We start from the raw sequence: 114,557 nt of genomic DNA on the forward strand, positions 1-114,557 counted from the left end.
GGCAAACAAACCATTGTTGGCTTTGATGGGAATAGATACGACTTTGTCAGCAGAATTATTGGCGGCAATGGCTATACCTACGGGACACTCCCTGCTGGCAGTAACGTTTGGACAGAATGGTTGAGAGTGATCATGAATCCCATAAGCTCCCATACTTGCCTTGGAGATGCGAGCGATAAGTGTACATGGCGCTATGGCACATCTCATCGTGAACAAAATAAGAAAAAAATCTTGCTATTAGTTTTCAGGAAGATATTGTTAATTGTGATGACAACGATGCTGTTAAGCAGCGTATAGGATTGATCAATGGTTATTTGAAGTCAGTAGTGAAAGAAGGTTGGGTGGATATTACTGAAGGGAAGAGCCTTTTTGATGATTGTATAATAGAAAAATCTAATAGTGGTTTTGTAGATTATTGTTTACAAATTAAAGTAAATAACCTCTTTTTTATTTACATGAGAGAAGTAAAGGGTTTCGTTGGTTTTTTTGTTTTAAAGTCCTTACAGAAGTTCGCAGGCATAGAAGCAAAAATGGAATAATTTTTTTATTGGATGAGCCAGCAAATAATTTACATATTCATCCACAGAGAAAAATATTAAGCTCCTTACAAACTTTATCGAGCATAAAGGGCAATAAAGTAATTTATTCGACGCATTCCCCTTATCTTATTAACGACGATAATTTGGATAATTTGTTTACCGTACGTAATGAAGCAAATGATTTTGAAGCGCCTCGAATTGTTTGTGAAAGATTTCTGGAATTAACTATATCTCCTGAAGAAACTGTGAGGGCTGTTGAGCCTATTGTTCAAAAAACATGGATTACACACCTTGGAACAGGAGCTGATTGGATTATAAAAAAATTTAATGGAGTTGCTGCTAATGCAAAGAAAGTAAATCACATTGCTGATTGCGTGAAACATATTATTGGTGGATAATTTTCTCAGTTTATGCCGTAAAGCTTATACCCTTACGCGTTTTATTTAAATGCTAACACCCTTTGGTAAAATTTTACGGAAACTTCGCATTGATCACTCCGAACGCCTCTTAGATATGGCTAAGAAATTAGACATATCTGTAGGATTTTTATCTTCTGTCGAGATTAGCAAAAAATCTGTTCCTGTAGGACTGGAGGAAAAGATCATAGAGCTTTATGGTTTAGATCAAGAGACAGCAGAAATTTTGAGAAGAGAATCGGATGCTTGTTGTAAAAGTTTCACTATAAAGTCTTCTGATACATTTAGATGTGAAGCTGTTGGTATGTTTGCTAGACTGATAAACATTATTTCACAAGAAAAGATTTAGAACTATTAAAAAATTGTTAGAGAAAGCTGGCAAAAAGAATACGCTTTGTAAAGGAAATAGTGAAAACCCTATTCCCTTAACTTTATTAAGGCATCCCTCGCAGTAAAAAAGATATGAATTCCAAAAACTTAATAGGAATATAAAGCTATATGGTGGGCGATGAGAGACTCGAACTCCCGACATCCTCGGTGTAAACGAGGCGCTCTACCAGCTGAGCTAATCGCCCAATGCAATGATCAGCAATTGAATGGAGACTATTTAAGGAAGAATTTTTCTAAACGCAAGAATAAAGATGGGATTTGATAATTTTTTTAAAAAATGCATAATCCTTCTTGACATGAACGCATGAACCCCTTACACGACCGCTTGTACCAAATTAAATTGGTTCGAAAAAAATGCGCGGGTGTAGCTCAGTTGGTTAGAGTGCTGGCCTGTCACGCCGGAGGTCGCGGGTTCGAGCCCCGTCACTCGCGCCATTTCGTGATTCCTTATGAAATTTCCTTTTTAAAATATCCATATGCTATGAGTAATGTGGTGGAGTGTTTGATCGGGGAATAAATATGTTTTTTCTTTCTTTTTATATGGTTTATAAGAATAGGGCTTGCGTCTTTCTTTGCTCTGCGTTACCTATGCCGATAAGAAAAGTATCGCTCTGTATGCCTTTGAAGCAGTATGAATAGAGTTAATAGAGCGATTGTTAAATTTGTCTGTTTGGTCACGCAATATTGAATCATTGTGTTAAACTCAGGCATTTCGTTATGATGGAAGAGGGTTATGGCTTATTTATTGAGCTCTTATTTACCAGTCTTGATTTTCATTATTATATCAGCGGTTATTGCTGGAGTTTTGTTGATTACACCTTACATTGTAGCATATCGTTCTCCCGATCCTGAAAAATTATCGGCTTATGAATGTGGGTTTAATTCATTTAGTGATGCACGCATGAAGTTTGATATTCGTTTCTATTTGGTATCAATTTTATTTATTATTTTTGATCTTGAAGTTGCTTTTCTTTTTCCTTGGGCTGTTTCATTCGAATCAATAGGTATGTTTGGCTTTTGGTCGATGATTGCGTTTTTAGCGATTTTGACTATTGGATTTATATATGAATGGAAAAAAGGAGCCCTTGAATGGAATTAAGATATAATAATTCAACGATTGAGGCTCCAAAACCAAAAGGAATCATTGATCCAAATACTGGTGGGCTGATAGGATCTGAAGATGAGTTTTTTCGTGATATCAATGCTGAATTGTCAGATAAGGGTTTTTTAGTTACCTCGGCAGATGCTTTGATTACTTGGGCACGTACCGGTTCTTTAATGTGGATGAGTTTTGGTTTGGCTTGTTGTGCTATCGAAATGATGCAGTGCTCAATGCCTCATTATGATAATGAGCGTTTTGGATATGCACCACGAGCTTCACCCCGCCAGTCAGATGTGATGGTGGTGGCAGGTACTCTAACAAATAAGATGGCTCCTGCTTTAAGAAAAGTGTACGATCAGATGCCAGAGCCACGTTATGTGATTTCTATGGGATCATGTGCAAACGGTGGGGGATATTATCATTATTCCTATTCAGTAGTGCGGGGATGTGATCGTATCGTGCCTGTCGATATATATGTCCCAGGGTGTCCACCTACAGCAGAGGCATTATTATACGGCATATTGTTGCTACAGAAAAAAATCCGTCGTACCGGATCCATAGAGCGATAGAGAGTTTTCTTGTCATGGTGGATGAAACATTGGTTGAGCTTGCTGCTTATTTGGAAAACAAATTAAAAAATAAGCTTGAAGAGACTGTTCTTGCTTTTGGTGAATTGACCATTGTGGCACGTCTTGATGCAATTATCGATGTCTTAATGTTTGTTCGTGATGATTCTCGTTGTCAATTTATTAATCTTACAGACATTAGTGGTGTGGATTATCCTTCTCGCGATAAGCGCTTTGATGTTTCTTACCAATTGTTATCTCCTCGTGAGAATTTACGCTTACGTGTAAAAGTTCGTACAGATGAAAATACTCCTGTTGCTTCAGCTTGTACGGTTTATCCTGGTGCAGAGTGGTATGAACGAGAAACGTATGATATGTATGGGATTTTATTTTCAGGACATCCGGATTTGAGACGGATTTTAACAGATTATGGGTTTGAAGGATATCCTTTACGCAAAGACTTTCCTGTGACAGGATTTGTTGAATGCCGTTATGATAATGAAGCAAAGAGGGTGATTTATGAGCCTGTTGTTTTGCGCCAAGAGATGCGTAATTTTGATTTTCTTTCTCCTTGGGAAGGAGGACAGTATACTTTGCCATGTGATGGGAAAGCAGATGAAAAAAAATAATATTGGTTTTGATAAGGCATTATATTAGGGTACTGTATTTCTTAAATAATTAAATATTTTTTAGCGTGATAGATTTTTTTGATATTTGATATGAAGTTTTTTAAAAAGCAAGGGGTTGATTGTGGCTGAGGTCAATGTTCGAAACTTTAATATCAATTTTGGTCCGCAGCATCCTGCCGCGCATGGGGTTTTGCGCATGGTTCTGGAGCTGGACGGTGAAGTTGTTGAGCGTGTAGATCCACATATTGGGTTGTTGCATCGCGGTACTGAAAAATTAATGGAAACAAAGACTTATCTCCAAGCTGGTCCTTATCTAGATCGTTTGGATTATGTTGCTCCTATGAATCAGGAACATGCTTTTGTTCTTGCTATTGAAAAGTTATTAGATATAAAAGTTCCTAAAAGAGGGCAATTAATACGTGTTTTGTTTTCTGAAATTGGGCGTATTCTTAATCATTTGCTTAATGTAACGACACAGGCAATGGATGTTGGTGCTTTAACACCACCGCTTTGGGGATTTGAGCAACGTGAAAGATTGATGATTTTTTATGAGCGTGCCTGTGGTGCTCGTCTTCATGCAAATTATTTTCGTCCTGGTGGCGTGCATCAAGATTTACCAGAATCTTTAGTTGAGGATATTGGTGATTTTATTGATCCATTTCTTGTTTCTCTCGGAAAACTTGACGCGCTTGTGACCCCAAATCGGATTTTTAAGCAGCGTAATGTGGATATTGGCGTTGTAAGTATTGATGAAGCTTGGGCACGCGGTTTTTCTGGGGTTATGATTCGTGGAGCTGGTGTTCCATGGGATTTGCGTAAAAGTCAGCCTTATGAATGTTACGATGAAATGGAATTCGATATTCCTATAGGTAAAAATAGCGATTGTTATGATCGCTATCTTATTCGTATGGAAGAAATGCGTCAATCAGCGAAAATTATGCGCCAATGTGTGGAACGTTTACTGAGTACTGAAAAAAATGGACCAGTTTCGAGCTTGGATCGCAAAATTGTACCACCGACGCGGAGTGAAATGAAAAGCTCGATGGAAGCACTGATTCATCACTTTAAACTCTATACGGAAGGTTTTCATACACCTCCTGGAGAAGTATATGTTGCTGTGGAAGCTCCGAAGGGTGAGTTTGGTGTTTATCTTGTTTCTGATGGAACCAATAAGCCTTATCGTGTCAAGTTGCGTGCTCCTGGGTTTGCTCATCTCCAAGCTATGGATTTTTTAACCAGAGGTCATATGTTAGCAGATGCTACAGCTATTTTGGGTTCGATTGATATTGTTTTTGGGGAGGTTGATCGCTAATGTCCGTACGCCGTCTTGCAGATGATGTTTATCAGCCCGCTGAGTTTTCTTTTACAAAAGAAAATCAGATATGGGTAAAAAATACCATAAAAAAATATCCTGCAGGGCGTCAGCAGTCTGCTGTAATTCCATTATTAATGCGTGCTCAAGAGCAAGATGGTTGGGTGACACGTGCTGCGATTGAGCATATTGCTCAGATTCTTTCCATGGCTTATATCCGTGTCTTAGAAGTTGCTACTTTTTATACTCAGTTTCAGCTTAAGCCTGTTGGAACAAAAGCGCATATTCAAGTTTGTGGTACAACGCCTTGTATGTTACGTGGTTCTGATGAATTGATTAAAGTTTGTCAGAAAAAAATTCATCATGAACCTTTTGCGACCAATCAGGATGGAACCTTATCATGGGAAGAGGTGGAGTGTCTTGGTGCTTGTGTGAATGCTCCGATGGTTATGATTTTTAAAGATACTTATGAAGATCTTACAGCTGAACGCCTTGAAGAAATTATTGATGCATTTGAAGCAGGTAAGGGTTCTGAGATAGAGGTTGGTCCGCAAAATAGTCGTAAATCGTCGGAACCGATTAGTGGTTTAACTTCTCTTATTGATGATGAGAAAGAAAAAAAGATCTCTCAAGTCTTCACCAAAAAAGGATAAGGAAAGAATGGGGAACATAATTAAGTATTTTTCTTGAGAAAATATTTTATTATTCTACCCATGATGGCAACATTTAACGAAAAGTAAGAAATCTTGAAAAGATATTTAAAAATTGCATTTGAGGAAAAGCAGAAAATGCTATGGGTAATAGAAAAAAAGGTGGGGTATGCTAGCTGATAAAGATCGTATCTTCACCAATATTTATGGTTTAAAAGACAAATCATTAAAGGCTGCGATGTTGCGTGGGCATTGGAATGGTCTGAAAGAAATGATTGACAAAGGTCGTGATTGGATCATTGATGAAGTGAAGGCATCGGGTTTACGCGGTCGTGGTGGTGCTGGTTTTCCTACTGGAATGAAGTGGTCCTTTATGCCAAAGCAGAATGATGGGCGTCCTCATTATTTGGTTGTCAATGCCGATGAATCTGAACCTGGAACTTGTAAAGACCGTGATATTTTACGTCATGACCCCCACACTTTGATTGAAGGATGTGCAATCGCTACTTTTGCTATGGGAGCCAATGTTGCTTTTATTTATATTCGTGGTGAATATATTCGTGAACGTGAAGCGCTTCAAGCTGCGGTTGATGAATGCTATGATGCGGGTTTACTTGGCAAAAAAACGAAATATGGGCATGCTTGTGATATTGTTATTCATCATGGAGCGGGTGCTTATATTTGTGGTGAAGAAACAGCTCTTCTTGAAAGTCTTGAGGGAAAAAAGGGACAACCTCGGCTTAAACCACCATTTCCTGCCAATATGGGGATTTATGGCTGTCCAACAACAGTAAATAATGTAGAGTCTATTGCCGTTGTTCCAACGATTTTGCGGCGGGGTGCTTCGTGGTTTTCATCAATCGGACGAGCAAATAATGTTGGAACGAAATTATTTATGGTTTCAGGGCATGTTAATGCACCTTGTACATTTGAAGACGCTCTTGGTGTTTCATTCCGTGAATTAATTGAAAAACATACGGGTGGTGTTCGTGGTGGATGGAATAATCTTTTAGCAGTTATTCCAGGGGGGGCTTCTTGTCCAGTCGTTCGTGGTGAGGATATGATCGATGCGATCATGGATTTTGATGGGATGCGAGATGTCGGGTCTTCTTTTGGCACAGGGGGAATGATTGTTATGGATAAATCAACCGATATTATCAAGGCAATTTGGCGTATAGCTGCTTTTTTCAAGCACGAGAGTTGTGGTCAGTGTACACCGTGTCGTGAGGGGACGGGATGGATGATGCGTCTTTTAGAGCGTATGGTTGAGGGAAGAGCGCAAAAACGCGAGATTGATCTTTTGTTTGAAGTGTCTAAACAGGTTGAAGGACACACTATTTGTGCGCTTGGTGATGCTGCCGCATGGCCTGTACAGGGGTTGATACGTAATTTTCGTCCAGAAATCGAGCGTAGAATTGATGAATACACGCGAAATGTAGTCCAAAGCAAAAATATTGCTTTAGAAGCGGTTTAATAAAGGATTTTGTTTTAAGAACGACCGAATGCAAATTTTAAGTGGGTTATCCGCAGGTTGGATGGGTGATGATAAATATCAAAGTTGATGGCAAAGAGATTGAAGTTCCTGATTACTACACGTTGCTTCAGGCTGCTGAGGCGGCTGGGGCAGAAATTCCACGTTTTTGTTTTCATGAATCTTTGTCAATTGCTGGAAATTGTCGTATGTGTTTAGTTGAGGTTAAGGGTGGTCCACCAAAACCTCAGGCTTCTTGTGCTATGGGGGTTCGTGATTTACGATTAGGGCCTAACGGTGAGGCACCTGAGATTTTTACCAATACACCGATGGTAAAAAAAGCACGTGAAGGTGTTATGGAATTTCTTCTCATTAATCATCCTTTGGATTGTCCAGTGTGTGATCAAGGGGGAGAGTGTGATCTTCAAGATCAAGCAATGCTTTATGGACGAGATTGTTCTCGTTATACAGAAAATAAACGTGCTGTAGAAGATAAATATATTGGACCTCTTGTCAAAACTGTTATGACACGGTGTATTCATTGTACACGGTGTGTTCGTTTTACAACGGAAGTTGCAGGTATTTCTGAGCTTGGTTTGATCGGTCGTGGTGAAGATGCTGAAATTACGACGTATCTTGAAAAAGCTATGACATCTGAATTACAGGGAAATGTTATTGATCTTTGTCCAGTGGGAGCTCTAACTTCAAAACCTTATGCGTTTCATGCCCGTCCGTGGGAATTGGTAAAAACGGAATCGATTGATGTGATGGATGCGCTTGGTAGTGCTATCCGTATTGATAGCCGCGGCCGTGAAGTTATGCGGATTATGCCGCGTACGAATGAAGATGTAAATGAGGAATGGATCTCTGATAAAACGCGTTTTATTTGGGATGGATTACGGACTCAGCGGCTTGATAAGCCATATGTACGCAAAGATGGAAAGCTTCAACCTGTCAGTTGGACAGAAGCTTTTGCAAAAATTAAAATGGTAATCTCTAAAATTTTTCCAGAAAAAATTGGAGCCATTGCGGGGGATCTTGCTTCTGTTGAAGAAATGTATGCCCTTAAAGCATTATTGAGTTCTTTGGGCTCAACGCTTTTTGATTGTCGTCAAAGAGGAGGGGCTTTATCGCCAGAGTTTGGGCGCTCGAGTTATATTTTTAATCCTACAATTGTAGGTATTGAACAGGCTGATGCACTGCTTATTGTGGGATCTAATCCACGTCATGAAGCAGCTGTTTTAAATGCGCGTATTTTAAAGCGCCAACGGATGGGCAATTTTCCTATTGCATTAATTGGAGAGAAAGTCGATTTACGTTATCCTTATTCTTACCTTGGATCTGGGAGTGATACATTAACGACACTTATTCGTGGAGAGGATGTTTTTTTTAATGTCTTAAAAGAAGCGAAGAGGCCCCTTATTCTTATCGGAGAGGGAGCGGTTTCAGGAAGTGAAGGTTTATCTGTTTTAAAAAGTCTTGCTAAATTAGCTGATAATATAGGTGCTCTTAGTGAGACATGGAATGGGTTTGGGGTTCTTCATAATGCAGCTTCGATTGTTGGAGGGTTGGACATAGGCTTTACTTCTAAGCTTGGGGTTGCAAATATACTTAAAACCTGTGAAGTTCTATTTTTGCTTGGTGCTGATGAAGTAGAATTAGCCAATACAAAAGCTTTTACAGTTTATATTGGGAGCCATGGTGATAATGGTGCACATGCTGCTGACGTTATTTTGCCTGCATCTGCTTACACTGAAAAATCAGGGCTTTATGTGAATACAGAAGGACGTGTTCAAATGACAAATCGGGCTGGTTTTGCTCCAGGTGAAGCAAAAGAAGATTGGGCTATTTTGCGTGCTTTATCGGATATTTTAGGACAAAAGCTCCCTTTTGATTCTCTTTCTCAATTAAGGCAATGCTTGTTTAATGATTATCCACACCTTTGTGCTGTTGATGATATAGTGCCTTCTGATATAAGTGGTCTTAAGGCGCTTGGTTCAAAAATGGTTTCTCTCGAGAGTCAAGCATTTACTTCTATGGTTAAAGATTTTTATTTAACAAATCCGATAGCACGTGCTTCTGCTGTTATGGCTGAATGTTCATCTCTTGCAAAAAACCGTGCTACACAAACAGTAAAGTAAGGCAAAGGAAAAGGAATAATGATGTATGATTTCTTTATGACTTGGCTGTTGCCATTACTCATTATAATCGGAAAAACACTTCTTCTTTTGGTCGTTCTTTTGGTCTTAGTTGCTTATCTTCTTTATGCAGATAGAAAAATTTGGGCAGCGGTACAATTGCGTCGTGGACCAAACGTTGTTGGACCATGGGGTTTGTTACAGTCTTTTGCAGATTTAATTAAATTTGTTGTTAAGGAGCCTATTATCCCTGCAGGTGCAAATAAGGGTGTTTTTCTTTTGGCTCCTTTTGTTTCAGCGACACTTGCTTTATCAACTTGGGCTGTTATTCCTGTCAATGAGGGTTGGGAGATTGCAAAGATTAATGTTGGCTTGCTTTATATTTTAGCCATTTCATCTCTTGAAGTTTATGGTGTTATTATGGGGGGATGGGCATCAAATTCAAAATATCCTTTCTTAGGAGCTCTTCGTTCGGCGGCACAAATGGTTTCTTATGAAGTTTCCATTGGTTTTGTGCTTGTGACTGTCATTTTAATAAGTGGTTCGTTAGATCTCACAACAATTGTTTTTAAACAAACGCACGGGCTTGGTACAACTCTTGGTCTTCCTTTTAACAGTTTTCTCGATTGGAATTGGTTGGTCCTTTTTCCAATGTTTATTATATTTTTTATTTCTGCGCTTGCAGAGACAAATCGTCCTCCATTCGATTTGGTGGAAGCAGAATCCGAACTTGTTGCTGGTCATATGGTAGAATATTCTTCAACGCCTTACATGCTCTTCTTTCTAGGTGAATATGTTGCGATTGTTTTAATGTGCGCATTAACAACCATTCTATTTTTAGGCGGTTGGCTGCCTCCCTTAGATGTTTGGTGGCTTAATTGGGTTCCTGGTATCATTTGGTTTGTTTTAAAAGTCTGTTTTGTATTTTTTTGGTTTGCTATGGTTAAAGCATTTGTTCCACGTTATCGCTATGATCAGCTCATGCGGCTTGGTTGGAAGGTTTTTCTTCCTCTCTCACTAGCAATGGTTGTGATAACTGCTGCTTTTTTAAAGTTTACGGATTTCGTTTAAGAGGAGATTTTACGATGTCAGGTTTTATTCAGGCGGCAAAGTCACTTCTTCTATTGGAATTTGTGAGTGCTTTTTTCTTAGCTATGCGTCAATTTTTTTCACCAAAACCCACGATTAATTATCCTTATGAAAAAGGTTTTGTATCTCAGCGTTTTCGTGGTGAGCATGCATTGCGTCGCTATCCAAATGGTGAAGAACGGTGTATTGCTTGTAAATTATGTGAAGCGATTTGTCCTGCTCAAGCGATTACAATTGAAGCTGGTCCACGGCGCAATGATGGTACACGTAGAACTGTCCGTTATGATATAGACATGGTTAAATGTATCTACTGTGGTTTTTGTCAAGAAGCCTGTCCGGTTGAGGCTATTGTCGAAGGTCCAAATTTTGAGTTTGCGACGGAAACACGTGAAGAACTTTATTATGATAAAGAAAAACTTTTATTGAATGGAGATCGCTGGGAGCGAGAAATTGCTCGAAATATATTGATGGATGCGCCTTATCGTTAAGTGTATCGTTAAATGAGGTGTCGGATATTTTTCCGATAAATTGTAATCTGGTATGAAGTTTATACCAATTGTTTGAATAATTAAGGAGAAGCCTATGCTAACAGATCTAGCGGCGGCATTTTTCTATTTGTTTGCTTTTATTATGCTAACAAGTGCAGTTATTGTTATTACAGCACGCAATCCAGTGCATTCTGTTTTGTTTTTAATCCTCGCATTTTTTAATGCAGCAGCTTTGTTTTTACTTGCAGGAGCAGAGTTTTTAGGGCTTATTCTGCTTGTTGTGTATGTTGGAGCTGTCGCTGTTTTATTTTTATTTGTCGTTATGATGCTTGACGTTGATTTTGCTGAGTTAAAGAGTGGAACTCTTCGGTATGCTCCTATTGGAGCTCTTATTGGTGTTATTATCGCTGTAGAATTGATTGTTGTTTTTATGAGTAGCTATTTTTCTCCAGTCTTGAGAACGCATGTTACGCAACCAATGCCAGATTTAGCGCAGCGAACAAATACACAAGCATTAGGTGATATTCTCTATACGGATTATGTTTTCTATTTTCAAATTGCTGGAATGATTTTATTGGTTGCAATGATTGGAGCTATTGTTTTAACACTTCGTCATAAATTAGGAGTAAAGCGGCAATCTATTGCGGAGCAAGTTTCTAGAACGGTAGAAAGTGCCATTGAAATCAAACAAGTTGAATCAGGCAAAGGTATGTAAGGGGGGCTATGCAGATGTATATTGATATTACACATTATCTCACTGTTTCTGCTTTGATGTTTACAATTGGTATTGCTGGAATTTTTCTCAACAGAAAAAATGTGATTATTATCTTGATGTCCATTGAGCTTATATTGCTTTCAGTTAATCTCAATTTTGTTGCATTTTCAGCATTTCTTCATGATCTCGTTGGTCAGGTATTCGCTTTATTTGTCTTAACCGTAGCAGCTGCTGAAGCTGCCATTGGTTTAGCAATTCTGGTCGTTTTTTTCCGTAATCGTGGTTCCATTGCGGTTGAAGATGTTAATGTAATGAAAGGCTAACCAGTGATGTATTATACGATTGTCTTTCTTCCGCTTTTGGGTTTTTTAATTGCTGCACTAGGTGGAAAAACGATAGGAGATCGTGCGAGTGAATTGATAACATGTAGCTTTATGGTTGTTGTTGCCATATTATCGTGGATAGCATTTTTCAGTACTGCACTTGGTCATATTCCAGCGATTGATGTATTGGTATTACATTGGATGACTGTTGGTGACTTAAGCTTTAATTGGGCTTTACATGTTGATGCATTAACAGCTGTCATGCTTATTGTTGTGAATAGTGTTTCGGCATTAGTGCATATTTATTCAATTGGTTATATGCACCATGACCCTTCAAGGTCTCGTTTTTTTTCTTATCTTTCTTTGTTTACATTTATGATGCTTATGTTGGTCACATCCAATAATTTGATTCAGATGTTTTTTGGATGGGAAGGTGTCGGACTTGCTTCTTATTTACTCATTGGTTTTTGGTTTCAGCGCGATTCTGCTAATAAGGCCGCAATGAAAGCTTTTGTAGTTAACCGTGTTGGAGACTTTGGTTTTCTCTTAGGAATCTTTAGTATTTTTGTTTTGTTCCAATCGGTTGATTTTGCCTCTATTTTTGCAAAAGCTGCCGACAAGAGCTTTATACAAAATATGACATTTTTAGATTGGCAATTTGATGGGCAGACGGCAATTACCATTACATGTCTTTTATTATTTATTGGTGCGATGGGAAAATCCGCACAATTTCTTTTACATACTTGGCTGCCTGATGCAATGGAAGGGCCAACCCCTGTATCAGCGCTTATTCATGCCGCTACAATGGTAACGGCTGGTGTTTTTATGATTGCGCGTATGTCGCCAATTTTTGAACTTTCTTCAACTGCTTTGACCGTGATTATTATTGTTGGTGCAACAACAGCGTTTTTTGCAGCAACTGTGGGGTTGGTGCAGAATGATATTAAGCGTGTTATTGCTTATTCTACATGCTCTCAACTTGGTTATATGTTTGTGGCATTAGGTGTTGGAGCTTATGGCGCTGCTGTCTTTCATCTTTTTACGCATGCTTTTTTTAAAGCCTTATTGTTTCTTGGTGCAGGTTCTGTGATTCATTCTGTGTCTGATGAACAAGATATGCGAAAAATGGGTGGGTTACGCAAACATATAAAGATCACCTATTGGATGATGATGGTCGGGACCATTGCCTTGACCGGAGTTGGAATTCCAGGAACACTTTTCGGGACTGCAGGTTTCTTCTCAAAAGATGCGATTATAGAGTCTGCTTTTGCATCTCATAATATTGCTTCAGGATATGCTTTTTATCTTCTTGTTTTTGCTGCCTTTTTAACAAGTTTCTATTCATGGCGACTTATCTTTATGACATTCCATGGTAAACCACGGGCAACAGTTGATGTGATGCATCATGTTCATGAATCGCCTCCAGTTATGTTGATTCCACTCTTTCTTTTATCTATTGGAGCAATATTTTCTGGTGTCGTTTTCCAACCTTACTTTTTTGGTGATTTGTATAATGCTTTTTGGAAGGGAGCATTGTTTACAAGCAGCCATAATCATATTCTTCATGATGCTCACCATGTTTTTAATTGGGTAAAATGGTCGCCTTTTATAGCAATGATTCTTGGGTTTATGTTGGCTTATTTATTTTATATTGTGGCTCCCTCTCTTCCCAAGAAAATGGCGCGTATTATGCCAGGAGTGTATCACTTTCTTTACCAAAAGTGGTATTTCGATCAATTATATAACTTTTTATTTGTTCGTCCTACCTTTAGAATTGGTTCTTTTCTTTGGAAAGTGGGAGACGGTAAGATTATTGATGGTCTAGGTCCCAATGGTATTGCAGCGCGTGTTGTTGATATTACAAATAGAGTTGTTCGAATGCAAACAGGCTATCTTTACCACTATGCATTTGCAATGCTTATCGGCGTTGCATTGCTCATTACATGGATGATGATCGGGGGCGTAAACTAATGACCGATTGGCCTATTCTTTCTACGGTTACATTTTTGCCGCTTGTTGGTGTTCTTCTGATTTTGTTTATCAAAGATGATAGTGAAGTAGCACGCCATAATATACGTAATGTCGCATTTTTTACGACTCTATTTGTTTTTATTATTTCTTTAATTATTTGGATAGGATTTGATTCTAGCAACCAAAATTTTCAAATGGTTGAAAAATCCAGTTGGTTAGGGGGTGGTATTAGCTATCATATGGGGGTCGATGGTATTTCTATTCTTTTTGTTGTTCTCTCGGCTTTTCTTTTGCCTTTCTGTATTTTAGCAAGTTGGGAGAATGTTAAAGAGAGATTAAAAGCCTATATGATTGCGTTTCTTCTTCTAGAAGTTGCGATTATTGGTGTTTTTTGTGCTCTTGATGCAATGCTATTCTATGTTTTTTTTGAAGGCAGCCTCATTCCAATGTTTATCATTATAGGTGTATGGGGAGGAGCACGTCGTGTTTATGCAAGTATAAAGTTTTTCTTATATACTTTACTTGGTTCAGTGCTTATGCTGGTTGCTCTTATGGTTATGTATTGGGAGGCTGGGACACTTGATATACCAACTTTACTCAATTATCAGTTTCCTGCTCATATGCAAATATGGCTATGGCTTGCATTTTTTGCTTCTTTCGCAGTTAAAATGCCAATGTGGCCAGTTCATACATGGCTCCCTGATGCTCACGTAGAAGCACCGACAGCGGGTTCTGTTATTTTAGCTGGTGTCTTACTTAAATTAGGTGGGTATGGTTTTCTTCGTTTTTCTTTACCTATGTTTCCTATCGCTTCAGCAGATTTTGCGCCTTTTGTTTTCACATTATCGCTTATCGCTATTATTTATACATCACTGGTTGCACTTGTTCAAAGTGACATCAAAAAACTTATTGCATATTCCTCAATAGCGCATATGGGATATGTAACGATGGGTATTTTTGCTGTGAATGAACAGGGGATACAAGGGGCTATTTATCAGATGCTATCCCATGGAATTGTTTCAGCAGCATTGTTTCTTTGTGTTGGGGTTATCTATGATCGCTTGCATACACGTGAAATTTCAGCGTTTGGTGGTTTAGTGAATAATATGCCTAAATATGCTGTTGTTTTCTTAATTTTTACCATGGCAAATGTTGGTTTGCCTGGAAGCTCAGGATTTTTGGGTGAATTTTTAACCTTAATAGGTGTTTTTCAAGTAAATAAATTGGTTGTTGTTTTAGCAACAACAGGTGTTATCTTATCGGCAGCCTATGCCCTTTATCTTTATCGGCGTGTGATTTTTGGTTCCTTGGATAAAGAGAATTTAAAAGTATTAATAGATCTTTCTTTAAGAGAAAAACTCCTCCTTTATCCAATGGTTATTCTTACAATATTCTTTGGTATCTATCCAACGCCTATTCTTAAGGCAACGGCGTTTTCCGTAGAAACCCTCATCAATAAACTGCACTAGATAAGGGAAGAATGCACATGCAAACTGAAATAATAGCGCAATTAGTCTTAATTCTTCCAGAGCTTTTAATTGCATTAGGAGCTGTCGTGCTGCTTATGATTGGTGTTTATTCCAATACACGTGCTTCTTTAACAGTGACAGGTTTAGCTATGGCACTTCTTGTGGCAACCATTATTATTCTTATAGTTTTTCCGAAAAATGGTTCATTTCAAACCAATGCGCTCGTTATCGATTCCTTTAGTCGTTATATGAAAATTTTAATGCTTATTGGTGCACTCTTTTCTCTTATCATGTCTGTTGGTTTTGCCAATGCACAAAAGTTTAATATATTTGAGTTTCCAGTACTTGTTCTTTTAGCAACCCTTGGAATGATGTTTATGATTTCAGCGGGTAATATGCTGTCGCTTTATATGGGGTTAGAGCTGCAATCTTTAGCTTTATATGTTTTAGCAGCGATTAATCGTAATAATGTAAAATCTTCTGAAGCCGGTATAAAATACTTTGTTTTAGGAGCATTATCTTCAGGGTTGCTTCTTTATGGTATTTCTTTGCTTTATGGTTTTACCGGTCAAATTGGTTTTCACGAAATTGCTCTTGCTTTAAAGGGCAAAAATGTACAATTGGGGGTCATTTTTGGAATTGTCTTTATTTTAGCTGGTTTGGCTTTCAAAATTTCTGCTGTTCCGTTTCATATGTGGACACCTGATGTTTATGAAGGAGCGCCCACACCGATTACAGCATTTTTTGCTGGTGCCCCTAAAGTTGCTGCAATGGCTTTAATCATCCGTATTATTGTGGTGACCTTTATTCCCCTAGGGCGTGTTGATAACGTGATGCCTGCATGGCAACAAATTTTGGTGTTCATGGCGATTACATCAATGATACTGGGTGCTTTTGCTGCAATCGGTCAGAATAATATTAAGCGCTTAATGGCTTATTCGTCGATCAGTCATATGGGTTATGCACTTGTTGGTTTATCTGCTGGAGATATGCTTGGGATAAAAAGCGTTATCCTTTATATGACTATTTATCTTGGAATGACGCTTGGTTCATTTGCCTTTATTCTTGGAATGCGCTCTCAGAATGGAAATGTTGAAAATATTTATGATCTTTCAGGGTTAGCAAAGACGAATCCGTTTATGGCTGTTGTGATGACAATACAGCTTTTTTCTTTAGCAAGCATACCTCCTATGGCTGGTTTTTTTGGAAAGTGGTATACATTTTCTGCTGCTGTCCACGCTGGACTTACGCCACTTGCTGTCGTTGGGATGATAGCGTCTGTAGTTGGGGCTTTTTACTATTTGCGAGTCATTAAAATTATGTGGTTTGATGATGCAAAAGCGCATTTTGTTGCTTTATCGAAAGAGCTTCAATTTTGTCTTGGTCTTTCTGTATTCTTTATTTTATTTTACGCGCTTTTTGGAGTTTGGTTCGCTGAGCTAGCAGAAAAAGCAGCAACAGCATTGTTTTAATGAATATGGTTTATACTTTATCAGATTTTGCACAAAAACAGGGATACACTGTTGAAGCGTACGATAGTGTTGATTCAACAAATCTTATTGCGCAACGAAAAGCGCAAACTGGTCATCAAGGTAATCTTTGGATTGTTGCACAAGAACAATCACAGGGAAGAGCAAGAAGAGGGAGGACTTGGTCTAGTCCAAAAGGGAACCTTTATTCTAGTCTTTTATTAATTGATGATATTGTTCATCAAACTGCGGCTCAACTTGGTTTTGTTGCTGGAGTAAGTGTGGCAGAGGCAATAAAACAATTGATAAAAGAGGAAAAGCAGACAAACAATATTGTGAGCTTAAAATGGCCAAACGATATTTTGCTCAGAGGAGAAAAAAGCTCTGGAGTTTTGCTTGAGATTTTAAAATTGTCATCACAACAATATGCCTTGGTTATTGGGATTGGAATAAATGTGAAATATAATTATGAAGATGCGCCCTATTCCACTTCAAGCTTAAAGAATATCGGGTTGCGTATTGATGCAGAACAATTATTTACGGTTTTGACGGAGTGTTTTTCTAAAAATTACCTTCTTTGGAAACAACCAAAAGGATGTGAAATAATCCGAAAAAAATGGCTTTTATATTCCGCTCATCTTGGGAAACATGTCAAAGTGGTGAATGATGAAAAAGTCATTGAGGGTATTTTTGATGGTCTTGATAGTGATTTTAACTGCATCATAAAGCGAAAAGACGGTCAGACAGCCATTATAACAGCTGGGGATGTTCATTTTGGTTTGGCTGATTCTGTTAATGCAGGCCGTTATTGAAAAATTATTTTATCATCAGATACCTTAATGATTTGGGAGATGTTTATGGTTGCAGCCAATAGATGTGAATTTGTTTTTTTACCTCTGGGAGGTGTAGGTGAAATAGGGATGAATTTAGCTGCTTACGGATTTGGTCCCCAATATCTTCGTGAATGGCTGCTGGTTGATATGGGGATTAGTTTTGCTGGTTCTGAATTACCAGGTGTCGATCTTGTTTTGCCTGATATTCGTTTTCTAGAAAGTGAAAAACACAATATACGGGGTCTTGTTTTAACACATGCACATGAAGATCATTATGGGGCCGTTCTTGATTTATGTCCAAAGTTACAAGTGCCGATTTACTGTACGCCTTTTACGGCAGGATTATTGGAAACTAAAAAACAATTAGATTTTGAATCTCAAAAAATTTTACTCAATATTTTTCAAGCTGGTGATTGTTTTCAGGTAGGTTCCTTTGCTGTAGAGGCTATAGCCGTTAACCATTCAATACCAGAATCTGTATCTTTAGCAATTACAACCTCTTTGGGGACTGTGATTCATACTGGTGATTGGAAAATTGATCATACCCCTTCACTCGGGGCTGTAACCGATGAAAAAAGATTTCGTGCTTTAGGCAAAAAAGGTGTTTTAGCATTACTTTGTGATTCCACAAATGCATGTCGGGATGGTATCTCTCCTTCAGAACAGCAAGTTCAAGCCAGTCTTTCAGAGATTATTTCTAAAGCTGAAGGGCGCGTTGCGATAGCAACTTTTTCTTCTAATATTGGTCGGATACGTTCTATTGCTCTTGCAGCTGAAGCTGCTGGACGTAAGGTGCTTGTCATTGGGCGTTCCCTTAAGCGAAGTATTATGGTTGCACAAGAGCTTGGTTATATGAATGGTTTAGCACCATTTGTAACGGAAGATGATTATGGCTACATCTCGCGAAAAGATCTTGTTTTAATTGTCACAGGGAGCCAAGGTGAGCCATGTGCTGCTTTGGCTAAACTGTCACGTGATGGAATGAAAAATATTGCACTTTCCACTGGTGATACCGTTATTTATTCATCACGAAGTATTCCAGGAAACGAAAAAGCGATTATTGAGGTACAAAATCGTTTCATTGATTTGGGTATTAAAATTATTACGAATGAAGATGCACTTGTTCATGTTTCAGGTCATCCCCGTCGTTCAGAACTTTTACAGATGTATGATTGGATAAAGCCACAAATACTTGTCCCTGTACATGGGGAAGCAATGCATCTTAAGGCTCAGGCAACTTTAGCACGTCAAGCGGGTATTAAAACTGTTATGGATATCAGAAATGGCCATATGTTACGTCTTGCACCAGAGCCTGTAGAAGTTATTGATCAAGTTCCTGTTGGCCGCATCTATAAGGATGGTTGCCTAATTGGAGATGAAGATGAATTAGGGATTCGTGAACGCCGCAAACTAAGTTATGCTGGTCATGTTACTATTTCTCTCCATATAAATAGTAAGCATGAATTATTAGGGGATATAGGTCTAACAACATTCGGGTTACCTGAAAGTAATGGAAAGGGGGAAAGTTTAAAAGATATTCTTTTAGATATCGTAGAAAATACAGTTTATAATACCCCACGCATGAAACAGAAAAATAATGAACTTATTCGAGAGGCAACACGACGTGCAGTAAGAGCGGCTGTTCATGAAATTTGGCAAAAAAAACCTATCTGTACAGTTTTTTTACATCGGTCAAAATAAAAGAACTTTCCTATTACGTTATTTAAAAAGAGAAGAGCATTTTTATTTTATTGCTAAATAAGAAAAATAGAGAATAAAGCACAATAAATTTTTAAATGATAAGATCGTTATATTTGCAAGTATTCAGAATGCGGCTATAGATGAATAGAGGGTGTGATAAATTGTTCCGATATGATAGATCTGATTAGGAGTTAATTATTTCAATGCGTCTTTCTCAATATTTCCTTCCACTTTTAAAAGAGAATCCTAAAGAAGCAGAAATTGTTTCTCATCGCTTCATGTTGCGCGCTGGAATGATTCGACAACAAACATCAGGGATTTATTCTTGGCTTCCTTTGGGAAAAAAAGTGCTTGATAAAGTTTGTAAAATTATTCGTGAAGAGCAAGAACGTGCGGGTGCAATAGAAATATTGATGCCTACAATTCAGTCTGCTGATCTTTGGCGTGAAAGCGGTCGTTATGATGATTATGGTTTGGAAATGCTCCGCATTAAAGATCGTCAAAAGCGTGATTTACTTTATGGTCCAACCAATGAAGAGATGGTAACAGATATTTTTCGCTCTTATGTTCGTTCTTATAAAGATCTTCCGCTTAATTTATATCATATTCAATGGAAATTTCGTGATGAAATTCGTCCACGTTTTGGTGTGATGCGAGCACGAGAATTTTTAATGAAAGATGCTTATTCTTTTGATCTTGATTATGAAGGCTCTGAAACATCTTATAATCGTATGTTTGTTGCTTATTTACGCACTTTTTCTCGCCTTGGCTTAAAAGCAATTCCTATGCGTGCAGATACAGGTCCAATAGGGGGGGAACTCAGTCATGAATTTATCATTTTGGCTGAAACAGGAGAGAGTGCTATCTTCTGTGATAAACAATTTCTTGAACTTACCGTTCCTGATAGTTCAATCGATTTTAGTGATAAAGCTGTTTTAGATGATATTGTTAAGCAATGGACATCTTTTTATGCAGCAACGGAAGAAATGCATAATGAAGAGGAGTGGGCTAAAGTTTCTGATCATAATCGTCTTTCAGCGCGTGGTATTGAAGTAGGGCATATTTTCCACTTTGGTACTAAATATTCTGCTCCAATGGGAGCAAAAGTTATGGGACAAGATGGAAAAGAGCATGTGGTCTCTATGGGATCTTATGGTATTGGGCCTTCGCGTCTTGTTGCGGCCGCTATTGAGGCTTCTCATGATGAAAATGGTATTATTTGGCCAAAGTTTATGGCACCGTTTGATTTTGGGATTATCAATATGAAGCCCGATGATGAAAAATGCACACAGGCATGTGAGTTTCTCTATCAGGGATTAAAGAAGGTTGGTTTTGATCCGTTATTAGATGATAGAAATGAACGCCCTGGATCAAAATTTGCAACAATGGATTTGATTGGTTTGCCAACGCAAATCATTGTTGGTCCTAACAGTATTGCACAAAATGAAGTTGAAATTAAAGATCGAAAAACAGGAATAAAAAAATCTCTAAAGGTTGAAGATGTGCTCAGCCAACTTTCTATAATTTAATAGGAAATATTATGAAGAGGCTGAAAAAAAAATGCTTTTCATCTTATGAGTGGATGATCGCTTTTCGTTATATGATTCCCAATAAAAAACATGTCGTTGCATCTGTTATTTCAATTATTTCTCTTATTGGGATTATGTTGGGCGTATTTGCTCTGGTTGTTGTTATGGCGGTGATGAATGGCTTTCGTACAGAACTTCTCAATCGTATTCTTGGTATGAATGGGCATCTTATTATTCAAACAGTTGATTCTGGTTTCTCTGATTATAAGACTCTTATTTCTTCTTTAGAAACTACAAATGGTGTGAAGTTTGCTTTACCTGTTATTGAAGGTCAAGCGCTTGTTCAAGGTGAAGTTCAAGGTGGCTCTGGCGCGTTAGTTCGTGGTATGCGCAAACAAGATCTAGAAAAGCTTAAAACAGTCTCTCAAAACATTAAATTAGGATCGATTTCTCGGTTTGATCAAGAAGAAGGTGTTGCAATTGGAAGTGGCTTAGCAGAAAAATTAGGACTGACAGTTGGAAGAGATATTCGTATTATTACTCCAGATGGTGATGAGACTCCTTTTGGCGTTACCCCACGTGTGAAAGCTTATAAAGTCGTTGCTATTTTTGAAGTTGGTATGTCTGAATATGATTCAATATTTATCTTTATGCCTCTCCATGAAGCACAAATGTTTTTTAATTTGGGAGATAAGGTTCAGTCTTTGGAATTATTTCTAAATGATCCTGATGCTGTTGATCAAATAAAACCTGTTGTAGAAAAAGTAGTTGAACAACAGGTCTATTTAATTGATTGGCGTACACGCAATCAGGCTTTTTTTTCAGCCTTACAGATTGAACGAAATGTTATGTTTTTCATTCTTTCTCTGATCGTTCTTGTTGCTGCTTTAAATATTATTTCAGGGCTGATTATGCTTGTAAAAGATAAAAGTCATGATATTGCAATTTTACGCACGATGGGGGCTCAACAGAGTGCGATTTTGCGTATATTTATCATTACAGGAATGATGATTGGTTTTATTGGAACTATATTGGGTTTAGTTTTAGGTGTTATCGCGACCGCGAATATTAATCATATCCAAGATTTTATATCTTGGTTATTTAATGTCGACGTTTTTAATCCTCAACTTTATTTTTTAACAAAATTGCCTGCACAAATTGAGTGGAAACAGACCATCTTGGTTGCTATGATGGCTTTATTCTTGTCGTTTCTTGCTGCTCTCATTCCGGCATGGCGTGCTGCTAAGCTAGATCCCGTACAAGCTTTGAGGTATGAATAATGACAGCTATTTTAGAGCTTGTAGAGATTGAAAGACACTTTTTCGAGAGTCATAAGCCACTCATTGTTTTAGATAAAGCGAATTTTATTCTTAATCGTGGAGAGCTTGTCGCACTTGTTGCACCATCTGGTGCTGGAAAATCAACACTTCTTCATATTGCTGGATTATTAGAAAAACCAACAGCTGGTGATGTGATGTTACGGGGTGTTTCTTGTGCAAAGCGCTCTGATAGTGAGCGAACAGCTATAAGACGAAATGATATTGGTTTTGTTTATCAATTTCATCATTTACTTCCAGAGTTTACGGCGTTAGAAAATGTCATGATACCCCAAATGATAGCAGGATTAAAAAAATCTATAGCAGAAGATCGTGCGCGCAAATTATTGACGTATCTGCGTATTTCTCATCGTGCGAACCATCGTCCCTCAGAGTTATCGGGAGGAGAACAACAACGTGTTGCTATTGCACGTGCAGTAGCAAATGGCCCTTCGGTTCTTTTGGCTGATGAACCTACAGGAAATCTTGATCCAGTAACTTCAACTTATGTCTTTCAAGCTTTATCTATCCTTGTTCGTCAGTCTGGTCTTTCTGCTCTTATTGCAACACATAATTACGCTTTGGCTAAGCAAATGCATCGTCGAATTACACTTAAAGAACAAAAGATTATAGAACTTCCTTAAAGCAAGGTAAAAATTTTATACGACTAATTGAATAGTTTATATTACTTTATTAAAGGAGATTTTTTATGACAGTTTTTGTCGTTGACAAAAATCAATTAGATGCTCGTCGTCGTCGATTGATTTTTCGTGCATGGCATCGCGGTATTCGTGAAATGGATCTCATTTTTGGACATTATGTCGATGCTCATATTACTGGGATGAATGATAAAACGCTCTCTGAGCTTGAGTATATTATGTCTTTTGATGATCGTGATTTACTCACATGGATTACTGGAGAAATTTTGCCCCCCTCTGAAGTTGATAGTCCACTTTTCCGTGATATTGCCAATTATCGTACTTGCTTAAGTTATTAATCCCGATGCCTATATTTAAAAAAATTGTTATTCCCAAAAATAATTCTGTTCGTATGATTTTAGATGGCGTTACTGATGGATTTGAAGCCTTTGCGCTTGCTAAATTAAGTTCAGAAATTGCACAAGGTAAACCGCTCATCTATGTTGTCCGTGACGGAACAAAAATTGCGCATTTACAACAAGTTTTAAATTTTATTGAACCCAATTTACCCGTACTTCAATTTCCTGCATGGGATTGTTTGCCTTATGATCGCGTATCACCAGGAATTGCTGTTATGGCACGTCGACTATCAACATTGGCACACATAGCAAATTTACGGAAAGATCCATATTCTGCAATTATATTAACAACAGCAAATGCAATTATGCAAAAGTTGCCTCCTCGTGAAATGATAGAAGCTCAGCTTATTCACGCACGTGTTGGCCAGCGCAATAACATGGGAAATCTTATTCAATTTCTAGAAACCAATGGTTTTGAACGCGTTACGGTTGTCCGTGATGTTGGTGAGTTTGCTGTAAGAGGAGGAATACTTGATATCTTTTCTCCGATGGATGTTGAACCTTTACGCCTTGATTTTTTTGGAGATACCCTAGAAAGTATCCGCGTATTTGATCCAGAAAGTCAAAGGACAACAGGCCAAAAAACTGAACTTTTATTACAGGCAATGAGTGAGGTTGTTCTTACACCAGAACGCATCAGTCGTTTTAAAAGCAATTATACCCGTACATTTGGTGTATCACAAAAAAATAACATGCTTTATGAAGCAATTTCTCAAGGTCGGCGTTTTGCCGGTATGGAACATTGGCTTCCATTTTTTTATGAAAACCTTGATAGCTTTTTTGATCATTGTGGCAACTTACCGATAGTTTTTGAGCATCTCATAGAAGAAGTCTTCATTGAGCGCTATCGTCTTATTGAAGACTATTATAATGCGCGCAAAGAGCGCGAAAGTGATGAAAAAAATTCTACTTCTTATCATCCAATAGATCCTAGTCTTTTTTATTTAACGCCAGAGCGTGTTTTGGAAGGTGCGCAACAATCTTCACAGCGTATTGATTTTTCTCCTTTTAATGTTCCACAAAGTTTGGAACAAACTATTATTCACGCACATGTTAAACAGGGATATGATTTTGTAAAAGAGCGTAATGCGCAGGAAAAAAATGTTTTTTCAAGTGTTATTGATCATATCGCATCTTTACGCGCTGCTGGTAAAAAAGTGCTTTTAGCGTGTTGGAGTGAAGGATCTCTCAATCGTTTGTTACAAGTTCTCGATGAGCATGGATTGAAAAAAATAGATGTTGCAAAATCTTTGCAAACTGTCAAAGCAACACCTCGGGATCGCATATTAGCAGCTGTTATCATGATAGAACATGGTTTTGTGGCTGAAGATTTGGCTATTATAGCAGAGCAAGATATCCTTGGCGATCGTTTTATAAGATCGCCAAAGCGGCGTAAGAATAATACAAATTTTATTTCTGAAATTTCTGCTTTAAATTCTGGTGATATTATTGTGCATATCGACCACGGTATTGGCCAATTTGTTGGTCTTAAAACCATCAGAACCACTGGAATTTTACGAGACTGCCTTGAAATTAGATATGCTGGAGGTGATTTACTCTTTTTACCTGTTGAAAATATTGAGCTTCTCTCACGTTATGGCTCAGAAGGAACAGAGGTAACTTTAGATAAATTAGGAGGTGTTGCTTGGCAGGCACGTAAAGCTCGGCTTAAAAAACATTTATTGGAAATGGCAGGGCAATTAATCCGTATAGCTGCAGAGCGTATGACTCGTGCTGCGCCTGCTTTACTTCCACCAATTGGACCATTTGATGAGTTTGTTGCTTGCTTTCCCTATGAAGAAACGGAAGATCAAATGAATGCAATTGATGCTGTTTTGGACGATCTAGCCTCAGGCAAGCCGATGGATCGCTTGATATGCGGTGATGTTGGTTTTGGAAAAACTGAAGTAGCCATTCGAAGTGCTTTTGTTGCAGCATTAAATGGATATCAGGTTGCTGTTGTTGTACCGACAACTTTGCTTTCACGTCAACATTACAAAACATTTATTTCGCGTTTTCAAGGATTACCGGTTAAAATTGGACATGCTTCGAGGCTTGTAAAAGCGAAAGAACTTGCACGAGTAAAAAAAGGTGTTTCAGATGGTACAATCGATATTGTCATTGGAACCCATGCATTATTAAGTGATGCAGTTAATTTTTTACGGTTAGGTCTTCTTATCATTGATGAGGAACAGCATTTTGGTGTCAAACACAAAGAGCGTTTAAAAGAGCTTAAAAGTGATATTCATGTTCTCACACTTTCAGCAACTCCCATACCACGCACTTTAGGGTTAGCTTTATCGGGTGTACGTGAACTTTCATTGATAACAACCCCCCCCATTGATAGAATGGCGGTTCGTACTTTTATTTCACCCTTTGATGCACTTGTTATACGAGAGACCCTGCTTCGAGAATATTATCGTGGTGGACAAAGTTTCTATGTTTGTCCTCGTATTTCTGATCTGGCTTTTGTAGAAGAATATCTCAAAACACATGTGCCAGAACTGAAATTCGTTGTGGCTCATGGACAAATGCCGGCTGGACAACTTGATGATATCATGAATGCATTTTATGATGGACAATATGATGTGCTGCTCTCAACAACCATTATTGAATCAGGTCTTGATATTCCAACAGCCAATACCCTAATTGTGCATCGTGCTGAGATGTTTGGTCTTTCTGCCCTTTATCAGTTACGTGGTAGGGTAGGACGTTCAAAACAACGTGCGTATGCTCTCTTTACATTTCCTGCTGGTAAAGTTTTAACAATTGCTGCTGATCGCCGTCTTAAAGTGTTACAATCTCTTGACACCTTAGGGGCCGGTTTTCAATTGGCAAGCCATGACATGGATATCCGCGGTTCAGGCAATTTTTTAGGTGAAGAGCAATCGGGGCATATCAAAGAAGTTGGATTTGAACTCTATCAAAAAATGCTTGAAGAAGCTGTTGCTGAATTAAAAGATGGAGAGCTAAATGAAGATAAGCAATGGTCACCTCAAATTTCCCTTGGTACAACAGTGATGATACCAGAAAGTTTCGTGCCTGACTTATCATTACGTATGGGACTTTATCGTCGTTTAACAGAACTTGATGGTTTAGAACAAATTGATGAATTTGCAGCGGAGTTAATTGATCGCTTTGGTCCTTTGCCCCTTGAGGTTCAACATCTTCTTAAAGTTTTTCATATTAAAACATTGTGTCGAAAAGCACATGTAGAGAAATTAGATGTTGGACCAAAGGGGATTGTCATACAGTTTCGTAATAACTATTTCGCAAATAGTGTTGCTCTTGTTCAGTGGGTGGGAAAACAAGGTTCAATGGCAAAAATTCGACCAGATCAAAGTATTGCTCTTATTCGTGATTGGTCCTCAGCGGATGAAAGGCTTGTTGGAGCAGCGAATATTATGACACAGCTTGTCGAAATGGCAGAACAACATTCTGTTTAAAAAATTTCTTTATTGTTTCAGAACTGTTACTCATTTTTATAAAATCATTCTGAATAAAATTTAAGTTTATAATAAAGAACCCTTTATATATTTATTTAGTTTTTATTATATACGTATTGATATAATGAAGAAAATAGATTAGACGGTTTAACCGCATTAAATAGCACTTGCATATAATAAGCTAATAAGCTCCTGTAAATTTTTTAGAAAAAAAAATTTAGGTAAAGATAGCATGCTTTCTTCATTACAAAAGTGTCTAACTATCGTCTTTTTATTACTCACTTTGATATATGGCGTAAAAAACGCTCACGCTGAGTTTAGCTTAACCGAATTATCTCTTTCTGGTTTAACGCTTGATGAGAAATATAAGCGTATTAAAGAAAGACTACAAGTTATTGAAAAGAGGATGAAATTCATTGAAAAGACATTTGCTGATTTAACACTTTCGCAAATACGTTCTCATAATATAGAACATGATAAGCTGCTACAAGAACACGGAGACCTTAATGAAGAGCGTTATAAGCTTTCTTCAAAACTAAGTGATTTAGCGCAAGAAATGAAGAATTTAGCATATAGAGCGCATAGGGCAAGAGAGTATAGAGTAGGAGAGTATGAAAGAAAATTAAGTAAAGCAACAGAATATCTAAGGTCTCGAAGCGCTTCTGAATTAGGAATGAGTGATGATACAGCAAATGTAGAAACTCTTAACGATAGAGCGATTGATGAAACGATACGACTCTATTCCTTTATGGTTCTTTCTTGTAAAATTCAAGAGAGTCTGTTGGACAGTGATATAGGGGATTTATTACGGAAAGATTTTGGTTGGAGGAAAAAAGATTTTAGATGGGCAAAAGATGCAATCAATTCAATAGATCCTGAATTAATAAAGCACTTTGAAGAACGAATGGTGATTAGTGTCTCAGATTTTGAAGAAGAGATAATTAGTGGTATAAAGGATATGGTGATGCGCAATCCTTCGAATGTAAAATCTGCTCCTTTATTATGTAGAAGCACGAGAGAAATATATAATATAATGCTGCCAGAAAAGAGAAAGAGTATTATGAATCGTATGCGTTCCCATGTTGAAGAGTTATTCAATTAAAAATTTACTCATATAAATACAGAGAAATTAAGCTGATATACTAAACAATAGTTAAAACATATTAGTAATAATATATTTTATTTTTTGAGTTATTACTTATTATTTATTATTTATAATAAAGTAATATTATACACGTAATATATTATCTGTTATTCTTATCATATAAGATTTAATATATATTAAATAATAAACTCATATATCTTTTTTATGTTTTCTTTTTATGCATAATTTTTTGTGCTTGTAGTTTTTTATTTTTATCTGTTTAATTATTTTAATGACGATACATCTCATATCATAAATCTTGTTTCATTAATATGATAAGAGAGATATTTTATAGCTCTAAGTTGTGTTATATAGAGAAACAAAATGATATTTTAATTCATTTTTTTCTTAAAACTTAAATCATTAACGATTTATATCTTTGATATTGTGAAAGATGAAAAGAATTTATCATTTTAGTAGATTCTTTTATTTAAGAAATAACTTAAAAGAAATTGATAAAAGCTATATTTTTTATTCACGTTATAAAACTGAGAGATGATATTTGTACAGAAGTGCAATAATAGATGTTTAATATATGAGCATAAATTTATTATGGCTTTAGGCACGTGAGATGATTCATAGGGAGGGTTTCCTTTGTTCAGTAGTTTATCTATAAAACTAACTCCGCTTGTGATGTACAAGTGGATAAATTTTATTGATTCAACATAAGAGAGGTTTGCGCTATTAGGATCTTTCATACAATATAGAAATAGAAAAAAGATAAATTATTATTATAAATTAATATGTTATTATATTTTAAGAAAGTTTTTTATAAATAAAATATTTTCAGCAGTTATAGATTTTCTCTCTAAGAAAATGTGTTGTTTAATTAAGAAAAAAGCACTTCTTTAGTAGCGTATTTTTAAACTAAACTGTTTAGTTAAACGCTATGGAATATAAAATTTTTATTACAAAAGCGTATCACTATTATTTTGTAAACAAGGGCAGAAAATTGTTCATTAGCAAAAAGCTCTCTTAACAATTATGCAGAAATTTTAGACAATCAGTGGTTTTAATTCATTAAATGTTTCAATAATATCGTAGATGATTTTGTTTTTGTGTATCACACAAGGAAAACAGTAAAATTTATCTGATATTTTAGAGCTTCATGCATTGCAACACCTGTTGCAAAGGTTCTATAAGCTTAACATGAAGAGTAATAAATGTAAAAATTTTAATTAGTAAGTTTTTTAGAGTAGTATCAGAGTTTATTTTAATTAATATTGCAATATTGATTCGTTTGTGTAATCTTAGTTTAAATGCACAGAGGTGTTTTATGGATAGATTGCATCAAATACCAATGTGTTGAAGAGGGGAAATGATATGAGTGTATAAAAATTAGAATGGCTCGTCGTATTTTTTCTCTAAATTTGACTTTTTTTTTTATATTGAAGTAAAAATAGTAAAATTAATTGTTATTTCATTATAATTTAATAAATTAAGTTGGAATTATATTTAATATTTTTTTGAAGTTACTTAAGAGCGCGTTGAAAGGATTAACTTAATCATGTCGCATAAAAATGTTTATTCTGCTGTTTCAGTATTAGTTGGAGCCGCTGCCCTTTTTCTTATAGCTGGTATTTCTGCAAATGCGCAAACTTTATCACAAGGTTGGTACAAAGTTTGCAGTAAGCAGCATGATGTTGATATTTGTAATACAATGAATACTGTATTATCGAATACGGGACAACCTTTAACGGCTTTTAATCTTGTTGAAATAAAAGGGAAGCAAAATGAGAAACGTATAGGTATTCAAGTACCTACAGGTCGTTTTTTGCCAGAAGGTGTTCACATTAAAATTGGTGACGAGTTCTCTAAAAAAATTCCTTATATTATTTGTAATGGACCAAGTTGTATTGCTAATGATGTCTTAGATGATAAGCTTATAGCAGCTATGAAAAGTGGAACAAAAATGGTTGTAACCACAGTTAATTTTCGTGGTTCAGCTAATCCTATTGAATTTTCTCTTAATGGGTTTACAGCAGCCTATACCGGTCCTGGTATGGAGGAAAAAGATTTCCAACAAGAACAAATAAAGCTGCAGCAAGCTATTCAATCAAAGCAAAAAGAAATTGAAGAGCGTATGCGGGCTGAGCAAGAAAAAGCGAAACAAAAGTAATAAAACCACACCATAAAAGTTGGTCAAAACGTTTTCTATAATTGTTTATTTGAACCGCCACAGTTTTCTGTGGCGGTTTTTTTAATCCTTAATTTTTCGAAAGAATTCTGCGTTTCCACCAACCAATACGTTCAGTTTTGGAAGAATCATTAGGCGTTGATGAAATAACAACGGGTTGATTAATTGTTTCTTCAATTTGGGAAGGAGAGGTTTCGATAACTTTCTCCATCTCGATTACAGTTTTTTGCTCTAATATTTTTTGTATTTGCGTTGTCTCTTTAGAAGATGATTTTTTACGTGTTCCACGTGTTGATTTTTTACTCTTTTCAAGAGCTTTATCTTCTACCTCATGAATAGCTTTGTCTGCTTTTTTTGTTTTAGTTTTACGCACCGGACTGGTTGTAGGTTTTTCTTCAAGAGATTTTTGTTCTGCAATATTTTGATCATTCTCTAAAGAAAGTTGATTTTCTACTACTTTTGAAGAACGTGTTTTACGTTTTTTAGGTTTAATACTTGTATCATTTTTTTCAGATTTACTCTGTTGTTGTATATCTAGAGCTTGTGTATTATTTTTTGTTTCTTCAAGTTCAAAAGATTTAGCAGGTGAAACACGACGTTTGCGATGCGCTGCTTTAATTTCTGCTAAAGCTTGCTTAGCAAAATCTCCCACTGGTTCTGCATAAGGAACGCGAATCTGATGAAAACTATTATCTTGATTGCGTCGACCACCACGACGTCCTCGACGACGTCCTCGACGATAAGAATCATCATTCAAGGTATCTTCTTTTTTATGAACGTTGGAGAGAGAATGATCAGTAATTTCACCGTGACGATTTTTGCGCCGACGCTTTTGATTTGTTTCAATGGGAGAAAGATTTTCAATAGATTCACTCTTTATGAAAACAGAATCTTCAATTTCTTGCTTATTGTCATCTTCCAATGAAGATTGAGAAATTCTCTCTGCTATTGAGCCTTTAGAAATAACAAGATGTTGTGTTCCAATACTATCATCTGCTTCAATACTAATATTAAGTTTAAAGCGAGCTTCTAAATTAACAAGAATATTGCGTTTATGATTTAATACATAAAGCGCTGTTGCTACGGGGGTGCGCACGATAATATTATGTTGCGAATTATGAAGAAGATATTCTTCAATTGAGCGCATGACATGTAACGCAATTGATGATTCAGAACGTATATTTCCTGTTCCTGCACAATGTGGGCAGGGCTGTGTCGTACTTTCTAAAACCGATATGCGAATACGTTGACGACTCATTTCTAAAAGGCCGAAGTGTGAAATATGACCTACTTGAATACGAGCACGATCGTTTTTTAAACAATCTTTTAATTTTTTTTCGACCAGCTTCACATTGCGTTCTTCAAGCATATCAATAAAATCAATCACAATTAAACCAGCAAGGTCACGCAAGCGTAATTGCCGCGCTACTTCTTCAGCAGCTTCAAGGTTAGTTTGTAAGGCTGTCTTTTCGACAGAGAATTCTTTCGTAGAGCGGCCAGAATTTACGTCAATAGCAACAAGTGCTTCTGTTTGATTAATAACAAGATAACCACCAGATTTTAAAGAAACCTGTGGTTGCAACATTTTATCAAGTTGAATTTCAATATTATTTCTTGCAAAAATGGGCGTAGGATCACGGTAAGGTTGCACAACTTTTGCATGACTTGGCATGAGCATACGCATAAAGTCTTTCGCTTCACGATATCCTTGGTCTCCAGAGACAAGAATTTCACTAATGTTCTTATTATAAAGATCTCGTATAGAACGCTTGATGAGATTGCTTTCTTCATGGACAAGGCATGGCGCCGTTGACTCGAGTGTCAAAGTGCGAATAGTATCCCATAACCGCATAAGATATTCATAATCACGTTTAATTTCAGCTTTTGTTCTATTGGCACCAGCGGTTCGTAAGATAACGCCCATACCTTTTGGAACGGCTAATTCTTTTACGATTTCTTTAAGACGCTTACGGTCTTGTACGTTCGTAATTTTTCGTGAAATACCACCACCACGTGCTGTGTTGGGCATTAGAACAGAGTAACGACCAGCTAGAGATAGATATGTTGTAAGGGCAGCACCTTTATTACCACGCTCTTCTTTGATAACTTGTACCAACAAAATTTGACGTCGTTTAATGACTTCTTGAATTTTATACTGGCGCCCTTGTTTTCTTTGATAAATCGGGAGCTCTTCACGGATGTCCTCAGCACCGACCATTTCAATCTCATCATAAGAGATATTGGCATTTAATGCTTCTTCTGTATTATCAATTATTATCGCTTCAGATGTGATATCATTTTCAATATCGGCTGCTATAACATTGTTTTTTTCACTTTTTTTTGTTCTTCTGGAGCGTTTTTTATTTTTAGTTGCTTCTTCCGTAAAGGTATCTACAGAATTTTCTCCTACAGCTTCTTTTTCTTCTTCTTCAAGAAGAGCAAGGCGATCAGCAATAGGAATTTGATAATAATCAGGATGAATTTCAGAAAATGTTAAAAAACCATGTCGGTTTCCACCATATTCAACAAAAGCCGCTTGGAGAGACGGTTCTACACGCGTAATACGTGCGAGATAAATATTCCCCTTGAGCTGTTTTCTATGTTCTGATTCAAAATCAAGTTCTTCAATTTTGTTGCCGTGAACAACAACAACACGTGTTTCCTCCGGATGGGAGGCATCTATAAGCATTTTGTTTGACATAAGTTAATATCCTGAAGGCGACATGCACAATTTTATTCAAACGAATGCCATAACTATTCGTAAACATAAAAGGCTGTCTGCCATAAAAGGGAGGTACCAGAAAAACAGGACGAAACACCACGTGCAAAGGCATGACTGCATTTACACCATTTCTCATCATTATTTCCATCTGTTTTTTATGACTCATATTTTCTTAAAAGTCTCCGGTAAAATAATCTTTAAAACAGTTCGGATATCCGAACCAACGAATCTTAAGTAATGCAATCCTAATGTTACAACATAGAAATTTTTCATCCATAAAAAAGTCTCAACGCATAATAGACAAAAAACTTCTAAAGACAACTTAATATGAGTTACAGATAATTTAGATGACTATTATCAGCTAGGAAGCATAAATATTCTTTTATGTTGATATCATGCGTTTGGCAAGTAACAATGTAAATCATGTATAATTATAATATCTTTATGACCTTAATTTCGTTTTGAGGTGTTTATTTAGCTTTTATTGAAAAATAGATAATAAATTGGTGTATCGTTTTATGTAACCAAGATAAATTATTACAAAGGTAATGTAGAGTATTTTGCTTATGATAAGAGTTTTTTTTACCAAAAAGCTGAAAACAGCTTATGGGGATGTTATTGTGCTCGTCACATACTTTTTATTATCTTTTTTGCTACTCCAAACTAGTGTTCAAGCCGCAGATCCTCTGAGACTTATTAATTTTCGAACCATTGGTGATAGTATTCATACGCGTATTATTGCGGTTTTTAATTCAAAACCAAATGTTCGTTTACAGATTTTTGACAGGCCCGCACGTTTGGTTATCAATTTACCTACAATTGACTTTTCGATGCAAAATACGCCTTTAAAGAAACGGAATACATTATCCGTTATGCTTTCAGATGTGCGTTATGCTTTCTCTGACATACAGACTTCACGCATTATTTTGACAAGTAAAACGGCTTTTGTGGTTGAAAAAAATGTCGTAAAAAAATTAAATAATGGTTTATGGCAGTTGCTGATTGATATTCGTAAAAGTACACAAGAAAAATTTGATGAGATATTAAAAAAACAGCAAAGAAGCAATTTTGATACAAAAACACAGTTAATGCCAGCATATAATTTCCGTGTTGTTCTTGATCCTGGTCATGGTGGTATTGATGGCGGTGCACGGGGTGTTACTGGAATTTTAGAAAAAGATGTGACTTTAGACTTTGCGCGTGCATTGCGAGACGAATTACAAAAGGATTCTCATATTACCGTTGCTTTAACACGAGATTCCAATATTTTTTTAAGACTAAGTGAAAGAGTTAAAAAAGCGCAAGAGTTTGATGCTGATCTTTTTATATCTATTCACGCAGATACGATTGATCTACATTCTCTTCGCGGTGCCACAGTGTATACCATATCAGATAAAGCCTCTGATGCCATTGCAAAATCTTTAGCTGAAAATGAAAATAAAGTTGATTTGCTTGATGGTTTGCCTGCAGATGAAACGCTCGAAGTTACAGATATTTTGATGGATCTTACACGACGTGAAACACATACATTTTCGGTTAATTTTGCAAATAGTGTTATTTCAAGTTTATCAAAGAATCATATTAACTTGATTAATAACCCACATCGGTATGCTAATTTTCAAGTTTTAAGAGCTTCAGATATACCCTCAGTCTTGATAGAGATAGGTTATTTATCCAATAAAGAGGATGAAAAGTTATTAAATGATCCTCATTGGAGAAAACAAATGGCAGCCTCTATTGCTCATTCTATTCGTCAATTTGCTGATTATAGGCAGAAAATGATACAGCCTCTTTAAATTTATGAGAAAATAGAGTATCAATATGGGCTTCTAGTGTACCCTAGTATAAATAAAAGATAGAAAACAATTTCTCTTGATCTCAATCTTGTGGTGATATCCACTTGGTGTGTTTGAAGTAACGTATTTTTTCTTTAATTAATTCTTAAGAAAGCGATAGCCGTTTTTATGATGATTTTTTTAAGATATCTTCTTCGTTTTTTTATTGCTATTGGACTTTATGGTGCAATAACGTGGGGTGTTATGACCAGTGGTCAAGCAAATGCACTCCCTGATTATGAAGTTCTTTCACTTTATGAGCCGCCGGTAATGACCCGTGTCCATGCTTCTGATGGCCGTCTTATGGCAGAGTTTGCAACAAAACATCGCCTCTATTTACCGATTCAATCAATACCAAAGCTTGTTATAAATGCTTTCATTTCGGCTGAAGACAAAAACTTTTATCATCATTTTGGTTTAGATCCTGAAGGACTTTCTCGAGCTTTGATCAATAATATTCGTAATATTGGTTCTGGAAGACGTCCAGAGGGTGCATCAACTATAACGCAACAAGTCGCTAAAAACTTCCTTTTAAGTTCAGAAACAACGTTAGAACGTAAATTTAAGGAAGCTATTTTAGCAATGCGTATTGAGAAAACTTATTCAAAAGATCATATTCTCGAACTTTATCTCAATGAAATTTATCTGGGTCGTGGCACTTATGGCATAGCTGCTGCTTCATTGACCTATTTCAATAAATCCGTCAATGACCTGACGCTAGAACAATGTGCTTATTTGGCTGCTCTTCCAAAAGGACCAGCAAATTATGATCCATTTAAGAATACACAACGTGCTATTGATCGGCGTAATTGGGTTATAGACCGGATGATTGCAAATGGATATGTAACGCGTGAACAAGGTGAAAAAGCGAAAGCTAAACCTTTAGGAGCGACAATACGTGGGAGTGATAGCTATGTTTTTGCGGCTGATTATTTTACTGAAGAAGTACGGCGTCGTTTAATACATCGCTATGGGGCTAAAACACTTTATGAAGGTGGGCTTTCCATTCGTACAACGCTTGATCCGCATTTACAACTTATTGCGCGACGTGCTTTGCACGATGGATTAATTAGATTTGATCATGCGCAAGGATGGCGTGGAGCTTATGCGCATATTGATGAGAAAGGTGATTGGGGGACAGAACTTGCAGATATCACAGGGCTAAGTGATGTTCCTGAATGGCGTTTAGCTGTTGTTCTTTCTACTAATCTCAATAAAGTAGAGATTGGTTTACAGCCACAGCGCGAAGCTTCAGGTATATTATCAAAAAAACGGGAAATTGCTGTTTTATCTGAAGCTGATTCAAAATGGGCACTCCATGTTGTAAAAGAAAATGGTTATCGAAAAACTGTTCAGAGCTTATCTCATGTTCTGCAAGTTGGGGATGTCATTTTTGTTGAAAAACTATCTAATACAAACAACACTTATCGTTTACAACAAATTCCAAAGGTTGAAGGTGCAATTGTTGCTATGGAACCTCATACAGGGCGCGTTCTTGCTATGGTGGGAGGATTTTCTTTTGCAGCATCTGAATTCAATCGTGCAACCCAAGCTTATCGCCAACCGGGGTCTGCTTTTAAGCCTTTTGTTTATGCAGCAGCTCTTGATAACGGATATACACCAGCATCCGTTGTTTTAGATGGCCCCATTGAAGTTCGTCAATATAATGGTGAAGTTTGGCAACCCAAAAATTATGGGGGTACCTTTGCAGGACCTTCAACGTTGCGTTATGGTATTGAGCGTTCTCGTAATCTTATGACAATACGGCTTGCCAATGATATGGGAATGCCTCTTGTCGCTGAATATGCAGAACGCTTTGGGATCGTAGATAAATTGCAGCCTTATCTTCCCATGGCTTTAGGGGCTGGCGAAACAACAGTATTACGAATGGTTACAGCTTATTCCGTTATTGCCAATGGCGGACGCTCTATTAAACCTTCTCTGATAGACAGAATTCAAGATCGTTATGGGAAGACAATTTATCGTCATGATGATCGTATTTGCGAAAATTGTAATACGAATTCATGGAATAATCAAAGTGAACCCACATTGATTGATGAGCGAGATCAAGTTCTTGACCCTATGACGGCTTATCAAATTACATCGATGATGGAAGGGGTTGTTCAGCGTGGTACTGCGGCACGTTTACGTTATCTTAATCGACATATTGCCGCTAAAACAGGAACAACCAATGACTCTAAGGATGTCTGGTTTATGGGATTTACTCCTGACATTGTCGTTGGTATTTTTGTCGGTTATGATCAACCAGCTCCGTTAGGATATAATGGAACAGGAAGTTCATTAGCTGCACCTATTTTTGGTGATTTTATGGCAGATGCTCTTAAAGGGAAGCCAGATGTTCCCTTTAAGATGCCAAAAGGTATGATTTTAATGCCAATTAATCGGAAAACAGGAATGCTTGCCGAAAGAGGAGATCAAGATGTCATTATAGAAGCATTTAAACCAGGGACTGGGCCTGCTGATATATATCAAGTTATTGGGAGTACAAATTCTTTTCAAGAAGGTGTTCCTGCAGTAACGACTTCTCCACAAGTCAACAAAGCACTTGAAAGTGGGACAGGTGGGCTGTATTAATCGACAAAATCTCCTTTTGCCATGAGTCATGGTTTTTATCTCTTTTTTACAATGTCGGTTCTATAAATAGAGTGATAGAACTGTACCATTTTCTGATAGCAGCTATTAAATTTGTATAAAATGCTAAGAGACACAACCAAAAAGAGTTTTTAAAAATACGGTGTTAAATTATGCGAGCAGAAATAGAAACATTAGTTGATGAAATCCAGAAAGCAATACAATTGCTAAGGGGGCATCTTTGACTGGGATCAATCACTAAAGCGTCTTGAATATCTTAATCAAAAAGCGGAAGATCCATCATTATGGGATGATGCACAACGAGCACAGGATATGATGCGTGAGCGTCAACGTCTTGATGATTCAATCAATGGTCTTTTATCATTTACAAAAACACTTGAAGAATGCATTGAGCTTATTGCGATGGGCGAAGAAGAAAGTGATGTGGAAATTATCGCTGATGCAGAAAGATCAATACGTAATCTTAAAAATGAGATAGATAAAAGGCAAATTGACGTACTTCTTTCAGGAGAGGCAGATCCGAATGATACCTATTTAGAAGTTCATGCTGGAGCAGGGGGAACAGAAAGCCAAGATTGGGCTTCTATGCTCTTACGTATGTATATGCGATGGGCTGAACAGCATGAAATGAAGGTTGAAATTTTAGAAATTCATGATGGAGAAGAAGCAGGAATAAAGTCAGCGACTATTCTTGTAAAAGGGCATAATGCTTATGGAATGTTAAAAACAGAATCAGGTGTTCATCGCTTAGTGCGGATTTCTCCATTTGATTCGAATGCAAAGCGCCATACCTCTTTTGCAAGCATTTGGGTTTATCCAGTTATTGATGACAATATTGAAGTTGATGTTTCAGAGGCAGATGTGCGTATTGATACATATCGTGCATCTGGAGCAGGAGGACAACATGTTAACACGACAGATTCTGCTGTTCGCATCACACATATAAAAACGGGTATTGTTGTTCAATGTCAAACAGAGCGTTCTCAACATAAAAATCGCGCTACGGCTTGGTCGATGTTGCGTGCACGGCTTTATGAAGAAGAGCTTAAAAAAAGAGAAGAAGAAACCAATGCTGCTGAATCTTCTAAAACAGAAATCGGATGGGGACATCAAATTAGATCTTATGTTCTTCAACCCTATCAGCTTGTCAAAGATTTGCGTACAGGAATTGAAAATACGGATCCACAATCCGTACTTAATGGTAATTTAGATGCATTTATAGAGGCAGCACTCGCACGGCGCATTTATGGAAAAGACAAAAAAATTGAGGATATTCGTTAATTACATATCCTTCCTTCAAGCCATGTAGATTTTTTCTTAAGCTGTTCGTTTTATGGATGCTGTGATGTTATATAGCCTTTGATACTTTAAAGGTTTAAAGGGGGATTTTCTTGTTCCTTTCTTCAACTTTTTCTCACACGCTAATTCTGCTTATGATATTGCAAGTGATAGGAAGAATCTGAAATCAGAAAATTTTGCGATATTCGGGGGACTAATATAAATGTAAAACAATTCATTATCCTTATAAATCAATATATTGTAAAAATTGAATCCGTTGAAAAACTAAAATCAATTAGGGAGAATAACTTTTGCTTTTGAAGGTAAATCAAACACTCAATTTACAAGTTACCATTATGATATAAAAGTGTTGCAGTAGCTAAAACATTTTCAGCATGCCCAGATACGCTTACTTTGCGCCATTCTTCTACTATTATTCCATTTGCATCAATTAAAAAAGTGCTCCGTTCAACTCCCATATATTTGCGTCCATACATGCTTTTCTCAACCCAAACACCATAAGCTTCGAGGGTCGTTTTTTCTTCATCAGAAACCAAGATGACATCAAGTTCATGTTTTATTTTAAATTTATCATGTTTTTTTACATTATCTGGAGAGATTCCAATAACAGCAACACCGATTTCATCAAATTTCATCTTTAATTTTGTGAAATCAAGTGCTTCACTTGTGCAACCACTGGTGTCATCTTTGGGATAAAAATATAAAACAACAGGCTTTCCTTTAAAGTCAGAAAGACACACTGTCTCTCCTCCATCGCGCGGCAAAGTAAAATCAGGAGCAAGAGCACCTTTCATTGGTCTTGTCATTGTTTTCATCTTTCTTTTTTGTGTAACAGGTATAAAATATCAGAGTACACAGAAGAAAAGAACTATTCAACTCTCTAGAATTTTATCGTTTTGAAGAGACTTTTATTTCCCTAACAAAATTCGCCCTATCACAACGATTGAATTGAAAGAACAAGCTCGACGTGAACAACATAAACAAAACAGCAAAAGATTATACTGGTTTCATCACAACATGTTTTTTCTTACCAAAAGAAAGTTTAATGGTTCCTTCTGCACTGACATCCCTTTCAATAATAAGATGTGTTTCATCCTCAATAATTTGATCATTTACACGGACACCTCCACCTTGAACGTGTCGGCGTGCCTCACTATTCGATCTAGCGAGTCCTGCTTGTACTAAAAGAGTGAGCAATCCAACACCTTTTTTTAATTCTGAGGCATTAATTTCAACAGTTGGAAGATTTTCTCCCAGAGTTTTTTCTTCAAACGTCTTGCGAGCCGTTTCTGCTGCTGCATCAGCAAGAACACGTCCATGCAACATTGCTGTAATTTCTGTTGCAAGAATTTTTTTTGCTTCGTTAATTTCAGTTCCTTGTAATAGAGAAAGTTTAAGAATCTCATCCATCGGCAATGGAGTATAGAGCTTTAGAAATCGTGTTACATCAGCATCTTCTGTATTGCGCCAGTATTGCCAAAATTGATAAGGTGAAAGTTTATCCGCATTTAGCCATACAGCCCCATTCAATGATTTACCCATTTTGGCACCGGAAGAGGTTGTCAGCAATGGTGATGTTAACGCATATAATTGCGGTGTTCCTAAACGATGTCCTAATTCGATTCCGTTAATAATGTTGCCCCACTGATCAGAGCCCCCCATTTGCATACGCAACCCATAACGTTTATAAAGTTCAACAAAGTCATAAGCTTGCAGAATCATATAATTAAACTCTAAGAATGACAAAGAGTGCTCACGCTCAAGTCTGAGTCTGACAGAATCAAATGACAACATACGGTTGACAGAAAAATGCTTTCCTACATCACGCAAAAATTCTAAGTAGTTTAAATTGCATAACCATTCAGCATTATTCACAATACAAGCATCGGTTTCTCGGTCACCGAATGTCAAATAGTTAGCAAATACCTTTTTAATACCATCAATATTTGCAGCAATATCATCTTGTGTCAGAAGGCGTCGCGCTTCGTCTTTGAAAGAAGGATCACCAATCAATCCGGTTCCTCCACCCATTAAAGCAATGGGGCGATGACCCGTTTTTTGTAACCAATAAAGCATCATAATCTGAAGAAGACTTCCAGCATGTAAACTCGATGCTGTTGGGTCAAATCCAGTATAAGCGCTTACAGTTTCTTTTGAAAAAAGATCATCTAAGCCTTTTTCATCTGAAATTTGGTGGATAAAACCACGTTCGCTCATAATGTGTAAAAAATCAGATTTAAAGGCAAACACAGATTTAATTTCCTAATTTAAGAGTGCATTTATTGTATATAATAGGCGATTATATAACGAATTATTAATGCGTTATCTATCATAACTGACGCACACCTCACAAGAGAAAGAGACATATTGGTAGTATAAAGATAATAATACAGGTATTATTTCCTTTTTACGCTAAAAAAGAAACTTCTTAGTAATAGAAAAAAGGTGTTCTTTTATTCTCATTTCTATCCTGAAATAAAATTTAGAAAAATTTTAAATGCAGACTAAAAAAATTACTTTGTTATGATCAGAGACGATTTTTGCTAATTTTTTATAAATCTATCGTATTTTCCTAAGTTAGTGAAAGTATTTCAGGAGGAGGAGCGAGAAGTTCATTGGAGATATGGTTATCCAAATAGTGGGCACATCGTTCAATAAGTTTTTCATGACATCCACTGAAAAAGTGATTAGCCTCTTCCAATATTTCTTGTGTAATGATGATACCTTTTTGTGTTTTTAATTTATCGACAAGTATTTGAACATCTTTTGGAGGGGCAACTTTATCGATACCGCCATGAATGATAAGTCCAGAAGAGGGACAAGGTGCAAGAAATGAAAAGTCATAAACATTAGGCTGAGGGGCAACTGAGATAAATCCCTCAATTTCCGGTCGGCGCATTAAAAGCTGCATACCAATCCATGCTCCAAATGAGTATCCTGCTACCCAACAATTTTTAGAGTCTGGATGTTGTGTCTGCACCCAATCGAGAGCAGCAGCAGCATCTGAAAGTTCTCCTATTCCATAATCAAATTCACCCTGACTACGACCAATACCACGAAAGTTAAAACGTAAAGTTGTAAAGCCACGTTGTTGGAACATATAAAAGAGGTCATAGACAATTTTATGATTCATAGTTCCACCAAATTGGGGATGAGGATGCAAAATGATCGCAATGGGTGCATTTTTTTGTTGTGAAGGTTGATAACGCCCTTCGAGCCGACCCGCGGGACCGTTAAAAATAATTTCTGGCATAAAATGCTCCTTAATGCAATAAAAGGCTCTCTTTGACCCTAGTCGACTTTTACCATAGAATCTCTTAAATAATTATTAGATATTCTTTTTTTAGTGCACTTTTCAAGAAAAATGCGCTATTTTTTCAATCAATTCATAAGATTAATGATTGCGATGTAAAATGGTTATAAAACGCCGATATTTTGATCATAACGCAACAACACCGCTCAAAAAAGTGGCACGGATAGCGTTACTGGAATCTTTAGAGATATTTGGTAATCCATCATCGGTTCATAAGGAAGGGCGTGCCGCTAAAACTTTGTTGCAAAAGTCCCGTCGGCAAATCGCTGAAAATCTTAAAACAGATCCAGATCACGTGGTATTTACCTCTGGTGCGAGTGAAGCCGCAATGACTTTGTTAACACCTTTTTACAATATGGGGAAAGCAAAAGTTAAATTTTCTCATCTTTACCTTGGAGCGACTGAACATCCCTCTGTTGCAGAGGGAGGACGTTTTTCTAAAGAATTGATAAGCGTCATTGATGTTGATCAAGATGGGCTCATACAACAAGATAAATTAACATCACTCTTAACGGTTCACGATAAAACAAAAGGTTTACCTCTTGTTGCTATTCAAGCTGCAAATAGTGAAACGGGTGTTATTCAACCGTTAACAGAAATCGCCGCTATTGTTCGGGATTTAGGAGGCACTCTTATAGTTGATTTGACACAATATGTAGATAAAAATTTTGTGGATATTCATCAGTTAGGAGGAGACTTTTTTATACTGTCTGCCCATAAAATTGGCGGTCCTAAAGGAATTGGTGCTTTTGTTTCATGTGGTAATCTTCTCATGCCACACCCTCTTATTATTGGAGGAGGACAAGAAAAAGGTCTCCGTGGAGGAACAGAAGCATTGCCCCTTATTGCTGCTTTTGGGGCAGCAATGACTGATTGCTTCACACAGGAGGAAATAAAACAGTTAATATATTTACGCAATAAATTAGAAGCTGGACTACAAAAAATAAGTAAAAATGTTGAGATTTTTGGCAAAAGAGTTCAACGTTTGCCAAATACAACTTACTTTACCGTGAAAAATATAAAAGCTGAAACGATGCAAATTGCTTTTGATTTAGAAGGGTTTTCTTTATCATCCGGCTCTGCCTGTTCTTCGGGAAAAGTAAAACAAAGCAAAGTGTTGGAGGCAATGGGGTATCATGTTCCAAATGGTGCCATTCGCATTTCGCTAGGGCGTGGCACAACTTCTGAAGATATTGATGATTTTCTGTCGTTTTTTTCTCAAATTATAAGCAGGAAAAAAGGGGAAGATTTATCATCAGAAAGTTATAAAAATTAGAATTATTTTAAAAATAAAATAAGTTTGATTGAAATTTTTGCGCTTTACCTATAGCCTAGGAGATAACTTGCTTACTTTAATCTTGTAAAAAACAAGACTTTAGTTACCGGTTTTTGACGCCAAAAAATGGAGAAAATTTATGCCGGCAGTACAAGAAACGATACGCCAAGTACGTGAAATAGATGTTGACCAATATAAATATGGTTTTGAAACCAATATTGAAACCGATAAAGCTCCAAAAGGCTTAAATGAGGATATTATCAAATTTATTTCCGCTAAAAAAAATGAGCCTGAATGGATGCTAACATGGCGCTTAAAAGCTTACCGCCGTTGGCTGACAATGCAAGAGCCTCATTGGGCGCGTCTTGAATATCCTAAAATTGATTTTCAGGAGCTTTATTATTATGCTGCTCCAAAAAATCATACAGGACCAAAATCTTTGGATGAAGTGGATCCTGAGTTATTAGCAACGTACGAAAAACTTGGCATTCCCCTTAAAGAACAAGAGATTTTGGCAGGAGTAAGAAAACAGTCTGATCCCTCCACTTTTGATGACAGTATGTCTGTATCGGGGCAGGTGGCTGTTGATGCAGTCTTTGATTCTGTTTCTGTTGTAACAACATTCAAAAAAGAGCTGGCACGTACTGGTGTGATTTTTTGTTCTATTTCAGAGGCGATTATTGAACATTCTGAGCTTATTAAAGAATATTTAGGAACAGTTGTACCTATAAGTGATAATTATTATGCGGCCTTAAATGCAGCTGTCTTTACAGATGGTTCATTTGTTTATATTCCTAAAGGGGTTCGTTGTCCTATGGAGCTTTCAACTTATTTTAGGATTAATGAACGCAACACTGGCCAATTTGAACGAACATTGATTATCGCCGCTGAAGATTCCTATGTTTCTTATCTTGAAGGGTGTACAGCACCCCAACGTGATGAAAACCAACTTCATGCTGCTGTTGTTGAGCTTATTGCCCTTGAAAATGCAGAGATTAAATATTCTACAGTACAAAACTGGTATCCTGGCGATAAAGATGGAAAGGGCGGTATTTATAATTTTGTGACGAAGCGTGGAGATTGTCGAGGTGATAGCTCTAAAATTTCATGGACACAAGTTGAAACCGGTTCTGCGATTACTTGGAAATATCCATCCTGCTTACTCCGTGGTAATAATGCGCGTGGAGAATTTTATTCTATTGCTGTTGCAAACGGTTATCAACAAATTGATTCTGGTACAAAAATGATTCATTTGGGAGAGAATACATCCAGTCGCATTATTTCCAAAGGTATTTCTGCAGGTTTTTCAAATAACACTTATCGGGGACAAGTCACAGCTCATCGAAAAGCACAAAATGCGCGTAACTTTACGCAATGTGATAGTTTGTTAATCGGAAATGATTGTGGTGCGCATACAGTTCCTTATATTGAAGCAAAAAATGCAACAGCTCAGTTTGAACATGAAGCCACAACATCAAAAATTTCTGATGACCAACTTTTTTATGTTATGCAAAGAGGAATTCCCGAAGAAGAAGCTATCGCATTAATTGTAAATGGTTTTGTAAAAGAGGTCATTCAAAAACTTCCCATGGAATTTGCTGTCGAAGCACAAAAGCTTATTAGTATTAGCCTTGAAGGTAGTGTTGGATAATTTTATTTAATTAGATAAATAGAAGACTTTATGTAAAAAGGCTGTAACGGTAGCACATAATGCTAAAAATGACCTCTATGGTAATTACAAAAGTAGATGGATGCTAAGGTAAAATAATACGCATTGATATCTGAAAAACAGCCAAAACAGGATTAAATTATGTTAGAGATCAAAAATTTGCACGCCCGTGTTGCTGAAACCGATACAGAAATTATTCGTGGTTTAAACTTGACAGTTCAAGATGGAGAAGTTGCCGCTATCATGGGACAAAATGGAGCCGGAAAATCAACTTTATCTTATTTGCTTGCTGGTCGTGATGATTATGAAATAACAGAAGGAGATATTCTCTATAATGGACAATCACTTTTAGAAATGGATCCAGCAGAACGTGCTGCATATGGTGTTTTTCTTGCATTTCAATATCCAATGGAAATACCAGGGGTAGCAACAATGGAATTTTTAAAAGTTGCGATGAATTCTCAACGCAAAGCGCGAGGTGACGAAGAACTTAAAATTCCTGAATTTATAAAATGTGTTAAAGAAGTTTCAGCCAAACTTGAAATAGATATGGATATGCTAAAGCGTCCATTAAATGTAGGTTTTTCAGGTGGAGAAAAAAAACGCGCTGAAATTTTACAAATGGCACTTCTTGAACCTACACTTTGCATTTTAGATGAAACGGATTCTGGCTTAGATATTGATGCACTAAAAATTGTTGCAGATGGTGTTAATAAACTTCGGGATTCAAAACGTTCATTTTTGGTGATTACCCATTATCAACGGCTGCTTAATTATATTATTCCTGATACGGTACATGTTCTTTATAAAGGACAAATTATCAAAAGCGGTGATAAATCCTTAGCGCTTTATTTAGAGGAAAATGGGTATGCTGATCTTATTAGGGAAGCGGTTTGAGGTTATTAAATATGAATGCACAGCAAAACTTGTTAGCGGTTGAAGAAAATATACTCAGTAATTTTAATCAGTATGTAAACCACTTACCTGGTGATAAAGCTGTACAGGAAATCCGCAAGAAAACTATTGAGCAGTTTCAAACGACACGGCTTCCTTCCCGTAAAATCGAAAGTTGGCATTATACCAATCTGCGTACCTTACTGAAGTCTATTAGCAATTTTTCAAAAGTTCAAGACAATCAATTGGTTGATGCATTGCTTTCAGAAAGTGCTGTTTTCTCCATAAACAATGGAAAAACATCGATAGAGTCAAAGGTAGACAACATTGCAGTAAAACGCCTTTCAGACGCATTAGAAGATAATTCTGTACAGATAAATCAAAACATTTCTGATGAAGATTTTATTGGACAGTTAAATACAGCTTTTGTTACAGATGGTTGGCTTTTTCACATCCCTGAAAATACAAAGTTAAATATCCCCATTGAATTACAAAATATACAAATGGGGGGACAATCTCATATTTTTTCGGATATAAAAGTTGATAAAAATAGTCAAGTTATGTTTATTGAACATCAGGTTGGCAATGATAAAGATACCTTTGTCAGTTCAATATTTTCATTAAATGTTGCTGCTGATAGTGATGTTACGTGGATTCTCATTCGCAATCGTGATTTTAATTCTACACAATTTGGTCGATTTTGTGCTGTTCTTGATCAAAGAGCGAAGTTATCACTTTATGTCATTAATATAGGGAGTCAATTAAATCGCCAAGAAATCGATATTGAATTACAGGGAGAAGAATCTGATTTTCAATTACGCGTCATAAATTTATTATCAGGACAAACACATAGTGATCTTACAATGACTGTTCGTCACGTGGAAGAAAAATCAACATCAACCGAAATTATACGCAATGTGGTTACAGATAAGGCTGTTGGTGTTTTCCAAGGAATAATACGTGTTTCTCAAAAAGCGCAAAAAACAGATGCACGCATGGCTTGTAATAGCCTTATTCTTTCAGATGATGCAGAATTTAATGCAAAGCCTGAACTAGAGATTTTTGCTGATGATGTTGCATGTGGTCATGGTGCAACAGTTGCTAATATTAATCATGATTATCTTTTTTATCTTATGACACGTGGTATCCCATTTAAAACGGCGCGAGCACTTTTGATTAAAGGATTTATCTCTGAGCTCATTGATGACATCAAGCAAGATAATATTCAAATCGTTTTGGAGAATATCATTAGTAAATGGCTTGAAAAAAATGTTTAAGGTAGAAAAAATGGAAAATAACGTACAAACATTTACTTATAATGTCGAAGAAATTCGGCGTGATTTTCCTATTTTGCACCATCAAGTTTATGGAAAGCGATTAGCATATCTTGATAGTAGTGCTTCTGCCCAAAAACCAATGTCAGTACTCAATGCAATGAATAATTATTATCACTATAGTTATGCTAATGTGCATAGGGGAATGTATTTTTTAGCCAATATAGCAACACAATCCTATGAAAATTCTCGTGAAACCGTTCGTGTTTTTCTAAATGCTCAAAAAGCTGAAGAAATTGTTTTTACGAAAAATGCAACAGAAGCTATTAATACTGTTGCTTATGGTTGGGCGATGCCAAAACTCAAAGAAGGTGATGAGATTGTTCTAACGATCATGGAACATCATTCAAATATTATTCCTTGGCATTTTCTCCGTGAACAAAAAGGTGTTAAACTTATTTTTGTTCCTGTCGATGAAAATGGTGTTCTGCACATTGAAGATTTCCAAAAGGCTTTAAGCGAAAAAACGCGGCTTGTTGCTATAACGCATATGTCCAATATATTAGGAACTGTGCCTCCTGTTAAAGAGATTATTAAGCTAGCACATCAAAATTCTATTCCTGTTCTTGTTGATGGTTCTCAAGGAGCAGTACATTTAACCGTTGATGTGCAAGATCTCGATTGTGATTGGTATGTCTTTACAGGTCATAAGCTTTATGGACCCACTGGTATTGGTGTTTTGTACGGTAAAGAAGATAGATTAGAAGAAATGCGTCCTTTTCAAGGGGGAGGGGAAATGATCGAGGAGGTAACAACCGATAAGGTTTTTTATAATGCTCCTCCTTACCGTTTTGAAGCAGGCACTCCTCCTATCGTTGAAGCTATTGGATTAACTGCGGCTATTGATTATATACAAGAGAAAGGTCGTAGCACGATTCATGCCCATGAGAGGTCCCTTTTAGCTTATGCGCAGGAAAAACTTAAAATGGTTGAGTCATTGCGTATTTATGGTCATTCTCCCAATAAAGGAGCTATTATATCATTTACAATTGAAGGGATTCACGCCCATGATATCGCTATGTTTATTGATAGAAAAGGAGTTGCAATCCGCGCGGGAACCCATTGTGCACAGCCTTTATTACAGCGCTTTGGTCTAACATCTATTTGCCGCGCATCGTTAGCCATGTATAACACTCAAGAGGATATAGATCAATTAGTAGAAGCATTGCAAGAAACAAGGACATTTTTTAATGGCTGAATCAATTGAAGAGCGTCATTCTACAGAATCCGTTGAAACTGTAAGCGAAAATAAAAAATCTTACATATCAGCAATTCCAGCAGACGAAATTGATCGTATGACAAATGATATTATTGCTGCTCTCAAAACAGTTTATGATCCAGAGATTCCTGCTGATATTTATGAGCTAGGATTGATTTATCGTATTGATATTGACGATGATCGTTCAGTAAAAATTGAAATGACTCTTACAGCACCGGGATGTCCTGTTGCAGGTGAAATGCCGGGGTGGGTAGAAAATGCAGTCAGTGCAGTTGAAGGGGTTTCGTATGTTGAAGTCACTATGACTTTTGATCCACCATGGACACCTGATTGTATGTCAGAAGAAGCTCAAATTGCTGTCGGATGGTACTAAAAGTATTGTTAAGAGACTCTAATTTAGCCATTCATGAATAAGCTGTTTACTTTTCATAAGCGTTTAAATTTAAGGACGATCGCATGAGTTATAATAAACAAAAACTAGAACTCACTTGGATTGGAAAAGAAAAACGCCCAAAACTAGAGCCTCGTATTTTATTGGAAGATCTTGAAAAATCTTATCACGCTCCGCACCAAGTATCTACCCAAGATATTTTTGATAATAAACTCATTTTTGGTGATAATTTACTCGCACTCAAAGCGCTTGAACAAGAATATATGGGGAAGGTAAAATGTATCTATATCGATCCGCCTTATAATACAGGCAATGCCTTTGAACATTATGAAGATGGTTTGGAGCATTCCCTATGGCTAAGCCTTATGAGAGACAGGCTAGAATTGTTACATCATTTACTGGCGGATGATGGAAGTATCTGGATATCAATTGATGATGATGAACAAGCCTATCTTAAAGTGATGATGGATGAAATTTTTGGTCGCCAAAATTTCATCAACAATATTATTTGGCAAAAGAAATATGCTCCACAAAATGATACAAAATGGCTTTCTGATAATCATGATTTTATAATGGTTTATGCCAAAGACAAAACGATTTGGCGCCCTCAATTGCTTCCTCGTTCAAACGATATGGATGCGCGCTATAAAAATCCTGATAATGATCCTCGCGGTCCTTGGAAATCTGGAGATTTATCTGTAAAAAGAGTAACACCTAAGGATATTTATGAAATCATCACACCTTCTGGACGCAAGGTAATGCCTCCTAATGGTAGAAGTTGGGCTATGAATAAAAAAAAATTCTTTGAATTATTGAATGATAATCGTATTTGGTTTGGCCCCACAGGAAGCAATGTTCCTTCTTTGAAGCGTTTTTTATCAGAAGTAAAAAATGGCATGGTTTCAATGACCATTTGGCCTTATCAGGAAGTTGGCCATAATCAAGATGCAAAAAAAGAAGCCAAAGTCTTCAATTCTGATAGTGTCTTTACAACTCCTAAACCGGAACGTTTAATGGAACGCATTATTCAACTTGCCACTAATCCCGGTGATCTTGTACTGGATTCTTTTGCTGGTTCTGGCACAACCGGTGCTGTTGCCCATAAAATGGGAAGGAAGTGGATTATGATTGAACTTGGTGAGCATTGTCACACCCACATTATCCCTCGTTTAAAACAAGTCATTGATGGAACTGATCAAGGGGGAATTTCCAAAAGTGTCAATTGGCAAGGTGGCGGTGGATTCCGTTATTATCGCCTTGCACCTTCTCTGTTGCAAAAGGATCCATGGGGACAATGGATTATTAGTCGCGAATATAATGCTGCGATGCTTTCAGAAGCAATGTGCAAACATATGGGATTTACCTATGCACCTGATGAAAATCATTATTGGATGCAAGGGTATTCAACCGAAACAGATTATATTTATGTCACAACAAGCGCTATGACCCATGAACAACTCCGTATAATGAGTGAAGAGGTAGGCTCTCATCGCACGTTGCTGATTTGTGGTACAGCCTTTGATACAAAATCAGCATCCTTTGAAAATCTGACACTCACTAAAATCCCCCGTGCAATATTAGAAAAATGCGAATGGGGAAGGGACGATTACAGTTTAAATGTAGCCAATCTTGAACCAGTAATTGTGGTAAAAGAAAACAGCAAAAATAAAGATATTGCGCAAGCAGAATTAGATCTATTTGAATAATATATAAAAAGCGGAGTTTTTCATGAACACTGTTGAACAAAGGATTTCTGCTCGCTTATCGTTGCGTGATCCTCAACGTGAATCTTTAAATATTTTGGTAAAAATCTTAGAAAATATAGAGCTTTCTAAAAATGCTGATTTGGTTGCAGAGTTAGAAGTGATAAAAAATCTTTATCCTTCTGTACAAGATTTTGAACGAAACTTTCCCTCTTTTTGTTTTGCCTTAGCAACGGGTGTTGGGAAAACGCGACTTATGGGGGCTTTTATCAGCTATCTTTATTTAACAGGTCGTAGTCGCCATTTTTTTGTTTTAGCGCCAAATTTGACTATTTATGAAAAGTTAAAACAGGATTTTAGTCCCCAAAGTCCGAAGTATGTTTTCAGTGGAATGAGTGAATTTATTGCCAATAGACCCGTTATTATTACAGGTGAAGATTATGAAAGTGGTAAAGGTATTCGCGTTGATGAACACCATATTCAAGGACAAAAGCGTTTGTTTGAGAATAGAGATACGGCCTTTATCAATATTTTTAATATTTCTAAAATTAATACAACGGATAATAAAAAAGGCGCACTAAAATCTAGTATTCCGCGAATTAAACGCTTACAAGAAACGATTGGTGAAAGTTATTTTGATTATCTCGCAAATCTTCCTGATTTAGTTTTGTTAATGGATGAAGCACATCGTTATCGAGCTTCTGCTGGTGCGGCAGCAATTAATGAGTTAAAACCTGTTTTAGGAATAGAGCTTACAGCGACACCAAAAACAATAGGTGCAAAACCCGTAGATTTTAAAAATGTTGTCTATAGTTATTCACTTGCAGAGGCTATGAGAGATGGTTTTGTAAAAGAGCCTGCTGTTGCTACACGTAAAGATTTTCAACCTCAAAATTATACATCTGAACAATTAGAACATATCAAATTACAAGATGCAATTCATGCCCATGAAAACGTGAAAGCAGATTTAATTGTCTATGCAAAAGATTATAACAAAAAGTTCGTTAAGCCTTTTATTTTAGTTGTCGCTCAAGATACAAATCATGCACAGAAATTGCGTGATTTATTGGAATCAGATGATTTTTTTGCAGGAGCTTATAAGGGAAAAGTTATAGAGATTCATACAAAACAGTCGAATATAGAAGAAGATCAAAATATTCAAAAGCTGATTGCAATTGAAGATTCTCATGACTCAACAGAAATTGTTATTCACGTTAATAAATTAAAGGAGGGGTGGGATGTTACGAATCTCTATACTATTGTACCGTTGCGTGCATCGGCTTCAGAAATTTTAACAGAGCAAACAATTGGGCGTGGATTGCGTTTGCCTTATGGGTATAGAACAGGCGTGGAAGCTATTGATCGTTTAACAATTATTGCGCATGATCGTTTTCAAGATATTATTGATCGTGCAAACGATCCAAACTCAATTATAAAAAAGCATATTGAGATTGGAACAGGAGGGAATATCCCCTTTGAAAAGACCGATATAGTGACAGTTCCAAGTCAAGTAGAAGCTTTATTGATGCAAACGATGGTAATACGTAATTCCGATATAAATGGAGCATTTTCTGATTTACAAGGTATCATATTACGTCATACAGATTCCCCTACATTAACACCTGAAGAGCAAGATATTGCAGCGATCGCGTGGGATCTTATCAAAGAGAATGATAAATTGCCAAGTTCTCAAATGCTTTGTTCTGCACAGATACAAGAAAAAATTGCTAATAAAGTTATGAATATTAAGCCTTCATCACAAAAGTCTCTTGTATCAAAAGTGCTGACAATTCTGACAAAACAATTAACAGAACTGATCATAGATATTCCAAATATTATACTCATTCCTTCGCGTGATGTTACTTATGGTTTTTATGATTTTGATTTGGAAAATTTAGAAAACTTAAATTTTCAACCTGTTAGTAAAGAACTTTTAATTCGAGAATTGCGTACCCATAAAAGCATTTTTCTCACATCTAAGAATGAATATGTCAAAGAGCCTTATCTTGAAAACTACATCATTCGTGGTTTGATTGATAATGACTTTGTCGATTATGATAACCATACGCTCTTATTACGAAAATTAGCTAGTCAGATAGTAGAACATTTCCGATCTTATTTACCCAATGATACAGCTGTTGAGAACGTATTAATTCACTATCAGCACAAGCTTACTAGTTTTATTGTTGCGCAATTAAGAGAACATCAATGGGAAACGCAAAAAGATTATGCGGTTAAAGTTACACGAGGTTTTACAATTTTACAACCTATCCATTATGTGTTGCCGCAAGGGACGTCTCCTCTTGATTTTCGTAATATTCCTGCCATTAAAAGCGATATTAAAAAACTTGTATTCAGCGGCTTTAGAAAATGCTGTTATCCTTTACAAAAGTTTGATTCAGTAGAAGGGGAATTACGATTTGCTCAAATATTAGAGGATGATGCACAAGTCTTGAAATGGATGAAACCCGCTCGAGGTTTTTTCAGAATAGAATATGATAAAAGATCAATCTATGAACCAGACTTTGTTGTAGAAACGAAGGATGCCAAATATCTTTGTGAGCCTAAAAAAGCCTCTGAAATGCAAAATCCTATTGTTTTAAAAAAGAGAGAAGCTGCAGTTCAATGGTGTTGTCATGCAACGCGCTATGCGGCGACTTATGGCGATAAAAAATGGTATTATGTTCTTATTCCCCATGATGCTATTAAAGCAAATAGTAGTTTTGAAGGTTTGTGTGCAGAGTTTACCATTTCAGAATCTATACTTGAGAGCTTATAACTTTTTGCTTCAAAAATAAAACACATAAGTTTTTTAATTGACGGGTGTGAGGTTTAATCAAATGTTTGAATAATTATTTTTAACTTTTTTCTAACGACGTTAAAATAAAAAGAAAAATGTATAGAAAAGTTATACAAGATTATGCTTTTGTATGGGGATTTGTAGCACATTTACACTTTTTTATAAAAGTACAATCTTATTTTCATTATGTGAAAAGATCTTTGAGTTATAATCATAAATTAAAAAAAATATTTTAATTTTATTGAGTAATTTGATAAATGTTCTTTTTTTAAAAAACTTAAACAGTTTATTGTTCTTTCATTTAAAACGCCTGAATATAATGAAATACCCAGAGGATAAAAGGGGGAGTTTTTCATATGACTTTAAATTTAACAAACACTGTTTTTAATTTTTTAAAGAAAAACCCGACAAAAAAGTTTACAGCTCGAGAAATTGCTCAATGGATATTTGAAAATTACCCAGAAAAATGCCGTCAAAAACAAAAGAATTCAACGGCAATAATCACTCCCCTTAATAGTGATGCGGCTCTTATTCAGCAAATTGTTGCTGAAATAGGGGCAAAACGCCCTCAGTTACAAAAGCGTTATTCAGAAATTAAAACCACTGAAGGACGACCGAGACAATATTATTTTACTGAACAAACAGATAGTGCTGAAATTGATGCAATAGAGGACAATGCAAAGAGTAGAACAGAAGATGGCTCTGTTAAAGAGCATGATCTTTATCCATTATTATCTAAATTTTTATGGTCAGAGCTTGCAGTTTATAGCAAGCGCATTAATGAGAAATGTTCTCGTAATAAACATGGTGCAGGCGGAAATAAATGGCTTTATCCAGATCTCGTAGGGATGCAAGATTTAAGCAAGGAATGGAATCGTGAAATCAAAGACTGTGTTTTGCAATATTTTGATAAAAAGACAAAGCTTTGGTCTTTTGAAGTAAAAATTCTCATCAATCGTTCAAATTTACGAAAAGCATTTTTTCAAACAGTTAGTAATTCTTCATGGGCTAATTTGAGTTATTTAGTTGCTAGTGAAATTGAAGGAGTTGATACATTAAAAGAGCTTCGGATGCTTTCAAGTTTGCATGGAATTGGATTTATAAGACTTAATAAGGAAAACTCTTCCGAGAGTGAGATCTTAATTCCTGCCAAAGAACGTAGTGATATTGATTGGGATACTGCTAATAGATTAGTGGAGGAAAACAAAGATTTTCTTGATTATATTAAGCTCATTCGTCAATTTTATCAAACTGGTGAGATGCGTCCTCTAGATTGGGATCATATGTATCTATGAGGGGTATTTTTAAAAAGACTCTATTGTTTAAAAGCCTTTTTTCAGAATGATGAAAAATTACTCTAACTATTTTATTTGTCTTATTATATTGGTATAATATGTTGATTTACTAATGATAATTAGTCTTTAAACTTAAATGAGGGGAATGAATACCCTAGTATTCAATCCTTTCAAACCATCTCATATTGATATTGTATCAATTAAAATTTTTCTCACGTACCTCATGAGTAGGGTTGAGTAGGGGAAGAGTAAAAATTCTGTTTTAAGCCTGTTCTATTTTGTGCATTGAGCGTGATTCCATTAGATACTAGACTTAATGATTATAATTTATTATAAATTTGCTATTATAGAGGGTGAAATTCGACTTTTTTGCTTTGTTTACATCAAGCATGGAAAATATTACTTCCTCATATTGAAGTCTTCTTACGGAGAATTTACACTACTATTTCTTTAATTTCCATTGCTGTTCGTTTTGATGATTACTAAGCTTTTTGTTATCCGAAGTAAACATTCAAAAAAACATTAATTTTATAAAATATTCACATAGTTTACTCAATTTCTTGAAATAGATTTAAAAAATAAATTTCTCTCACACCTTATGGTAAAGGAAGTGTGTACTGTCGCAGTCTGCCGCAATACTCTCTTTATTTTTCAATAATACCGCACGCTAAACGTGCACCACCTCCGCCAAGCGGTAATGGTTTATCTGATTGATTATCAGCCCCTAAATGAATGACTAAAGAGCGCCCTTTAATTTCAGAGATTTTTTTTAATCGTGGAGCAAGAACGCTCATTATGGCATATCCCTGCTTATCAACATAAAGTGCTGGTAAATCACCAAGATGACCATTGACATTATAAGGTCCTAAATGTTTTCCGGTATGTTCCGGATCATAATGTCCACCTGCGCTTCCACCAATTATGCCATCTTTTGTATCACATGAAGGATTTACATGTACATGAAAACCATGCATTCCTTCTGATAAAGTAGATAAATTAGGGATGAAAATCAAACCGTATGTGGTTTCTTCAATTTTAATGCTACCAATAGCCTTTTTGGAATTGTTATATTCTAATTTATAAATATTTACTTGTTTTGATAGTGCTAATGCAGAATTTTTATGAATTAAAAATGCCATAAAAAACAATAATGATAATAATATTTTTTTCATAAAATACCTTTATACTTATATTTTAATATATTGTTGTCTATAAATAACAATCTATATTAATGATATATTATATAAATGTCTTAAATTTAACTTTAAGAAAAATAATTTACATAGAAATATTCTGTTATTAGAAAGAGCAAATAAATTAAAGTGTGTTTATATATATTTCTGAACATAACTTTTATTTTTTGATCTATAAAAAATACAGCTTTTATGGATGGATAATTATATCTCACTTACATTTCTTCAAGAGATGCTTTTAAAAAATCTACTTTTTGAGGTATAATAAGAAATTAAATAAGGAATTTTAGTAAGTTAGCTATTATTTCATTTACAATATGATGATCGTTTCATCAAAAAAAGAACATATAATTTGTTGATGATTTAATTGTTTTTCATAGAAAAAATGACGAGAAATTTCTATTCATTATGAAATTTATAAGAGAAAAAATTATTATGATTCATATAAATTTCCCAATAAAATACAGCATATACCGACACTCCCTCCCATTCCTGATCCTATCAGTGCTCCTATTATTATTCCGGAAGAAAGTGCTACTCCTATACCCATTGCGATAACTGGACCAAATCCTGGAAGAGCAATATAACCATAAGCTGCAAGAGTTGCCGCGATAGCTCCTGATATGCTACCATTTAAACCGCCAATGAAAGCAAATTCTTTAATAGAATGGTAGCACTTTTTTAATTTTTTTTTCTTACAGCTGTGAAAAGAAACGTTGCTGTAAGTTTTTAAATCAATCATATTCTTTTCTTTCATTTTGAATGCTAACTGTTCCTGAATAGTCAACGGATACGAAAAAATGGGACTTTTTAAATTTTACTAAAGCACGCCAGATACCATTGTCATCTAAGCGCAATCGTTTAATATTCTCAAAACCATTTTGCATAAGACAATTTTTAACTTGTGAAGCAGTAAATGAGTTCTGACCTATTTTAGTGACCTTTTGAGTAGAGCTATAGGTAAAGGTTTGACAATAAGGAAGGTGAAAAACTTCACTTATTGAAGTCGTGACTATCAACGAGACACATGCAATCATTATAAAAAAAGTACTTAATTTCAAAAAATTATTTAGTGTCATCTTGTTACCATTTGTTGAAACAACACTTCATTAACCTCTGTGTTACTAACAGGTTCCAAAGATGATTTTATTTTTAATATTATACTTAACAATAAAAATTTTTGAAAATATATTGATTAAATAAAACTGTTTTTATTTATTTTCTTATTAAAATTAATTTTATAAAATAACTTTTTCAAAACGGTATTATTTTTCATTTTATTTATAGTTCTAAATTTAACAGCTATGATTTAGCAAGATATCTTTATAATTTAATTTGTAGTATATAATTCAGTTTTCTCTTATTTCATATCAACATACTAAATATATATAATAATTTTTAATAAAAAATAATTTACAGTTATATTAATTAAACATGTTATTATTATAAATAAATCAAATAAATATAATTAATTATTTTAATATAAATTGTTACTTCTTAGAAAGAACAAAAATATTTTTTATATTAGTAATAGATATGATTCAAAATGCAATTTATTATTTATTATTTTACGTTATTATCCATTATTGCTTAGTAGAGCTGTTTTGATGATTTTGTTGGAAATATTTGCATAATTTCCTTAAATCCATAACCGGGATACATTCCTTCGCGCATAAATAAATTACGTAATGGTGGGAAACTATGCAACAAACCAAGCCCAATGCTTCGTATGATATGAACAGGCAACATATGAGAAAGTAGAGCAGAGTTCAGTGTATGAACAGCTCCACTTCGGATTAATATATCTGGTTTGCGGCATTTGTTATAATGTGCAACAATCATTTCAGAGTTAGAATTGGATATTTTATTGGGTAAAATATCAATTAAAGTTTGGACATCACGGAATCCTAAATTTAATCCCTGTGCCCCAATAGGGGGAAAAACATGAGCGGCTTCACCCACTAAAATTGTTCGATTAGCAGCAAAATGATGAGAAAGAAGTCCGAAAATCGGCCATGCTTGAATTGATGTTTCTAAGCTTAGCTTTCCAAGCATTGATTGCATTTGGTTTTCGATCATTTTTGCAATTGTTTTTGGTTCTATATTTAATAATTCCTCAGCGCGGGAAGGATGAACAACCCATACAAGACTAGATCTTCGTCCTGGTAGTGGAACCTGTGTAAATGGACCGTGTTCTGTATGAAATTCAGTTGATGTATTTTGATGAGAAAACTCATGAGAAAAGTTGAGAACAAGTGCTTTTTGTGGATAATTCCACTGTTTCACACTTATCCCTGCTGCTGCACGTGTAAGAGAGTGACGTCCATCAGCTGCAACAACAAGTGGTGCTTGAATAATTCTATGATCAGCAAGAGTAATGCATACATGGTTTTTTGTGTGATGAACAGATTTGGCTACAGAAACAAATCTTGTAATATTGGGCGTATGTGTAACAGCGTCGACTAAAGCACTATTCAATTTTATATTAGGTATATTATAGCCAAAAGCTTTTTCGCCAATTTCAGTAGAAGAAAAATGCACCGTAGGAGCATGCACAATTCTAGAAGTTATATCTATAATTCTCATGGACGATAAAGCAGCTGCATGTTTTTGAAGATTATCCCAAATATTGAGTTTTTGAAGCATGCGTATTGCAGGCATCATAAGAGCCGTTGTCCGTAACTCATCTGTATGAGCAGGGGGCCCAACAAGAAAAACAGAAAGCCCCTTCTGTGCAAGACTCAGCGCGGCTAACATTCCGACAGGACCTGCACCAATAACAGCAATATCTTTATGCTCTTCCTTTTCAAATATCACAACGATTTGAACCTTTATTCATTGAGAAAATATTTTAACATTTCCAAATGATCTCTCTCTTTTTATTATATGAAGCTCTTCTATTATTATAGTATGTAATAAATAATGCGATATAAAAAAGTAACCTTTTTATGATTTTTTTAAATGCTGAGTTATATCATCGTTAAAAAATGGCGTATTGATAGATGGTTGAAGACTTTAAAAACGAGGATAAGAAAACCTTGAAACGTAAATTAACAAAGAAAATCAAAACAAATGCTAAATTATTACGCCATAAAAAAGTAACAATGCCACAAGCAAAGGCCTTTTCCGTTCATTTACTAACAGCTTCGGGATCATTTTTAGCGTTTCTTTCTCTTATATCAGCCTCTCAAAAAGAATGGACAGCTATGTTCTGTTGGCTTGGGCTTGCTCTTCTCGTTGATGGTATAGATGGACCAATTGCACGCAAACTTGATGTTAAGTACGTTCTTCCAACATGGTCTGGAGAGCTGTTAGATAATATTATTGATTACGTGACTTATGTCTTAATTCCTGCCTTTGCACTCTATCAAAGTGGTTTCATGGGGGTAGGGTTATCATTTTCATTGAGTGCAATTATTGTTATTTCATCTGCTATTTATTATGCAGATACTAGTATGAAAACCAAAGAAAACTTTTTTAAAGGATTTCCTGTTGTTTGGAATATGATGATTTTTACGCTTTTTGTCGTCAGACCAGGAGAGTGGATTACTTTTATCATTATTGTTTTATCGGCGATTATATCTTTTTTGCCAATTTATTTTATTCATCCAGTAAGAGTACTTCGTTTACGTAGAATTAATTTTCCCATTTTTCTCTTATGGTGTTTTTTTGGTATTTCTGCCTTCTTTTATCAACTAGAGGCTCCCTATTGGGTTAAAATAGGAATTTCGGTAACAGGAATTTATACATATTGTATTGGCGCAATCATGCAAATATTTCCTAAACTTGGGGCAAAAAGTATAAAAAAAACAATGAAATAATTGTTTTAAGAAGGGTGTGAGATGCAAATTAATTTTGGAGCAGATGATGATATTTCTTTTACGAAAGAAGGGCGTGCTGGTATTATAAAGCTCACACGTCCTTCAGCATTAAACGCTCTTAATCAACGAATGGTTTCAGCTTTAAAAAAAGCTCTCAGAACATGGGAAACAGATGATAATGTTTCTTGTGTCTTAATTGAAGGGGAAGGGCGTGCTTTTTGTGCTGGTGGAGATGTTGTAGAAATCTATCATATGGGGAAAAGTGCTGCTGCTTGTCAATACTTTAGAAATGAATATAGTTTAAATGCTTATATCAAACATTTTTCAAAGCCCTACATTTCTTTCTTAAACGGTATTTGGATGGGAGGAGGGGTAGGTATTTCTCTCTATGGCTCGCATCGAATTGTTACAGAAAATACAGTTTTTGCTATGCCAGAAGGTGCGATTGGATTTTTCCCAGATGTAGGTGCAAGTTTTTTCTTACCATCTCTTCCCAATCATTTTGGTATCTATCTTGCATTAACGGGCGCACGTATAAAGTGGGGAGATTGCTTAAATTTGGGATTAGCAACACACGCCGTTGCTGAAACTGAATTCGATATGATTAGAAAAGCTGTTATTGAGCAAGGAGATCCTACTTTAGCTTTAAACGAGCGAGCAATTACAAAAGACTATGAAACAAGTCATGAAATACGTTGTATTATTAACACTTGTTTTAGTGCACATACCTTAGAAGAATGTCTTGAGTTGCTACATAAAAAAAGCAATGAAGATGTTTTATTTGCTAAAGAATGTTATGATATTTTGCAGTCACGTTCTCCGACAAGTTTAAAAGTTATCTGGAAACAAATGAAACAAAATTCATCTCAAACGTTGGAAGATTGTATGAAAATTGAAAACCGCATAGCGTATCATATGATTCATTCACATGATTTTTATGAAGGTATACGTGCTATGTTAATCGATAAGGATAAAAGACCTCAATGGCAACCAGATAAACTTTCAAATGTGACAGATGAAATGGTAGATTCTTACTTCCAACCTGTTGAACAAGAGTTATTATTGTGAAAAATAATTCTCACAAACAGATTTCAAAAATCAATTTAATCTATAACTGTTACTTACGGTTTTTGGCATTTATTTGCTTAGTTCTAGGTATTTGTTATTGGATACGCCTTGTTGGGGTTTTTCCAGGTATTCTATGGCGTTTTGATCTTATGCCTTGGCAGTGGCAATTTGCATCAGCTATATTGGCTATTCTCTATCCTATTGCCTTAGTTGGACTTTGGATGTATTCACTATGGGGTATCATTGTGTGGTGTATTGCAGCGTTGATTGAAGCAATAACAATATATTATTCCGATTTTATTTATCAGCCATTTGTACCATTATTTCATGGAATATTGTTTTTAGCTTTTATAGTACTACAAATTGTAATTATTTTTTTTAAAAGAGTAAAAAATAAAAAAACATTGTGATTAAAATTTTCGAGCCAGAATAACAGGCTCAATTTTCGATCTTAGCTAACTTAACTAGCTCAAGTAGCTCATTTTAAAGCTTCGTTCCTCAAAACACTGATGCTAGCTATACTTCTCCATAAAGTTCCATAATATATATTATGCGATAATATGATGCAGAAGATAAATCCTTTATCCAAAAAGAAAACCCTCCTTTAAAACATCATCATATTTATATCATACAATTTACTTTTAAAATAAAATTTGGTCTTTAAAGTACATTCCTTAAAGACCAAAAATAGTGATAGTGATAATGAAATTACGTATAATAAAACTAAGAAAAATTATTGTGCTATTTTACAACGTTTCATACGTGCAAGATCACTCAAAACAGCATTACGATTATTTAAAGCCGAAATTTCATTGCTTTCACTGGATTTAGGATCCATAAAAAACAGAGCAGGTAAAAATACAACACCTGCCGCTGCTAAAGCTACATTTTTATTTCTTGCTGTAGAACGCTCTCTAATTGTATCATTAATCTGTCGTTTATTAGCAAAAAACTCCCGTTGAATATCGGTGCAACTCATTGATCCATCATGTAATGTTGTCGTTGCAATATTTTTTTCTAAACGCCCCCCACATGCTGTCAAGGAAACTGCTAAAACGGCAATACATACACCCCGCTTAAAATTCTTATACATAAAAACCTCATTTTAAACATAAAAAAGTGATATTTATGTCAAAAATAAAACAAAATAAAGGATAATCTTCAAAAAACTTTATTTAACGTAAAATATTGTATGAATAAGCTTATGCAGTTGTTTCGAAAGTAAGGCCCTGATACGCAGGTTTTACATAGGATGGAACGTAATTTACGACTGCATTATAATCCAGCGATCTATCCATATGTGTGAGTATTGCTTGTTTTGGCTTTAAATATTTTATCCATTGTAATGCTTGATCAACAGAAAAATGACTTGGGTGAGATTTAAATTGAAGGGCTTCGATGATGAGAACATCCAAACCCATTAATTTGGATAATGTTTTTTCAGGAAATTCACTAACATCCGTACAATAGGCAACGTTCCCAATCCGAAAACCTAAGGAATGAATGTTTCCGTGGTGTTGTAAATGTGTATTGACGCTTATTTCTCCGCCCTGCCCCTGAATAATAAATTGGCTATCTTCATTGATAAGATGCTCTTTTAAAATGGGAGAATAAGATGAATCTTTTGGAGTTTGAAAACAATATCCGAAAGCACTTTTGAGATGCTCTAGTGTAAATCTGTCGGCATAGATATCTATTAAACATTTTTGTGCAAGTGCATAGCTGCGTAAATCATCAATACCGTGGATATGGTCTGCATGAGAATGCGTGTAAAGAGCAGCATCAAGATGGCTTACACGCGCATCGATCATTTGTGAGCGAAAATCTGGACCTGTATCAATAACGATCGTTGTTTTGCCTCCTGAAGGTTTAATACGTTCAACTAATAAAGAACTTCTGTAGCGTTTATTTTTAGGGTTATTCGGATCACATGTTCCCCAATCACCATTAGGTCTTGGCACTCCTGGAGAAGGACCACAACCTAATATTGTAAATCGGTATTGATCACACATATCTTTTGCCTTATTTCATTTTGCTAAATAAACGAAAAGCATTACGCGTTGTTATTTGAGCTGTTTCTTCAATGCTTAAGCCAATTGTTTCAGCCAAAACAGCTGCTGTATAACATACAAAAGATGGTTCATTTGTTTTGCCCCGATGGGGACTAGGTGCTAAAAATGGAGCATCTGTTTCCACTAACAAATGCTCATGGGGCACAATTTTTGCTATTTCACGGATTTCAAGTGCGTTTTTAAAAGTAAGAATACCCGAAAAAGAAATATAACCACCAAGTTCAATTCCAGCACGAGCAAGTTGCATTCCAGACGAATAACAATGAAGGATAAAGGGAAAAGCTCCTTCTTTTATCTGTTCACGTAATATTTTCTCCATATCGATATCGGCATTGCGTGAATGTATAACAAGAGGAATCTGTGTTTCTCGAGAAGCAATGATATGTTCTTGAAAAACTTTCTTTTGCTCTTCTGGTGTAGAGTAATCATAATGATAATCAAGGCCCCCTTCCCCAAACGCAACAATTTTAGGATGATTCGAGAGCTGTATAAGCTCTTCCGCTGTAATATTTTGTTCTTCATGCGCGTGATTGGGGTGTGTTCCAACGGAACAAAAGACTTGATCATAGCTTTGCGCAATGGCTAACAGTTTATCTAACTTATGAACATGGGTTGAAATTGTTATCATACGTTTAACGTCAGCATCTAAAGCCCGTTGGATAACATTATCCAAATCTTGTGAAAAGTCTTCAAAATCAAGATGACAATGTGTATCAATCAACATGATGAGTGTCTTCTTTCTTCAAGATATAACGAGGAAAAATTGGTTCTGGTGGTGGAAGATCAAGCCCTTCTTGAATTTTTGAATGACTTATATGATACAATAACCGATCATCTTCAGCAACCGCAAGGCTATCAAGAAGTTTCGTTGCTGATTGGGGTATGAAAGGCAAAAGCATAATTCCTATTCTCCGCAAGATTTCTACAGTTATATAAAGAACTGTAGAAAATCGTTCTCGATCGTTTTTACGTAAACTCCAAGGTTGTTCGTTGGCAAAATAGCGATTGGCATCTGCTACAATTGAAAAAATAGCTGAAAGTGCTAAATGCATACTATAAGAAGACATAGCTTGGTGTACAGTTTCAAGTACTTGAAGAGATTGTTCTAAAAGCTGTTTATCTTGAGCTAAAAATAAAGCTGGTTTCGGGACTTGTGCATTACAATTTTTGGCAATCATAGACAAACAGCGCTGTGCTAAATTACCAAGATCGTTAGCAAGATCAGCATTAATACGGTTCACAAGGCTTTCATGACTATAACTACCATCTTGTCCGAATGGCACTTCACGGAGAAGGAAATAACGGACCTGATCAAGACCATAATGATCAACCATTTCAAAAGGATCAACGACATTTCCAATAGATTTTGACATTTTTGCACCACGATTAAGTAAAAAACCATGTGCAAAAATATTTTTAGGCAATTCAATTCCAGCAGACATTAAAAATGCCGGCCAATAGACTGCATGAAAACGAATAATATCCTTACCAATAATATGCGTATTTGCAGGCCAAAAATCACGTTTTTTTGAATTTTCATTGAAAAAACCTATTGCTGATAGATAATTTGTAAGCGCATCAACCCAGACATACATCACGTGCTTTGGATTCTCAGGAACAGCAATTCCCCAGTTAAAACTTGTGCGTGAAATAGAGATATCTTTTAATCCCGATTTGATAAAACTTATAATTTCATTACGCCGCTCAAGTGGCAAAATAAAATCAGGATATTTTTCATAATATTCAAGAAGAGCCTTTTCATAACCAGAAAGTCTAAAAAAATAACTTTCTTCTTCATTCCATTCAACTGGAGAGCCTAATTCCTTCTCGCGACGGATGTTGTCTGCTCCAACTTCTGTATCTTTCTCTTCATAATACGCTTCTTGGCGAACCGAATACCACCCCGTATAACGACCGAGATAAATATCGCCATTTGCTTCCATCTTTTTCCAAATTTCTTGACAAGCTTGATAATGGCGTTCTTCTGTCGTACGGATAAAATCATCATTAGAACAATTTAATACTGCAAGCATTTTTTGAAACACCGCACTATTACGATCTGCAAGTTGCTGAGGTGTCATGCCTAATGCAGCTGCGGTTTGTTGCATCTTGAGACCATGCTCATCTGTACCAGAAAGAAAAAATACATTTTTTCCGTTTAACCGTTGAAAGCGGGCTAAAACATCGCTTGTAATGGCACTATAAGCATGTCCAATATGTGGAGCAGCATTAGGATAAAAAATGGGAGTTGTTATGTAATATGTGTCACGCATGTCATACTCGTTGTAAAACGCTATAAATAGAAGATATAATGACATAACGCTTGTTCATCGCATTGTCACGGAAAAACTAATTCTCATGAATGATCTTATGAACTTTAAAAAGTAAGTTAATAACAAACTGCTTTTTATCGAGATTAAACAGTTGTATTTCCTCTATTTCTTGATGAATCTCCTGCCATTTTTCCGCATATTTTTTTGAGAGAAATAAGTCTCCCTTTTCAACGAGCATGATAGCTTTTTTTTGAATTTTATTAAGAATTTCATCACAAAATTGTTGAAATTGGAATGTAGAAGAAGCAGATGAAAATGTTTGTGCAAGAGTATGTACAATCGTTGCATTACAAACAGGTTTCTCTAGGAGAGCATCAATTGTTTTAATAACTTCAAGACCGCCATGGCAAATAAGTAAAGCGGCTTTTCGAGGACTTCCTTTAGATTTTTTAATAATCATTTCAATTGTTTTTTCATCAGGTAAATCCTGATCGGCGAAAATATGTATAATAACTTTTTTCATTTCATCGTTATTCAACGGACGAAAAGAAATTTTTTGACACCGTGAATGGATTGTTGGAAGCAATTTTCCTGAAGAATGTGCGATAATAACAAATAACGTTTTTGTAGGTGGTTCTTCAAGTATTTTGAGAATTGCATTTGCTGCATTTCTATTCATATCATCTGCAGAATCAATAATAACAATACGCCATCCATTATCTTGCGATGTTCGACTTAAAAAATGCATAATATCACGGATATCATCAACGAGTATTCCTGTTTTAAACTTTTGTGTTTTCACATCAAATCGACGTGAAATATACAAAAGACCAGGGTGACTTCCTTGTGTAATTTGGCGCCATGGGGTAGAATAAGGATCGGGTTTCAAGAAAGAACTCTGTTGAAAACTTAAAATGTTCCAAGCAAGATGAAAGGCTAATGTAGCCTTTCCAATCCCGTATTCTCCTTCAAATAATAATGCATGATGCAAACGCTCTTCTTTAAGCATTTGTGTCAAAAAATGACGCACATCCTCATGACCAAAGATAACATTGTTCTGGGATGGTGATAAAATTGTATCAATATCATCATATTGGTGTAAGGTATTTAAATTACTCATGAAAGCTGATCCAACAATACCTGATGACAAATATTTTTTATTTGATGAGCAATAGCTTCCACTGAGCCAGTGGCATCAATGACTCGAAATCTATGGGGTTCTTGTTTGGCCAATTGAAGAAAAGCCTGACGTCTTTGTTCTTGAATTTCCAACTGATCTTTTTCAAAATAATCAATTTCTTCTGTTTTTTTTCTTCGTAAATTTGCACGCTTCATACCACACATTGCTGGCATATCTAATAAAAATGTTAAATGAGGCAAAATACCATTGAGCGCAATACACTCTAAAACAGAAAGAAGAGAAGAACTGACTCTATTATTGAGTCCTTGATAAACGCGTGTAGAATCAATAAAGCGGTCACATAAAACGATTTTACCTTTTTGCAAAGAAGGTGCAATAACTTCATGAAAATGGTCAGCGCGTGCAGCTGTAAACAAAACAGCTTCAATCAACGGTCCATACTGTTGCGTCTGCCCCGACAACAAAATATGCCGGATTGCTTCTGCTCCTGGCGTTCCTCCTGGTTCTCGTGTTGTAACAACATCATAACCTTGGTGAGAGAGAGACTCAGCAAGTAAAGAAATCTGCACCGTTTTTCCTACCCCCTCCCCTCCTTCGAATGTAATAAAATAACCTGACACGTATGACCTTAACCTTATTAGCGCGTAACTACAAATATTTCCGTAACCATCCAATTGTTATTTCATAGAATGCATTTTTTACTTTTGCAAAGAAACTTCCTTCCTGAATATTCATTCCGGCAAAAACTGGTTTTTCCAGAAGAATCTTTTTATCTTCTAAAATTTGAATAACACCAACTGATTGCCCAGAAACGATGGGGGCTTTCAATGGACCATGATATTTAATTTTTGCTTTAACATTTACTTTTTTTTCATTCGAAAGCATAAAACTTATTGGTGTTTTAACAATGAGTGGAACAAAATTTTTCTTACCACCGTAAACAGAAGCACGACCAACCGTTTCTTTTTTTGTGAAAATTGTTTTGAGATCAAATGCCGTCATCCCCCATTGAAGAATGCGTTCTATTTCTTTTGTATATTTTTTACCATCTTGCAAACCATTGATTGCTAAAAAAAGACGTCGATGATTTTTAGAAATGGTGGCAACCATTGAAAAACCTTCTTTTTCACTGTAGCCAAAACCAAATCCTTCTACACCAATTTCCTTAGAAATAAGAGGGTTTTTATTACGTTGAAAAATATTATTCCATGTAAAATGAGGCTCACAATAAAGTGCATAATAATCCGGATATTCCTGAACAATATGACGTGCTAATATAATCATATCACGCACAGTTACAAATTGTCCCTCTTCGGGTAGCCCTGTAGCATTAACAAAATGACTCTGAGATAATCCGATTATTTTTGCGCGCTGATTCATCAGTTTTACAAAATGATCTTCATGTCCTGATATTCCTTCAGCAAGAATAATAGCAGCATCATTTCCATTCACAATAATTAAACCACGTAAAAGATCAGAAACACTGATTTCTGTCTTTATCTTTGCAAACATAGTGGTTGTACCGGAAGGTGCTCCACCTTTGCGCCAAGCATTTTCACTGACCTTGAATTTCTGCGTACTTTTTAATAATCCTTTTTTTAATTGATGAAATACAACTTCTGCTGTCATCAATTTTACTAATGAAGCAGGAAAAAAAGGAATATCACTTTGTTTTTCATAAAGTATTGTCTCTGTATCATCATCGAGTAATAACAGTTGTGATGCGGGAGTTTGAAAATCTTGTGCTCTCCCCCACGTATCAAATGCCAATACTCCCCATAATATCAATAAGATCCTTAATGCTGTATACATAGCTGCTCCTCCCATCCCAAAGATCAACATAAAGAATCTTATATAGGAAAAAACTTTTTGATTTCTGAAAATTGAGGAATTATTTACAACTCATAAAAAGATTTTATTTTCATTTAGCTTTAGAAAAAATAATATGACACGTTTTTTATCTTCCATGTAGGTTCAATTTAACATTTTAAATGTATGAGAGACAAAAGATTTTTTCCTATTTTTATTGATAGTATTTTGATTTGTTATGATAAATTATCATTTTAAAATTGAAGCTAACTCAAAATACTGTAAGATTCTCTCATCCCCTCTTCTCATATTGAATTCATTAAAAATCGCTTACTTACGGGTCATAAGTAGGGTTCGTATATGGATAAAAATTATTAAAAAAGAGAGTAAAAATACTTCTTATAAACCTCTCAAGTGTTAAGAATTATCGCACAAAACATTGGGGGCTTGCAAAGTGTATGATGGTGTCGATTTATATCTTCATAAGAGTAAAGATGCTGATGTCTAAAGGCGTTAACAGTTATACCATTCACAGGCGCTGTCGCAAAATAGGCTTGTAGCGTGTTAAAGTATGTCTCTTTTAAATAAGTCCATGAATTGGCAATGTAAGTGTATTTTGTTTGAGACGCTCTGTTTTTCGTGAGGGAACTTACTCCATTAAAGAACATGATAAACAAAAGCATGAGATAATGCATAATCTTTTCATAAGATATTACCGTAGATACTTTAGAAAGATGCAAGGCCGAATCAAAAGAAAATATTTTTTTACTTGTTAAGCTTTTTATTCCTCTCAAATCGAGAGTACAAGTTGTTTTAGAGATTACACAAACAGACTGACACAATAATTTACCTTCGTCTAGCAAAAGCTATTACAGCAAGAAAAGTACACGCTTTATTAAGCAAGCAATATCATAAAACGACGAATAGACCAGCAATGGAGTGGAAAGGCCGTACTGAATTTATAATAATAGAATCCAACCACGCTTTTTGAAAAGGACAAAGCGCTTTAAGATAAAAATCCTACACTAAATCCGTAATTTCTTACCTTTTTTACTAGAAAATTATATAGATAAAAAATCAATGCATTTTTTCTTAAAACAGTTGTAGCCAATTAACCTTTGTTTTTTTGTTTAGCTTATTTATAGAAGCAACTTGATCGAATGGTATCGGCTTATCAACCATGATAGGACCAATTTCTGGCAATTTAACTGCAACAGTTTTATTACGTTGTTCTTGTTCAACAGCAGCTGCTTTAGCTAATTCTTTTTTGTTCCTTGTATTGCGCTGCTCTTTTAACAAAACAGTTTCTCTTTTTTTCGCAACATTTTCCGACGCTAATGAATATGGGGCAGCATTTCCAGGAGTATAAGAGGACATTAAATATGCAGCATCATAATAGCCAACAGGTGCTTCAGCAATATATTCTACTTTAACATCTGCAACCCCCCTATCTACATACCCCAATATTGCCGCAGCTTGCCTTGATAAATCAATGATTCTGTCTTTCATAAAAGGTCCGCGATCATTCACTCTAACAACGATTGAAGACCCATTTTTCAAATTAGTAACACGAGCATAGCTAGGTAAAGGCATTGTAGGATGAGCAGCAGTCAAAAGATTCATGTCATAAATTTCACCGTTGGCAGTTAAACGTCCATGAAAATCTGAACCATACCATGATGCTTCGCCAACACGTTTATAAGTTGGATCACTTTGAGGATAATACCACTTTCCTTTTATTTGATAAGGTTTACCAACAATCGCTCGTCCACGCTTTTTTTCTTCCGATTGATTCTTCTTATTAGATACTTGTTGAGGTAGTACAGAAGTGTTTACGTTAATTGGTTTATTATGATAGGAATCTTTTATTGAAAAATTCATAGTTTGGCTTGCGCAACAAGATACCAGTGACTGAGAAATGACGATCATAGAAAACAATTGAAGTGTTGGTTTAATCATAAAAGTAATTTTCTTTTTTCTATTTGAAGGCATCTATTCAGTCCACTTATTTCTGTTAAGTACTACTTGTAAAAACCACGTCACGCTTTTTGTACGCAACGGAAGAATTTACGTTTTTAAATGATTCCCCTCGCGCATATACCACTCTTGAATTGGCCCCTTCTATCAAGAAATTAACGTATTGTTAACCTTTTTATGGTTTTCATACAAAATAAATGTACTATAGTAGATGTTAAAAAGATTAAAATTTAAACAAATCAACATCTTATAGAAAATTCATTTCATAATATAAGTGTGAATAAGTGGTGATTTTAGCAACTGTTTTGCGAATCATGTAATGCAGTGGGTATTAAAAACCACCTATGGATTGAGAAAATTAGAAACCGCATGTGCTGCCAACGCAGGTACAACCCTATCCGTAAGTTTGTTGAAAATGGAGACAGCATAGCACCGCTCTATTCCAAAAACAGCTGATAGAAAATGACAGACTATAGAATCGATAAAAACTTCAAAAAGAATCAAAACAAAAAAGATTCTTAAATTTTTTATAGCCTATTGATATTACTTAAATTTGGTGAGCGCGCAGGGATTCGAACCCTGGACCTACTGATTAAAAGTCAGTTGCTCTACCAGCTGAGCTACGCGCTCTCACACAAGCTATCTAGTTTGCAGAAAGTGAAGGGAACATACGGTTGACTTTCCATTTGGTCAACACCTTTTAGAAAAAATATTATTATTTTCTTCAGTTATCAATAATTTTCCGTTTTCGCCCCTTTACTTCATCATTGTATAAGTACTCTTTAATCTTCTTTTTGAAGTTTCAATAAAGGAAAAATTTCACTGCAAAATATTGCATAGATTCGAAGCGTTAAAATTATGAGCAATACCCCCTTCCCCTCACATGGGTTGTTGAGCATAATGGGTAGAGAAGAAAAAATACCTTTTATTATAATATTATTTTTATATCTTTATATTTTAGTGTTTAATTTTCAAATATGAATACAGCTTTATAAGATAATATATTGATTTATAATAATTTATTATTTTTCACTTGAGTGAGAAGTCTCAAATACTGTAAGCTTATCTCATTTCAAATCTTTTTTATATTGAAACAATAAAAAGCATTTTCTTGACCAATATAAGTGAGAGAATAAAACTATAAAAAAGAAATGAAAATACCTTTTATGCCTCCTTTCAATAATCAAAATTTATCGTAACATTAGGGTTCATGAAAATAGTATATAGCAGTTGACACGTTAGACCTGAAAATGGAACAATGAGCAACAATGGCATTTTGAGAGTATAATTTTATTTATGCATAATGAATATATAACGAAAGCCAATTTATCCTATAGAATAAAGTAGATATGAAGCAAAATTTAGTCTCATTGAAAATATCCCGAATGACTATAAATTGTGCTCACTATTAGAGCTGTAGATAATTTTACTAAGAATAAAAAAGCAGAAATAATATGCAGTATGTAAAATGATTTTAAATACCCATAGAGAGTTCTAAATATATAGAATGCCTTCTATTTAACTTTTTTATATCAGAAATTACAAAACATGTAGATATATTTTTAGAAGAAAAGGATAATACTGGTCATAAAATTTGGTGTTATATAATTCAGTCAGAACTATAAAGTATTTTATACATTATTTAATATTAATGTAGCTATATAGCTATATAAATAATAATTTAAATATATCTATAAATAAAAATATTGCTTTATTAAACGATAAGATCAAAAACAAAGAAAATAATTTTGATTTGGCGATAAAAATTGTAAAAGTGTTATATATACATGTATTTTTACTTTACTAATTTTTATTATTTTGATTGGAATATTGAATGCTAACATGTAAACAGTATGAGCTACTCTTGTTTATTCATAACCATATAAAAGAAACTGGTGTTCCTCCTTCTTTTGAAGAAATGAAAAATGCATTAGAGCTTTCTTCAAAGTCTGGTATTCATAAGCTCATTATAGCCTTAGAACAAAGAGGTTTTATACGTCGTTTGCCCAATCGTGCTCGTGCTGTGGAGGTGATTCGACTTCCTGAGAAAATAACATTTAACCTTTCTTTAGCACGTAAAATTTCTCCCAGTATAATAGAAAGAAATAAAAGGGAAATATCAAAAAGCTTGAGTCCCTTTGATGAAGAAGAAAAAAAAAATATCACCATTCCTATTATGGGACGTATTTCTGCAAGCGTACCCGCCTCTGCTATACTGCAACAAATAAACAGCCTTTCTCTTCCACTCGATATGGTTAATACAGGTGAGCACTACGCATTAGAAGTTAAAGATGATTCTATGATGGAGGCTGGTATCTTTGATAAAGATACGATCATTGTAAAACGTCAAAATACAGCAATAACAGGTGAAATTATTGTTGCGTTTATTGATAAAAAAGAAGCCACATTAAAACGTTATCGACGCAAAGGAGCTTCTATTGCATTAGAAGCCGCAAATCCTCATTATGAAGTACGGACATACGAATCCGAGCGTATAGAAATACAAGGAAAACTTACCGGACTTATTCGCAAATATTAAAAAATAAACCTTATAGTACGCGATAGATATCGCAATAAGAAGCTGTTGAGTATTTTTTTTATTGTGCCACACGCAATTGACTTCTTCTCCACAGCCAAAGGATGCCCCCAATTCGGTTTATAAACAATCCAGATCCTTATCGAGCAGGTTTCACTTTCCCTTCCCTCCATGTTCTTCACTTAATGCAAGGCTTGACAAGTAAGTTTTAAAATATTCACCACGTACTTTGAAAAGAACTTAAATGCTTTGAAGGAAGCTGTCTTATATCATCATCCTCAATAACGGAATTTTACGATATAATAAGACAAAATTGTATGCATGCATAAAAACACATAAAATTTTGTAGAAAAAAATCAAATAACTTTGTAACAGATTGTATTGCATAGGTATAAAAATAAAGAACATTATTTTTAAATTAATAAAAGCGTAACTCAATCATTCATAGTAATTGTAGGATCATCATGGTAGCACCTCGTATTAGTTTTGTCTCCCTCGGATGCCCAAAAGCACTCGTAGATTCTGAGCGAATTATTACACGCCTTCGCTCTGAAGGGTATGAGATTTCACGTCAACATCAAGGAGCTGATGTCGTTATTGTGAATACCTGTGGTTTTCTTGACTCGGCAAGGAGAGAATCGTTAGCCAATATTGATGAAGCTCTTAAAAAAAATGGAAAAGTTATTGTAACAGGGTGTCTTGGTGCTGATCCTGATGCTATTCGCCAAACATATCCTAATGTATTGGCTATTACAAAACCGCAAGCTTATGAAAGCGTTATAGAAGCTGTTCATACAGCAATTCCTCCTGTTCATGATCCTTTTCTTGATTTAGTTCCTCCCCAAGGTATTCGTTTAACACCTCGCCATTACGCCTACTTAAAGATTTCTGAAGGATGCTCTAATCGGTGTAGTTTTTGTATCATCCCTACACTGCGTGGTGATCTCACTTCACGTCCCATCAGCGATGTTCTTCGTGAAGCTGAAAAACTCGTGCAAGCGGGTGTAAAAGAACTTTTGGTTATTTCACAGGATACGAGTGCTTATGGTGTTGATCTTAAATATCTCGAAAATTCTTGGAAAGATCGTACAATCAAAACTAAATTCTTTGATCTTTGTCGCGAACTAGGCGATATGGGTATTTGGGTACGTATGCATTACGTTTATCCTTATCCCCATGTTGATGAAGTTATCGAACTTATGGCTGCAAAAAAAATTCTTCCTTATCTGGATATACCTTTTCAGCATGCATCACCAACTGTTTTGCGTCACATGAAGCGTCCCGCACTTATGGAAAAAACAAACCGTAAAATTGAAAAATGGCGGAAAATATGTCCAGATCTTACTTTGCGATCAACATTTATCGTTGGTTTTCCTGGTGAAACGAATGAAGATTTTAATATACTTCTAGAATGGCTAGAAGAAGCAAAAATTGAACGCGCGGGGTGCTTTAAATATGAAGAAGTAAAAGGAGCTGCCGCAAATGATTTGGGATTAGAAAATATTCCTGAAGAGGTGAAAGAAAACCGCTGGCATCGTTTTATGGCAAAACAACAACAAATTTCTACACATCTTTTAAAGAAAAAAATTGGAAAAAGACTCCGAGTGCTTATCGATGAAAGTCAAGGAAAAGTTGCCAAAGGACGTAGTCAGTACGATGCTCCAGAAATAGATGGTGTTGTCCATATATCATCACGACGCCCACTGCGTGTTGGTGAATTTGTCACCGTTAAAATCGAACAATCGGATGCCTATGACCTTTATGGTATAGCAGTTTAAAAATTTAACTCCTTCCCTGTCCTCAATGATGAAGATTTCTATCAGCATTGGTTTATAAAAAAGCGATTTTTCATAACAAGAACCGATCATGTAACTCACTTCATGAGAATTTACGAGCAATCCTTACTCTGAGTGTTTGCTATACACTCCCAAAATACCAAGCAGTTATATATTCTCTTAATTTAATGCCTTAAATGACGGTGACGGCGGCGCAACAGAATAAAATAAAATCCACAAGGTACACCATTTTTAATTAACAAAAGAGCAAATCGACAATCGTACTATTTTCCTATTTTTGATATTGCGACAGTCATTGGTTAGTGAAAGGAAACTTTTTTCAAGAGTGTTTTATGCACACAAGAATTTCCTTTGTGATATGCAAACGGATATTTTTTATGGAAGCAATATAAGAGAATTTGAAACAAAACAATCTGACGATATTTAAATGAAAAAAATAAATTATCATTATAAATAAGTATCTTATCTTAAACTCTTTAAACTTATTTTTAAAATATCTAATTTTTATTAACACGTTTTAAAATCAAAGAATTTCTTATCAAGCAAATGACTTGGGCGTACATTTGTTAAAGCGCGAATCATCGTATCTTTACGTCCTGGCATTTGTCTTTCTATATTTTTCAGCATTTCTTTCATTGCATTACGTTGTAATCCATCTTGACTACCGCAAAGATTACAAGGAATAATTGGAAATTGCATTTCTTGAGAAAATTTTTCCATATCTTCCTCAGCAGCATAAACAAGAGGACGTAATACAAAAAGATCTCCTTCATCATTTTTAAGTTTTCCAGGCATGGCAGCTAATCGGCCACCGTGAAACAAATTCATAAAAAATGTTTCTAAAACATCATCACGATGATGACCTAAAACTAATGCAGAACATCCCTCTTCACGTGCAATACGATAGAGATTACCACGTCGTAATCGAGAACAAAGTGAACAATATGTCTGCGACTCTGCCAATTTATCTGTAACAATGGAATAAGTATCCTGATATTCAATACGATATGGAATTTTATAAGAACTTAAAAAGTCTGGAAGAATATGCTTAGGAAATCCTGGGTGCCCTTGATCAAGATTACAGGCTAGAATTTCAACGGATAAAAGACCTCGCCACTTTAAGTCTAAAAGAAGCGCTAATAAACCATAAGAGTCTTTTCCACCCGATAAAGCAACAAGCCATTTTTTCCCTGTAGAGAGCATAGAAAAATCATCCAAAGCTTGTCGCATATGACGTAAAAGTCGTTTGCGCAATTTATTAAATTCTACGCTTGAAGGAGCAACACGAAACATTGGATGACAATTATCTGCTTCGCTTATTAAAGGATCATCTCTCCCTTTGTTTTCTTCTATTGCCTGATATTCAACTGAAACATCATTCATAATACCATATCCTGCACAATAAACGGCTCGTTTTGCAAAGATAAAAACAAATATTAAAGCAAGCTTACATTTATGTTTTTTGAATTTATAAATTAGATACACAAAAAAGAAATGGAACTATACAAATTTATGACTATAAAACATAGCAATAAACTTAATATAGAACCATTTACAAAAAGAACTTATTAACTTCAAATATTGTAAGAATAACACAATATTTTGAAGTTATCATAATAGAAGAGAGAAACAATTTCTCTTACAGAAAAATTATCGAGAATAAAATTCAACAACCAGATTAGGTTCCATTTGCACAGCATAAGGAACATCTGCAAAAGCAGGAATACGTGTAAAGGTTGCTTTCATCTGTTTATGATCTGCTTCAATATAATCAGGGACATCACGTTCTGCCAATTGCACTGATTCTAACACTAAAACAAGTTGTTTCGATTTTTCCCGAACCTCAATAACATCACCGGGTTTACAACGATAAGATTGAATGTTTGTGCGCCGCCCATTGACATTAACATGACCGTGATTGATAAATTGGCGAGAAGCAAAAATCGTAGGTACGAATTTTGCACGATAAACAACAGCATCCAAACGTGATTCTAACAGACCGATAAGATTTTCACCAGTATCGCCCCGTCGACGGGCAGCTTCTTCATAGGTTTTATGAAATTGTTTTTCTGAAATATCTCCATAAAACCCTTTCAATTTCTGTTTAGCGCGCAACTGCACCCCATAGTCAGAAAGTTTTCCTTTACGACGCTGTCCATGCTGACCTGGACCATAATCACGACGATTGACAGGAGATTTTGGACGCCCCCAAATATTTTCTCCCATACGACGGTCAATTTTATACTTTGTTGTTTCGCGTTTACTCATCGCATTTCCTTATAAAATAAAACACGAGATCTTAAGACCCCAAGGAAACGCGCCCTCCTCTGCCTTTAAATACTAAAGACTGACAGAATACCTTAACATATCAATATGCAAAGTTATCCACGGGACACGTCAATTAATGCTATTTTCTTGAAAAAATAGCTAGATCATCATTATTGGTCTCGTAACCCAAAGTCAACTCCTTTCATGAGTTTTAAGCCAAATCCTTTAAACAAATTCTCCGTTAAAGAAGTGATATTTTTTGATGTCAACAACGCAAAATCTTGATATTTCTTTATATATTGATGGTGTATCTTTCCCGACAATGGTAATAAAGATCTGATATGTTTGGCGATCGCTTTCGCCGGATCAATCCACTCAACGGACCATAAAGCATGTTCACGAAAGAAATTAATCAAAAAAGGATAATGTGTGCAGGCTAAAACAATAACATCCGTATATTGTCCATTTTTTTCCACAAAACATGGCAAGATTTCTTTTCTTAACTCTTCTGAATCGATAGATTTTCCCCGTAAATAATCTTCAGCAAGTCCAGCCAGCTTTTTACTTCCCACAAGCTGAACATGACACTGTCCAGCAAAAGAGTTAATTAATTCATTTGTATAAGCACGTTTAACTGTTCCAGGAGTCGCTAATACGGAAATAAAACCAGATTTTGTTTGTTCCGCAGCTGATTTAATTGCAGGAACCGTTCCTACAAAAGGGACATGAGGAAAATTCTGTCGTAAATCTGCTATCATCAGTGTAGAAACAGTGTTGCAAGCAATCACACATAAAGCTGGATTGTAACGTGTTAAAAGATTTGTAAAAATCTTCAAAATACGCTCTTTCAAAATATTTTCTTTCCAATTTCCATAAGGAAATCCTGCATCATCAGCAACATAGATAAATTGCATGTCGGGGATAAGAATACGCGCTTCCCTGAACACTGTTAAACCACCAATACCGCTATCAAAAAAAAGAACAGGTCGTTCATCCATTAGTTTTCACACTTATTTTTAATTTTTTTACGATCACGCTCTTCCGGTGCTCTACTCCCCCGTGGATATTGTGGCGAAAAATGATCCAAAGAAGATATAATGCCTCGCAATAAACGAACCTCAGGTTCACTAAAGTTAGCGCGCGTAAAAACAGAGCGCAAATTTGCAAGCATTACTTCTTTACGTTCTGGTGGTCTAAAATACCCACGGATATTCAAAGCCTCTTCTAACTGAGATAAAAAACCATGGAATATTGTTTTATTTGCAGGTTCCATCTCTGCTGCACGAAATGCCGTATCGCTGACATTCTCTAAACCAGCTTTCATCCATTCGTAAGACATTAAAAGAACCGCTTGCGCAATATTAAGTGACGCAAAAGCAGGATTAACTGGAAAAGTAATAATTTCATCAACAAGGCTGATTTCATCATTTTCTAGTCCCCATCTCTCTCTTCCAAAGACAATCCCAGTCTTATGTCCGATACTTTCACGCTGACGTAATACGCTTGCTGCTTCGACAGCACTTTTTACAGTTTTAAATCCACATCTTTCACGTGCTGTTGTGGCAAAAACATAGTGTAAATCTGCAATTGAATCACGCAATGTGTTAAAAATCACAGCATTGTTAATGACATGATCAGCTTTACTCGCAGCAGCTCTAGCTTTTTCATTTGGAAACATCTCTCGAGGATTGACTAATCGAAGCTTAGAAAGCCCAAAATTTGCCATTGCCCTTGCGACCATACCAATGTTTTCAGGAAGCTGCGGTTCAACTAAAATAATAATGGGACCATTTGTTAAATTTTCACGATTCCTATTCGTTCCTGCCATCAATTTTACCTAGTTTCACTTAAACTATCTCCCTCTCCACTATTTTTTACGAAACCTTTTTCACAATACTCTAATGCTGTTTAATAATAACTTATAGATAATCTATCTTTTCATTCAAAGATAATAGTTTCTAAACCTAATAATAAATTTTAAAAGCCATTAAAGTGAACGATGGAATTTATAACAATTTATATAAGATATCGTAGCGTTTTTTACATCAATTTTATCTTTTTTAATAGGGAACAGCCCCTATAAATCATAATCTCAGTTGAATTATGAAATCATAAATCCTAAAAAAGGGATATGCACTTTATTCCCAAACTTTTTCCTGCAAAGCTTATCCGTCGTTATAAACGTTTCCTTGCGGATGTTCAACAAGATGATCAGCATGTCCTCACCGTGTCTGTACCTAATACAGGATCAATGCTTGGATTAACAGCTTTCAACACCAATATTTGGCTTTCTTATCATAACAACATCAAACGAAAATATGCCTATCAATTAGAAATTATTGAAGCCGATAATACTTTGGTTGGTATTAATACTTCTTTACCCAATAAACTTGCGTTAGAAGCAATTCAAAACGGATTACTACCAGAATTAAATGGATATAAAACAATTTTAAAAGAACAACGCTATGGGACACAATCACGAATTGACTTTCTTTTACGTGATGACATTCTTCCTGATTGTTACCTAGAAGTCAAAAATGTTCATTTTATTCGTCAGAAAGGATTAGCAGAATTTCCTGATAGCGAAACAAAACGTGGTGCACGTCACCTTGATGAGCTCATAGGAGTTGTACAACAAGGAAAACGAGCTGCTATGCTTTATATTATTCAACGAGAAGATTGCTCAGCTTTTACAATTTGTCATGATCTTGATCCACTCTATGGACGTAAGTTTGATTTAGCATTAAAATCAGGAGTAGAATGTTATGCTGTAAAGTGTCATGTAAGTGTAGAAGGCATTTTTCCGATTCAGAGAGTAAAAATAGAAAATAGAAGAAACAATGACTGAGTATATCGAATATAATAAAATCCCTTTAAAATTTAATGGAAAAATCCGCATTTTCGATGATTATGCTTTTGCTAAAATGCGTGAAGTTGGTCGTATTGCTGCAGAATGCCTTGATGCGCTTACAGATATTATTAAGCCGGGCGTTACTACGCAAGAAATAGATGATTTTGTATTTATTTTTGGAGCTAAGCGAGGAGCACTTCCTGCTGATCTAAATTATCATGGATACAGCCATTCATGCTGTACATCTATCAATCACGTTGTCTGCCATGGCATTCCCAATAAAAGACCTTTGCAAGAAGGTGATATTGTAAATGTTGATGTAACCTTTATCCTTGATGGTTGGCATGGGGATTCAAGCCGAATGTATCCTGTTGGAAAAATTAGGCGTGCCGCAGAACGCTTGCTAAAAATAACCTATGAAAGTCTTATGCAAGGAATCGCTGTCGTTAAGCCTGGAGCAACGACAGGTGATATTGGGGCAGCCATTCAACAGTATGCAGAATCTGAACGCTGTTCAATTGTGAGAGATTTTTGCGGACATGGTATCGGCCAGCTTTTTCATGATGCTCCCAATATTCTCCATTATGGAAATCCTGGAGAAGGAGTTGAATTAAAACAAGGTATGATGTTTACAATTGAGCCTATGATTAACCTTGGTAAACCACAAGTTAAGATTTTATCTGACGGTTGGACTGCTGTTACCCGTGACCGCTCTCTGACAGCACAATATGAACATACAATTGGTGTTACAAATGAAGGGTATGAAATATTTACACAATCTCCTAAAAATATTTTTTATATTCCAAATTCCCATACCTAACGCAATGTAGAGATGTTATGGCTAAAAAATTAAAACAAAAGGAAGATACTCAAAGTAATCACTTTGCATTAACATCGAGTTCTCCACTCACCCCAGTATCAGAAAGAAAAAGTGAAGAGCCTCAGAAAAACGCACAGCTTCATAAACATTATCAAGGCCATCGTGAACGTCTTCGGAAGCGCTATTTAAAGTCAAAAGGAAATGCAATTGAAGATTATGAATATCTTGAATTATTGCTTTTTCGCACAATACCCCGTGCAAACACAAAACCCATAGCTAAAAATTTGATAGCGCGTTTTGGTTCATTAGCTGATGTGTTGGGAGCGGATATTCACCGACTTCAAGAAATTCCAGGATGTGGTCCCGCCACTGCAGTTGATTTAAAAATTATTTCAGATGTTGCTGGACGTCTTGCTCGTGCGCAATTGTTTAAGCGCGATATTTTTTCATCATGGGATAAAGTGTTAGCGTATTGTAAAGCTGTTATGGCTCACGAAACACGTGAACAGTTTCGTATTTTGTTTCTTGATAAGAAAAACGGCTTACTTGCTGATGAGGTGCAACAAACTGGAACCATTGATCATACCCCTGTTTATCCTCGTGAAGTTATTTCTCGAGCTTTAGAGTTATCCGCATCAGGACTTATCTTAGTCCACAATCACCCTTCTGGCGATTCCACCCCCTCTAATGCAGATATAACAATGACATATAGATTAAAAGATGCAGCAAATGCATTAGGCATTATTATCCATGACCATCTTATTATTGCACGAAATAACCATACGAGTTTTAAAGCGTTAAAACTTATATAAATCTTATGGGATAAAAAAGACTTCATTCAACTATGAATAACGAATCAATTTTCTAAATCAATATCTAATATAGCCATTGAGAAATTATAGGAGAGCTCATCTTCATCTTCATCTCGATAGATAATGCCTAAAAACTCATCTCCCATATAAACCTCACAAGAATCACTCTTTTTAGGACGTGCTCTGACTTGCAATGCTGAGTTTTGGAATATATTTCTAAAATAATTATCAAGTTTTTTTATTTCATCAGCATTCACTATGCTCTCCTGTTTTTTTGAAACGATTAAAATAATTGCGTGTCGTGCAAATAAGACACTCTTATGATTCTGTAAAGTCAGTAAAAAAGCATAATCTGAATATTTACTTAATATTACATATATTCACAACGTTCTTTATACATTCATAAAGAACGTTTACAAAAGGAGTCTATCATTATTAAATATACCCGTATAGATTAAAAAATGGCAAAAAAAAACTGTATATTTTTAATAATTTTACTTTATCTCCAATTTTAGCATCTGTATTTAAAATGCATATTCGTAAGAATAAATTGATCAATAATTTATAATTTTGTTTATTTTATAAAAAATACAAATAAAAATATTTTTTTATTTAAAACTACATTTTTTAGCAAAAAATATTTATTACATCATTCGAAAATAATTCTTTTTAATAACCTTTAAAGTATAATTATCTAATCTTAGAAGAATTACCTCTCTGGAAAATATACAAAATAAGCTAATAAGAGTTTATTTTTCTTTTCATTTTTTATAAAAACTTACGTCATAACAGAAAGATTTTTTAATAAGCTTTTTTCAATTTATACGAAATAAAAATATTGGGTATTTCTGTAAATTCTAAAAGCTATGAAGAGTTCTTATTTTATAGGATAACGAGAAAGAAAATCGATAACGCCTTTTTTATAAACTTTATCGCCTACAGCAAGCATATGATCTCGATCAGGAATTGATAAAGCTTCACCACAAGGCAACAAGGCTGCCAATGGCTCTGCATCACCGCCAATTTCATCTAATGAACCAACGGCAACAAGTGCTGGTTGTTTGATTTTGTAAACTTCAGACGCCGTTAACTCCTGTTTTGATGTAATGATACAAGCAGCAAGAGCACGCCTATCGCTTTTCGTTTGATCTGCAAATTTACGGAACATTAAACCGCGCGTATTGGTAATAGTGGAAATATCTTCTGCTAAAAGGGCCTCAGCAACGGGCTCCCAATTTCCTGCTCCCGTCACCATACCAATACCTAAACCACCAAAAATAACACTGTGTACATATGTTGGATGCAAAAGAGCCATGAAAGCACTAATACGAGCCCCCATAGAATATCCCATAACATGGGCTTTAGATAACTCTAAATGCTGCAGTAACTTTACTGCGTCGCCAGCCATAGCTTGAGGTGTATAAAAGATAGGATCATAACTTTTAACTGAATCTCCGTGACCGCGATTATCAAGAGCAATAACACGATATCCTGCTTCCGTGAGAATACGAAACCAACCTGTTGCATACCAATTCACCCGTGCAGAAGATCCAAAACCATGGATCAACAAAACAGGAGCGCCTTGTCCTTCTTCTCGATAAGCAAATCGCAAACCATTATATTCAAAAAAACGAATATCTTCAGCGGTCATTTTTTATTGCACTTTCCACAAAGTACAGGATGAATAACACGTTGTCCTTTTTGTATCTGTTTTTCAGAAACTTCACCAGCATTAATTTCAAGTGCAAAAGCTGCAGGAACTTCTGATGAAATGGTATTTGTTGAAAATGGAGAAGTATTTTCAATAATCGATACAATAATTCCCTCAGAGTTTAAGAAAATCATATCTAAAGGTAAAGGCGTATTTGCCATCCACATAAAAATTTTCTGCTCATCTCCCGATGGATAACTTTTTAGCTGCTTAAAGAGCATTGCACGATCGCGTGGAAAATCAGTTCGATACATTAAACCAGCTGCTGCTTGAGATGGCGTAAAAGCAATCTCTACCTTATAAAAAACCGGACCTTGCTTTGTATGTATTTCTAAAGGAATCGGATGCACAGGAATCTCTATGGGCTCCTTTGCTACAACAACACGCATATCTAACATAAAAAGCATCACCAATAAAACAATATACTCCTTTTTAAAAGGCTTTAACATTCTTGTCTCCACCAGAGAAAAATTTTAAATTTTGTTTATAAAATAAAAAGTACCAGAGTTTAAAAGTCAAAAAACAAGAGAATTGCTTCCTTGTTATTTTCTAGTTTCTTTCAACGTAATATGCACAATTTTCTTCATTTGGTTTATGGATTCACGAGAGCTATATTTTCTTTAAAAATCTACTTCTATAGCAATTTATGAAACAATCACCTTTAAAAATATAGAAAACACACTGATTTCACTCGTGAAATTTAATGCGTAGCTAAAGGAATGCCTATATCCGGATAAATCTCTGCTGTCATTAAACCTTTTTCTCCTTTACCAAAACGTACAAGAACAACTTGACCCGAACGAAGCTCTGCTAAACCAAAACGGCGCAATGTTTCCATATGAATAAAAATATCTTCCGTTCCTTGCCCACGGCTAAGAAAACCGTATCCTTTGTCACGATTAAACCATTTAACAATTGCTCGTTCTAGTCCACTTTCTGGAGTAACAACAACATGGGTACGGGCTGGAACTTCTGATGGATGGATTGCTGAAGAACAATCTATGGATTTCACCTGAACGCACTTTAATCCTCGTTCAGTTTTTTCCACAGCACAAATGACTTTAGCTCCCTCCAAAGCTGTTTGAAAACCATCCCTTCGCATTACTGTAACATGCAATAATATATCGGGGAAATGAGGTAAATCAGGTACAATAAATCCATACCCCTTACTACCATCAAACCACTTAATGACACCACTGATTTCGATAATCTCCCCACAAGCACCTATACTATCCTCAGATGGGGAACAATCCTTTAATGCATCCTTACTCGTCATAATAACGTGATCCTGTAGCTTATAAATTGTACGATATTGATTCTCTAGGTTTAAGTAAACATTGCTCTTGTATCAACACGCAAGCCCCAAGATAAGATTTCCCCACATTGTCGTATCTTCTATGTTAATGTCAGAGAATATCAACGTGAATATTTATAAAACTATTTGATTGTACACTTTACATACCTTACAAGAAGTGCCCTACAAAAGAGATCATATAAAAGTTTTTTTACATAATGATATTTTGATTAATGTGTAACTTGCATGATGAAGAAGTTCAATATAAGGTGAAAAAACGACAATTCAATTAAGGAAAATGCGCAATGCAATTGAAGAAAATCCTTACGATAATCGCAGCATTTATGGCATTTACAGCAAATGTTTATGCGAGTGAACCTATTAAGATTGGTGTTTATCTTCCATTAAGTGGTCAAAATGCATTTGGAGGTCAGCTTGAAATTAGAGGTATAGAATTAGCCCATAAAAAAGTTCCAGAAATTTTAGGACGTAAAGTAGAACTTGTTATTATTGATAATAAGTCTGATAAAGTAGAAGCGGCTAATGCTGTTATGCGTTTAACAGCAAGTGAAAAAGTGAGTGGAATCATTGGTAGCTATGGTTCTTCGCTCTCGTTAGCAGGTGGTGAAATATCTGAAAAGGCAAAGACTCCAACCATTGCAACGTCCTCAACAAGTCCCCTTGTTACACAGGGTAAAAAATATTACTTTCGTGCTTGCTTTATTGATTCCTATCAAGGAGTAGGAATCGCAACTTATGTAAGCCAAACTTTACACGCAAAAAAGGCTGCTATCCTTAAAGATATTTCAAGCGATTATGCTATTGGTCTTGCAAGTTATTTTACGCGTGCTTTCAAAAAATTAGGTGGTGAAGTTATCTCAAATTTAAATTATAATTCTGGAGATCAGGACTTTTCAGCTGTTCTCACGCAAATTATCGCCCAGAAACCTGATATCTTATTCATTCCATCTTACTTTTCTGAAGGTGCTATCATCATGAAACAAGCACGAGAATTAGGGGCTAAATTTCAAATTATGGGTGGAGATGCTATGGATAATCCAGAAACCATTACGATTGCAGGAAAAGCTGCAGAAGGTTTCTTACATACGACACTTCCCTATAGTGAGGATATGCCAAATATGTCAGTAGCTGCGCAAGAATTCACAAAAGAATGGAAAAAAGCTTACCCAGACAAAGAGCCAAATATCAATTCTGTTTTGGGATACACGAGTTATATGATGTTCATGAAGGCTATTGAAAATGCTGGTAGCACTGATCGTGAAAAAATTACTATCGCACTTAGCCAATTAAAAGATTTTCCTACCCCCTTTGGGGATATGTCAATGGATGAAAATCATAATCCTAAAATTCCTATTGGTATCATTAAAATACAGGATGGAAAACGTGTTTATTTAGAAGAAGTTAAACCTGCTTTTTAATTAAAAAGTTGTGCTTATTAAAATGCAAGAATTGGTTGAGGATCTTTTTCTCAACCAAAAACTTAGAAATTTCTTATTGTCCTATGTAAATTAACAAATGTGGAAGGATGAGAGATGAGCACTGAAATGTTCATCCAGTACTTTTTTAATGCACTGGCATTGGGATCTCTTTATGGGCTTATTGCTATTGGCTACACCATGGTCTACGGTATACTGAGACTCATTAATTTTGCTCACGGTGATATCTTTATGCTGGGAGCATATTTTGTTTTCTTTTCCACAATTGGCTTTATGCCTGCTTGGGCAGCTTTTCTTCTTTTGTTCCTTGCTGCTCTTGTTTATTATTCGGTCTTTATAGGCTTTAAAAGGCGTCCTCCAATTTATTGGATTGCTGCTTTTTTAATTCTTGCGCTAGGATTTGTTTATTATTTTAAAATTTCCCCGCAAGACTTTACACCGATTTGGGTTTTAGCTCTTTGTTTTTCCATTTTTATTACAAGTGCTGTGGGTGTTGCTGTTGATCAATTTGCTTATAAACCTCTACGCCATGCTCCGCGTATTTCGGCACTTATCGGTGCAATTGGTGTTTCTTTTTTTATTGAAAATCTTGCTACTGTACTCTTTAGTGGTGTTCCGAAAGGTGTACAACAGCCAGACTTTCTTGTAACACCATTTTTATGGCATCTAGGATCAGGAGCAGATGGTATCATCAGAATTGCTCCCATGTCTCTGATCGTTCCCTTTGTGTCATTAATTCTTATTTTATTACTATTATGGATTATCCATAAAACAAAACCGGGTCTTGCTATGCGCGCAATCTCCCATGATATTGAAACAACACGTTTGATGGGTGTGTCTGTCAATAAAGTTATTGCGTTTACATTTGGAATAGGCTCAGCTCTTGCCGCCATAGCAGGCATTATGTGGTCTTTACGTTATCCTCAAATTCAGCCTTATATGGGTGTTCTTCCTGGTCTCAAAGCATTTATTGCTGCTGTTATCGGAGGTATTGGTTCGATACCAGGAGCAATGTTGGGAGGATTGTTATTAGGGTTTATTGAAATTATGATTATCGCATTTTTCCCCGCGCTATCTGGATATCGAGATGCCTTCGCTTTCATTTTATTGATTCTGATTCTATTGATATTGCCCACAGGATTAATGGGTAAAAGAAATCAGGAGAAAATCTAATGGCAAAGTCAGCGACAACTGTTTTATCGTGTATAAGTGTTTTAGTTCTCATAGGTTTTTTATTTTATGCTGATAGCCATTTTAATGACTATACGCTTCGTATCATCAATCTGATTGCTATTAATGCGATATTGGCAATTTCGCTTAATTTGATTTACGGTTTCACAGGTATGTTTTCTCTTGGACATGCTGGATTTATGGCTATTGGTGCTTATGTTTGCGCAATTTTACTTCTTTCCCCTGAACAAAAAGAAATGATGTGGATTCTTGATCCTATTGCTGAACCATTATATCATTTGCAGTTACCTTTTTTTATCGCTGTTGTCGTAAGTGGTTTGTGTGCTGCTGTTGTAGGTTTATTAATTGCTTTACCAATATTGCGTCTTGGTGGCGATTATCTTGGAATTGCAACATTAGGTTTTGCGGAAATTATTCGCATTGTCATTACGAACGCAACATCGCTCACAAATGGCTCTTTGGGAATCAAAGGAATACCTCAAAATGCAACATTATGGTGGAACTATGGTTGGCTAGCATTTACAGTTCTCTTTATTGTCCTCTTACTGCAAAGCAATACTGGTAACGTATTACGTGCTATCCGTGATGATGAAATAGCTGCGAAAACTATGGGAATTAATGCTTTTTTCTACCGTAGTTTTTCCTTTACTGTTGGAGCATTTTTTGCAGGTATAGGTGGCGCATTAATGGCGGCTCTTATTTCAACCATTGATCCAAAAATGTTTAATTTTCTTCTGACTTTTAATATTTTAATGATTGTTGTTGCTGGTGGTCTCGGTTCAATTACAGGGAGCATTATTGGCAGCATTATTATTACAGTCATGCTTGAATGGCTTCGTATCATTGAAAGTCCATTTGACTTAGGTTTTATACATATTCCAGAAACCCCAGGGCTTCGTATGGTTGTTTTTTCTCTTTTATTGCTGGTAATTATCTTGTTTTGGAGAAAAGGGTTAATGGGACAACGAGAATTTTCATGGAATGGAATTTATAGCTTTTTGACACGCAAAAAGCTTTCTAATACTGAGGGAAAGCTATGAACGACAATATCCTTTCACTCAATAATATTGTAATGCGTTTTGGCGGATTAGTTGCTGTAAATAATGTTAATATGGCAATTAAACGAGGAAGTATTACTGGATTAATTGGTCCCAATGGTGCTGGAAAAACAACAGTTTTCAATATGATTTCTGGATTTTATGCTCCTACAAGCGGCATCATTCTTTTTGATGAGAAAAAAATTTCTGGAGCGTCTCCTTATATTATCTGTAGAAGCCATATTGCCAGAACATTTCAAAATATTCGTCTTTTCTCAGGGTTAACGGTTTTGCAGAATGTTATGGTAGGAGCGCATGTTCGACAAAAATATCCTTGGTTTTCTTCAGCTCTCTTTTTTTCAAAAGCAATAAAAGAAAAGAAGGAAGTTTATAAAAATTCCTTGGAGCTCCTTGAACAGCTACAACTTGATCATCTTGCCAATCAATCGGCAACAGCTTTACCTTATGGTGTGCAACGACGTCTAGAAATTGCACGTGCGTTAGCCACAAAGCCCAAATTGCTTCTTCTTGATGAACCTGTTGCTGGCATGAATCCACAAGAAAGTGAAGATCTTAGAAAATTCATAGCAAAAGTGCAAAAAGACTTTGATCTTACAATTCTTCTTATTGAGCACGATATGAAAGTGGTTATGGGGCTTTGCCAACATATTTTGGTTATGGAATATGGCTGTTGCATTGCCAGTGGTACACCAGATGAAATTCGTAATAACCCTAAAGTTATTGAAGCTTATCTTGGCGGAGATGTTTATGGATATTCTTAAAATAAAAAATCTTTACGTTCATTATGGCGCCATTAAAGCTGTCCAAAATCTTTCTATGTCCATAAAGCGGGGCAGTATTGTCACTTTAATTGGAGCCAATGGTGCAGGAAAAAGCAGTATTGTACGTTCTATTACAGGGCTTAATCGCTCTGTTTATGGAGAAATTACCTATAATGGCAAATCTATTATTAAAAAATCACCAGAAGAGATTTTGCGATTAGGGATTGCTCTAAGCCCTGAAGGACGACGTATCATGCCCCATCTCACTGTTTTAGAGAATCTTCATCTAGGCGCTTATATTCGTCACGATAAGCAGGGAATTTCCCGTGATATTGAATGGATATTTGACCTTTTTCCGCGCCTACGTGAAAGAGCAAAACAGTTGGGAGGAACAATGTCAGGTGGTGAACAACAGATGGTTGCTGTGGGCCGTGCACTCATGAGCAATCCTGATATGGTCATATTAGATGAACCCTCGTTGGGGTTAGCACCACTTCTCGTTCGAGAAATTTTTTCGATTATTCGAAAAATTAATGATATGGGGAAAACTGTTCTTCTTATTGAACAAAATGCATTTGCTGCACTTTCCATAGCTGACTATGCTTATATTTTAGAGGTAGGACATATTTTATTTCACGGTGAAGGAAAAACTATGCTCTCTGATTCGCGTGTTAAAGAAGCCTATCTTGGTGGGTAAGACTACGAATTAAGGAAATAGAGCTCATCCCTCCACCATTTAAAAAAGCATTTCTCATTAAGGATGAGAAATGCTCCTTTGTGAATTTTGACTATTACATCCACCATTTTTCTGCACTGAATATTCCTGCTTCTTGTTCAATAATGTGCGCTATCTGAAAAATGACTTCTTCAGAAAAAGGTTTACCAATCAATTGCAATCCTAGAGGTAAACCATTTGATGACAGACCAGCAGGAACAGAAATTCCTGGTAATCCAGCCATATTAACTGGTACAGTAAAAATATCATTAAGATACATTGCTACAGCATCATTTTTTATTTTTTCATCAGCAATACCAAAAGCAGATGTTGGTGTTGCTGGTGTCAAAATAGCATCAATGCCTGAAGCAAAACATTGATCAAAATCACGTTTTACGAGTGTTCTTACTTTTTGAGCTCTTAAATAACAGGCATCATAATAACCTGATGAAAGAACATAAGTCCCAACCAGAATGCGCCGTTTGACTTCATCACCAAAACCAACAGAACGCGTATTTTCATACATCTCAATGATGTCTTTCCCAGGCATGCGCAAACCAAAACGCACACCATCATAACGCGCTAAATTAGAAGAGGCTTCTGCAGGAGCTATAATGTAATAAGAAGGTAGAGCATATTTTGTATGGGGCAAAGAAATATCTTTAATCTCAGCACCTGCTTCTTTTAACCAATTTATTCCTTTTTGCCAAAGCTCAATAATTTCTGGAGACATTCCATCCACATGATATTCTTTTGGAATACCGATTTTCATTCCTTTGATTGATTGACCAAGATAACTTTCATAATCAGGAACTGGTAAATTGACGGAAGTAGAATCTTTTTCATCAAAAGAGGCCATTGATCTGAGTAAGATAGCACAATCACGAACATCTCTAGCAACAGGTCCAGCTTGATCAAGAGATGAAGCAAACGCGACAACGCCCCATCGCGAACAACGTCCATAAGTTGGCTTTATTCCTACAGTTCCAGTAAAAGCTGCTGGTTGACGTATTGAGCCACCTGTATCGGTTGCAGTTGCACCAGCACAAATTTGTGCAGCAACAGCGGCTGCGGATCCCCCCGAAGAACCACCGGGTACGAGTTTTTCATTTGAGCCTTTTTTTCTCCATGGACTAATAACGGGACCATAATATGATGTTTCGTTGGATGAGCCCATAGCAAACTCATCCATATTAAGTTTTCCTAACATCACAGCACCATCTTGCCATAAATTAGCCGTGACAGTTGATTCATAGTGCGGTTTAAAACCATCAAGGATATTTGAACAGGCTTGAGTATGAACACCATAGGTTGCAAAAAGATCTTTAATCCCCAAGGGAATTCCTTCCAAAAGCCCTCCCTGCCCTTTCGCTAAGCGACTGTCTGATTCAGCAGCCATTTTCATTGCCTGTTCTGCTGTTATTGTTACATAAGCATTCAAAGTTGGATTCGCCAACTCTATTGCTTGTAAATAAGCTTCCGTTAATTCTGTTGCTTTGAGATTTTTCTTTGTTAGAGCATCACGAGCTTGCGCAATTGTGAGAGTTGTTAAATCAGTCATATTGGTTCTCAAATTTCAAAAATACAAAAAGTTACTCAACAATTTTTGAGACAAGAAAAAAATTTTCTTCTGTAACAGGGGCATTGGCTACAATATCTGCTGCTTTATCACCATCTGTAACACTATCTTCACGCATTCGTAGAGTCATCGGCATCACAGATGTTAATGGCTCAACTCCACTGACATCAACTTCATTCAATTGCTCTACAAAACCTAAAATAGCATTGAATTTTTTTGTCACAGGTTCTATCTCATTATCGTGGAGGGCAATCCTTGCTAAATGTGCTATCCGCTTGACTGTCTCTTGATCAACAGACATACTCTTTACGCCTTTCTGCTTTTTTGTTTATTTATTTGATCTTTATTCTGGCTATACAAGGCTGCACTTGTAAGTGCAAGAATATTAGATAACATGAATAAAGAATATAACTATAGATCTGAAACATTAAAAAACGTATTATACCTTTATGACTGTTATTAATATAGATGAAGTTATAAAACATCTTTTGCCTAGACAAACAATAGCAGGCTTAGATTTAGGGACAAAAACTATCGGAATTGCGATTTCTGATATGGGGCTGACTGTCTCAAATCCGCGTCCTGTACTACAGCGAAAAAAATTTACAGAAGATGTTTACACACTTATTAAAATTTTTGACCGTGAAAATGTAGGCGTTATTATCATTGGCTTACCTCTTAACATGAATGGCAGCAGTGGCTCTCGTGTTCAAGCAACCAGAGCTTTTGTGAGCAATATGAAAGCTTATACAAAAATTCCATTTGTTTTTTGGGACGAACGTTTATCAACAATTGCTGCGGAACGGTCTCTTTTAGAAATGAATGTATCGCGCGCTAAAAGAGCAAGCCGTATTGATTCGGCAGCCGCCGCTTTTATATTGCAAGGTGCTCTCAATAGAATTCAAAACTTTCATCATATGGAAGGATAGAGGACATTGAGCAAATGCCCTGCATTATATCGTGCAATGAGCATCCCGTAAGAAGATCTCCATTGTCCCCCAAGGCGGCTTTCCATATAGGCATTCGCAACATGTTCTATGTCTGTAGAACGTAATGCTGCTGCTGCTGCTGCATAAGCTACTTGTTCAACAAAAAATCTTCCTGCACCTTCATTTGCTGATGCCATATCACCTGCTGACTTAATAATTTCAATTGCTCGGGGTCCCGCTGGTCCAATATCAAGAGCAATTTTTTCCAACAATTTCTGAAACAATCCCGGTGCTTTTTCAGCAATAAGAATTGCATCCTTTACCAATTGATTAGCAGAACTATTTCTCACAATTCGCGCAGGCCCATTATGCAACATTTGTGATAATGGATTATTCTCTATAAAACTTTCAATACCAAGTTGTGCAATAATTTCACCAATAATAGGCACAACCAATTGACTTACATGATAAGCAATAATAGGTGTCATAATGCGGGCAAAAGCTGCTTCAGAACGGTCATTTGCTGCATTGTCAAATGCTCTTGCTAAACGCAAAACCAATGCTTGTGAGGCAGCTATATCTAATGCAATATCTGCAAAAATACGTTCTGTCAGTGGAGGTAAAGGCTGATTGGGCATTTTTTTCCGGAAAAAATCCATACCAAATTGAAGAGCAGCTCGTAAAACACCTGCCGACATGACAGATTGATCGAAACGCATCATCGTCTCGATATCTTTAATAACTTTAAGCCCTTCTCCAGCATTTCCCAAAAGCCAGCCATAACTGCCTTGGAAGTCGACAACCCCCTCTGGTGTTAATAGTTCTCCAGAACGCTGAATTAAATGACGAATCGATATAGATCCATTTAATGCACCATTTTCTTGTATGCGTGGAATAAAAAAACAACTTAAATGACCATCTAAATCTGCACTAACAAGATATCCGTCAGCGGTAGGATTAATAACGTTGGTTTTTACAACATTTAAACGATATAGATCACGTTCCATACTTTCATCGAAAGAAATTTTCTTAACACTTGGAAAATTGAAAGCGTATTTTTCAATATCGTCAAATGCACAAGTTAGAGAAGCAGCCTTTTTATGATGAATAGGCTTTGATGAGGAATCATATTGGCGTGATAAAAGTACATTTTGCCATTTTTTGAAGAGCTCAATATCACTAATTAAAACAGCAATAGCTGCACTCGTTATGATAACTTCATTCAAATGTCCTGTTTCTAAACCAGCAGATAAAGCTAAACGAATCGCACGCGCTTGATAGCGTACTCCATTTTCTGAGCTCGTATTTTCCCAAAGCGAGGTAACCAAACCTGCTTGTCTAGAATATTGTTGAAGAGCTTGATAGGAAGAATGGATCTCTAATCTTTCTGTTGGTTGCCCCCATTCATCATTATAGCATAGTAAAGGCTTATAATGATTCGCTAAGCAAGAAAGTTTCCATGCTTCTCGACTCGCGGCAAAATCCCCTATTTCTTCAAAACTTGCTAACAAAAACTTAGGCAAAGTAGAAGCAATACGAAACATAAGCGTATCGCTAAGAAATGTATTTTTTCGACGAGTATTTTGCGCAGATACAGCACTCATAGGTATATTCCTACATTCAAATCATTCATATCATAGACTATTTGTCTTTTTAGAGTTAAGAAACATTTATCATATTCAAACAAATGCTTGTTTAACCTGTTTAGAGAGAGATAAAGAAGAATGCTATGATGCAAGATAATTTTTTCCCACTTTTCCCTCATCAACATCTTTTAGCTATTAAAGATCTGAGTGTACAAGATCTTAATACATTGCTTGATCGTGCAGAAGCAAATATTATCCTTTCTAACAAAATTGATAAAATAAAATCTACTTTGCATGGACGGACTCAAATTAATCTCTTTTTTGAAGCCTCTACGCGAACACAATCTTCTTTTGAATTAGCGGGTAAAAGGCTAGGTGCACACGTGATGAGTCTTGCGATCGGCAACTCATCTGTAAAAAAGGGAGAAACATTACTTGATACTGCTACAACTCTCAATGCGATGAAGCCAGATATACTGGTTTTTCGCCATAACAGTGCAGGAGCGGCAGCTTTATTAGCGCAAAAAGTTGATTGTTGTGTTATTAATGCAGGTGATGGTGCTCATGAACATCCAACCCAAGCTTTATTAGATGCTCTAACCATTAAAAGGGCAAAAGGTCGTATTGAAGGATTAACTGTTGCGATTTGCGGAGATATCTTACACTCACGTGTTGCCCGTTCCAATATCCTGTGTCTCAATGCTTTGGGTGCTCGTGTTCGTGCTGTTGCTCCCTCAACACTCTTACCCGCAGAAATCGCTCATATGAGTGTTGAGGTTTTTAACACGATGAAAGAAGGTCTTAAAAATGCTGACGTTATCATGATGTTGCGCTTACAGCATGAACGGATGACAGGCTCTTTTATTCCTTCTACGCGTGAATATTTCCATTATTTTGGCTTACATAAAGAAAATTTAGCCTATGCCAAAAATGATTCTATTATTCTGCACCCTGGTCCAATAAACCGTGGTGTAGAGATTGCATCCGATATAGCAGATGGACCACAAAGTATGATTCATACGCAAGTAGAAATGGGAATTGCAGTGCGTATGGCTGTCATGGAGGCTCTATTAGATTCACGCGCAAAGATCAGTGGAGAAAAAAAATGATAAAACCAGTTGTTTTTCAAAATGCTCGTATTATTGATCCTTCGCGCGCAATCGATGAAATTGGTACAGTTATTGTTGAAAATGGACGAATTATAGCCGCTGGAAAAGAAGCTCTGAATCAGGGATTCCCTGAAGAAGCAGAAGTTATTAACGCACAAAACAAAGCAATTCTCCCTGGACTTGTTGATGCGCGCGTTTTTGTTGAAGAATTAGGGAATGAACATTGTGAAACAATTACATCAGCAAGTTACGCGGCCGCAGCAGGTGGTATTACTTCCTTTCTTATGATGCCAAACACGCATCCAGTTATTGATAATGTAGCACTCGTTAAATTTATTACGCATACAGCACAGGAAATCTCATTGGTCAATATTTATCCCGTTGCTTCAATCACACAAGGTTTCAACGGACAAGAAATAACCGAATTTGGTTTGCTCAAAGATGCTGGAGCCGTTGCCTTTAGTGAAGGAAAAAAAACACTTCAAAATTCATCTGTTATGCGGCGTGCAATGACTTATGCACGCGATTTTGATGTTCCATTGATGCATGAAACGCAAGATAAAGATCTTACAGGGCAAGGTGTGATGAATGAAGGACTGCTTGCCAGTTGGCTTGGTCTTTCTGGCATCCCTCGCGAAGCAGAAGTTATCCCACTTGAAAGAGATCTACGTTTAGCAGCATTAACGCAAACACGCTATCATGCCGCTCAAATATCGACAGCACTCTCTGCTGATGCACTTCGTTTAGGTAAAAAACGCAGTGAGAAAATTTCAGCGGGTGTATCTATTAATCATTTATCTTTCAATGAAAATGACATTGGACAATATCGCACTTCTTTTCGCTTAATGCCCCCATTGCGTACAGAAGAAGACCGTGTAGCAATGATTGAAGCAATAAAGGATGGGATTATAGATGTTATTGTCTCTTCTCATGATCCTCAGAGTATCGACACAAAACATTTACCATTTAATGACGCGGCAATTGGCGCTATTGGTATGGAGACCTTATTGAGCGCAGCCTTACGTCTTTATCATAATGAGAGCCTATCTCTTCTACGGATAACGGAACTTTTGTCAACGGCGCCTGCAAAGCTCTTTGGACTCAATGCAGGAACACTCAAAAAAGGGGCTCATGCAGACCTTATTGTGGTTGATCTTGAAGAACCATGGGTTGTTTCGAAAGAGAAGCTCTATTCACGTTCAAAAAATACCCCTTTTGAGAATGCACGTTTTCAAGGACGCGTGATCCAGACTTTTGTGAAAGGGAAAAACGTTTTTAAACTTGATCAACAAACTTAATGAGATTCTTAATGAATGAAGCAGAAATATTTTTTCAGTCCACTCCATGGTTTATTTTCCTCGTATCTTATCTCATTGGCTCGATTCCATTTGGGCTTCTTTTTACGAAATTGTTCAAAATTGGTGATATAAGAACAATCGGTTCCGGCAATATTGGAGCAACAAATGTTTTACGAACAGGAAATAAAAAGCTTGCTGCTCTAACACTTCTTTGTGATATGTTGAAAGGAACTATCGTTGTTTTCGTTATAAAGTTTTTTAGTGATCCGCTAGACAATAGTATCCTTGTTTCTCTAGCAGGCTTTTTTGTTTTCTTAGGACATCTTTTCCCCGTATGGCTTAAATTTAAAGGTGGCAAAGGTGTTGCTACCTATCTAGGAGTCTGCTTAGGAATCTATTGGCCTGCAGCAATTATTTTTATTATTGTATGGAGTGCGATTTTTCTCCTCATGCGTTATTCTTCATTATCTGCGCTTATTGCTGTTACGATCACACCGATATTTGTTTTTTATTTTTCCGCTTCTTATTTCTATTGTATGCTGATTGTGATGAGCGTATTTGTGTTTATAAAACATTCTGCAAATATCGGTAGATTATTAATTGGGGAAGAAAGTAAGATTGGTACGCAACACGGAGATAAATAAAGGAATCCTGCTTACTGATCGTCAACGTCTAAGCTGGTTACGGTTATTGCGCAGTGAAAATATTGGAGCTGTTAGTTTTCGCAATCTCATTGATCATTATAAAACAGCAGAAAATGCTCTGGCAGCGCTGCCAGAGCTTAATAGAAAAGGGGGTGGTTCTGTATCTATTAAAATAGCAAGCTTAGAAGATGCAGAAAAAGAAATGCAAGAGGCTGAAAGATTAGGTGTCCGGTTTATTGGTATGGGAGAACCAGATTATCCAGCTTTTCTTAAGGTTACAGAAGCCCCCCCGCCGCTTATTGCTATCAAAGGTAATGTTTCAATTTTTCAAAAAACTTCTATTGGAATTATAGGTTCTCGAAATGCTTCAGCTGCTGGAAAAAAGCTTACAGCTCAATTTGCGCGTTTTCTCGGAGAAGCAGACTTTGTAACAATTTCTGGGCTCGCTCGTGGAATTGATAGCGTTGCGCATCAAGCAAGTTTAAAAACAGGAACTGTTGCAGTCATGGCGGGAGGAATTGATCATATCTATCCTCCTGAAAATAAAAAGTTGCATGAAGATATTATTGCCAACGGTGGAGCCATCATCAGCGAAATGCCCATTTCTTGGAAGCCGCGTGCTATCGATTTTCCAAGAAGAAACCGTATTATTGCAGCTCTATCACTTGGTCTCTTGGTTGTAGAGGCAGCCCTGCGCTCAGGGTCCTTAATTACCGCACGTCAAGCAGCTGAAATGGGACGGCTAATTTTTGCCATTCCCGGTTCTCCACTTGATCCAAGATCTGTTGGTACAAACAATCTTATCAAAGACGGTGCTCTACTCACCACACATCCTTCTGACATTATAGAAACACTTACGCCATTAATTTCACCGCTTCCAAATTCGCAACTCAATTTTTTTGAGGAACCATCCTCCTTACAACTTGAAAAGGAGAATTTTAATTTAGCAGATGAAAAAAACAGCGATCTCTCTTTAGCAGATGATGATGCAGCACGTGCAGCAGTTCTCTCCGCTCTTTCAACAACGCCAATCGACTTAGACACACTCAGTATCCACTCAGGTATTTCACTCCCAACTCTCTACCTCTTGTTGGTAGAACTCGAGCTTGCTGGAAAGCTTATTCGACACTCTGGTGGTTGTGTGTCATTGTCGAATCTTGATCTTCCCCAAGAGCCTCAGCACTATTAATAATGCTTTGCCCTTCTTTGGCAACCATATCCAAAAGCAATGCTAAAAGCGGACTGTGCGCCTGACGCGCCATCTGATTCATTTGCTTTGACATGTCTGTAATATATTGGATAACTTTTAAATGATTTATAAACATAATCCTCTATCCTTGAGCATTTCCCCTCCTACCTCTCAATAGACGTTATCTTAGTATTTCGCCGTATGTTTTTGTAATAACAGTGGAAAATAAATCGTGTAATTCTATATAGGGTGTACTCTAATAATGACAATCATAAGTTGTACAATATTCATGTTTTTTATATGGCTAATATTTTTTTATGTGCTCTTAAGCAATTGGCATTAGCTATTCGCGTAAAAGGCGTTTATAAAAAAATTTTTATTTCAATATTTGGGTAAAATTATGAATATCGTTATCGTTGAATCTCCAGCAAAAGCAAAAACAATTAATAAATATCTTGGGTCTCAATACAAAGTTGTCGCATCATTTGGACATGTTCGTGATTTACCTGCAAAAGATGGTTCTGTTTTACCGGATCAAGATTTTTCTATGAAATGGGATATAGATTCTGCTGCCGCTAAACGTTTAAATGAAATAGCAAAAGCCGTTAAAGAAGCTGATAGCCTTATATTAGCAACAGACCCTGATCGTGAAGGGGAAGCTATTTCATGGCATATTCTGGATGTTCTTCGTCAAAAAAAAGTTTTAAAAGATAAACCTATTAAAAGAGTTGTCTTCAATGCCATCACCAAAAAGTCTGTGCTTGATGCTATGAATAATCCACGTGATATTGATACATCCCTTGTCGATGCTTATCTTGCACGTCGTGCTCTCGATTATCTCGTTGGTTTTACACTTTCACCTGTTTTATGGCGTAAACTCCCTGGTGCGCGTTCAGCAGGACGCGTTCAATCGGTTGCTTTGCGTATTATTTGTGATCGTGAATCAGAAATAGAACATTTTATCAAAGAAGATTATTGGTCCATTACAACACAGTTAAAAACCATCCGAAATGATAGTTTCCAAGCAAGATTGACAATGTTTAATCAAAGAAAAATAGGCAAGCTTGATATTCAATCTCAAGAACAAGCAGACCAAATTCGCTTTATGCTGGAGAAAGCGCAATATCATACACTCAGTGTTGAAGCAAAACCTACAAAGAGAAATCCTTTTCCTCCATTTACGACTTCTACACTACAACAAGCAGCTTCTTCAAAACTAGGTTTTTCAGCTTCTCGCACTATGCAAATTGCCCAAAAGCTTTATGAAGGCATTGAAATTAATGGTGAAACGGCAGGGCTTATTACTTATATGCGTACCGATGGTGTGCAGATAGCACCAGAGGCTATTGATTCAGCACGAAAAGTTATTCATGAAACTTTCGGAAAAGACTATATTCCTGAAAAGCCACGTTTTTATTCAACAAAGGCAAAAAATGCACAGGAAGCACATGAAGCGATCCGCCCAACAGATTTTCAACGCAATCCTAGTCAAGTCCGTAATTTTCTCGATAGCGATCAAGCAAAGCTCTATGATCTGATATGGAAGCGTGCCATTGCCAGCCAAATGCGCTCTGCTGACATTGAACGTACAACCGTTGAAATTGAAGCACAGCAAGGAGAAGAGCGTGCAAATCTACGGGCAACAGGATCTGTTGTTCGTTTTGATGGCTTTATTTCCGTCTACACGGATCAACGAGACGAAGAAAATAATGAAGAAAATGAAACAACACGTTTACCACAAATAAACACTGGTGAAGCACTTACAAAAGAAAAAGTTGAATCTGTACAACATACCACAGAGCCCCCTTCTCGTTATTCTGAAGCTTCATTAATTAAAAAGCTTGAGGAGTTAGGAATTGGTCGTCCTTCAACTTATGCATCCACATTAGCGACATTGTGTGACCGTGGATATATTGTCATTGATAAACGAAAGCTTATTCCCGATGCCAAGGGACGTATTGTTACAGCCTTTCTTGAAAATTTTTTTAATCGCTATGTAGAATATGGTTTCACAGCAGATCTTGAAGAAAAGCTGGATCTTATCTCTGATGGCAAACTTTCTTGGAAAGACGTATTGCGAGATTTTTGGGATGGATTTAATGCATCTATTAGCAATATCCAAGAACTCCGTATAACCAATGTTCTTGATGCTTTAAATGTAACATTAGCACCTCTCGCTTTTCCTGAACGCGAAGATGGAAGTGATGTGCGTTCCTGTCCTCTTTGTAAAAATGGTCAATTATCATTAAAACTTGGGCGTTATGGTGCTTTTGTTGGCTGTTCCAATTATCCCGAATGTAAATACACACACCAACTTGGTACAGATACTGGAGAAGAGAATGAAGCTGTACGCAATGATGAACCTGTTATACTTGGTATTGACCCTGAAACAGGAAAAGAGATCTCTCTTCGTAATGGCCGGTTTGGTCCCTATATTCAACTTGGTGAAAGCAAAGAAGTTAAGCGTGCAGGATTACCAAAAGAATGGCAGGCAGAAAATGTAACCCTTGATAAAGCCTTGGCTTTACTATCCCTTCCCCGTGAAATTGGCATTCATCCTGAAACCGGAAAAACAATCACGGCTACGATTGGACGATATGGTCCCTATCTTAGCCATAATGGAAAATCTGCGCGCCTTCTTCATGCAGATGAAGTTTTTGATATTGGTATCAATCGCGCTGTTACAGTATTAGCAGAACAACAAGAAAACAAAACCAGGCAAAGCAGAACAACACCTGAAGCATTGGCAACATTAGGAGAGCATCCCGAAGGAGGAACCATTACCGTGCGCAACGGGCGTTATGGTCCTTATGTCAATTGGGGTAAAATTAATGCAACATTGCCAAAAGATAAAGATCCCATTAGTGTAACACTTCCAGAGGCACTAGAACTTATATCGGCTAAAGCATCGAGTAAAAAAACAACTTCAAAAAGAGCTTCTTCTAAAACAAAAGCAAAAATAAAAGAGACATAAATTTTGGCTAAAGGTGAAAAAAACATAAAATATCTCTCTTCATTCAAGGGGAAAACTTTTCCCAATAAGGAAGCAATCCTTTCCTTTATAATTGAGAATCCTAACCACTCAAGTAAACGAGAAATCGCTAAAGCTTTTAACTTAAAAGGCGATTCTCGTATCTGGCTTAGAGATATGTTACGTGAGTTAAAGGATCAAAATCTCATATCTAAACACCACAAAAGAGCAATAAACAAAGGAAAATTACCCCCTGTTTCTTTAGTAAAAATTAGCGGACGTGATAAAGATGGAAGTTTTATTGCACAACCTCTTGAATGGGAAGATTCTCCAAAGCCCAATATTGAAATACACTCTTTTCATCACATAACAGGAAGTAATATTGGTGTTGGAGATCATATTCTTGTAAAAGTTTTTCGAAATAAAAATTCTGAAAGCTCAAGCCATCCTTATACGGGACGAATTATTCGTAAAATTGATGTATCTCCCAAAAGCGCATTTGCTATTGTACGAAAATTGGAAAATAATCAATGGCGCCTTGATCCTATAGACCGCAAAACCAATGAACTCATTGTTGAAATGTCTCCAGAAATGAAGATTCAAATTGGTGATCTCGTTGAAGTCGAAATAAAAAAAAATACTGGTTACGGATTAAAGAGCGCAAAAATAAAGAATGTTTTAGGGCACATTAAGAGTGAGAAAACACTCTCAATGATAGCGCTTCTTTCGAAAGGAATTCCTTATATTTTTCCTGAAAGTGTTCTTGAGCAAGCCAAACATATCAAAGCTGCCAATATGGATAATCGTGAAGATTGGCGACAATTACCCTTTATTACAATTGATCCACCAGATGCAAAAGACCATGATGATGCAGTTTATGCAACCAAGGATAAGGATCCAGCAAATAATGATGGTTGGATTATTATTGTAGCCATTGCAGATGTTTCTTATTATATCAAAACAGGAAGTGCTTTAGATAAAGAAGCATTGAAACGTGGAAATTCTGTTTATTTTCCCGATACCGTTGTGCCAATGTTACCTGAACGCCTTTCTCATGATTTATGTTCTCTGCGTGAAGGAAAAGAAAGACCAGCTTTAGCCGTTCGTATGATTTTTGATGCAAACGGTAATAAACGAAAACATAGTTTTCATCGTACTATGATTCGTGTAAGAGCCAAACTTTCTTATCAAGAAGTACAATTGGCAATTGAAGGTAATATAAATGAAAAAATAACCCCTCTTTTTGAGAGCATTTTGCACCCCTTATGGGAAGCCTATGCATGCCTTAAAGCTGCGCGAAATCGTCGCCAACCACTAGAATTAGAAATTGCAGAAAAAAAGATTATTCTTGATCAAAATGGATGCATAAAAGATGTTGTGAGTGAACCACAACTAGAAGCGCATCGTTTAATTGAAGAGTTTATGATACAAGCTAATATTGCAGCTTCTGAAACATTAAAACAACATCACCAGCCGCTCATTTATCGTATTCATGAAAAACCTTCTCTTGCTAAGCAAGAAATACTTCGGAGCTTTCTTCAAAGTTTGGGGATACCACTCTCCCGCGGAAGCGAACTTACCTCAGCGCGCCTTAATAGAATTTTAGAAAAGGTCGCTCATACTCAACAACAAGAACTAGTCAATCAAGTTATTTTGCGTTCACAATCACAAGCAGAGTACAACCCTAAAAATAGTGGCCATTTTGGTTTAAATTTGCAGAACTATACACATTTTACATCACCAATCCGTCGTTATGCTGATCTCATTATTCATCGAGCACTCATTAAAGCTCTCAAATTAGGAAATGATCAATTAACAGATACACAAGAACAAAATCTTGCAGAAATTGCTACGCAAGTTTCTTTATACGAACGCCGTGCAATGATGGCTGAAAGAGAAACGATTGATCGGCTTGTTGCTCACTATTTAACGAATAAAATCGGTCGTATTTTTACAGGCCGCATTTCCGGAGTTACAAAAGCAGGTCTTTTTATCTCACTTGATAAACTCAATACAGATGGTTTTGTCCATATTTCTACACTTAAAAATGATTATTATCATTTTGATGAAGCACAACATGTTCTTGTAGGACAGCGTAGCCATAAAGGCTATCAGCTCAGTGATGTTGTAGAAGTAAAACTTATAACGGTACAACCTTTTGCTGGCGCTTTATGCTTTGAACTGTTAACAAAACCTCGTCCAATAAAATTTTCACCGACATCCTACCATAAAAACAAATTAAAAAAACAAAAGTATACTTTTTATGGGAAAAGAAAAAATTAATCTTCTTGCCCTCCATTGAATATATATGAATAATAAATTCAATTTAAGAAATGACTTATATTATATAATATTTATATATACAATCTTATTTCTTTAGTATACAAGAGGATAAATTTTATTGTTAAGTCTATAATAACCATATAAAAATCTTGCAGTTTTTTATACTTAGAAAATGAGAGAAACTGCAAAGGATAGTTTTGGCTCCCTTTCATTTCAGCTCATCTTTTCATTGTTTAAATAAACAAGAGTACCTTAAGCCATTCTCATGAAAAAAAAACCTTTTGACTCTCAAAATAATTCTTTGCGTGCAATTATTGCCGCTATTGCAACCATTGGCACTGTTGGAACAGCATTGGCAATGGGAACACAACTTGTCTCTCTTCTTATGGCAGAGAAAGGACTTTCCAACAGTACAATCGGCTATAGTGGAACAGTTGGTGGAATCGCCACAATTATTGCAGCTATTTTTACGTCTCGAATTGCCTTATGCTTAGGAATCGCTCAAGCAATATTGCTTATGATGGCGATAGGATCTTTAAGTTTTTTAGGATTCTATTTTTTTGATCCCATATGGATTTGGTTTATTTTAAAGTTTATATTACATTTCAGCATGACAGTTATGTTTATCCTGTCAGAGTTTTGGATCAACAGTTATGCTCCCCCAAAAAAACGCGGTTTGATCCTTTCTATTTATGCTATTGTCTTAGGATTAGGGTTTATAATAGGTCTAACGCTGCTAGCAAAAGTGGGAACACAAGGATTTATTCCTTTTGCTGTTGGATATAGCCTTATTATACTTGCTACTATACCAATTCTTACCGCTTGGAAATTAAGTCCAGAATTTCAAAAAAATCAATATATGCCATTTTTTCGTTATCTTTTTCACGTTCCAAGTGCAATGATGGCGGTCCTTGTTTACGGGGCCATTCAAATGGGCGTATTAACTCTTATAATACCCTTTAGTTTATCCATTGGTTATAATGAGAATGAAGCAGCACATTTTATGGCAACCCTTGCACTTGGGAATATTTTCCTCTTAATTCCTATCAGCATTATAAGCGACTACGCCAAAGATCGACGCTACCCGCTGATGAGTTGCGCTATTCTAGGTTTTATAGGAACTTCTATAGTACCATGGATTCTTCAATATCCATGGATTCTGATGCTTGATTTGTTTTTTCTGGGTGGTGTATCAGCGAGCCTTTATACAATTAGTCTTGCACATTTAGGAGCCCGTCTCAAGGGGCAAGAACTTGCTGCTGCTAATTCTGCTTTTATTTTTTGTTATGGAATTGGTATGCTCATCGGACCGACCTTTATCGGAAAATCCATGGATATCTTTAAACCCTTTGGTTTTTCAATAGCCATGGCTGTTTTTTTCGGTTTATATGTCATTTTGGTGTTTGTCCAACTTATGAGAAAATTAATCAGCTCTTGACTTTTTTGAGAACATCCGTAGTGTTGCCGGAAAATCTGATGATGTCGGAAATAAGTTTTGACAGCAATAATATTTTTTCAGTATAAATAGGGTATTTACATTATGGCTAAAGCAGCAACCATTAAGATCAAGCTTTTATCAACTGCAGATACTGGTTTTTTCTATGTAACAAAGAAAAACAGCCGTACAATGACAGATAAAATGAGCAAGCGTAAATATGATCCAGTTGTAAAAAAGCACGTTGAATTTAAGGAAACAAAAATTAAATAAATAAAATTATTATTAAATTGATAGATTTTATACTCCAAAAGAAATGTGGGAGTATTGCTCTTCAAAGTTATTTTTTGAGGGATGTTTTTTTATTTCCTTAAGTTTAAAAAGTTTACTTTAAACTTTGTATGTTTTGTACGGATTTGGATAAGTTGATTTATTATTTAAGTTGCTTACATATATTCTGTATGAGTATTTGATTATTGTGATATCTAATGAAAATTTTGTCATTAAAACGAAACACTGTTTCGTCATATGAATAAAGTTTCTCGGGTCAATTATAAACAATACTAAAATAGAGTTATAATAATGTTAGCAGTTTCTTTATTTCATGAAAAAATCTTTTTCTCATTTTAATCTAAGAAGCTTTAATCTAAAAGTTATCGGTTTCAGTATTTTTGTCGCTGCTAGCATTCTTATCATTATGTCAACTTATTTTAAGAAAACTCAGCTGTTGCCTCAAAAAGAAAAATTTTCTTCTCAAAACACTGTTGAAGGAAATGCATTAATCATTGATGGCGATACCATTATGATTTCTTCAATTAAGATTCGACTAGCTGGAATTGATGCTCCTGAACTCCACCAATTTTGTGGAAAAAAAGAAGCACGCTACCCTTGTGGGATTGAAGCAAAGAAATATTTAGAAAAACTATTAAAAAATCAAACTGTTACATGTCACTGGCAAAAAACAGATAAATATCGCCGTATTCTTGCAACATGTAAAACAAAACAAGTTAGCAATATCAACGCAACACTTGTACATAATGGTTGGGCTGTAAATTATTATGAATACCCCAAAGAAGAGCAAGAAGCTAGAAAGAAAAAGAAAGGAATATGGGCATCAAGTTTTCAACGACCAAAAGAATGGCGCAAAGCAAATCCTCGCACAGAATAAAAAAAATATTTTTTAATTTTATTTACTAATGAAACAATGTAGCCCAATTATCAAACTTGAAAAAGAGATCTATTCCTGTCGTGTTTGCGTCCAACAACCCCATTATTTTCCTCCTCTTCCTCATGAACCAAACCCTGTCGTTTATTTATCCGATACTGCTTCGATTGCAATTGCAGGCCAAGCGCCAGGGTTGCGTGTCCATGAAACTTCTATCCCTTTTAATGATCGCTCTGGCGAAAAATTGCGTAATTGGCTAGGTGTCACGAAAGAAGAATTTTATAATAAATCTCTCTTTGCTATTGTTCCTATGGGATTTTGTTTTCCAGGTTATGATAAAAATAAAGCTGATTTACCACCAAGACGTGAATGTCGAGAAATATGGCATGAAAAGATATTTCAGGCAATGCCTCAAATAAAGCTTGTTCTTGCTATTGGCAGTTATGCGCAAAAGTGGCACATTACAGAATTAAAACATAAAACCGTTTCTGCAACTGTTGGTGATTGGAGAAATATTCTTTCCATTCCTCAACCTCGAGGCTATAATGTTATGCCTTTGCCTCATCCGTCATGGCGAAATACTTCTTGGTTACAGAAAAACCCATGGTTTAACGATGAGCTTATTGTATATCTGCGTTGTTTAGTGCGTAAATTTTTATAAATTAAAATATTGAGAAAAAATATGGATCGTCTTGACCGAAAAATTTTACATCTTTTGCAAGAAAATGCGACACTTTCTGTTGCTGATATTGCTAAAAAAGTGGGACTTTCGACCACTCCTTGCTGGCGTAGAATTCAAAAACTTGAAGAAGATGGCGTCATTCAGCGTCGTGTTGCTGTTCTTTCTCCAGAAAAAGTAAACGCACACGTCACTGTTTTTGTGTCTATTCGCACAAATACACATAGTCATGAATGGTTTAAGCGTTTTTCAAAAATTGTGCAAGAATTCCGTGAAGTCATTGAATTTTATCGAATGAGTGGAGATATTGACTATTTATTGCGTGTTGTTGTGCCCAACATTGAAGCTTATGATCTTTTTTATAAAAAATTAATTTCTAAAATTGATATCCGTGATGTCTCATCTTCTTTCGCAATGGAACAGATTAAATATACAACGGAACTTCCACTTAATTATATTAAATTACACGACAAGACGCATGAACAAAACTCTTAAGATTTTTATATCCGTCTCATGATCTTTTAGGCATTCAAACTTTCTTGTTCCAAAACTGCCATTTGTGCATGTGTTAAAACAGCGGCTTTGACGATACCAGCTGCCATAGCTGCTCCTGTCCCTTCACCAAGACGCATCCCCAAATCTAGAAGTGGTTCTTTGCCAATTTTTTTTAAAAGTTTACGATGAGCTGTCTCAGAAGAAACATGTCCAACAAGGGTATGATCAAGAGCTTTTGGATGCATTTTATAAAGAACCGCTGCAGCTACTGTTGCCACAAAACCATCTAAAATAACGGGTATTTTTTCTATTCTTGCTGCTAAAATAGCACCAACCATAGCAGCAATCTCACGTCCTCCTAAGCGACGCATTATCTCAAAAGGATCATTGAAATAATCCTTGTGCAAAGAAATAGCTGTCTTAACCGCTGCAATTTTACGCTGATAAAAATCACCTTCTGATTCCATACCATTTCCTGTCCATTCTTCCACTTCCCCTCCAAACAATGCTAAGCATAAAGCTGAAGCTATTGCTGTGTTTCCAATTCCCATTTCTCCAATACATAAAAGATCTGTTCCACCCGCAATGGATTCCATTCCAAATGCCATTGTAGCAGCCGCACTCCGCTCATCCATTGCGGCATCCTTCGTAATATTCATTGTTGGATATTCTAATGCTAAATCAAATATTTTTAATCCAAGATCATAAGCAATACAAATTTGATTGATAGCAGCTCCACCAGAGGCAAAATTTTCTACCATTTTTTGTGTCATAGATTGTGGAAATGGTGTAATATTCTCCTCTACAATACCATGATTTCCAGAAAAAATAGCGACCAAAGGTCTCGTTACGATAGGTTTTTCTGTACCCCTCCACCCCGCATACCAAACAGCAATATCTCCTAGTTTTCCTAATGTTCCTTGCTCTTTTGTTAAGTCTTTTTGCCGTTTTTTTGCCAAAATTATAGAAAACTCATCAGCAACAGGTAAATTTGTAAGCAAAGCACGAAAATCATCAAATGGACTAGCGGTCATAAGGATACCTTTTAAAATCTACAATGTTTATGAAAATCCCGTCATATATACAGGATATGAATAATTTATTGTTTTTTTAACAGTGCTTTAAAAATGTTAAATACTATGAAAGCAATAATTTCTACATTCTATTTTCAACCCTAATAACAAACGTGCAAGATTCAAAATGTTATTAATATCTTATGATTACCTTTACAGTGATACCCTTAACCTATTTTTTATTTAATAGGCATAATCAGCATGCCGTTTAATATATACATTCCAACAATTCTTATGCATAATAAAAGTTATAAACTTTCAAAAACTTATAAAATTGAAGAGATCAAAATTATCGCAAAGACATCCAAACGCAAAGGATCTCAACTTTAATATATGTTAATTATTAGGCTATTATTAAATGAGAGCATAAAAAGCTTCTTTTAAAATACATATATCTGCATTTGGTTTTGTCGCATCATTTGATAATATTTGCCTCCATCGACGTGCCCCACCCCGCCCATGAAATAAACCAATCATGTGACGTGTCACATGAGAAAGCCGCCCCCCCGATGCAATATGTCGAGCTGTATAATCACACATAACCTCAATAAGATCACTCTCACTCAGATTATTTTGCGTCTCACCATAGAGTTCAAAATCAATATGTTTTAACAAAGCTGGATTATGATAAACTTGGCGACCAACCATGACAGCATCACAGAAAGTTAAGTGTTCTTTGATCTCATCAATCGATTTAATTCCACCATTTATCCCAATGAATTTATGAGGATATTTACGTTTTAATTTGTAAACTCTTTCATAATTAAGGGGCGGAATATTACGGTTTTCTTTCGGACTCAATCCTTGCAGCCATGCCTTGCGTGCATGTATCCAGAGCGCATCACATCCAGCATTCCAAACCTGATTAGCCAAAAGATCTAACGCTAACTCTTCATCTTGTTCGTCCACTCCAATCCGACATTTGACAGTTACAGGTATAGTAACCTCTCGTTTCATCGCTTCCACGGCATTTGCCACAATGTCTGGATGTAGCATCAAACAAGCCCCAAAGACACCTGCTTGAACACGATTTGATGGGCACCCGACATTAAGATTTATTTCGTTGTAGCCAAAATCCTCAGCAATTCGTGCAGCTTCTGCTAACTTTCTCGGATCAGCCCCCCCTAGTTGTAATGCAACTGGACGTTCTTTATCGCTAAAAGCCAACAATTGTTCGCGAACACCATGAATGACAGCATCTGCTACCATCATTTCCGTATAAAGGAGAGCTTTTTTCGTTAAAAGACGATAAAAAAACCTGCAATGTCGGTCTGTCCAGTCCAACATTGGTGCTACTGCAAATTTTATAGGCGATGGAAGGTTGTAAAATATCATGAGGGTATTACTCTCACGTCCCTATAGCTCTCTCTTTATACATAGAAAAATACTTACTTTTAGTTTACGGAAAATTTTATTCTCTTATACTATCATGAGTATAATAACAGTTCATTATTTTCAATTGATATCAAGGTTTACTACAATCAATCATGATAAAACACAATATCGCATTTCTCATAGATTAGTGTTTAGGTATATAAACATGAAAAAAGAAGATTTTCACCATAATATAAAAAACTCATTTACAAGTTCTTCTTACGCTCATCAAGCCTCCATCCTTACATGATTTAGCACAGCATTTAAGATAATAAATGCTAAACTAACACATTATACAATTTTTTATAATAGATTTAATTTTCTTTAGATTTTTTTAACTTATTGTGCAAATAAATGCTACAGAAAGTATCTTTATCTTCTCCTAAAGAAAGAATAAAAATCCTTATTTCACATGAATCTAATTATAAATCATTTTTTTCAATGAGTTATTCTTGGTAACATTCTTGAATTTCACTTTATAAGATAGACAAATTTCATCCTAAATATTCTATCTAATTTTGCCATTTTGTGATTCTTGCAAAAAAAACTAAAATCAGGGTATAGACAGCCATTGCCTTTTTAATATCTATGACTGATATCAGTATCTCTTTAAGGAAAATATTTTACAATATTGCAGATAAAATCTGTAAAATAAAATGATCATAAAAGTTGTTCAATCTCTTGTTGGCTTTGCATATAGGAAGAAAGAGTATCAACCTCTTGTTCATTAAATAGGAGACCCAGTTTTGAACGACGCCATAACACATCTTCACATACTTTAGCCCATTCTTTTTCCATCAACCATTTTACTTCTACTTCATAAAGCCCATGTCCAAAATTTTTTCCTTTATTTGCCTTACCATGTGCAAAGATCACCAATGCTTCCGTACCGTAGGAGCGTGCAAGCCTGCGATGTGTAAAAGCATCTAAATCTGGCATCAAAAGAGCAATCCTATTTTCGATTGTATCTAATTTGTTATAGGGAAAATCACCCCCTGGAAGTACTGCCTTAGCCGTCCATGATGCTCTCTTTTTACCAAGCTCTTTTTCAACAAATTTCATCGCATCTTCAGCCAACTTACGATAAGTTGTAATCTTTCCACCATAAAGATTAAGTATCTTTGGTGTCGTTCCTGTTCCCATTTCTTTTAAAACATAATCGCGCGTAATTTCTTGTGCTTTTGAAGCTCCATCATCATAGAGTGGACGAACTCCCGAGTAAGACCAGACAATCGTTTCAGGCAACACTGGTTGTATGAAATATTCACTGGCTGCTGCACAAATATAATCAATTTCTGTATCAGTAATATGAACGTCAGCCGGATCTCCTTGATAATTACAATCTGTTGTTCCAAGTAAGGTAAACTCTTCTTGATACGGAATAGCAAATATAATACGCCCATCACCATTTTGAAAAATATAAGCACGATCATGAGTATAAAGCTTGGGAACCAAAATATGAGAACCTCTAACAAGCCGTACTGGTGAATGTTCTTTACAATCTAATATGCTTGCTAAAACATGATCAATCCAAGGACCTGTCATATTCGCGACATAAGAAGCTGTGACACTATATTCTTTGCTACTTAACTTGTCTTGAAGAAAGATACGCCATTTATTGTCTTCTTTTTTTAAAGAGAGAACTTCTGTTCGTACTTTTATATCAGCTCCCCACTTTTCTGCATCACGAGCATTGCCAATAACTAAACGCGCATCATCTACTCTTGCATCAGAATATTCAAAACCTCTCTGATATTCTTTCTTCAGTGTAGAGCAAAATTTTTGTGAAAAATTAATCGTTTTACTGCGCCACAATTTCTGATTCCAATTCCCTAAATAATCATAAATAAAAAGTCCAAAACGCAACATCCAAGCAGGGCGCAATTCTTTATGATAAGGAAGGAGAAAACGCAAAGGACGCACAATATGTGGAGCCATACGTAAAATAATCTCGCGTTCTTTCAATGCTTCACGAACAAGTTTGAACTCATAGTGTTCAAGATAACGAAGCCCACCATGAATAAGCTTTGTTGACGCACTTGAGGTCCCAGATGCAAGATCGTTCATTTCAGCCAATCCCACTTTAAATCCGCGTCCTGCTGCATCTCTTGCCAATCCACAGCCGTTTATCCCTCCTCCAATGATAAACAGATCATAATGTGTTGTGGTTTTCATAATTTCACTTTTCATTATTTAATTTTGTTTCTCAGTACTCAATAAAGCAACAGGAAAAAATAATACAAATGTTCTTCATTGTATTATCAACGTACTTTTTCCTAAAATAAACACGCACAAAAAGCTTTTGATACCCTTATACATCAAAACAACATTTGACAAATTAAAGAGATTTTTTTTATCTTTTACAAAACATAATCCTTACCAAGCCAAGGTTTATCATATGAAATCTTTTTAGAGAAAAATTGATGTTTTTTCTCATTCTTAAAGATACACTATAACTAAATGCTTCATTGCACATAGATAGCGCTTTTCATATAGTTCACTCAATGACACCCTAAAAAATGTGAAGGTATACAAATGAATTATCACTCTCAAAACTCGAAAATAACACTTTTTTCAAAAATTTTAGTCATAGTTATGTCGAGTATTTTAATCTTTTTACCTTCTTTATCAAACGCAACATCACACTCAAAAACAGCAAATGATTTAAGCTTAGAAAAGCTTAAATCACAACTTTTGGAAGATTCTAGCTTTTTATCTAAGCTTAAAGAAAAAATGATACCACATACTGATTCTCATCATATTCAACAAATCGTCAGAGAGTATCTTCTTACTCATCCAGAAATTATGATTGAAATGCAGCTTATTCTTCAAGATAAGCTGGAAAAACAGAATGAATACGAAAACCAAAAACAAACTTCTGTCATTCATTCATTAGAAAAAGAGATTTTTCATTCTCCTCATGACGCTGTTTTGGGAAACCCAAATGGTAAAAGAGTGCTTGTCAATTTTTTTGATTACAACTGTGGTTATTGTAAAATTTCCTATTCAAATATAGAAGACTTGATAAAAGAATATCCAGATTTAAAGGTTATTATCAAGGACTTACCAATTTTAAGCTCTGATTCTATGGCAGCCCATACTGTTGCCTACGCATTTCGAAAACAATTTCCAGAGAAATATCCTCAGTTTCACAAAACGCTTTTAATGTATCAGGGTCGTGCAAATGAAGCTAAAGCTATTAAAGTAGCTGTTTCATTAGGAGCAGATGAAAAAAAACTACATAATGCAATAAAAGATCCCACTCTGCAAAACGCTTTTAAAGAAAACATTCAAATTGCCTCTGCACTTCATATTACGGGAACACCTTCTTACATCATTGGTGATAAAATATTCATCGGCGCAGCCAGACAAGATATTCTAAAACAAGCGATAGATAATACACAGTGAATACCTGATCCGTTTTAGGAAGAATACTGTAAATGAGGTAATTTTATGCTTTCTCTTTTTTGATAACAGGCTTATAAGTGCAATTTTACGTAAAGCAGATACAAGTTTTAAATTGCAAAGTATAATGATTTAAAGGAAATAAAAATCTTTAAAGCCTCAAAAGATGTCATCCCTAATCTAGAGATATTCGGTCATAAAATGAGATAATGACGATCTTCATTGATCAAGGAGTTAGAAATAAAATGGCAACAAAAAAAATGGATTCGGCAAAAACCGCAATTGATACGAAAATTATTCGTGATCTTGCTGAAATTTTGAATGATACAAATTTAACGAACATTGAAGTTGAACAAGGGGAGCTTCGTATTTGTGTCTCACGCCAAAATACCTTAACTTCTTCTGAGCAAGCAATCTATGCCCCTGTTTCTACTCCTACTTTTTCTGTAACATCTTCTCCAGTTCCAACAGCTGAATCTCCTATACAATCTATCCAAGAAGATAAATCAAAAAACACAATAACCTCTCCAATGGTTGGAACAGCTTATCTTGCACCCTCACCAGGCGCACAACCTTTTGTAGAAGTAGGACAAAATGTTTCTGAAGGGGAGACATTACTTATTATTGAAGCCATGAAAACAATGAATCAAATTTCATCACCGCGCTCCGGTACGGTAACCACTGTTCTTGTCAAAGATGGTCAACCTGTTGAATTTGGTGAACCACTTATTATTGTTGAATAAAGCGAGGGGCAACCATGATTCGAAAAATCCTCATTGCTAATCGAGGAGAAATTGCTCTTCGCGTTTTACGTGCATGTAAAGAACTTGGCATAAAAACCGTGGCTGTTCACTCTACCGCTGATGCAGATGCAATGCATGTTCGTCTTGCTGACGAAAGTGTTTGTATTGGCCCTCCTCCCGCTCGTGATTCTTATTTGAGTATTCAGCAAATTATTGCTGCTTGTGAAATTACAGGAGCGGATGCTGTTCATCCAGGTTATGGCTTTCTTTCTGAAAATGCAAAATTTGCAGATGTTCTAGAAGCCCATGATATTACATTCATCGGTCCAACAGCTACTCATATCCGCATCATGGGCGATAAAATCGAAGCAAAGAAAACCGCCAAAAAACTTGGTATTCCTGTAGTTCCAGGTTCAGATGGAGCAGTCACTGAAGAATCAGATGCTTTACGCACTGCTCGTGAAATTGGTTATCCAGTTATTATAAAAGCTTCTGCCGGTGGTGGCGGACGTGGTATGAAAGTCGTTCATTCTGAACAAGAATTTTCTATAGCTCTCAAAACAACGCGTTCAGAAGCGAAAGCTGCTTTTGGTGATGACGCTGTTTACATAGAAAAATATTTAGAAAAACCCCGTCATATTGAAATTCAAGTCATAGGTGATGGTGCGGGAAATGCTATTCATTTAGGAGAACGCGATTGTTCACTTCAACGACGGCATCAAAAAGTATGGGAAGAAGCTACGTCACCTGCACTTAATGAAACTGAACGGAAAAAAATTGGAAATATTGTTGCAAATGCTTGTGCCCAACTTGGATATCGTGGAGCTGGTACTATTGAATTTCTTTATGAAAATGGCGAATTTTATTTTATTGAAATGAATACACGTTTACAAGTCGAGCATCCTGTAACTGAAGCAATTACAGGTATAGATTTAGTCCACGAACAAATCCATATTGCATCAGGCTGTAAACTTTCAGTGACACAAGATGAAGTCTGTTTTTCTGGTCATGCCATTGAATGCCGTATTAATGCAGAAGATCCTATTAACTTTACGCCATCACCTGGAACCATTACACATTTTCATACACCTGGAGGTTTAGGGATTCGTGTTGATTCAGGCGCTTATTCAGGTTATCGCATTCCTCCTTACTATGATAGCATGATTGGAAAGCTGATTGTTCATGGACGTACCCGTTTAGAATGTATGATGCGTTTACGGCGTGCTTTAGATGAATTTGTCGTCGATGGGATAAAAACTACACTGCCTCTTTTTCGCGATCTTATTAATAATCAAGATGTTGCTGATGGTAATTATAATATTCACTGGCTAGAAAATTACCTTGCTCATCAATCAAAGTCTTCAGATTCGTAATTCGATAGCAAAACGGTGCATTCTTATAAAAGATTCTATAAGATATCAACATAAGGATAGTTCCAACCTTGCTGTAAAAAGTGGAAAAAGGAAATAAATTGGTTATTTTTTATATAGTTTTCTTTTAATATACATAAAATTTAATAATTTTCTGTTTTCCTTTTTGTTAGTTTGTGCTAACTCCTACATGGTTACGCCCTTATAGCTCAGTTGGTAGAGCACCTGATTTGTAATCAGGGGGTCGGGAGTTCGAGTCTCTCTGGGGGCACCATGCTCTTTTTTATCCAAAATAATTTATTGATTTTCCATATATTTTTTATAGTGAGGGACGCGTAAATAA

Annotated in this window: 94 protein-coding genes, 4 tRNA genes and 4 pseudogenes; 69 read left to right on the plus strand and 33 right to left on the minus strand. The window is 36.0% G+C overall.

From position 1 onward, the window contains the following. The 4 genes and pseudogenes from ACFIL3_RS02560 to ACFIL3_RS02575 form a co-directional block, all read left to right on the plus strand. Positions 1 to 297, plus strand: a pseudogene (locus tag ACFIL3_RS02560) (hypothetical protein); the annotation flags it as partial. Positions 298 to 299: 2 nt separating this feature from the next. Beyond that, the gene (locus ACFIL3_RS02565; protein ID WP_375628064.1) at positions 300 to 539 is read left to right on the plus strand and encodes a hypothetical protein; all 240 of its coding nucleotides are present in this window, start codon (positions 300 to 302) and stop codon (positions 537 to 539) included. A gap of 8 nt (positions 540 to 547) precedes the next feature. Next, entirely contained in the window at positions 548 to 937 is a 390-nt protein-coding gene (locus ACFIL3_RS02570) for an AAA family ATPase (protein ID WP_375628066.1), read from the plus strand. 49 nt (positions 938 to 986) lie between these two features. After that, a pseudogene (locus ACFIL3_RS02575) lies at positions 987 to 1,410 on the plus strand (XRE family transcriptional regulator). Between the two features lie 44 nt (positions 1,411 to 1,454). On the opposite strand, the gene ACFIL3_RS02580 reads toward ACFIL3_RS02575, so the two are convergent. Further along, positions 1,455 to 1,530: transfer RNA gene (locus tag ACFIL3_RS02580), tRNA-Val, on the minus strand. Between the two features lie 173 nt (positions 1,531 to 1,703). Between ACFIL3_RS02580 and ACFIL3_RS02585 the strand changes: the two genes are divergently transcribed. The 24 genes and pseudogenes from ACFIL3_RS02585 (at position 1,704) to ACFIL3_RS02700 (ending at position 29,882) form a co-directional block, all read left to right on the plus strand. Further along, positions 1,704 to 1,780: transfer RNA gene (locus ACFIL3_RS02585), tRNA-Asp, on the plus strand. A 298-nt stretch (positions 1,781 to 2,078) separates the two neighbouring features. Beyond that, positions 2,079 to 2,444, plus strand: coding sequence for an NADH-quinone oxidoreductase subunit A (locus ACFIL3_RS02590; protein WP_375632253.1), 366 nt, complete (start codon positions 2,079 to 2,081; stop codon positions 2,442 to 2,444). Continuing rightward, a complete protein-coding gene (locus ACFIL3_RS02595; RefSeq protein WP_375621224.1) occupies positions 2,435 to 3,016 on the plus strand; it encodes a NuoB/complex I 20 kDa subunit family protein in 582 nt (193 codons plus the stop codon). Before ACFIL3_RS02590 ends, ACFIL3_RS02595 begins: the two co-directional genes overlap by 10 nt. Before the next feature lie 14 nt (positions 3,017 to 3,030). Further along, on the plus strand, positions 3,031 to 3,642 hold the full coding sequence (locus ACFIL3_RS02600; RefSeq protein WP_375613458.1) for an NADH-quinone oxidoreductase subunit C: 612 nt from the start codon (positions 3,031 to 3,033) through the stop codon (positions 3,640 to 3,642). A gap of 121 nt (positions 3,643 to 3,763) precedes the next feature. Next, a complete protein-coding gene (locus ACFIL3_RS02605) occupies positions 3,764 to 4,954 on the plus strand; it encodes an NADH-quinone oxidoreductase subunit D (RefSeq protein WP_375613457.1) in 1,191 nt (396 codons plus the stop codon). After that, a pseudogene (nuoE, locus tag ACFIL3_RS02610) lies at positions 4,954 to 5,644 on the plus strand (NADH-quinone oxidoreductase subunit NuoE). The gene ACFIL3_RS02605 and the pseudogene nuoE overlap by 1 nt, the downstream one beginning before the upstream one ends. 129 nt (positions 5,645 to 5,773) lie before the next feature. Further along, entirely contained in the window at positions 5,774 to 7,078 is a 1,305-nt protein-coding gene (gene nuoF, locus ACFIL3_RS02615; RefSeq protein ID WP_375681814.1) for an NADH-quinone oxidoreductase subunit NuoF, read from the plus strand. 68 nt (positions 7,079 to 7,146) lie between these two features. Further along, positions 7,147 to 9,216 (plus strand): NADH-quinone oxidoreductase subunit NuoG, encoded by a 2,070-nt coding sequence (gene nuoG / locus ACFIL3_RS02620; protein WP_375613455.1) that lies wholly within the window; start codon positions 7,147 to 7,149, stop codon positions 9,214 to 9,216. A 21-nt stretch (positions 9,217 to 9,237) separates the two neighbouring features. After that, on the plus strand, positions 9,238 to 10,284 hold the full coding sequence (gene nuoH / locus ACFIL3_RS02625) for an NADH-quinone oxidoreductase subunit NuoH (RefSeq protein ID WP_375632259.1): 1,047 nt from the start codon (positions 9,238 to 9,240) through the stop codon (positions 10,282 to 10,284). 14 nt (positions 10,285 to 10,298) lie between these two features. Beyond that, entirely contained in the window at positions 10,299 to 10,790 is a 492-nt protein-coding gene (nuoI, locus tag ACFIL3_RS02630) for an NADH-quinone oxidoreductase subunit NuoI (RefSeq protein WP_273723184.1), read from the plus strand. Between the two features lie 94 nt (positions 10,791 to 10,884). Continuing rightward, positions 10,885 to 11,505, plus strand: coding sequence for an NADH-quinone oxidoreductase subunit J (locus tag ACFIL3_RS02635; RefSeq protein WP_375611880.1), 621 nt, complete (start codon positions 10,885 to 10,887; stop codon positions 11,503 to 11,505). A 14-nt stretch (positions 11,506 to 11,519) separates the two neighbouring features. Further along, entirely contained in the window at positions 11,520 to 11,828 is a 309-nt protein-coding gene (gene nuoK, locus ACFIL3_RS02640; protein ID WP_273791275.1) for an NADH-quinone oxidoreductase subunit NuoK, read from the plus strand. 6 nt (positions 11,829 to 11,834) lie between these two features. After that, on the plus strand, positions 11,835 to 13,799 hold the full coding sequence (gene nuoL / locus ACFIL3_RS02645; protein ID WP_375638389.1) for an NADH-quinone oxidoreductase subunit L: 1,965 nt from the start codon (positions 11,835 to 11,837) through the stop codon (positions 13,797 to 13,799). Then, positions 13,799 to 15,268, plus strand: a complete 1,470-nt coding sequence (locus tag ACFIL3_RS02650) for an NADH-quinone oxidoreductase subunit M (RefSeq protein ID WP_375628157.1) — start codon at positions 13,799 to 13,801, stop codon at positions 15,266 to 15,268. The genes nuoL and ACFIL3_RS02650 overlap by 1 nt, the downstream gene beginning before the upstream one ends. A gap of 17 nt (positions 15,269 to 15,285) precedes the next feature. Beyond that, on the plus strand, positions 15,286 to 16,740 hold the full coding sequence (nuoN, locus tag ACFIL3_RS02655) for an NADH-quinone oxidoreductase subunit NuoN (RefSeq protein WP_375638390.1): 1,455 nt from the start codon (positions 15,286 to 15,288) through the stop codon (positions 16,738 to 16,740). Further along, positions 16,740 to 17,549: a biotin--[acetyl-CoA-carboxylase] ligase gene (locus ACFIL3_RS02660; protein ID WP_375613451.1), complete on the plus strand. Its 810-nt coding sequence runs from the start codon at positions 16,740 to 16,742 to the stop codon at positions 17,547 to 17,549. Before nuoN ends, ACFIL3_RS02660 begins: the two co-directional genes overlap by 1 nt. 45 nt (positions 17,550 to 17,594) lie before the next feature. Further along, the gene (locus ACFIL3_RS02665) at positions 17,595 to 19,271 is read left to right on the plus strand and encodes a ribonuclease J (RefSeq protein WP_375681815.1); all 1,677 of its coding nucleotides are present in this window, start codon (positions 17,595 to 17,597) and stop codon (positions 19,269 to 19,271) included. A gap of 203 nt (positions 19,272 to 19,474) precedes the next feature. Next, positions 19,475 to 20,800, plus strand: coding sequence for a proline--tRNA ligase (gene proS, locus ACFIL3_RS02670; protein WP_375628076.1), 1,326 nt, complete (start codon positions 19,475 to 19,477; stop codon positions 20,798 to 20,800). Between the two features lie 11 nt (positions 20,801 to 20,811). Beyond that, a complete protein-coding gene (locus ACFIL3_RS02675) occupies positions 20,812 to 22,080 on the plus strand; it encodes a lipoprotein-releasing ABC transporter permease subunit (RefSeq protein WP_375628078.1) in 1,269 nt (422 codons plus the stop codon). Continuing rightward, complete coding sequence (locus ACFIL3_RS02680) at positions 22,080 to 22,760, plus strand: ABC transporter ATP-binding protein (protein ID WP_375638391.1); 681 nt, start codon at positions 22,080 to 22,082, stop codon at positions 22,758 to 22,760. Before ACFIL3_RS02675 ends, ACFIL3_RS02680 begins: the two co-directional genes overlap by 1 nt. A gap of 65 nt (positions 22,761 to 22,825) precedes the next feature. Continuing rightward, the gene (locus tag ACFIL3_RS02685; protein WP_375611887.1) at positions 22,826 to 23,113 is read left to right on the plus strand and encodes a succinate dehydrogenase assembly factor 2; all 288 of its coding nucleotides are present in this window, start codon (positions 22,826 to 22,828) and stop codon (positions 23,111 to 23,113) included. Positions 23,114 to 23,118: 5 nt separating this feature from the next. Continuing rightward, positions 23,119 to 26,619, plus strand: coding sequence for a transcription-repair coupling factor (mfd, locus tag ACFIL3_RS02690; protein WP_375681816.1), 3,501 nt, complete (start codon positions 23,119 to 23,121; stop codon positions 26,617 to 26,619). Positions 26,620 to 26,851: 232 nt separating this feature from the next. Further along, entirely contained in the window at positions 26,852 to 27,721 is an 870-nt protein-coding gene (locus tag ACFIL3_RS02695) for a hypothetical protein (RefSeq protein WP_375681817.1), read from the plus strand. 1,549 nt (positions 27,722 to 29,270) lie between these two features. Continuing rightward, the gene (locus ACFIL3_RS02700) at positions 29,271 to 29,882 is read left to right on the plus strand and encodes an invasion associated locus B family protein (RefSeq protein WP_273791265.1); all 612 of its coding nucleotides are present in this window, start codon (positions 29,271 to 29,273) and stop codon (positions 29,880 to 29,882) included. 88 nt (positions 29,883 to 29,970) lie between these two features. On the opposite strand, the gene ACFIL3_RS02705 is transcribed toward ACFIL3_RS02700, so the two are convergent. Beyond that, positions 29,971 to 32,601 (minus strand): ribonuclease E/G, encoded by a 2,631-nt coding sequence (locus ACFIL3_RS02705; RefSeq protein ID WP_375681818.1) that lies wholly within the window; start codon positions 32,599 to 32,601, stop codon positions 29,971 to 29,973. Between the two features lie 587 nt (positions 32,602 to 33,188). Between ACFIL3_RS02705 and ACFIL3_RS02710 the strand changes: the two genes are divergently transcribed. The 3 genes from ACFIL3_RS02710 (at position 33,189) to prfB (ending at position 38,351) form a co-directional block, all read left to right on the plus strand. After that, positions 33,189 to 34,418 carry an N-acetylmuramoyl-L-alanine amidase gene (locus tag ACFIL3_RS02710; RefSeq protein ID WP_375628086.1) on the plus strand — a complete coding sequence of 410 codons (1,230 nt, stop codon included), beginning with the start codon at positions 33,189 to 33,191 and terminating at the stop codon, positions 34,416 to 34,418. 168 nt (positions 34,419 to 34,586) lie between these two features. Then, the gene (locus ACFIL3_RS02715; RefSeq protein ID WP_375628088.1) at positions 34,587 to 37,052 is read left to right on the plus strand and encodes a penicillin-binding protein 1A; all 2,466 of its coding nucleotides are present in this window, start codon (positions 34,587 to 34,589) and stop codon (positions 37,050 to 37,052) included. A gap of 170 nt (positions 37,053 to 37,222) precedes the next feature. Beyond that, positions 37,223 to 38,351, plus strand: a protein-coding gene (gene prfB, locus ACFIL3_RS02720) for a peptide chain release factor 2 (protein WP_375613443.1) whose coding sequence is annotated in 2 segments (ribosomal slippage) — positions 37,223 to 37,291 and positions 37,293 to 38,351 — 1,128 coding nt in all. Because the reading frame shifts where the segments join, the coding sequence is not laid out codon by codon here. 338 nt (positions 38,352 to 38,689) lie between these two features. Here the strand turns inward: prfB and ACFIL3_RS02725 are convergent. From ACFIL3_RS02725 to ACFIL3_RS02735, 3 genes are all read right to left on the minus strand, one after another. Next, positions 38,690 to 39,175, minus strand: a complete 486-nt coding sequence (locus ACFIL3_RS02725; RefSeq protein WP_375611894.1) for a peroxiredoxin — start codon at positions 39,173 to 39,175, stop codon at positions 38,690 to 38,692. Between the two features lie 190 nt (positions 39,176 to 39,365). Beyond that, entirely contained in the window at positions 39,366 to 40,619 is a 1,254-nt protein-coding gene (gene tyrS, locus ACFIL3_RS02730; protein ID WP_375638395.1) for a tyrosine--tRNA ligase, read from the minus strand. A 322-nt stretch (positions 40,620 to 40,941) separates the two neighbouring features. After that, positions 40,942 to 41,622, minus strand: a complete 681-nt coding sequence (locus tag ACFIL3_RS02735) for an alpha/beta hydrolase (protein WP_375613441.1) — start codon at positions 41,620 to 41,622, stop codon at positions 40,942 to 40,944. Between the two features lie 160 nt (positions 41,623 to 41,782). Between ACFIL3_RS02735 and ACFIL3_RS02740 the strand changes: the two genes are divergently transcribed. From ACFIL3_RS02740 to ACFIL3_RS02780, 9 genes are all read left to right on the plus strand, one after another. Next, positions 41,783 to 42,958: a cysteine desulfurase family protein gene (locus tag ACFIL3_RS02740; RefSeq protein WP_375628096.1), complete on the plus strand. Its 1,176-nt coding sequence runs from the start codon at positions 41,783 to 41,785 to the stop codon at positions 42,956 to 42,958. A 139-nt stretch (positions 42,959 to 43,097) separates the two neighbouring features. Then, on the plus strand, positions 43,098 to 44,609 hold the full coding sequence (gene sufB / locus ACFIL3_RS02745) for a Fe-S cluster assembly protein SufB (protein ID WP_375681819.1): 1,512 nt from the start codon (positions 43,098 to 43,100) through the stop codon (positions 44,607 to 44,609). A 159-nt stretch (positions 44,610 to 44,768) separates the two neighbouring features. Continuing rightward, positions 44,769 to 45,524 carry a Fe-S cluster assembly ATPase SufC gene (sufC, locus tag ACFIL3_RS02750; RefSeq protein WP_375681820.1) on the plus strand — a complete coding sequence of 252 codons (756 nt, stop codon included), beginning with the start codon at positions 44,769 to 44,771 and terminating at the stop codon, positions 45,522 to 45,524. Positions 45,525 to 45,535: 11 nt separating this feature from the next. After that, the gene (gene sufD, locus ACFIL3_RS02755; RefSeq protein WP_375611953.1) at positions 45,536 to 46,798 is read left to right on the plus strand and encodes a Fe-S cluster assembly protein SufD; all 1,263 of its coding nucleotides are present in this window, start codon (positions 45,536 to 45,538) and stop codon (positions 46,796 to 46,798) included. Between the two features lie 10 nt (positions 46,799 to 46,808). Next, a complete protein-coding gene (locus ACFIL3_RS02760) occupies positions 46,809 to 48,053 on the plus strand; it encodes a cysteine desulfurase (RefSeq protein WP_375618154.1) in 1,245 nt (414 codons plus the stop codon). Further along, positions 48,046 to 48,447: an SUF system Fe-S cluster assembly protein gene (locus ACFIL3_RS02765; protein WP_375628101.1), complete on the plus strand. Its 402-nt coding sequence runs from the start codon at positions 48,046 to 48,048 to the stop codon at positions 48,445 to 48,447. The genes ACFIL3_RS02760 and ACFIL3_RS02765 overlap by 8 nt, the downstream gene beginning before the upstream one ends. A gap of 83 nt (positions 48,448 to 48,530) precedes the next feature. Beyond that, entirely contained in the window at positions 48,531 to 50,171 is a 1,641-nt protein-coding gene (locus ACFIL3_RS02770) for a site-specific DNA-methyltransferase (RefSeq protein ID WP_375681238.1), read from the plus strand. A 22-nt stretch (positions 50,172 to 50,193) separates the two neighbouring features. Then, entirely contained in the window at positions 50,194 to 52,947 is a 2,754-nt protein-coding gene (locus ACFIL3_RS02775; RefSeq protein ID WP_375681237.1) for a DEAD/DEAH box helicase, read from the plus strand. 377 nt (positions 52,948 to 53,324) lie between these two features. Beyond that, on the plus strand, positions 53,325 to 54,263 hold the full coding sequence (locus ACFIL3_RS02780; RefSeq protein ID WP_375675848.1) for a COG2958 family protein: 939 nt from the start codon (positions 53,325 to 53,327) through the stop codon (positions 54,261 to 54,263). A gap of 644 nt (positions 54,264 to 54,907) precedes the next feature. On the opposite strand, the gene sodC is transcribed toward ACFIL3_RS02780, so the two are convergent. From sodC to ACFIL3_RS02800, 4 genes are all read right to left on the minus strand, one after another. Continuing rightward, positions 54,908 to 55,435 carry a superoxide dismutase [Cu-Zn] SodC gene (gene sodC / locus ACFIL3_RS02785; RefSeq protein WP_375632234.1) on the minus strand — a complete coding sequence of 176 codons (528 nt, stop codon included), beginning with the start codon at positions 55,433 to 55,435 and terminating at the stop codon, positions 54,908 to 54,910. Between the two features lie 454 nt (positions 55,436 to 55,889). Then, positions 55,890 to 56,213, minus strand: coding sequence for a hypothetical protein (locus tag ACFIL3_RS02790; RefSeq protein WP_375675849.1), 324 nt, complete (start codon positions 56,211 to 56,213; stop codon positions 55,890 to 55,892). After that, positions 56,191 to 56,535, minus strand: coding sequence for a hypothetical protein (locus tag ACFIL3_RS02795; RefSeq protein ID WP_375611907.1), 345 nt, complete (start codon positions 56,533 to 56,535; stop codon positions 56,191 to 56,193). Before ACFIL3_RS02795 ends, ACFIL3_RS02790 begins: the two co-directional genes overlap by 23 nt. 511 nt (positions 56,536 to 57,046) lie before the next feature. Further along, positions 57,047 to 58,273 carry a UbiH/UbiF family hydroxylase gene (locus ACFIL3_RS02800; RefSeq protein WP_375675850.1) on the minus strand — a complete coding sequence of 409 codons (1,227 nt, stop codon included), beginning with the start codon at positions 58,271 to 58,273 and terminating at the stop codon, positions 57,047 to 57,049. 185 nt (positions 58,274 to 58,458) lie between these two features. Here ACFIL3_RS02800 and pcsA point away from each other — a divergent pair, with 185 nt between their 5' ends. The 3 genes from pcsA to ACFIL3_RS02815 are packed head-to-tail and all read left to right on the plus strand — an operon-like array spanning position 58,459 to position 60,755. Further along, positions 58,459 to 59,277, plus strand: a complete 819-nt coding sequence (pcsA, locus tag ACFIL3_RS02805) for a phosphatidylcholine synthase (protein ID WP_375611909.1) — start codon at positions 58,459 to 58,461, stop codon at positions 59,275 to 59,277. 21 nt (positions 59,278 to 59,298) lie between these two features. Continuing rightward, positions 59,299 to 60,345 carry an enoyl-CoA hydratase/isomerase family protein gene (locus tag ACFIL3_RS02810; protein WP_375650295.1) on the plus strand — a complete coding sequence of 349 codons (1,047 nt, stop codon included), beginning with the start codon at positions 59,299 to 59,301 and terminating at the stop codon, positions 60,343 to 60,345. Beyond that, the gene (locus ACFIL3_RS02815; protein ID WP_375613429.1) at positions 60,342 to 60,755 is read left to right on the plus strand and encodes a DUF6163 family protein; all 414 of its coding nucleotides are present in this window, start codon (positions 60,342 to 60,344) and stop codon (positions 60,753 to 60,755) included. Before ACFIL3_RS02810 ends, ACFIL3_RS02815 begins: the two co-directional genes overlap by 4 nt. 323 nt (positions 60,756 to 61,078) lie before the next feature. Here ACFIL3_RS02815 and ACFIL3_RS02820 read toward each other — a convergent pair whose 3' ends face one another. From ACFIL3_RS02820 to ACFIL3_RS02860, 9 genes are all read right to left on the minus strand, one after another. Then, on the minus strand, positions 61,079 to 61,438 hold the full coding sequence (locus tag ACFIL3_RS02820) for a hypothetical protein (RefSeq protein ID WP_375681821.1): 360 nt from the start codon (positions 61,436 to 61,438) through the stop codon (positions 61,079 to 61,081). A gap of 109 nt (positions 61,439 to 61,547) precedes the next feature. Beyond that, positions 61,548 to 62,357, minus strand: a complete 810-nt coding sequence (locus tag ACFIL3_RS02825; protein ID WP_375638402.1) for an MBL fold metallo-hydrolase — start codon at positions 62,355 to 62,357, stop codon at positions 61,548 to 61,550. 10 nt (positions 62,358 to 62,367) lie between these two features. Continuing rightward, positions 62,368 to 63,141: a TatD family hydrolase gene (locus ACFIL3_RS02830; RefSeq protein WP_375638403.1), complete on the minus strand. Its 774-nt coding sequence runs from the start codon at positions 63,139 to 63,141 to the stop codon at positions 62,368 to 62,370. Then, positions 63,131 to 64,690, minus strand: a complete 1,560-nt coding sequence (metG, locus tag ACFIL3_RS02835; protein ID WP_375638404.1) for a methionine--tRNA ligase — start codon at positions 64,688 to 64,690, stop codon at positions 63,131 to 63,133. The genes ACFIL3_RS02830 and metG overlap by 11 nt, the downstream gene beginning before the upstream one ends. 76 nt (positions 64,691 to 64,766) lie before the next feature. Next, complete coding sequence (locus tag ACFIL3_RS02840; protein WP_375638405.1) at positions 64,767 to 65,810, minus strand: DNA polymerase III subunit delta'; 1,044 nt, start codon at positions 65,808 to 65,810, stop codon at positions 64,767 to 64,769. Beyond that, the gene (gene tmk / locus ACFIL3_RS02845; protein WP_375613423.1) at positions 65,807 to 66,451 is read right to left on the minus strand and encodes a dTMP kinase; all 645 of its coding nucleotides are present in this window, start codon (positions 66,449 to 66,451) and stop codon (positions 65,807 to 65,809) included. Before tmk ends, ACFIL3_RS02840 begins: the two co-directional genes overlap by 4 nt. A 28-nt stretch (positions 66,452 to 66,479) precedes the next feature. Next, positions 66,480 to 67,643, minus strand: coding sequence for a D-alanyl-D-alanine carboxypeptidase family protein (locus ACFIL3_RS02850; protein WP_375681822.1), 1,164 nt, complete (start codon positions 67,641 to 67,643; stop codon positions 66,480 to 66,482). Positions 67,644 to 68,732: 1,089 nt separating this feature from the next. Beyond that, positions 68,733 to 69,632: a septal ring lytic transglycosylase RlpA family protein gene (locus ACFIL3_RS02855; RefSeq protein ID WP_375610370.1), complete on the minus strand. Its 900-nt coding sequence runs from the start codon at positions 69,630 to 69,632 to the stop codon at positions 68,733 to 68,735. A gap of 539 nt (positions 69,633 to 70,171) precedes the next feature. Further along, positions 70,172 to 70,247, minus strand: a tRNA-Lys gene (locus tag ACFIL3_RS02860). A gap of 1,204 nt (positions 70,248 to 71,451) precedes the next feature. Here ACFIL3_RS02860 and lexA point away from each other — a divergent pair. Beyond that, entirely contained in the window at positions 71,452 to 72,156 is a 705-nt protein-coding gene (gene lexA / locus ACFIL3_RS02865; RefSeq protein WP_375611918.1) for a transcriptional repressor LexA, read from the plus strand. Between the two features lie 461 nt (positions 72,157 to 72,617). Next, the gene (gene rimO, locus ACFIL3_RS02870) at positions 72,618 to 73,931 is read left to right on the plus strand and encodes a 30S ribosomal protein S12 methylthiotransferase RimO (protein WP_375611919.1); all 1,314 of its coding nucleotides are present in this window, start codon (positions 72,618 to 72,620) and stop codon (positions 73,929 to 73,931) included. Between the two features lie 525 nt (positions 73,932 to 74,456). Here the strand turns inward: rimO and ttcA are convergent. The 4 genes and pseudogenes from ttcA to ACFIL3_RS02890 form a co-directional block, all read right to left on the minus strand. Further along, positions 74,457 to 75,332, minus strand: a complete 876-nt coding sequence (gene ttcA / locus ACFIL3_RS02875) for a tRNA 2-thiocytidine(32) synthetase TtcA (RefSeq protein WP_375628128.1) — start codon at positions 75,330 to 75,332, stop codon at positions 74,457 to 74,459. 267 nt (positions 75,333 to 75,599) lie between these two features. Next, complete coding sequence (rpsD, locus tag ACFIL3_RS02880) at positions 75,600 to 76,217, minus strand: 30S ribosomal protein S4 (RefSeq protein ID WP_273722651.1); 618 nt, start codon at positions 76,215 to 76,217, stop codon at positions 75,600 to 75,602. Positions 76,218 to 76,387: 170 nt separating this feature from the next. Beyond that, entirely contained in the window at positions 76,388 to 77,215 is an 828-nt protein-coding gene (gene murI / locus ACFIL3_RS02885) for a glutamate racemase (RefSeq protein ID WP_375611921.1), read from the minus strand. Next, positions 77,208 to 78,045: pseudogene (locus ACFIL3_RS02890) on the minus strand (RNA methyltransferase). The gene murI and the pseudogene ACFIL3_RS02890 overlap by 8 nt, the downstream one beginning before the upstream one ends. Positions 78,046 to 78,348: 303 nt before the next feature. Between ACFIL3_RS02890 and sfsA the strand changes: the two are divergent. From sfsA to radC, 3 genes are read left to right on the plus strand one after another with little or no spacing between them, the layout of a single operon-like run. Then, on the plus strand, positions 78,349 to 79,065 hold the full coding sequence (sfsA, locus tag ACFIL3_RS02895; RefSeq protein ID WP_375611922.1) for a DNA/RNA nuclease SfsA: 717 nt from the start codon (positions 78,349 to 78,351) through the stop codon (positions 79,063 to 79,065). After that, positions 79,058 to 79,888: a type I methionyl aminopeptidase gene (gene map / locus ACFIL3_RS02900; protein WP_375611923.1), complete on the plus strand. Its 831-nt coding sequence runs from the start codon at positions 79,058 to 79,060 to the stop codon at positions 79,886 to 79,888. The genes sfsA and map overlap by 8 nt, the downstream gene beginning before the upstream one ends. A 17-nt stretch (positions 79,889 to 79,905) precedes the next feature. Next, entirely contained in the window at positions 79,906 to 80,700 is a 795-nt protein-coding gene (gene radC, locus ACFIL3_RS02905) for a DNA repair protein RadC (protein WP_375611924.1), read from the plus strand. Positions 80,701 to 80,744: 44 nt separating this feature from the next. On the opposite strand, the gene ACFIL3_RS02910 is transcribed toward radC, so the two are convergent. The 4 genes from ACFIL3_RS02910 to ACFIL3_RS02925 all read right to left on the minus strand — a co-directional run bounded on the left by ACFIL3_RS02910 (position 80,745) and on the right by ACFIL3_RS02925 (position 83,687). Further along, positions 80,745 to 80,957: a DUF3126 family protein gene (locus tag ACFIL3_RS02910; protein WP_375611925.1), complete on the minus strand. Its 213-nt coding sequence runs from the start codon at positions 80,955 to 80,957 to the stop codon at positions 80,745 to 80,747. A gap of 620 nt (positions 80,958 to 81,577) precedes the next feature. Further along, complete coding sequence (locus ACFIL3_RS02915; protein WP_375613418.1) at positions 81,578 to 82,351, minus strand: alpha/beta fold hydrolase; 774 nt, start codon at positions 82,349 to 82,351, stop codon at positions 81,578 to 81,580. Further along, complete coding sequence (locus ACFIL3_RS02920; RefSeq protein WP_375628133.1) at positions 82,348 to 82,860, minus strand: DUF192 domain-containing protein; 513 nt, start codon at positions 82,858 to 82,860, stop codon at positions 82,348 to 82,350. Before ACFIL3_RS02920 ends, ACFIL3_RS02915 begins: the two co-directional genes overlap by 4 nt. Positions 82,861 to 83,111: 251 nt before the next feature. Next, entirely contained in the window at positions 83,112 to 83,687 is a 576-nt protein-coding gene (locus ACFIL3_RS02925) for a cold-shock protein (RefSeq protein WP_273791031.1), read from the minus strand. 323 nt (positions 83,688 to 84,010) lie between these two features. On the opposite strand from ACFIL3_RS02925, the gene ACFIL3_RS02930 reads away from it, so the two are divergent. The 5 genes from ACFIL3_RS02930 (at position 84,011) to ACFIL3_RS02950 (ending at position 88,869) form a co-directional block, all read left to right on the plus strand. Continuing rightward, on the plus strand, positions 84,011 to 85,144 hold the full coding sequence (locus tag ACFIL3_RS02930; protein WP_273791030.1) for an ABC transporter substrate-binding protein: 1,134 nt from the start codon (positions 84,011 to 84,013) through the stop codon (positions 85,142 to 85,144). 114 nt (positions 85,145 to 85,258) lie between these two features. Beyond that, on the plus strand, positions 85,259 to 86,335 hold the full coding sequence (locus ACFIL3_RS02935; RefSeq protein ID WP_375611928.1) for a branched-chain amino acid ABC transporter permease: 1,077 nt from the start codon (positions 85,259 to 85,261) through the stop codon (positions 86,333 to 86,335). Then, positions 86,335 to 87,393 carry a branched-chain amino acid ABC transporter permease gene (locus ACFIL3_RS02940; RefSeq protein ID WP_375611929.1) on the plus strand — a complete coding sequence of 353 codons (1,059 nt, stop codon included), beginning with the start codon at positions 86,335 to 86,337 and terminating at the stop codon, positions 87,391 to 87,393. The genes ACFIL3_RS02935 and ACFIL3_RS02940 overlap by 1 nt, the downstream gene beginning before the upstream one ends. Further along, complete coding sequence (locus tag ACFIL3_RS02945) at positions 87,390 to 88,172, plus strand: ABC transporter ATP-binding protein (RefSeq protein ID WP_375611930.1); 783 nt, start codon at positions 87,390 to 87,392, stop codon at positions 88,170 to 88,172. The genes ACFIL3_RS02940 and ACFIL3_RS02945 overlap by 4 nt, the downstream gene beginning before the upstream one ends. Next, a complete protein-coding gene (locus ACFIL3_RS02950) occupies positions 88,159 to 88,869 on the plus strand; it encodes an ABC transporter ATP-binding protein (protein ID WP_273791026.1) in 711 nt (236 codons plus the stop codon). Before ACFIL3_RS02945 ends, ACFIL3_RS02950 begins: the two co-directional genes overlap by 14 nt. 94 nt (positions 88,870 to 88,963) lie before the next feature. Here the strand turns inward: ACFIL3_RS02950 and gatA are convergent, their stop codons facing one another. After that, positions 88,964 to 90,448, minus strand: a complete 1,485-nt coding sequence (gene gatA / locus ACFIL3_RS02955; protein ID WP_375611931.1) for an Asp-tRNA(Asn)/Glu-tRNA(Gln) amidotransferase subunit GatA — start codon at positions 90,446 to 90,448, stop codon at positions 88,964 to 88,966. Positions 90,449 to 90,479: 31 nt separating this feature from the next. Further along, the gene (gene gatC / locus ACFIL3_RS02960; RefSeq protein WP_375681823.1) at positions 90,480 to 90,767 is read right to left on the minus strand and encodes an Asp-tRNA(Asn)/Glu-tRNA(Gln) amidotransferase subunit GatC; all 288 of its coding nucleotides are present in this window, start codon (positions 90,765 to 90,767) and stop codon (positions 90,480 to 90,482) included. A 148-nt stretch (positions 90,768 to 90,915) separates the two neighbouring features. Between gatC and ruvX the strand changes: the two genes are divergently transcribed. After that, positions 90,916 to 91,395, plus strand: coding sequence for a Holliday junction resolvase RuvX (gene ruvX / locus ACFIL3_RS02965; protein WP_375681824.1), 480 nt, complete (start codon positions 90,916 to 90,918; stop codon positions 91,393 to 91,395). On the opposite strand, the gene ACFIL3_RS02970 is transcribed toward ruvX, so the two are convergent. Continuing rightward, the gene (locus ACFIL3_RS02970) at positions 91,380 to 92,999 is read right to left on the minus strand and encodes an acyl-CoA dehydrogenase family protein (RefSeq protein WP_375638413.1); all 1,620 of its coding nucleotides are present in this window, start codon (positions 92,997 to 92,999) and stop codon (positions 91,380 to 91,382) included. The two genes, ruvX and ACFIL3_RS02970, sit on opposite strands and share 16 nt — an antisense overlap. 125 nt (positions 93,000 to 93,124) lie before the next feature. On the opposite strand from ACFIL3_RS02970, the gene ACFIL3_RS02975 reads away from it, so the two are divergent. The 4 genes from ACFIL3_RS02975 to dprA are packed head-to-tail and all read left to right on the plus strand — an operon-like array spanning position 93,125 to position 97,221. Then, positions 93,125 to 94,090: an aspartate carbamoyltransferase catalytic subunit gene (locus ACFIL3_RS02975; RefSeq protein ID WP_375638414.1), complete on the plus strand. Its 966-nt coding sequence runs from the start codon at positions 93,125 to 93,127 to the stop codon at positions 94,088 to 94,090. Beyond that, positions 94,087 to 95,388, plus strand: coding sequence for a dihydroorotase (locus ACFIL3_RS02980; RefSeq protein WP_375638415.1), 1,302 nt, complete (start codon positions 94,087 to 94,089; stop codon positions 95,386 to 95,388). The genes ACFIL3_RS02975 and ACFIL3_RS02980 overlap by 4 nt, the downstream gene beginning before the upstream one ends. Before the next feature lie 11 nt (positions 95,389 to 95,399). Further along, positions 95,400 to 96,032, plus strand: coding sequence for a glycerol-3-phosphate 1-O-acyltransferase PlsY (gene plsY / locus ACFIL3_RS02985; RefSeq protein ID WP_375611937.1), 633 nt, complete (start codon positions 95,400 to 95,402; stop codon positions 96,030 to 96,032). Then, positions 95,989 to 97,221 carry a DNA-processing protein DprA gene (gene dprA / locus ACFIL3_RS02990; protein WP_375613411.1) on the plus strand — a complete coding sequence of 411 codons (1,233 nt, stop codon included), beginning with the start codon at positions 95,989 to 95,991 and terminating at the stop codon, positions 97,219 to 97,221. The genes plsY and dprA overlap by 44 nt, the downstream gene beginning before the upstream one ends. Here the strand turns inward: dprA and ACFIL3_RS02995 are convergent. Next, positions 97,151 to 97,357, minus strand: coding sequence for a hypothetical protein (locus tag ACFIL3_RS02995; protein ID WP_005773510.1), 207 nt, complete (start codon positions 97,355 to 97,357; stop codon positions 97,151 to 97,153). The two genes, dprA and ACFIL3_RS02995, sit on opposite strands and share 71 nt — an antisense overlap. A gap of 264 nt (positions 97,358 to 97,621) precedes the next feature. Between ACFIL3_RS02995 and topA the strand changes: the two genes are divergently transcribed. From topA to ACFIL3_RS03030, 7 genes are all read left to right on the plus strand, one after another. Then, entirely contained in the window at positions 97,622 to 100,195 is a 2,574-nt protein-coding gene (topA, locus tag ACFIL3_RS03000) for a type I DNA topoisomerase (RefSeq protein ID WP_375611939.1), read from the plus strand. Between the two features lie 3 nt (positions 100,196 to 100,198). Then, positions 100,199 to 102,475 carry a ribonuclease R gene (gene rnr / locus ACFIL3_RS03005; RefSeq protein ID WP_375650382.1) on the plus strand — a complete coding sequence of 759 codons (2,277 nt, stop codon included), beginning with the start codon at positions 100,199 to 100,201 and terminating at the stop codon, positions 102,473 to 102,475. Between the two features lie 265 nt (positions 102,476 to 102,740). After that, positions 102,741 to 103,913 (plus strand): MFS transporter, encoded by a 1,173-nt coding sequence (locus ACFIL3_RS03010; protein WP_375681825.1) that lies wholly within the window; start codon positions 102,741 to 102,743, stop codon positions 103,911 to 103,913. Positions 103,914 to 104,015: 102 nt separating this feature from the next. Next, complete coding sequence (gene rpmG / locus ACFIL3_RS03015; protein ID WP_004864083.1) at positions 104,016 to 104,183, plus strand: 50S ribosomal protein L33; 168 nt, start codon at positions 104,016 to 104,018, stop codon at positions 104,181 to 104,183. Between the two features lie 331 nt (positions 104,184 to 104,514). Further along, the gene (locus ACFIL3_RS03020) at positions 104,515 to 105,078 is read left to right on the plus strand and encodes a thermonuclease family protein (protein ID WP_375681826.1); all 564 of its coding nucleotides are present in this window, start codon (positions 104,515 to 104,517) and stop codon (positions 105,076 to 105,078) included. Between the two features lie 28 nt (positions 105,079 to 105,106). Beyond that, a complete protein-coding gene (locus tag ACFIL3_RS03025; RefSeq protein WP_375613408.1) occupies positions 105,107 to 105,736 on the plus strand; it encodes a uracil-DNA glycosylase family protein in 630 nt (209 codons plus the stop codon). Between the two features lie 21 nt (positions 105,737 to 105,757). Next, positions 105,758 to 106,249 (plus strand): Lrp/AsnC family transcriptional regulator, encoded by a 492-nt coding sequence (locus ACFIL3_RS03030; protein ID WP_015856433.1) that lies wholly within the window; start codon positions 105,758 to 105,760, stop codon positions 106,247 to 106,249. Between the two features lie 26 nt (positions 106,250 to 106,275). On the opposite strand, the gene cobT is transcribed toward ACFIL3_RS03030, so the two are convergent. The 3 genes from cobT to glpD form a co-directional block, all read right to left on the minus strand. Further along, positions 106,276 to 107,283, minus strand: coding sequence for a nicotinate-nucleotide--dimethylbenzimidazole phosphoribosyltransferase (gene cobT / locus ACFIL3_RS03035; protein ID WP_375681827.1), 1,008 nt, complete (start codon positions 107,281 to 107,283; stop codon positions 106,276 to 106,278). A 393-nt stretch (positions 107,284 to 107,676) separates the two neighbouring features. Continuing rightward, a complete protein-coding gene (dusA, locus tag ACFIL3_RS03040) occupies positions 107,677 to 108,657 on the minus strand; it encodes a tRNA dihydrouridine(20/20a) synthase DusA (RefSeq protein ID WP_375613406.1) in 981 nt (326 codons plus the stop codon). Positions 108,658 to 109,356: 699 nt separating this feature from the next. Beyond that, complete coding sequence (gene glpD, locus ACFIL3_RS03045) at positions 109,357 to 110,886, minus strand: glycerol-3-phosphate dehydrogenase (protein WP_375628154.1); 1,530 nt, start codon at positions 110,884 to 110,886, stop codon at positions 109,357 to 109,359. 345 nt (positions 110,887 to 111,231) lie between these two features. Between glpD and ACFIL3_RS03050 the strand changes: the two genes are divergently transcribed. From ACFIL3_RS03050 to ACFIL3_RS03065, 4 genes are all read left to right on the plus strand, one after another. Further along, positions 111,232 to 112,104 (plus strand): DsbA family protein, encoded by an 873-nt coding sequence (locus tag ACFIL3_RS03050; protein WP_375621287.1) that lies wholly within the window; start codon positions 111,232 to 111,234, stop codon positions 112,102 to 112,104. Between the two features lie 242 nt (positions 112,105 to 112,346). Further along, positions 112,347 to 112,844, plus strand: a complete 498-nt coding sequence (accB, locus tag ACFIL3_RS03055; RefSeq protein ID WP_375613403.1) for an acetyl-CoA carboxylase biotin carboxyl carrier protein — start codon at positions 112,347 to 112,349, stop codon at positions 112,842 to 112,844. A 14-nt stretch (positions 112,845 to 112,858) separates the two neighbouring features. Continuing rightward, the gene (gene accC / locus ACFIL3_RS03060; protein WP_375613402.1) at positions 112,859 to 114,217 is read left to right on the plus strand and encodes an acetyl-CoA carboxylase biotin carboxylase subunit; all 1,359 of its coding nucleotides are present in this window, start codon (positions 112,859 to 112,861) and stop codon (positions 114,215 to 114,217) included. Between the two features lie 195 nt (positions 114,218 to 114,412). Continuing rightward, positions 114,413 to 114,488 (plus strand) — tRNA-Thr (locus ACFIL3_RS03065). Positions 114,489 to 114,557: the final 69 nt, after the last annotated feature.

Source organism: Bartonella sp. CE47NXGY (genome assembly GCF_042195415.1).
Lineage (GTDB): Bacteria > Pseudomonadota > Alphaproteobacteria > Rhizobiales > Rhizobiaceae > Bartonella.

Bases quoted from the DNA above. Each gene is read 5' to 3' on its own strand.
- ACFIL3_RS02635 (WP_375611880.1), top strand. From the start codon at position 10,885: ATGCTAACAGATCTAGCGGCGGCATTTTTCTATTTGTTTGCTTTTATT.
- map (WP_375611923.1), top strand. From the start codon at position 79,058: ATGACTGAGTATATCGAATATAATAAAATCCCTTTAAAATTTAATGGA.
- ACFIL3_RS02850 (WP_375681822.1), bottom strand. From the start codon at position 67,643: ATGTATACAGCATTAAGGATCTTATTGATATTATGGGGAGTATTGGCA.
- ACFIL3_RS03010 (WP_375681825.1), top strand. From the start codon at position 102,741: ATGAAAAAAAAACCTTTTGACTCTCAAAATAATTCTTTGCGTGCAATT.
- ACFIL3_RS02770 (WP_375681238.1), top strand. From the start codon at position 48,531: ATGAGTTATAATAAACAAAAACTAGAACTCACTTGGATTGGAAAAGAA.
- nuoK (WP_273791275.1), top strand. From the start codon at position 11,520: ATGTATATTGATATTACACATTATCTCACTGTTTCTGCTTTGATGTTT.
- sufD (WP_375611953.1), top strand. From the start codon at position 45,536: ATGAATGCACAGCAAAACTTGTTAGCGGTTGAAGAAAATATACTCAGT.
- ACFIL3_RS02975 (WP_375638414.1), top strand. From the start codon at position 93,125: ATGATGCAAGATAATTTTTTCCCACTTTTCCCTCATCAACATCTTTTA.
- gatA (WP_375611931.1), bottom strand. From the start codon at position 90,448: ATGACTGATTTAACAACTCTCACAATTGCGCAAGCTCGTGATGCTCTA.
- ACFIL3_RS02700 (WP_273791265.1), top strand. From the start codon at position 29,271: ATGTCGCATAAAAATGTTTATTCTGCTGTTTCAGTATTAGTTGGAGCC.
- ACFIL3_RS02710 (WP_375628086.1), top strand. From the start codon at position 33,189: ATGATAAGAGTTTTTTTTACCAAAAAGCTGAAAACAGCTTATGGGGAT.
- glpD (WP_375628154.1), bottom strand. From the start codon at position 110,886: ATGAAAAGTGAAATTATGAAAACCACAACACATTATGATCTGTTTATC.
- mfd (WP_375681816.1), top strand. From the start codon at position 23,119: ATGCCTATATTTAAAAAAATTGTTATTCCCAAAAATAATTCTGTTCGT.
- nuoI (WP_273723184.1), top strand. From the start codon at position 10,299: ATGTCAGGTTTTATTCAGGCGGCAAAGTCACTTCTTCTATTGGAATTT.
- ACFIL3_RS02930 (WP_273791030.1), top strand. From the start codon at position 84,011: ATGCAATTGAAGAAAATCCTTACGATAATCGCAGCATTTATGGCATTT.
- ACFIL3_RS02970 (WP_375638413.1), bottom strand. From the start codon at position 92,999: ATGAGTGCTGTATCTGCGCAAAATACTCGTCGAAAAAATACATTTCTT.
- sufB (WP_375681819.1), top strand. From the start codon at position 43,098: ATGCCGGCAGTACAAGAAACGATACGCCAAGTACGTGAAATAGATGTT.
- ACFIL3_RS02810 (WP_375650295.1), top strand. From the start codon at position 59,299: ATGCAAATTAATTTTGGAGCAGATGATGATATTTCTTTTACGAAAGAA.
- rimO (WP_375611919.1), top strand. From the start codon at position 72,618: ATGGTAGCACCTCGTATTAGTTTTGTCTCCCTCGGATGCCCAAAAGCA.
- ACFIL3_RS02595 (WP_375621224.1), top strand. From the start codon at position 2,435: ATGGAATTAAGATATAATAATTCAACGATTGAGGCTCCAAAACCAAAA.
- ACFIL3_RS03020 (WP_375681826.1), top strand. From the start codon at position 104,515: ATGAAAAAATCTTTTTCTCATTTTAATCTAAGAAGCTTTAATCTAAAA.
- accC (WP_375613402.1), top strand. From the start codon at position 112,859: ATGATTCGAAAAATCCTCATTGCTAATCGAGGAGAAATTGCTCTTCGC.
- ACFIL3_RS02795 (WP_375611907.1), bottom strand. From the start codon at position 56,535: ATGACACTAAATAATTTTTTGAAATTAAGTACTTTTTTTATAATGATT.
- ACFIL3_RS02855 (WP_375610370.1), bottom strand. From the start codon at position 69,632: ATGCCTTCAAATAGAAAAAAGAAAATTACTTTTATGATTAAACCAACA.
- ACFIL3_RS02600 (WP_375613458.1), top strand. From the start codon at position 3,031: ATGGTGGATGAAACATTGGTTGAGCTTGCTGCTTATTTGGAAAACAAA.
- ACFIL3_RS02685 (WP_375611887.1), top strand. From the start codon at position 22,826: ATGACAGTTTTTGTCGTTGACAAAAATCAATTAGATGCTCGTCGTCGT.
- ACFIL3_RS03030 (WP_015856433.1), top strand. From the start codon at position 105,758: ATGGATCGTCTTGACCGAAAAATTTTACATCTTTTGCAAGAAAATGCG.
- ACFIL3_RS02590 (WP_375632253.1), top strand. From the start codon at position 2,079: ATGGCTTATTTATTGAGCTCTTATTTACCAGTCTTGATTTTCATTATT.
- ACFIL3_RS02765 (WP_375628101.1), top strand. From the start codon at position 48,046: ATGGCTGAATCAATTGAAGAGCGTCATTCTACAGAATCCGTTGAAACT.
- ACFIL3_RS02665 (WP_375681815.1), top strand. From the start codon at position 17,595: ATGGTTGCAGCCAATAGATGTGAATTTGTTTTTTTACCTCTGGGAGGT.
- radC (WP_375611924.1), top strand. From the start codon at position 79,906: ATGGCTAAAAAATTAAAACAAAAGGAAGATACTCAAAGTAATCACTTT.
- ACFIL3_RS02725 (WP_375611894.1), bottom strand. From the start codon at position 39,175: ATGACAAGACCAATGAAAGGTGCTCTTGCTCCTGATTTTACTTTGCCG.
- nuoL (WP_375638389.1), top strand. From the start codon at position 11,835: ATGTATTATACGATTGTCTTTCTTCCGCTTTTGGGTTTTTTAATTGCT.
- proS (WP_375628076.1), top strand. From the start codon at position 19,475: ATGCGTCTTTCTCAATATTTCCTTCCACTTTTAAAAGAGAATCCTAAA.
- nuoG (WP_375613455.1), top strand. From the start codon at position 7,147: ATGATAAATATCAAAGTTGATGGCAAAGAGATTGAAGTTCCTGATTAC.
- ACFIL3_RS02660 (WP_375613451.1), top strand. From the start codon at position 16,740: ATGAATATGGTTTATACTTTATCAGATTTTGCACAAAAACAGGGATAC.
- ttcA (WP_375628128.1), bottom strand. From the start codon at position 75,332: ATGAATGATGTTTCAGTTGAATATCAGGCAATAGAAGAAAACAAAGGG.
- ACFIL3_RS02820 (WP_375681821.1), bottom strand. From the start codon at position 61,438: ATGTATAAGAATTTTAAGCGGGGTGTATGTATTGCCGTTTTAGCAGTT.
- gatC (WP_375681823.1), bottom strand. From the start codon at position 90,767: ATGTCTGTTGATCAAGAGACAGTCAAGCGGATAGCACATTTAGCAAGG.
- ACFIL3_RS02980 (WP_375638415.1), top strand. From the start codon at position 94,087: ATGATAAAACCAGTTGTTTTTCAAAATGCTCGTATTATTGATCCTTCG.
- ACFIL3_RS02945 (WP_375611930.1), top strand. From the start codon at position 87,390: ATGAACGACAATATCCTTTCACTCAATAATATTGTAATGCGTTTTGGC.
- cobT (WP_375681827.1), bottom strand. From the start codon at position 107,283: ATGACCGCTAGTCCATTTGATGATTTTCGTGCTTTGCTTACAAATTTA.
- rpmG (WP_004864083.1), top strand. From the start codon at position 104,016: ATGGCTAAAGCAGCAACCATTAAGATCAAGCTTTTATCAACTGCAGAT.
- ACFIL3_RS02775 (WP_375681237.1), top strand. From the start codon at position 50,194: ATGAACACTGTTGAACAAAGGATTTCTGCTCGCTTATCGTTGCGTGAT.
- ACFIL3_RS02995 (WP_005773510.1), bottom strand. From the start codon at position 97,357: ATGTTTATAAATCATTTAAAAGTTATCCAATATATTACAGACATGTCA.
- topA (WP_375611939.1), top strand. From the start codon at position 97,622: ATGAATATCGTTATCGTTGAATCTCCAGCAAAAGCAAAAACAATTAAT.
- ACFIL3_RS02675 (WP_375628078.1), top strand. From the start codon at position 20,812: ATGAAGAGGCTGAAAAAAAAATGCTTTTCATCTTATGAGTGGATGATC.
- ACFIL3_RS02940 (WP_375611929.1), top strand. From the start codon at position 86,335: ATGGCAAAGTCAGCGACAACTGTTTTATCGTGTATAAGTGTTTTAGTT.
- ACFIL3_RS02760 (WP_375618154.1), top strand. From the start codon at position 46,809: ATGGAAAATAACGTACAAACATTTACTTATAATGTCGAAGAAATTCGG.
- nuoN (WP_375638390.1), top strand. From the start codon at position 15,286: ATGCAAACTGAAATAATAGCGCAATTAGTCTTAATTCTTCCAGAGCTT.
- plsY (WP_375611937.1), top strand. From the start codon at position 95,400: ATGAATGAAGCAGAAATATTTTTTCAGTCCACTCCATGGTTTATTTTC.
- metG (WP_375638404.1), bottom strand. From the start codon at position 64,690: ATGCGTGACACATATTACATAACAACTCCCATTTTTTATCCTAATGCT.
- nuoH (WP_375632259.1), top strand. From the start codon at position 9,238: ATGTATGATTTCTTTATGACTTGGCTGTTGCCATTACTCATTATAATC.
- ACFIL3_RS02680 (WP_375638391.1), top strand. From the start codon at position 22,080: ATGACAGCTATTTTAGAGCTTGTAGAGATTGAAAGACACTTTTTCGAG.
- rpsD (WP_273722651.1), bottom strand. From the start codon at position 76,217: ATGAGTAAACGCGAAACAACAAAGTATAAAATTGACCGTCGTATGGGA.
- sfsA (WP_375611922.1), top strand. From the start codon at position 78,349: ATGCACTTTATTCCCAAACTTTTTCCTGCAAAGCTTATCCGTCGTTAT.
- ACFIL3_RS02825 (WP_375638402.1), bottom strand. From the start codon at position 62,357: ATGTGTGATCAATACCGATTTACAATATTAGGTTGTGGTCCTTCTCCA.
- ACFIL3_RS03025 (WP_375613408.1), top strand. From the start codon at position 105,107: ATGAAACAATGTAGCCCAATTATCAAACTTGAAAAAGAGATCTATTCC.
- dusA (WP_375613406.1), bottom strand. From the start codon at position 108,657: ATGATATTTTACAACCTTCCATCGCCTATAAAATTTGCAGTAGCACCA.
- sufC (WP_375681820.1), top strand. From the start codon at position 44,769: ATGTTAGAGATCAAAAATTTGCACGCCCGTGTTGCTGAAACCGATACA.
- ACFIL3_RS02915 (WP_375613418.1), bottom strand. From the start codon at position 82,351: ATGACCGCTGAAGATATTCGTTTTTTTGAATATAATGGTTTGCGATTT.
- ACFIL3_RS02920 (WP_375628133.1), bottom strand. From the start codon at position 82,860: ATGTTAAAGCCTTTTAAAAAGGAGTATATTGTTTTATTGGTGATGCTT.
- ACFIL3_RS02925 (WP_273791031.1), bottom strand. From the start codon at position 83,687: ATGACGAGTAAGGATGCATTAAAGGATTGTTCCCCATCTGAGGATAGT.
- ACFIL3_RS02715 (WP_375628088.1), top strand. From the start codon at position 34,587: ATGATGATTTTTTTAAGATATCTTCTTCGTTTTTTTATTGCTATTGGA.
- ACFIL3_RS02650 (WP_375628157.1), top strand. From the start codon at position 13,799: ATGACCGATTGGCCTATTCTTTCTACGGTTACATTTTTGCCGCTTGTT.
- ACFIL3_RS02695 (WP_375681817.1), top strand. From the start codon at position 26,852: ATGCTTTCTTCATTACAAAAGTGTCTAACTATCGTCTTTTTATTACTC.
- ruvX (WP_375681824.1), top strand. From the start codon at position 90,916: ATGACTGTTATTAATATAGATGAAGTTATAAAACATCTTTTGCCTAGA.
- ACFIL3_RS02950 (WP_273791026.1), top strand. From the start codon at position 88,159: ATGGATATTCTTAAAATAAAAAATCTTTACGTTCATTATGGCGCCATT.
- accB (WP_375613403.1), top strand. From the start codon at position 112,347: ATGGCAACAAAAAAAATGGATTCGGCAAAAACCGCAATTGATACGAAA.
- ACFIL3_RS02705 (WP_375681818.1), bottom strand. From the start codon at position 32,601: ATGTCAAACAAAATGCTTATAGATGCCTCCCATCCGGAGGAAACACGT.
- murI (WP_375611921.1), bottom strand. From the start codon at position 77,215: ATGGATGAACGACCTGTTCTTTTTTTTGATAGCGGTATTGGTGGTTTA.
- ACFIL3_RS02740 (WP_375628096.1), top strand. From the start codon at position 41,783: ATGGTTATAAAACGCCGATATTTTGATCATAACGCAACAACACCGCTC.
- ACFIL3_RS02830 (WP_375638403.1), bottom strand. From the start codon at position 63,141: ATGTTGATTGATACACATTGTCATCTTGATTTTGAAGACTTTTCACAA.
- sodC (WP_375632234.1), bottom strand. From the start codon at position 55,435: ATGAAAAAAATATTATTATCATTATTGTTTTTTATGGCATTTTTAATT.
- ACFIL3_RS02790 (WP_375675849.1), bottom strand. From the start codon at position 56,213: ATGAAAGAAAAGAATATGATTGATTTAAAAACTTACAGCAACGTTTCT.
- lexA (WP_375611918.1), top strand. From the start codon at position 71,452: ATGCTAACATGTAAACAGTATGAGCTACTCTTGTTTATTCATAACCAT.
- pcsA (WP_375611909.1), top strand. From the start codon at position 58,459: ATGGTTGAAGACTTTAAAAACGAGGATAAGAAAACCTTGAAACGTAAA.
- nuoF (WP_375681814.1), top strand. From the start codon at position 5,774: ATGCTAGCTGATAAAGATCGTATCTTCACCAATATTTATGGTTTAAAA.
- ACFIL3_RS02780 (WP_375675848.1), top strand. From the start codon at position 53,325: ATGACTTTAAATTTAACAAACACTGTTTTTAATTTTTTAAAGAAAAAC.
- ACFIL3_RS02935 (WP_375611928.1), top strand. From the start codon at position 85,259: ATGAGCACTGAAATGTTCATCCAGTACTTTTTTAATGCACTGGCATTG.
- ACFIL3_RS03050 (WP_375621287.1), top strand. From the start codon at position 111,232: ATGAATTATCACTCTCAAAACTCGAAAATAACACTTTTTTCAAAAATT.
- ACFIL3_RS02735 (WP_375613441.1), bottom strand. From the start codon at position 41,622: ATGCCAGAAATTATTTTTAACGGTCCCGCGGGTCGGCTCGAAGGGCGT.
- ACFIL3_RS02840 (WP_375638405.1), bottom strand. From the start codon at position 65,810: ATGAGTAATTTAAATACCTTACACCAATATGATGATATTGATACAATT.